The following is a 115343-nucleotide window of genomic DNA, read 5'->3' as shown; positions in this document are numbered from 1 at the left end:
GGGACGTGCCCGAGGCGGAGCTGGGACTGGTGCTCAACGCGGCCGGTCAGGTGTTCGGCTACACGCTGGGCAACGACATGAGCAGCCGCTCGATCGAGGGCGAGAACCCGCTCTACCTGCCGCAGGCGAAGGTCTACGACCGGTCCTGCGCGGTGGGCCCGGCGGTGGTGCCGGTATGGTCGGCCGGTCCGGGTCCGTTCCAGATCGGGGTACGGGTGCGGCGGGCCGGTCGGGAGGCGTACGCCGGAACCACCTCGACCTCGGCGATGGCGCGCGGCTTCGAGGACCTCGCCGGCTGGCTGTTCCGGGCGTTGAGCTTCCCGGCGGGCGTGGTCCTGCTGACCGGCACCGGTCTCGTGCCCGGCGCGGACTTCACGGTGCGGCCGGGCGACACGGTCGAGATCTGGTGTCCGGAGCTCGGAACGCTGACCAACCCGGTCGTCACTGTCGGCGACCCCGGAGCCGAGAGCGGGAAGCCATGACCGAGCAGACGATCGAGAGCCGTTCGCCGCAGGATCCGTCGGACGTCGTCGTGCGGGTCGCGGACACCCCGGTCGACCGGGTCGCCGTGGCGGCCCGGGAGGCGCGGCTCGCGGGAACGTCCTGGGCGCGCGAACCGGCCCACACGCGGGCGGCCGCCCTGCACGCCTGCGCGCAGGCGCTGGCGGCGGCGTCCGGCGAACTGACCGCGCTGGTGGTTCGCGAGGTCGGCAAGCCGGTGACCGAGGCGGGCGCGGAGGTCGCCCGCGGGGTGGCGATCCTGCGGTACTTCGCCCAGCAGGCCCTGCTGCCCGAGGGCGAGGTGTTCCCGCCGGCGGACGGGGTGTCGCTGCTGCACACCCGGCGACGGCCGCACGGCCTGGTCGGGCTGATCACGCCGTGGAACTTCCCGGTGGCGATCCCGCTGTGGAAGGCGGCACCGGCCCTGGCCTTCGGCAACGCCGTCCTGCTCAAGCCGGCTCCGCAGTCGCCCGCGGTGGCGCTGCGGCTGGCGGAGCTGTTCGCCGACGCCCTCCCGGACGGCGTGCTGCGGGTCGTCACCGGCCTCGGCGCGACCGGGGAGGCGGTGGTCGACGCCGCCGACGCCGTCTCGTTCACCGGTTCGGTGCCGGCCGGCCGGGCCGTGGCCCGGCGGGCGGTCGGCCGCGGCGTCCCGGTGCAGTGCGAGATGGGCGGGCAGAACGCCGCCGTCGTGCTGCCCGACGCCGACCAGGACGCGGCCGCCGCGGCGATCGCCGCGGCCGCGATGGGGTACGCGGGGCAGAAGTGCACGGCCACCAGTCGCGTGATCGTGGTCGGGAACCCGGAACCGTTCGCGCAGCGGCTCGCCGCGGCCGTCGAGGCGCTGCCGTTCGGTGACCCGGCGGACCCCGGCACGGTGGTCGGTCCGGTGGTCGAACGCCGGCCGCGGGACGCCATCCGGGCGGCGGTGCGGCGGGTCACCGGCGGCGGGGCGCGGCTGCTCACCGGCACCCGGCAGCCCGACGGCGACGGGTGGTTCCAGGCACCGACGGTGCTGGCGGACGTGCCGGCCGGCGACGACCTGCTACGTGAGGAGTACTTCGGGCCGGTCTGCGCGGTGCTGCCGGCCGGCTCCGTGGACGAGGCGGTACGCCTGGCCAACGAGGTCCGGCACGGGCTGGTGGCCGCGGTCTACACGCGCGAGTTGAACGCGGCGCTGACGCTGGCCGACCGGCTCGACGTCGGCATGGTGAAGGTGAACGCGCCGACGTCCGGCGTCGACTTCCACGCGCCGTTCGGTGGGGCGAAGGAGTCCAGCTACGGCCCGCGCGAGCAGGGTCCGGCAGCGCGCGACTTCTACACCCGTACCGTGACGGTCACGCTGTCCCCGTGAGGGTGCCGCCGAGGGACGCCGGGCCGGCCAGCCGGCGGTAGAGACCGAGGATGCCCGACGCCGGTGCCGCGGGCCGGGGGCGCCACGCGGCGAGCCGGGCGTCGAGGTGTCGCCGGCCGTTCGCGGCCGACCACGACGTCGACGGGTCGTCCGGAGCACCGAGCAGGTCCAGCCGACGGGCGTCGATGTCCACCAGCACCACGTCGCCCGGTTCCAGGACGGCGAGCGGGCCGCCCACGGCCGCCTCTGGGCTGACGTGGCCGACGCACGGGCCCTGGGAGGCACCGGAGAACCTCCCGTCGGTCACCAGGGCGACACTGCGGGACAGCTCGGGATCGGCGGCGATGGCGCCGGTCACGTAGTACTGCTCCGGCATCCCGGAGCCGCGCGGGCCCTCGTTGCGGATCACCAGCACGTCACCGGGTCGGATCCGCCGTTCGGCGAGCGCGGTCAGCGCCTCCTCCTGACACTCGAAGATCACCGCCGGTCCGACGACGCGACGGCCGGCCCGGTCGACGGCGCTGCGCTTGACCACCGCACCGAGCGGGGCGAGGTTTCCCGACAGCACCGCGATGGCGCCGCGTTCCTCCAGCGGGGTCTCCCGCGGCCTGATCACGTCGGCGGCGGTGAGGCCGCGGGCGGCCAGCACCGGCGACGGCTCCGGCCGCCACCGGTCCAGTTCCTCGCCCCAGGGCCGACCGGTCGCCGCCGGGGCATCCAGGTCGAGCAGATCGCGGATCTCGTTCAGCAACGCCGGTACGCCGCCGGCGTGCCAGAAGAGGTTGGCCGGGTGGGTGCCGGCGGGCCGGGTGTCCAGCAGGTAGGGCACGGTGTCGTTGATCTCCTGGAGCTGCGTCAGGTCGATGGCGTGACCGGCCTCGGCCGCGATCGCCGGCAGGTGCAGCAGCAGGTTGGTGGAGCCGCCGATCGCGGCGTGCACGGTCATCGCGTTGCGCAGCGAACCCGGGGTGACGAAGGTGCGCGCGGTGCGCCCGGCCCGTAGGTGCTCCAGGACCAGCGCCCCGGCGGTCCGGGCGGACGCCGCGATCCGTTCGCCGGTCGCCGGGGCGACCGCGCCGCCCGGCTGGGCCAGGCCCAGGGTCTCCGCCACCACCTGGGAGGTCAGCGCGGTGCCCATGAAGGCGCAGGCGCCGCAGGACGGCACGGCGGCGTCCACCCACGCGCGGTACTCCTGGGTGGACAACTCGCCGCGGCGCAGCGCCGCGGCGATCGTGCCGATCTGGTCGACGGTCGTGTCGCCGCGGCCGGCGGCCATGGCGCCGCCGGGCACGTGCACCGCCGGCAGGTCCAGCCGGGCGGCCGCCATCAGGTGCGCGGGTACGGCCTTGTCGCAGCTGGAGATGAACACGACGGCGTCGTAGTGCCCACTGCGGGCGTGCATCTCGCACACCGCCGCGATCAGGTCCCGGGACAGCAGGCTGTAGTCCATGCCGTCGGTACCCTGGGCGATCCCGTCGCACATGTCGGTGCACATGTAGCGGGCCGGCCGGCCTCCGGCGGCGGTCACCCCGGCCGTCGCCTCGTCGGCCAGGCCCATCAGGTGGACCGAACCCGGGTGGCTGTCGCCGGCGACGGACTCGACGAGCACGTGCGGGCTCGCCAGATCGGCGTGCGACCAGCCCATACCGCGGCGCAGGGCGTCGCCCTCCGGCCCGGCCGACCGTGCTGCCTGGCTGCGCAGAGTCTCCATCAGGTGCGCGCGGAGGGGCCCGGCGTCCGCGGCTGCCGGGTGGATCCGCGCTCCCTCCCCTCGGCGATAGACGGTGCTGTTTGTCGTCCGCTACGAACCCTAAGCCCGTCGGCCCCCGTCGAGGCGTCCCGATTCCGTCCGCCCGGCGGCGGAATCGACATCGGAGCAGCTCAAGCGGCCATTGAGGTCCGTCATTGCACACCATGTGGCGGACGCCAAAGGCCCACACCACGGCCCCGAGCGCACGTGATTGATGCCCATAAATAGGACCTTTCCCCTGATTTCGTTTCGCCCCTAGGCGCAACTTTCTGGAATATGTAAAGTGAGCGCACCGCCGGGCCGGCCCGAGGTTCCGGACCGGCGGCGGTGCACGTCTCGGGGTACGTCGGGCGAACGGCCCGGCGCGCACCGAGGCGACTTTCCGATGACTGCGCGCGGCAGAGGCGGGCCACGATCACCCGATCGGCCGATCCGTCCTCGTACGCGGTTGGCAGGTGTAGACAGGGGCGGCGGCGGTCCTCCCGGCCCCTTCGGTGTCCAGCGGTGAGACGAGACGAAGGAGACGAATGCCATGGGGGACAAGCCGTTGTGGTCCCGACGCGGATTCCTGGGCCTGGGCGCCGGAGTGCTCGGCGCGGCCGGTCTGGCCGCGTGCGGGGACGCCACCCCGACGTCGCCGGCCCAGCCGCCGGCGGAGGTTCCGAAGGATCTGGTCGACGCCGCGGCGTCGATGAAGGGTGCCTCGATGGGGGTGCTGTCGCAGAAGTTGTACTCGCAGAGCGCGAACGCGGCGCTCGACGCCTCGATCAAGAAGTTCGCCGACGCCACCGGTACGAAGATCGAGAACAGCCTGGTCCAGGCCGACGCCGGTGACGTGGTGGCCAAGATCGACGCCGAGGTGAAGGGTGGCGTGGCGCGCGATCTGGCGTTCATGACCGACTCGCGGTTCGTCGCGCAGTTCCACGCGCTCGGTGACCTGGAGGACGTGACGGACACCGTCAAGGCACTGACCGCCAAGTACGGCGAGCCCACCGCGGAGTCCAAGAACTTCTGTGTCTTCGACGGCAAGTGGTTCGCCATCCCCTACCACTTCATCGGGATCGGGTCGTTCCTGCGCAAGGACTGGATGAAGGACAAGGGCATCTCCCCCAAGGACGTCTACAGCTGGGAGGAACTGCGGGACGTCTGCCTGGAGATCTCGGACCCGGCCAAGCGCCGGTTCGGCTGGGGCATGACCGTGAACCGGTCCGGTGACGCCAACGGCATGATCGAGGCACTGATCAACGCCTACGGCGGATCGATCGTCTCCAACGACGGCACGAAGGTCACCTTCAACTCCCCCGAGACGGTGCAGGCGGTGACCTTCCTGGGTGACATCTACACCAATCCCAAGTACAAGCCGATGCTGCCGCCGGGGGTGGCCGCCTGGACGGACTCCAGCAACAACGAGAACTGGCTCGCCGGGATCCTCGGCTACACCCGCAACCAGTTCAGCGTCTACGCGGACTCCAAGACCAAGAAGAACCCCGTCTACGGCAACACCCACGTCTTCACCGACTGCATCGGGCCGGCCACCGAGAAGCCCTTGCTGCTCGGCCAGTCCCAGGGCTTCGTCGTCTTCAAGGGTGCCAAGAACCCCGCGCTCGCCAAACTCCTGGCGCAGTACCTGGTCAGCGCGCCCGCGTTGGTCGGGGTGGCGAAGGAGGCGCCCGGCCTGGCGCTGCCCGCCTGGGAGAAGGTCTGGGACGCCGACCCGTACTTCACCGGCGGTGACCCGGCGTTCCCCGTCATGCGCAAGATCACCCAGCAGTCGCTGCCGCTGTCCACGAAGAACGGTCTGAACTTCCCGCAGAAGGCCAACGCGGGCCAGCAGGCCGCCGTCGGGGCCTACGTACTCACCGACATGATGCAGCAGGTCCTCCAGGGGACGGCACCCGCGCAGGCCGTGCAGGCCGCCCACGCGAAGATGGTGCAGATCTTCACCCAGCAGGGGCTGCCGCAGTGAGCTCGGTCGCGCCGGCGCCGGCCCCGGCGGCGGGGAAGTCCTCGCCGCCCGGGTCCGGCTCGCTCACCGCGACCCAGCGGCGGCTGGGTCGCGACTGGCGGCTGGCGGCCCTGTTCCTGGCGCCGACCGCGGTCCTGGTCGGCGTGCTCGTGCTCGTGCCGATCGCCCAGTCGATCGTCACCAGCACGACGGAACGGCACGGGCAACACAGCGTGTTCGTCGGCCTGGGCAACTACCTGGCCCTCGCCGGCGACGCCCAGTTTCGCGCGGGCGTGGTGAACTCGTTCGTCTTCACCGCGTACGCCGAGGTGTTCAAGGTGGTGCTGGGGCTGTCCGCGGCCCTGCTGCTGCACCACCGGCGCCGGGGGCGGGCCGTGCTGGCCGGGCTGCTGCTGTTGCCGTGGGTGGTGCCGACGGTGGTGACGGCGTTCAGCTGGCGCGCACTGCTCGACCCGATCTTCGGCAGCGTCAACGTCCTGCTCACCGAGTCGGGCATCGGACCACTGCTGGCCACGTTGCACCTGGTGGACAGTTGGCCGGCCGGCTGGCTGTCCGACGCGTCGCTGGCCATGCCGTCGGTGATCCTGGTCAACGTGTGGAAGGGCGTACCGTTCTTCACCGTCGCGTTCCTCGCCGGGCTGAAGGCCATCCCGATGGACCTGCACGAGGCGGCGACCGTGGACGGCGCGTCGTCGTGGCAGCGGTTCCTCCACGTGACGCTGCCCGGGCTGCGACATGTGATCACCGTGACGGTGACCCTGTCGTCGATCTGGACGTTCAACAACTTCGACCTCATCTGGTTGCTCACCCAGGGCGGTCCGGGCAACGCGACCGCGCCGTACGTGCTGGTCGCCTACTCGAAGGCGATCCTGCAACTGCAGTACGGCGCCGGGGCGGCGGTCACCCTCGTGATGCTGCCGGTCATCGGCGGGCTGGTGTTCGTCCTGGTCCGGTTGCTGCGCCCGGACGCCGGTACCGGGCCGCGCCGACGGGCCCGGACGGCACGGCGGGCGGCGACGGTGCGTAAGGCGCTGCCCTGGGTCGTCGCCGCGGTGGTCACCGGTCTGCTGGTCTGGGCGTCACCGCAGATCTTCTGGAAGGCGGCGGTGGTCCTCGGCGTGATCCTGCTGGTGGTGGCGGCGGTCGGTCGGGTGGTCTCGGCGTTGCACGCCTGGGGACGTCGCCGGGCGTCGTCGCTGGTGTCGGGCCTGGGCTCCGCCGCCGCGCTGGCCGGGCTGCTCGTCTTCGTCCTGTTCCCGCTGTACTGGATCGCCGTCACGGCCTTCAAGTCCGACGGGCAGATCATCGTCCGGGAACACGACCTGTGGCCGACGCCGTGGACCCTGCAGCAGTTCACCGACCTGTTCGCCACCAAACCGTTCGGCCGCTGGTACCTGAACACGGTGCTGGTGTCCGCCGCGTCCACCGCGGTGGCACTGGTCTGCGCCGCGCTGGCCGGCTACGCGCTGGCCCGGCTGCGGTTCCGCGGGGCGCAGGGCTTCACCGTCACGGTGCTGATCACCTACGTGATGCCGGGCGCGTTGCTGTTCATCCCGCTGTACCAGTTGCTCATCGGGGCGCGACTCACCGACTCGTTGTGGTCCCTGGTGGTGACCTACCCGACCTTCACCCTGCCGTTCGCCACCTGGCTGCTGACCGGGTACTTCTCGTCGATCCCCGTCGAGTTGGAGGAGGCCGCGCTGGTCGACGGCTGCACCCGGCTGCAGGCGTTCGGCCGGGTGGTGCTGCCGCTGGCCAAGCCGGGACTGCTGGCGGTCGCGCTGTTCACCCTGACGAACGCCTGGAACGAGTTCCTCTTCGCCTTCGTGTTCATCACGAAGGACGAGTACAAGACACTCCCCGTGGGCATGCAGTCGATGATCATCGGGGACGTCGTACCGCAGGGACAGCTCGCCGCGGCGTCACTGCTCGTCAGCATCCCCGTCGTGATCATGTACGCCTTCGGGCAGCGCTTCCTGACCGAAGGGCTCACCGCGGGCGCGGTGAAGGGCTGAGGGGTTGGGCCTTGTGAAATTCTGCCCGCCGGTCGAGCCGGCCCGGTTTCCCAGTCAGCCGGCCGGGCAGCCGCTCATGTCGACGGCCTTGGTCTCGCCGCGGCCGATCGTGACCCGGACCGACCGTTGGACCTCCCCCGCGGAGTTCCGGCACGACACCACCCAGCTCTCCTGCAGCAGGGTGGAGGTCTGCTGGCTCTGCCGCAGGGACGGCAGGACGTGCCACTCGAACCGGCCGCCGGCGGGCACCCGCATCGTGCTCTGGATGTGCAGGGCGGACGGCAGCACGACCGACCGCCCGTTGCGGTCGACGGGCGAGGAGTTGACCGTGACGTCCTTGCTGATGGTGAGTTCGATGCCCGGCGGGGCCGACCCGGTGAGGATGGAGTGGGTACGTGGATCGTTCGCGGCGTCCCAGGCGATGAGGAGCGCGTCGCGGATGCTCGACCCCGCGTAGTACCCGGTCCCGCGGTACTGGTCGATGACGTACTGGTAGCGGGGGTGGAATCGTTCGAGACCGTCGTGTCCCGGCGTCAGCTCCGGCGTGAAGCCGAGGGTGCCGTTCGCGTACAGGCCCTCCTGCTCCGCCACGCCGCTGGCGACGTAGTAGACGTCGGGCCAGGGACCGGTCGGCCAGCCGCCCAGGGCCGCGCCGAGTTGCCGGGCCAGGCCGTCGTAGAGGGCCACCTCGGCCGGTACGGGCTCCAGCGGCGACGCCGGGGCGCGCAGCAACCGGGCATCCGGCGTGTGGTTGTTCACCGCGACCACGACCTGGCGGCTGTTCAGCAGGTCGGTCAGGGCCGCGATCTCCGGCTCGGAGGTGGGGGCCGCGCCGTAGTGCGTCTCGGCGGTCGTGGACGCGCTCGAACCCGGGCCGCCCCAGAACGCCGCGTAGTTGCGGTTCAGGTCCACGCCGAGTTGCTGGCTGCTCGCGGCCGCGCACTGCTGCCGGGTCGGCACCCGACCGGCCGCGACCCGGCAGTTCTTGCGCTTCATCTCGTTGGTGAGGTCCCGGGAGAGCTGGTAGCCGCCCGGGTTCACCGCCGGCACGACGATCAACCGGGACGAGTCGACGAGCCCCTTGATGTGGCTGTCCGTGGCGTAGTTCTGCAGGACGTCCCGGGCGAACTCCATGGTGAATTCCAGCGTCGGCCACTCGCGGGCGTGATGCAGGCCGGTGGTCAGGAAGACCGGCTTGCCCGAGTCGGCGCGCACGTCGCTGCTGATCTCCATGCCCAGGATCGCGTGCCCCAGCAGCGACTTCCGGGAAAGCTCGAACACCTTTACCTTGTCCGGGTAGCCGCGCTCGAGTTCCCGCATCTCCTGTTCGGCCTCGTCCAGGGTCCGGTACGACACCCGGCCGCTGGGCAGGCCGGCGGCGAGCGTGCGGCTCGTGGGGTTCGCCCGCCGCGCCGCTTCCCGCCGCGCCTCGGTCACGCGGTCGGCCGCCATGGCGGCGAGTTGGTCCGTCGCGTCGGACACCTGCTCCACCTGCCAGTGTCCGCCGGCGAGTTGGGCGCGGTCGGCCGCGCCGCGCAGCAGCACCTCGGCGTGCGTGTCGGTCAGGTCGATCACATCGAGGCCGAGGTCCATCAGTTTCTGGCGTTCGGCCTTGGTGCCGGCCTTGACCTTCGCGATGGCCAGCCCGTTCCCGGCGGCGCCCGGCTTCGGATCGGGAGCCGCGGCCGCGGCCGTCGCCAGGCTGACGGACAGGGCGACAGCCGTGCCGAGGGCAGCCACCCGTCTCGGCCATCGGGAACCCGACGGGACGACGGCGGCCGGTCTCGGGTGGCGGGCGGAGGAGATGATCGGCTTCAACGGGCACTCCTGTCGTTCGAGCAGGCTCACCTGGGCGATGCGCCACCACAACGGACGGACGGCGGAAACTCCGCATGGAGGGAACCGCCGTGAGCGGTCACCCTAGGTGATGATCCGATTCGATGTGATTGCCGTCAATGCCGTGTCCAACCGACGATCGGAGCGCCGACGTCGGCCGGGTCACCTCACCGTTCGATGCGCGGGAAGATCGGGCCCGCCTTGACGACCGGGCGGCCGGCCAGCTCGGTCAGCGAATCCACGCTCCCCCGGCTGTCCTCGCCGACCGCGGCGAGCAACCGGCGGCTGCCCTCGGGAATGAACGGCCGCAGCAGGATCGCGATGTGCCGGACGGCGTCGAGGCCGCAGTACAGCACGGCGTCCAACGTCCGGGCGGCCTCCTCGTCGCCGGCGTCGGCGGCCTTGGCCAGCTGCCAGGGGGCGCGCTCGCCGACGTAGGCGTTGCTGCGCCGCACGAGCTCACCGATCCGGGCCAGGGCCTCCCGGTGGTCGAACCGGTCCATCGCGGCGACGCTGTCGCGGACGGTCTGGGCCGTGCGGGCCGCCAGGTCGGCCTCGAGGTCACCGGCGCCCGTCCGCGCGGGCACCACCGCGCCCCGGTAGCGCTCGACCATGGAGGTCAGCCGGCTCACCAGGTTGCCGACGCCGTTGGCGAGGTCGTTGTTGTAGCGTGCGACCAGGCGCTCCTCGGCGAAGTCGCCGTCGCCGAACGGGGAGAACTCGGCCAGCAGGTAGTAGCGGACGGCATCCTGCCCGTAGCCGGCGAGGAGTTCCTGTGGGTCGGTCGCGTTGCCCAGGGACTTGCTCAGCTTCTGGCCGGCGTTGGTGATGTACCCGTGGACCATGACGTCGGTGGGCAACGGCAGCCCGGCCGCGAGCAGCATGGCCGGCCAGTAGACGGCGTGGAACCGCAGCACACCCTTGCCCAGGACGTGGATACGGCGCTCGGCCCCCGCCCAGTACCGCGCGTAGCCCGGGTCGTCGTGGAGCCAGTCGAACGTGTTGACGTAGTTGGTGAGCGCGTCGATCCACACGTACATGACCTGGTCGGGGTCGCCGGGGACGGGAATGCCCCAGCCGTGGGCCCGGGTGGCCGACCGGGAGATGCTGATGTCAGCCAGGCCGCTGCGGATGAAACTGAGCGTCTCGTTGAGCCGGGTCTGCGGGTGCACCCGCAGCCGGCCCGACTCGAGAACCTCGGCCAGCTGATCGGCGTACCGCGAGAGGCGGAAGAAGTAGTTGCGCTCGCTCACCGGCTCCGGCTCGACGAGATGCTCGGGACACTTCCCGTCGACCAGATCGGACGGCTCGTAGAACTGCTCGCAGCCGACGCAGTAGAGGCCCGTGTAGTCCTTGGCGTAGATGTCGCCGTTGGCGTCGAGCCGGCGCCAGATCTCCGCCGCGCCGTCGAGGTGGTGCGGGTCGACGCTGGTGCGGATGAAGGAGGTCGTCACCACGCCGAGGGACGCCAGCAGGTCCTCGAAGTAGCTCACGTTCCGGTCGACCAGGGCCTGGGTCGTCACGCCGGCCTTCTCCGCGGCCAGGACGTTCTTCAGGCTGTTCTCGTCGGAGCCGGTGAGGAAGTAGACGTCCCGGCCGACCATCCCGAGGTGCCGGGCGATCGAATCCGCCTGGACATACTCGAAGGCGTGCCCGAGATGGGGCCGCGCGTTCACGTACGGGATGGTGGTGGAGACGAACGCGGTGGCTGGCATGACTCCTCTTCGGGCGGTCGACCGACGACGGAGTCGATGGTACTTCCCGTCGGGTTCCTCCCCGGCGACGCCGTCGGGCCCGGCACCCGCCCCGAATCAGCCGGTCGGCAGCCAGCCCTGCCAGACCTTGGGGTTCGCGTCCAACCACTTCTTCGCCGCCTCGTCGCGGGACATCTTGTCCACCCGGATGTAGCGGGCCACGGTGTTCTGGTCGGCGTTGGTCCAGCGGAAGTTCCTGATCAGTGTCGCGGCCGGGCTGCCGGACTCGGCGAACGCCCGGTTCGCGATCTTGTCGAGGTCGTACGGCTGGTAGTCGCAGGCCACCCGCTTCGGGTCCGCGTCGCAGCCGGGGGTGTAGGCGGGCAGTGAAACGTGCACCAGGTCGACCTCGGAGAGGAACCACTGCGGCGCGTAGAAGTACCCGATGACGGCATCGTGCCGCTTCTCGGCCCTGCGGAACGCCTCGATCAGCTTGTCCTCGCTGCCGGTGAAGCTGACCGTGTAGTTCAGTTTCAGGTTGCGGATCAGCGCCTGGTCGTTGGTGACGTAGGAGGGATCGCCACCGAGCAGCCGTCCCTTGCCGTCGGACCCCTCGGCCTGGAACAGGTGCGCGTAGTCGTTCAGCTTCCGCCAGTCGGTGATGTCCGGGTACTTCTTGGCCAGCCACGGCGGGACGTACCACCCGATGACGCCCTTGTTGCCGGTGATCCCGTGCTCCACCGCCACCCGTTCCGCGTCGATGTACCGCTTCTTCAGGTCGTCGTGTCCCCAGTTCTCCACGATCGCGTCGACCTCACCGGCGGCGAGCTGTTTCCAGGCGTCCTCCTCGCTGAGATCCTTCTCCACCACCGTGCAGTTCAGCCGGTTCCTGGCCAGGCTGCTGATGACGGCGACGTTCGCCTCGTACCCGATCCAGGGGTTGACCGCGAGGGTCAGCGTGCCGCACGGGGTCCTCGCGGGCGGACCGGGGGGCGCGACGCGCGGCTGGACCTCAACCGCGCAGCCCGTCAGCGCCAGTACCAGCACGCAGGCCAGGGCCGGCACCCTGCGCCAGCCTGATGTCCGCATCACGCCTGTCTCCTCATTCCGGTGATCCCGCCGCCCGTGGCTGGGTCGCTCGGGCGAGGTGGCGGGCGAGAACCACCTCGGTGAGGGCGACCAGCACCTGCTTGACCGACTCCCGGTCGCGGGCGTCGCACTCCACGATCAGCACGTCGTCGTCGACGCCCAGCGCCTCGCGGACCTCGGCGAGTTCGAACCGCCGGGTCGCGTCGAAGTTGTTGATCGCCAACAGGAACGGGATGTGGTGGTCCTCGAAGTAGTCGACGGCGGGGAAGCAGTCCTCGATCCGGCGGGTGTCGACCAGGACGACCGCTCCCAGGGCGCCGTCCACCAGGTCGTCCCAGAGAAACGCGAAACGGTCCTGGCCCGGCGTGCCGAACAAATACATCAGCAGGGACTCGTCGAGGCTGATCCGACCGAAGTCCAGGGCCACCGTGGTGGTGGTCTTCGCCGCGACGCCCGTGGTGTCGTCGACCCCCACCGACACCTCGGTGAGGTCGGCCTCGGTGACCAGCGGCTCGATCTCCGATATCGCCCCGACGAAGGTCGTCTTACCGACGCCGAATCCGCCGCTGACCACGACCTTCACCGCCGTGGGAGCGGGCCGCTGGCTAGAGAGCGCGGACACGGTCCCTGATCCTCTCGATCATGGCGATGGAGAACTCGCCCTGTTCCTCGCGACGCAGGTATCCCTCGGTGATCAGATCGGCGACGAGTACCCGAACCACCCCGAGCGGTACCCGCAACGCCACCGCCAGGTCGGCGACGCTGGTGGCGCGCTGACACAGCGTCACGATGTGCCGGGCCTCGAACCGCAGCGGCGCGGAGAGCGCCGACGGTGGGGCCGACAGCAGGGTCTCCACCCGCAGCCCGTCGTGCACCGGCCGGGTCCGCCCGCCGGTGAGCAGGAATGGACGGACCGCCGCCGTCGCCGCGGGGCCGGCCGGGCGCCGCGACGGCGGCTCCGGTTCCGGCGCGGCCGCCGGCGGCGGGGTGGGACTCCACGGTGGGATCATCCGCGGATCGGGCAACCGGGGCCCGCCGTCGCTCACCGCGGCAGGACCTTTCTCGACTCGGAGATCAAGGCCGGGGTCAGCAGTGCGCCGAAGCGCTCGGCGAGCAGGGAGATCTCGTAGCCGACCAGACCCAGGTCGCAGCCGCCCTCGGCCAGCACGCCGAGGCAGCTGCCGTCGCTGATCGCGGAGACCAGCAGGAAACCCCGCCTCATCTCGATCATGATCAACTTCAGCCCGTCGAAGTCGTACTTGCGCGAGGCCGTCCGGGCCAGGCTGGACATGCTGGAGACGATCGCCGCCAGTTGATCGGCGCCGGCCCGGTCCAGACCCGAGGAGGAGGCGATGAGCAGGCCGTCGGACGAGACGGCGACGGTGTCCCGTACCCCGTCGGTCTGCCGGACGAAGTTCGCCAGCAGCCAGTTCAACTGGTGCGGGTCGGTGTGCGGTTCAACCGTCACGTGCGCTCCCCTGATTCGGTCGTCGTGCCGGCATCCGGTCCGGCCACGGTCTCCGACCCCTCGTCCCGGCCGCGTCGCACCCCGGCGCGCAGCGCGGTCAGCCGGTCGCGGATGTCCGCGGGCGCGGCGTCGATCGTCGCGGGGCGGTGGTCGGTTTCCGGTACGGCCGCCGCCGGGGAGACCGCCGGGCTCGTCCGCCGCGCCCGGGGCAACCGCTTGCGCAACCCGTTGCTGGTTCGTTCCACCGCCGGCTCGGTGCTGGACGGCTGTCCGGTCGCCGGTCGGGCCGTGGACGGACCCATCGGGTACGCCCCGACCGGTGGGGCTGGCACGCTCACGTCGGTGGGGGTGACCGGGCCGCCCTCGATGACGAAACCGCCCGTACGCGGACTCCCGCCGGTCCGTGCGACCTCCTGAACCGGTCCCCCGGCGATCTCCCGGCGCGGTCCGAACGAGCCCACCACACCGGCCTCGGTCGCGTCCCGGCGCGGGCCGGCGGTGAGGGCGTTCGGCGGACCGCCGTCGGGATGCCCGGAGTCGTCCGGCCGGATCGCGTTCGGTGTGGACAGGACGGCGGACGGCAGCAGCACCCGGGCGGTCACCCCGGTGACCGGGGAGGGAGTCAGTTGGACCTCGAGCTTCAGCTCCCGGGCCAGTTGGCCCACCACCTGGTGGCCGAGGTAGCGGGTGGGCGCCGAGACGAAGTCGACCTCGCCGCGCAGCCGCCGGTTGGCCTCGGCCAGGTCCTCCGCGGACATGCCGATCCCCTGGTCGGTGATCGCGATCAGGTAGCCCTGGCCGGTCCGCCGGCCCTGGATCTCCACGTCCGCGTCCGGCGGCGAGAAGGTCAGCCCGTTCTCGATCAGCTCGGCGAGCACGTGGGCCACCGCGGTCACGCTGGCGCCGACCACCCAGGCGTCGTCGATGCGGCGCAGTTGTACCCGGCGGTACTCCTCTACCTCGGAGACGGCGGCCCGGATCACGTCGGCGATCCCCAGCGGGGCCAGCCACTGGCGCGGCCCCGCGGCACCCACCAGCACCAGCAGGCTCTCCGCGTTGCGGCGCATGCGGGTGGCGAGATGGTCCAGCTCGAAGAGGTTGGCGAGCCCGGTCGGGTCGGTCTCCTCCCGTTCCAGCTCGGTGATGAAGCCGAGCTGGCGCCGCAGCAGGTTCTGGTTGCGCCGGCCGAGGTTCGCCAGCGACTCGGTGGTGCTGCGACGCAGCATGGCCTGCTCGGTGGCGAGCCGGAAGGCGACCTCCTGCACCTGGTCGAGAGCGCGGGCGACGGACCGGACCTCGACGCTGGACCGGGCCGGGACGTGGACCGGTGGCGGCGCCTCGGGACTCTCCTGGTCATCACCGTCCTGCAACCGGTGCACGGCAACGGGCAGCCTGGTGGTGGCCAGGTCGTTCGCCTCCATGGCCAGGACCGCCAACGGACGGGTGATCGACCTGCCGGCCACCACCAGCAGGGCGACCGCGCCGGCGAGGAACGCGAGCACCAGGGAGACCAGCAGGACCAGGCGCCTGGTGGCCTCCGTCCGGAGTTCCTCGGCCCGGGCCTCGATCCCCGCGCCGACGTGCCGCTGGAGCTGACGCATGCCGTCCAGCACGGTGGTCAGGGCCGACCACCAGGACTGGGGGTTGACCTGCAGCCGTCGGCCGTCGGCCGAGTCGACAGCGACCTGCTCGAAGTAGGCGGCCTCCCGGGCCGCGCCGGTGTCCAGCACCCAGTCGCCGGCGGCCCGCTCGCCGGGGGTGGCCTGGGCGGCGAAGTCGTTCAGGGCCGTGTCCCGGGCCGCCCGCATCGCGGCGAACTGGGCGAACTCGCTGTCGGCGAACCCGCCGGCCGAGAACACCCCGTTGAGGAAGGCCCGCTGCTGGGCGGTGCCCTCCTTGACCCGGCTCAGCGCGTCCAGGGTGGCCGCCCGCCGTCGCAGCTCCCGGTCCGCGACGTCGCCGAGGCCGAAGTCGATGCGGTTCAGGCTCGCGATGCGCTCGGTGAAGAACAGGTACGTGGCGGCCCGACCGACGCCGCCGCTGTCGGTGCCGGACCGCAGCACGGCGAGTCCGTCGAGTTGCCGCAGCGGCCCGTCGAACCGGTCGGCCAGGTCGCCGGCCTCGGCGGCCATCCTGGCGAGCGCCTGCCGCCGTTCGTCCACCCGCTTCCGGACCGGACCGAGTTCGTCGCGGAAGCCGGTGTTGCCGCCGAGCAGACCCGCGCTCAGACCGCGTTCGGTCTGCAACTCCTCGGTCAGGTCCTGCACCGCGAGCGCGAGGGACACCGACTCGCCGGCCGCGGTCACGGCCCGGTAGTCGGACACCTCGATGACCGTGATGTAGCCGAGCAACAGCAGGACGGCCAGGACGGGCAGGGCGATGATGCCGATCAGCCGGTCCCGGATGGTGCCACCCCGAGCCGGCGGCGGCGCGGCGGTCGCGGGATCGGGCGGGTCCGTGACGGGGTCCGTCGACCGGTCGCGGGTCCGCGGCGGTGACGTCACCGCCCGCACCTCGCCGCGTCGGCCGGACGACGCGACGACGGTGGGACCGTGAGGTGCCCGACGACCCTTGTGGACATGTGGTCTCCAGTGACCGATGATCCCGTCTCCGCCGGTCGGAGCCCGGATCAGGCAAGTTGATCAGAGCAATATTCCGCCGGGGGTCCCGATCCGCAACCCACTGGACGGGTTGGACATGCCGTCGGGGTCAGGTTGTTATCTTGTCGTGACAAATTCGATCCGGATCGGCCGTGGCGTCGGTGGACCCGGCAGCCGTGGCCAGGCCCGGGACGGGCGACGGGCGGCCGGACGAGTTACCGCGTCCCGCCGCGGGGCGGTGACGGCGTCCACCCCGGTGGTTGCCGGGGTGGACTGCCCAGTGCCCGGGAGAGGACCCGGCCCGCGGCCTGGACCAGCGGAGCCAGCACCACCGGGTCCGCCCGGTCGTGGGCGACCACCAGTGAGATCGCCGCCAGCACACCCTCCGACGCCCGGATCGGCGCGGCCACCGAGAGGGCGTCCATGGTGACCTGGCGGTCGCTGACCGCGTACCCGACCCGCCGCACGTCGGCGAGGCAGCGGCGCAGCCGGGCCGGGTCGGTGATGGTGAGGTCGGTGTACCGCTCCAGCGGCGCGGCCAACACCTCCTCCTGCACCTCGACCGGCGCGTGGGCGAGCAGGACCAGCCCCACGCCGGTGGCGTGCATCGCGAACCGGCCACCCACCCGGGTGAGTACGGGCACCGCGTCCCGCCCGGTGATCCGTTCGATGAAGACGAGTTCGAGACCCTGCCGGACGGCGAGCTGGACGTTCTCGTGGGTCACCTCGTACAGGTCCTCCATCACCGGAAGGGCCAGTTCCCGCAGCCCCAGGCCCCTCGGAGCGAGCGAACCCACCTCCCACAGCCGCAGGCCCACCCGGTACCGCCCGTCGTCGCCGCGCTCCAGCGCCCCCCACTCGACCAGTTCCGCGGCCCGCCGGTACACGGTGGACAACGGCAGCTCGGCGCGGCGGGCCAGCTCGCTCAGGGTCAACGCCGGGCTGGTCGGGCTGAACGCGTCGAGCAGCGCCAGCACCTTGCTCGTCACCGACCGCCCCGGTTGCCCACGCACCCCGCCATCATCCCGCCCGCGCCGGTCCGATCACAGCTCCAGCACCAGCCGCGGGGTACGGGCCCGGGAGACACAGATCATCATGACGTCCCCGGCGGCCCGCTCCTGCTCGGTGAGCAGGGCGTCCCGATGCTCCGGCACACCGGCGAGCACCGTCGTCTCGCAGGTGCCGCAGGTGCCCTCCCGGCAGGATGAGAGGACCCGCACGCCGGCCTCCTCCACCGCCCGCAGGATCGGCGTACCCGGCGGCACGGTCACCGTCCGTCCGGAGACCGCGAGCTCGACCTCGATCGCCGCCTCCGGCCCGCCGGTGTCGCGCCGCGGGGTGAAGCGCTCGACGTGCAGGCGGCCGGGCGGCCAGCCACGACAGTGCCGCTCCACCGCGTCGACGAGCGACTCCGGTCCGCAGCAGTAGACGAGACCGGCGCCGGGCCGGCCGAGTAGTCCGGCCAGGTCGAGCAACCCGTCCCGGTCCTGCGGGTGCAGGCTGACCCGGTCGCCGTACGTCTCCCGCAGGGTGGCCGCGAAGGCCATGGTGGCGCGGCTGCGTCCCCCGTACACCAGCCGCCACTGCGCACCCGCGGCGTCGGCGGCGGCGACCATCGGCCTGATCGGGGTGATGCCGATGCCACCGGCGACGAAGAGGTACCGCCGTGCCGGAACCAGCGGGAAGGTGTTGCGCGGTCCGCGTACCCGGACCGTGGCGCCGACGGTGAGCCGCTCGTGGACCAGCCGGGAGCCGCCGCGCCCGTCCGGTTCGCGCTGTACCGCGACGCACAGGGCGGATCGGTCCGCCGGATCGCCGCAGAGGGAGTACTGGCGTACCAGTCCGGCCTCCAACTCCAGGTCGACGTGCGCGCCCGGCTCCCACTCGGGCAGGTCACCGCCGTCGGGACGGCCCAGGCTGATCGCGACGACCTGCGCCGCCACCCGCTCCCGACGCGTGACCACCAGGTCCACGCCGGTCAGGTCGTCCCCGGTCACACCCGCACCGCCGCCGGCCTCGACGGCCCGGACGCCGGCACAGCGGCGGCCCGGTGGTCCCGCGGATGGGCGAGCAACCAGTCCCACAACTCGACCGGCTCCTCGGCGACGCGTTCGGCACCGCAGTGGCAGGTCCCGCGCAGGGTGTCCGTGCCCGGTATCCACTGGATCCGGTAGACCCGGTCCCCGGTGAGCACGTCGGCTCGGGAACTCACCGCGGCACTCCCACCGTCCCCGACCCGACCATCCGGGCCAGCAGCCGCCGGGCGGCCAGGCCACCGGTGTCGATGTTGATGCTCAGTTCCTGGCGGTCCGCCGGCTCGGCCGCGATCACCCGCTCCAGGATGTCGAGCGCCGTCACGTCCTGCGTGACCACGGTCCGGTTGCTGTTGTAGAGGTACTCGCCGACCGACTCGTCGTCGATCGCGAAGTCGCGGGCCACGGCCCAGAAGTTGTAGGTGGTGTGCGCGGTCGACGGGGTGATGGCGTACACGATCTCGGCGTGGAAGGCCTCGCTGTCCGCGCCCTCGGCGGGCGGGAGGACGCCCCGCGGCGCGATCCGGCTGTGCAGGAGGTAGAGGCACGGCGGGTGGTACTCGATGTCCTGCCAGCGGGTGATCCGGCCCTGGATCCCGGTGGAGCGCGCGTAGAACGGCGGGCACTCGGCGTCGTCCATGTGCCGACTGACGTAGACGATGCCCCGCTCCTCGTCCACCTCGGTGGTGATCGGGGTGCTCGCCACCTCCGGCGTGCCGATGTAGCCGCCGTGCAGATAGGTCTCGTGGGACAGGTCCATCAGGTTGTCCACCAGCAGCTCGTACCGCGCGTTCAGGGGAGCCATGTCGCGGACCACCGCGTACCGCGGGTCGGCCAGCCAGGGCGCGCGGGGAATCGCGGCCGGGTCGGCCCGGTCCCGGTCGCCGATCCAGACCCAGACGAAGGAGTCCTGTTCCACCACCGGGTACGAGGCGACCCGCGCGGTGCGCGGGATGCGCTGTTGACCCGGTACGAAGACGCACGCGCCGGTCGGGTCGTAGGTGAAGCCGTGGTAACCGCAGACAATCGTGTCGCCGTCGAGCCGGCTCTCCGACAGCGGGTAGCGCCGATGGACGCACCGGTCGGCGAGCGCCACCGCCTCCCCGGCACCGGTGCGGTACAGCACCAGCGGCTCGCCGAGCACCGTGCGGGCGAGCAGGTCCCGGCCGACCTCGCTGTCGTAGGCCGCCACATACCACTGGTCACGCGCGAACGCCATGTCACCGCACCTTCCTGGATGAATGTCGTCGGGGCCGCATCATCCCGCGCGACGTCCATGGTCGGGACGGCTGCTTTCACTGGATGAAAGCCCGAACGACTCTCGCTGCCGGGGACGTCGGTGACGGTGTCCGGTGCCGTCCGGTGGGTTCCGATGCCGGCGCCGACGTCAGCCGGTGTCGAAGACGGCACTGTCCGGAGGCGTCCGGCTTCGCGGACTTCCCGGTTCCGGCAACCAGATATTGGTCTTGGTCTTTCGGTTGATCGGTCCGCCGGACCCGGTGGACGGCGGGTGACGTGGCGCCACCACGGCGTCGGCCGGTCGCGGTGAATCGATTCGTCGGCTTCGTGAACTGGGGTGCGGCATGGGAGAGGTGGACGGCAGTGACGGGTCGGGCACGGTGCCGGCGCTCCCCCGCGAGCTACCCGTCCTGACCGCGCCGGACGATCCCCGGCAGCAGGCCCGTCCGGTCCGGGTCCCGCTGGACCGACTCGCGCCGGCCGACTCCCCCCGGCTCGACGGCGCGGACCCCGCGTACGTCCGGGTCCTGGCGGAGCTGGACGGTGACCTACCGCCGATCCTCGTGCACCGGACGGCCATGCGGGTCGTCGACGGCATGCACCGCCTGCACGCTGCCGTGCTGCGCGGCCGGCGGACGATCGACGTGCGATTCTTCGACGGCACGGAGGAACAGGCGTTCGTCGAATCCGTCCGCGCGAACGCGGGGCACGGTCTGCCACTGTCCCTGGCCGACCGCACCGCGGCGGCGCGCCGCATCATCACCTCGTTCGGCTCGTGGTCCGACCGCACCATCGCGGAGATCACCGGCCTGGCACCGGGGACCGTCGGCGCCATCCGCCGGTCGCTCACCACCGTGCCGCAGCCCTCGGCCCGGATCGGCCGCGACGGCCGGGCGCGTCCGGTGGACGGCGACCGGGGCCGCCGGATCGCGGCCGAGATAATCCGGCGCGATCCGCGGACGTCGCTGCGCGAGACCGCACGCCGGGCGGGCATCTCCCCGGCCACGGTCCGCGACGTACGGGCCCGGCTCGACCGCGGCGAGGACCCCACCCTGGGGGTACGGCGGCCGGCCGCGGTGGACGGCCAGGTGACGCGGACGATGCGACGGGTCGGCGCGAACATCGACGACCTGCTGCACAGCCTGCAGCAGGATCCGTCGTTGCGCTTCACCGACTCGGGCCGGCAGTTCCTGCGCTGGCTCAGCCTGCGGGTGGTCAACGCGCCGGAGTGGCACCAGGTGCCGACGGCCCTGCCACCGCACTGCACGTACTCCGTGGCCCGGTTGGCCCGCCAGTGCTCCGAGGGCTGGCTCGCCTTCGCCGAGCTGCTGGAGCGGGAGGCCAAGGGCACGGCCTGACCGGCGAGACCGCACGACCAGACACCAGGAGGTGCCGGATTGTCCACGGCTGACGGTGCCGCTGCCACGTACCCGCTGAGCTGGGGGCAGGCCTGGCCCTGGCTCGACCAGTACCGGTTCCCCGACCGCCGCACCTTCGACCCGGTCGGCTTCCGGGTCGGGCTCGCCGAGCCCGGCGTGCCGCTGGGGACCGCGACGGACGCGCTGCACCGGCTCTGCGACCGGCACGAATCCCTGCGTACCCGCTACCTCGTGGCCGCCGACGGCGAGCCGTTCCAGCGGATCGGCGATCCGGCGCTGGAGTACGAGATGGTCCGGCTGCCGGCGGACGCGGACCCGGCGGCGCGGGAACGGTGTGTGGCGGAGATCGTCGGCGCCGGGTACCCGCCGTTCGACGTGACCCGGTCCTGCGGGCGGGCGATTCTCGTCGCCCGCGGGGACCGCGTGCTCGACGTGCTCGTCCTGCTCGACCACGTCGCCGCGGACGTGTGGGGCGGGGACGTGCTCCGCCGCGACCTCGCCGTGCTGCTCGACCCCGCGCCGGTCGCCGCCGACGACCGGTACGGACAGCCGCGTGAACTCGCGGCGGAGCAGTCGACCGAGGCGGGGGCGCGGCGCAACCGGGCGGGTCTGGCGTACTGGCGCCGGCAGATGGCCGCCATCCCGCACACGCTGTTCCCGGAGATCAGCGAGGGACGCGACACCGGCCGGCACAGCGTGCACGTCGCCCGGCTGCGGTCACCCGCCGCCGCCCTGGCCCTCGACCAGCTGGCCGAGCGGTACCGGGTCCCCGCGTCGGCGGTCCTGCTCGGCGCGTACGCGGCCGTCATGTCCGCCACCACCGGGTTCCGGACGATCGGGGTGTCGACGGTGGTCAACAACCGGTTCAGTGCCCGCCGCCGGAACACGGTGACCTCCACCGTGCTGCCCGCGCTGGCCAGCGTGGAGGTCGACTGGGCGGACACGGTGGGGTCGTTGCTGCGCCAGGCGGCCGGCGCCCAACTGACGGCCACCCAGCGTGCCGAGTGCGACAACACCGAGACGCTGCTGGAGGGGATCCGGGTGCAGCACCAACGCGGCACCAGCAGCGACCTCATCCCCCAGTTCAACTTCGTGGTGGGCGACCAGCCGAGCGCCGCGCCGGGCGGGCGACCACCGTGCGACGCCGCGACGCTGGCCCGGGCGCTGGCGGACACCCGGCTGACCGAGGCGGAGGAACCCTGGCAGAACTGGATCCGGCTCAGCGCGCAGTACGGCCCCGACCTCGGGGAGGTGACCCTGCACGTGCCCAGCCGGGTCCGGGACCGGGCCACCACCTCCGCCCTGCTCCGGCACCTGGAGAGTCTGCTGGTCCAGCAGGCCGGCAGCACGCGGGAACTCGTCCTGCGCACCGTGCCGCCGTTCGCCGGGCGCAGCCGACCGCCGCTGGCCGAGGGCTGGGCGTGGGTCGACGGCTGCCGGATCAGACCCGCGGCGGTACGGGACCTGATCGCCACCCATCCCGACGTGAGCCGGTGCGCGGTGCGACTGGTCACCGAGGCGGGTCGGGCCACGATGCACGCCGACGTGCTGGCCCGCACCGCCGACCTGGACGCCGTCGCGCTGCACCGCTGGCTGATGGCGCGCCTCGACTCGTGCCCGGCCGCGATCACCCCCCGCGGCTACGCGGTGACCACGGATCCGGCGGCGTTCGGGCGGACCGGTACGGCTGCCGACGGTCGCGGTGCGCCGGCCCGTCCCCGGCCGCCCCGGACCGACGGCGAGCGGGCGCTGCTGGCCGCGGTCCGTACCCACGCGGCGCCGCGGGCCCTGCTGGAGGACCCGTACGCGCTCACCGGCGGACGGCTGGACCGGGTACCGGCGGTGCTGCGCCGGCTCGCCGAGCAGGGGTGGCACGGCCTGCACCTGGAGGACTTCCTCAACCTCCGCCCGCTCGCCGACCTGGCGACCGTCCTGCACCCGGTCGACGTACCGGCGAGGGCCTGACCCGCGCGGCCGCCGGCACCCGGTGCCCGGCCGGGGCCGGCGCGGCGGCGGGTCGTCAGCGGCGTACGGCGGTGAACCGGCGCAGGCTGCCGGCGACCAGGGGGATCAGGCGCTGGGGCGTGTAGGCGTCGTTGAGCAGGTCGAAGCCGGCCTTGGTCAGGTTCTCCCGGAGGGTGTGGTCCGCGGTGACCCGGCTGACCGCGTCGGTCATCTCGGCCGCCGTCTCCGCCCGCAGGTAGTGCACGCCGTCCTCGGCGTCGATGCCCTCGATGCCCTTGGCGGTGGAGACCACCGGGCAGCCGGCCGCGAAGGCTTCGAGGATCTTCAACCGGCTGCCGCCGCCGAGGGTCAGCGGGACGGCGAGCAGCGAGTCCGGCCACAGGTGATCGATCGTGACCGGGTCGGCCAGCAGCCGCACCGCCGCCGGGAGCCGCCGCCGCAGCAGCGACGCGGGCGGTCCGAAGCCGGCGAGCACGATCGGCAACGGGGTCGCGGAGCGGGCCAGCATCGGGGCCAGCTCGTCGATCAGGAACTCGGCCGCGAGGTAGTTGGGGAACCAGCCGAACCGGCCGAGGTAGACGATTTGCTCCACGCCGGAGTGCTGCGGCCGGGCCGCCGGTGACGTCACCGCGTTCGGCACGACCGTGACGTTGTCGATCGGGAAGTCGTGCAGCGCGGACAGGGCCGCCGCGTCCAGCCGGGTGCAGGTCCACAGGTGGTCCACGAAGCTGAGCGCGGCGGCCTCGACCCGGCGCAGGGCCACCCCGTCGTCGAGTCCGAAGGTCTCGGCGTCCGGACGGGACCGCAGCACCGACCAGATCTCGCCGGCGAGCTGCGAATCGGCGTTCACCAGGTCGAGCACGGCGGCCGCCCCGGTCGTCTCCTTCGCCACGTGCAGGTAGCGCCACATCTCCAGTCCGGTGGCCACCACGATGTCCGGCCGGACCCGTTCGGCCACCTCGCGCACCCGCTGCCCGGCCACGGAACAGTAGGCGTTGTGGAACGCGGCGTCCTGGCCGATACCCGCCGCCGCCGCCGGCTCGGCCGGCGCCGCGTGCGCGCAGTCCTCCTCGTCGACGCAGCGCACCCGGTGCGTGGTGGTGATCGCGCAGCGGTGCAGTGCCTCGTCGACCGCGGCGGTCCGCAGCGCGTTGCCACCGACCCGCATCAGCTCGCTGCCGTTGGTGAGGTACAGGACGACCGGCCTGTCGCCGGTGCTTGTCGATTCCATCGCGGTCGGGTCCTTTCTGGAGGGGACAGGGTCGGTCAGGCCATCCGCAGCAGCGCGCATCCGACCCGTCCCTCGGCATCGGTCGCGGTGACCGCCGCGACCCGGCCGGCCAGCGCCGGGTCGGTCAGCAGCTGGACGATCTGGAACGCCGCCGCCACCGCGTCGGTGTCCCCCAGCGCGTCGTGGACGCTCGACACCACGGGAACCTCGCCGAGGACGGCCTTGATCGCGAGCTGTTCCTCGTCGCCGCGCGCGTCCACCGCCGGCGACGGAACCACCGCGCTGATCCGCTCCGCCGGCACGCCCGTGCGGGTCAGCGCCCGGGACAGGCAGGCCGCGAGAGCGGCCCGGACCGCGCCGTCGCGCGGCGCGAAGCCGAACTCCACCGTCAGCAACTCGGCGAGCACCGGCCGTTCGGGAACGACCCGATCGGCGGATTCGACCAGGAAGACGACGCAGCCCTCGCCCGGTGGCCGCCGTGGCCCGGGCGCCGCCCGAGCCGCCGCGTACGCCGACCGGGCCTCGCTGTCCTCCTCCACCGCCCCGCAGAGCATCGCGCGGGCGCGTCCGCGCCGCAGCAGCCGGCCGGCGTAGCGCAGGGCCAGCAGCGACCCGACGTGGGAACCGCAGATCGTGGAGTTCGGCCCGCGCAGCCGGTGCCAGATGGCGCACTGGCCGGCGTGCACGTTCATCAGCGTCACCGGCAGCTGCGCCGGGTCCACGTCGTACGGGCGGGCCCCGGTCCAGCTGTCCCGGTTGAAGTCGACGATCGTCCGCACGTTGTCGCTGGTGGCCAGCACCAGGCCGAGATCGTCGTCCGGGTAGCCCGCGCGCCGCTGCTGGTCCAGGGCGAACCGGGTCAGCAACCGTCCCGAGGTGGCGACCGCGAGGCCACTGGCCCGGCACATCGAACGGGTCCCCTTGGTGCCGAGCACCCGCCGTACCTCGAAGTCGGGCACCCGGCGGGGAGCGTCGTCCCGGCGCACGGCGAATGCCGCGGCGCGGGTGTGCGCGTCGGCGCCGTGACCCAGGGGCGAGTGGGTCTCCCAGCCCGTGATGACCGCGCGCGCCGCGGTCACGAGTACGCCCCGAGCAGCAGGACGGCGTTGTTCCCGCCGAAGGCCAGGGCGTTGTTCTGCACCCGACGCAGCCGCGCCGGTCGCGCCCGGTTCGGTACGCAGTCGATGTCGATCTCCGGGTCCGGGTGCCGATGGTTGATCGTCGGCGGGATGAAGCCCTCGGTGAGCGCCAGCGCGCAGGCGATCGCGGCCAGCGCGCTCGCGGCGCCCATGGCGTGACCCAACATCGACTTGACCGAGACCGTCGGCGGGAGCCGGTCGCCGAAGACCTGGCGGATGGCGGCCACCTCGGTCAGGTCGTTGGTCCTCGTCCCGGTGCCGTGGGCGGAGATGAAGTCGACGTCGTCCGGCGCGACACCCGCGTCGGCGTGCGCGCGGGCGATGCAGTTGGCCACGCCGTCCCGGTCCGGCGACACGGCGTGGTGCGAGTCGCAGCTCAGCCCGTACCCGAGCACCTCGGCGTAGATCCGGGCGCCGCGCGCCCGGGCGGCGTCGAGGTGCTCCAGGACGAGCATCCCGCTCCCCTCGCCGATGAGGACGCCCTGCCGGTCCCGGTCGAAGGGAGCGCACTCGGCGGGTGCGAGGGTGCCGAGCCGGTGGAATCCGACGAAGTTGGTGCGGACCATGGCGTCCACCCCGCCGCAGAGCGCCAGCTCCGCGTCGCCGTCGGCGATCGCGTCGTAGCCGTAGCCGATCGCGTAGTTGCCGGCGGCACACGCGGTCGGCACCGTGACCGCCTCGACCTCCGTCAGGTCGAACTCCCGCGCGATGTCCGCGGACAGGCGCCCGGATCGGGCCCGCCGGGCGGCACCCGGGTCGAGGTCCGTCGTGCCGGTGGTCAGCTGGTGCCGCAGCGCCAGCTCCACCTCCCTGGTCTCGCCGCTGGTCGTGCCGACCGCGACGATCGCCGGCCGGGCGCGCAGGTACGCCGGGGCGAGCCGCGCGTCGGCGAGGGCCAGTCGGGCGCCGGCGACGGCGAGTTGGCTGGCCCGGCCCAGTTCACCGGGATCGAGCCGGTCGATCCACGCCGCCGGGTCGAAGTCCGGCACCTCGCACCCGTTCCGGTGCTCGAATCCCTCGGTGTCGAACGCCCGGACCGGTCCCACGCCGGACCGGCCCGCGCGTACCGCCCGGGCGAACTCGTCCGCCCCGGTGCCGATGCTGCTGATGACACCGAGGCCGGTGATCACCACGCGCCGGCGCGTCGACTCGGCCGACATGGCCAGCTCCCTCCGTCCCGCTACCGGTTCGCCAGGGTCTCGGCGACCACGGCGTAGGTGCTGGACAGGTCGGTCATCCTGGGCAGCAGGGACTGGTCGATCGTGATGCCGAGCCGGCGCTCCAGAGCGGCGAGGATCTCGATGCGCTGCAACGAGTCGGCGTAGTGGTCCTGTTCGAAGCTGCTGGTCCAGGTGATCTCGTCGGGTTCGATCTCCAGGATGTCGGCGACGGCATCCCGGATGCCGTCGCGCAACGACGTGTCAATGTCTGCGATGGACATGGCCACCTCCGTGTCGGCTGTCAGTCGGTCGTGCGGGTCCGGTCGGTGCGTACGGCGTCATGGGATCGCACCGGTCGGGTCCGGTCGCGCGGTCCGCAGGCGGGAGATCCCGTCCCAGAGGGTCGCCGGGGTCTCGAACATGTCCAGGACCAGCCGTCCGCCGGAGATGCTGACGTCGTAGGCGTGTTCCAGCGAGATGAGCAGCTCCACGGTGGAGAGCGAATTCAGGCCCAGGACGGTCAGCTCGGCGTCCGGGGTCAGCTCGGCGTCGGCGGGCAGGGTCGGCAGCACGGCCCGCAGCAGCGCCTCGAACTCCGCGTCCCACGGTGTACGACGGCCGGCCGCGGCGTCCGCGGCGGGTGGGTCGGGCAGCGCGTCCGGGTCGACCCGGCCCTCGGGCGTCAGCGGCCACGTCTCGACCGGGACCAGGACGTCCGGGACCAGCCGTCGGGGCAGCCGGTCGGCCAGGACCCGGCGCAGCTCGCCGGGGTCGACGGCCGTGCCGGGGACCGGCCGCAGGTACGCCACCAGCGTGCGCCCGTCGGCCGCCGTCGGCCGCAGCAGGACGTACGCCTCGCGTACCTGCGGCTGGGCGCACAGTGCCGCACGGATCTCGGCGAGGTCGACCAGACCGGTGTCCGCGGTGGTGTGCGCCCGCACGGGGCCGAGGTGTTCCAGCCGGCCGTCCCCGTGCAGCCGGGCGAGCCGACCGGTTCGCAGGAGCCGCTGTCCACCGTGGCCGGCGGGGTCGGGGACGAGGTGCTCGGCGGTCCCGACCGGATCGGCGTGGTACCCGTCGGGCAGCACCGGCCCACCCACGTACAACTCGCCGATCACCCCGATCGGCACGGCGCGCAGGTGCGGGTCCAGGACGTACGGCCGCACACCGGGTAGCGGCCGGCCGGCGAGGGTCAGCCATCCCGGCGACGTGTCGGCGCCGCCCACCTCGATCAGCCGGAGGTCCGCGTCGGTGCCGGCCGGGTGGGCCACCGCGAGCAGGGGGTCGCCACCGACCAGGACGGCGGTCGGCGACCCGGCGCCCGGTCCCGCCGCGGTCTCCCGCCCGGTGCCGGCCTCGACCTGCCACCGGGTCGCGGGCGGGGCGTGCAAATGGGTGACCGGTGCCGACGGCCCACCGACGGCCGCCGCCGCGGACCGGGCCGATGCGGCCCGCTCCGGCTCCGGTGCGGCGACGACGAGCTGTCCGCCCGTGACGATCGGCAGGAGCAGTTCGACCAGGGCCGGCCAGGAGGGGAACGGGCTGGCGAACAACCAGACCGACTCCTCGGTCGACGGGGCGCCACTGTCGGCGAGCCCGGCCCGGAGCCCCGCCAACGCGGACGCCAGCGCGCGGTGTGAGAGCACGGCTCCGCCGCCGGGCGCGGTCCGCGCATCGGGCAGCACGCAGGCGGCCGAGCCGGGCCGCCCGCCGGCCCCCGACCCGTCGGCCGGCGGGCCCAGCTCCGTCACGGTGTCCGCCTCGATGAGGGCGTCCGCTCCCCCGGCGCGGGCCGCCGCGCGCCGCTGCCCCGGCGAGAGCGCGCCGTCGAGGGCCAGCCAGGCGGCGCCCGCGCGCCAGACCCCGAGCAGCGTCGCCGGCAGCGACACGTCGTGCCGCGCCGCCACCGCGACCAACCCACCCGGGCGTACGCCCGCCTGCCGCAGCCGGTCCGCCACCTCCCGCGCCGCCGCGTCGAGCTGCGCGTAGCTGAGCCGGACCTGCCCGGACCGGACCGCGACCGCGTCCGGCCGGCTGCTGACCCACCCGGCGAACGCGTCGGGGACCGGGGCCGGCTCCGGGCCCGGCGCGGCGGCGTCCCGGCCGGCGGCGAGCCGGCGCACGTCGTCGGGTGCGAGGCGGGCCGCCGTGGCATCGCCCGCCGACCCGCGGGCCATGTCCTCCAGTACGGCCCGGTACATGTCGCCGAGCCGGCGCGTCGCGTCCCGGGTCAGCACGTGGTTGGTGGTGTTGAGCCGGAGCACCCCGGAGCGTTCGCCGGCGAGGGTGAACACGTGCAGGGCGAACTCGTTCTCCGACTCGTCGACCGTCGCCTCCCAGTGCACCAGGTCCTTGTCCACCTGGTGGAAATCGAGATAGTTGAACATCACCTCGACGAGGCGGGTGCCGGGGGCGAACTCCTGCTGCACCATCGGCATGGGGAACCTGCGGTGCGGCCACATCTCGGTCAGTCCCCGGTAGACGAGCCGGACCAGCTCCCCCCAGGTCCGAGCCCCGGTGGGCATCGCGAAGGGCACCGTGTTGATGTAGAAGCCGGGGACCCGCTCCGCGCCGACCATCTCCGGTCGGGCGTCGGTCACCAGGCCGGTGCAGAAGTCCGTCGCCTCGGTCACCGCGCTCATCACCGTCAGGTGCGCGGCCAGCAGCACCGCCTTCAGCGAGGTCCGGGTCTCGGCCGCGAGCCGGCGCAGGTCCTCCTGGAGGTCGTCGAACCCGACGCTGTGCTGGTAGCGGTCCCGCGCGGCGCCCGGGTCGTCCCGCCAGGCGGCCGGCAGCCGGCCCGGCGACCGGCCCTCGACGACCTCCCGCCAGTAGGCGCGGTCGGACTCCGACCGCAGCGCGGCCAGCTCGGCGGCGATGTAGTCCGCGTACCGGAACGGCACCGGTTCCGGGGACACCGGCACCCGGCCGGCCCGCAGTTCCCGGTAGGCGGTGAGGATCTCCATCATCAGGCTGTGGAAGCTCCAGCCCTCCAGCACCGGATGGCATTCGGTGACCGAGAAGCACCAGTCGTCGGTGTTCGCCGCGGTGTGCGCGTGGAACCGCACCAGCGGCGCCTCGGTCAGCGTCATCGGGTTGCGCCGTCGCTCGTCGAAGTACGCGCGCAGCCGGGGCTCCCAGCCGTCCGGGCCGACGGCGTCGCCCCGGGTGACCCCGGGCCGGTAGCTGACCTCGCGCCGCACCAGCTGCAGGGGGATGGAGTAGCTGCTCAGGTCGAACGTGGTGCGCAGCACCTCGTGCCGGTCCACGACGAGCTGCACCGCCTGCTGGAAGGCCGAGGCCGAGAACGGGCCGTCGCCACGGATCAGGAAGGAGGTGGAGTCCTGGTAGAGGTTCAGGTCGGGCCGGGCCAGCATCTCGACGATCATGCCGAGCTGGCCGGCACCCACCGGGTAGGCGTCCGCCAGGTCCGTCGGCAACGCGTCCCGGTCCGCCCGGCCCACCATGGCGAACGGGGCGATCCCGGTGGGCACCTCCGCCCGGCGCCGGACCGCGACCGCCCGGGCCAGGTCGCTGACCGTCTGGTGGGCGTAGAGGTCCGCCGCGGTCACGTCCAGGCCCCGCGTCTTGAGCCGGCCGGCGAGGGCGACCGCCCGGATCGAGTCGCCGCCGATGTCGAAGAAGTTGTCGTCCGGGTCGACGTGGTCGACCCGCAGCACGTCCCGCCACACCTCGTCGAGCGTGCCCAGCAGTTCCCCGGCGGGCGGCGGTCCGTCGCCACCGCTGACGGCCGGCGCGACGGCCGGTGCCGTCGCTGCCCGGTCGCCGTCCGGCCCGCCGGGCGTCCGGTTCGGCAGGTACGGCGTGGGCAGCTGCGCCAACGGCAGGTCCGGTTCCCGGACCACCGCGTCGAGCAGCACGCCGTAGTGGGTGGCGAGGCGTTGGGCGGTCTCCTCGTCGAACAGCGCCCGGGCGAATTCGAGGTGCGCCGACAACTGCCCGGTGGGCTCCTCCGCGACGTGGACCGTGAGGTCGAACTTGGCCACCGTCCGTTCCGGCGCCCCGACCGGCGTTACGTCGACCCCGGGTAGGTCGAACACGCCGTCGTCGGTGGGGTTCAGGTCGAACGCCACCTGGAACAGCGGGTTGCCGCCGGCGTCCCGGGCCGGCCGCAGCTCGTCGACGAGCAGCCGGAACGGCACCTCCCGATGGTCGAGCGCGGCCAGGGCGACCGTCCGGACCTCGGCCAGCACGGCGCCGAACGTGCCGTCGCGCGGGCAGCGCGCGCGCACCACCACCGTGTTGACGGTGTACCCGATGAGCTGGTCGAGTTCGGGCAGCGCGTGCATCGCCACCGGCGTACCCACCGCCACGTCCTCGGTGCCGGACAGTTGCGCGAGCATCGTCTGGAAGGCGGCGAGCAGCACCAGGTAGGGGGTGGCCTGCCGGGCGCTCGCCAGCGCCCGGATCCGCTCGCTCAGCTGCGGCCCGAGCGGGACCTCGACCGCCCCGCCGCGCCAGTCCGGCCGGGGCGGCCGGGGCCGGTCCGTCGGCAGGGCCAGCTCCGCCAGGCCGTCCAGGTGACGACGCCAGTACGCCAGATGGTCGCGCAGCGCGTCACCGGCCGTCCGCCCGCGTTCCCAGCCGGCGTAGTCGGCGTACTGGATCGGCGGTTCCGGCAGCGCGGCGGGGCGGCCGGCGGCGCGCTCGGCGTACCCGGCGCTCACCTCGGCGCCGATCCGCCGGTACGACGCCCCGTCGCAGGCGATGTGGTGCGTGACGACGACCATGAGGTGCCGGTCCGGCGCCAGCCGGATCAGCGTCACCCGCAGCGGATGTTCGGTCTCGAGGTCGAACGGTTGCCGCCGCCGCGCGGCGGTGATCCGGAGCGCCTGCTCCTGGCGCTCGGCCGCCGGCTCGCCGGACAGGTCGACCACCGGCAGCTCGAAGCGGACCGGCGGGTCGAGGTACCCGACCGGCTCGTCCCCCGGTTGGCCGTAGCGGGTCCGCAGGATCTCGTGCCGGTGCACGAGCCGCTCCCAGGCCCACCGCAGGGCCTCGACGTCCAGCTCGCCCGCGAGCCGCAGCGTCCAGGCCATGAGGTACGCGGGGCTGGCCGGATCGAGCTGGTACAGCACCCACATCTGCTGCTGCCCGGCCGACAGCGGCAGCGGCCCGTCCCGGTCGACCCGGTCGATCGACACGGAACGGTGGGTGGAGCCGAGCAGCCGCTGCCGGATCCGCTCGGCCCGCCGCGCCCGGTCGACGTCACCGGTACGGCTCTCGGCCTGTTCCACGTTCACGGTTGGTTCTCCTCTACCCGGCCGGCGGCGACTACGACGCGTCGGCGCGGGCGCTCGCCGCGCGGACGCTCAACGGACGCAGGTCGGTCCAGACCTCGGCGATGTGGGCGAGACAGTCCGCCTTGGTGCCGACGGTGCCCTCGCCCCGCCAGCCCTCGGGCGGCTCGCGACGCGCGGGCCAGATCGAGTACTGCTCCTCGTGGTTGACGACGACCTGGTAGGTGTCGTCCGCGACGGCGTCGCTCACCAGATCTCTCCTTCCGCCGCAGGCCGCTGGGGACGGGTCGGGCGCGCGGCCATCAGCGCACCGGGGACTGTTCGTCGGCGAGTTCGGCGCGCTGCGCCGCGCGGACCGCCGCCGGCCAGTTGTCGGGATCGGGGCCGTGCTGACAGAGCAGCGCGTACACCAGGCGTTCCAGGCCGAACCCGGCGCAGCCGCTGACCAGCGGGACCCCGTCGGGCCGGGTGATGTCGAAGCCCCGGCCGAAGAAGTCGCCGTGGAAGTTGAACGAGCCGACGGCCACGTCGCGGTCCGGGCCCAACCGCAGCCGCAGTTCGTACTTGAGTTCGAGCTGTCGCTGGGACCAGGCCCGGGCCGCGCGGTCGGCACCCATGAAGAACGGGTCGCTGGCGACCTCGCAGTGCCCGTCCAGTCCCAGCTCGTCGACGAGGGCGAAGATCAGCTCCATCAGCCGCTCCCGGGCGTCCAGGACCGCGCCGCGGCCGCCGAAGAACACGGTCTCCCGGATGGTGAAGTCCCAGAGTCGCTCCAGGGTGGTGGCGTACCGCGACTCGTACCGGAACGACTTGCCGCGGGAGGTCACGACGTGCACCCCGTCGGCCGGCAGGACCCGGCCACGGTACTGGGCGAAGGTGTGGTAGCACATCGTCGGCGGCAGGCAGTAGTCCACATTGGAGCATCGCCGCAGCGCCGCGCCGTCCAGGGCGCCCGTCGCGTCGTACGAGCGCTGGAAGTCGCGGTACACGTCCAGGTCCTCGTGCAGCCGGGTCACGAACATCAGGTACTGGGGAAAGGCGCCCGGGTATCCGGCCGTGTCGAGCACCCGGGTGGGAATCAGCGTCGGGTACCGGTACTCGGTCGCCCCGAACGCCCGCACCACGAGGTCCCGCAGCCGCCGGTCCAGGGCCGCCAGCAACGAGACCAGGGGTTCCCCGACCGCGATCTGCCCCTCGCCGGCCTCGCTGACGACGCCGGCGGCCAGCAGCGGCGCGTACACCTGGTGGGTGGCGCGCCGGTTGGCGGACCGCCAGACCACCTTGGTCGGCTGCTCCGGCTGGCTCCCCAGGTCGTTCTCGACCAGGGTGTTGAGCTTCGCCGACAGGGCCTCCCGGTCCAGCGCCGCCGTGCTGAACAACCGGACCGCGCGGACCGTTCCGTCGTCCACGACGAGCCGGAACGACTCGATCCGCGCGGACACGTAGAACATCCGTCGCTCGAGTTCCGCGACGCGGGCCTGCGGCACCGGCGTACGCAGAACGACCTCAGTCTCGATCATCGTCCCTCCCGGATGCCCAGTAACGCACGCCCGATCGGCCATGGACAGGCAACGGCGACGGCAACTCCCCCCAGCGGACTTGCCGGCGAACTGCCTGGTCCGCCCCACCGACCTCCGGTGAGGATCGACAGGCACGCGAGGGGCGGAGGTGGGGATGACCGCGGTCGACGCACCCGGTACCCGGCAGAGCGGGACACCGCTGACCTGCCGGGCGATCGAAGAAACGGTCTGCGAGGTCTGGCGGGGCGTCCTGGACACCGAGGTCGGCCCGTACGACGACTTCTTCGACCTGGGCGGCGACTCGCTCTCGATCATCGACACCGTGGACGAGCTGCGCCGGCGTGGCATCGGCGTGCGCAGCTCGGTGGCGTTGCGCAACCCGACCCCGGCCCGGCTGGCGGAGAGCCTGACCGTGGGCAACGAGCGGGCGCCGGCGCCGGGCCGTACCGCGTTCCCGGACCTGCTCGCGGGCCCCGACGCGGTCTCCCGGTGGCGGGCCCGGTCCTGGGCGCAGGTGCGCTGTGGTCCGACCCCGACCCCGACCGTGTCGGGCGGCGGCGCCGCGCCGTTGGTCCTGCTGCACTCGGAGAGCCATGCCGAACGGGAGCGGGAGGCGGCCGTACGCTGGGCGCCCGACCGGCCGGTGACGGGCTTCACGGCGCCGGGCGTGACCGGTCCGCTCCCGCCGGACTCCGGGCCGGCCGCGCTGGCCGGCCACCTTCTCGACGCGCTGCTGGCCGCCGTGCCGCACGGCCCGTACCTGCTGGCCGGCTTCGGCCACCGCGCGGTGCTCGGGTACGAGCTGGCCCGGGCGCTGCGGCGGCGCGGCCACCAGGTCGCGCTGGCGATGATCCTGCCGCCCGCGGTCGGACCGGCCGCCGGACCGCGGGCCGACGTCGGGGACCTGCTCGACCTGCGGTGCACGGCGTTGGCGCGCCGCTTCGCGCTCTCCGGCCGGGAGGATGCCACCGAGGTGCTCGCCCGGATGCGCGCGGCCGGCTGGTACGACCGGGAACTGTCCCCGGCCGACGTGGCCCGGGCGCAACTGGCCTGGGCCGAGTTCGCCGGCGAGCTACCCGGCTACCGGCCCGGCGGGTACGACGGTCCGGCGGTTCTCTGCGTCGACGGGCCGGACGCCACCGCCGTCGCCGAGTCCTGGCGGGCGGCGATCCCCGACGCCCGGATCCACCTGTCCGGGTACGGCGTCGAGTCGCCGGCCGCGGTCCTCGCCGACGCCCGGCTCGACGCCCTCCTGCGCCAACGGCTGAACCCGTGAGCACACCCACCCGGTGGCTCACCCGCCCGCGCAAGGTCACCGATCCCCGGCTCCGGTTGATCTGCGTACCGCACATCGGCGCCGGTGGGGCGGCGTTCAACTCCTGGGCCGAGCGGCTGCCGGCCGAGGTCGAGCTCTGTGCCGTCCGGTTCCCCGGTCGGGAGAACCGGCTCGCCGAACCGCTCGTCGACGACCTGGGCACGCTGATCGACGGGCTGCTACCGGCCCTGGCGCCGCTGCTGGACCGTCCCTTCGTCCTGCTGGGCCACTGTTCCGGCAGTGTCATCGCCTTCGAACTGGCCCGGCGGCTGCGCGCGGACGGCGGAGCCGAGCCCGCCATGCTGATCGTCTCGTCGTCCGAGCCGCCGCGGCTGCGTCCGCGCAGTGAACTGCACCTGTTGGGCCGGGAGGAGCTGCTGCGCCGGGTGGTCGAGTTCGGCGGGATGCCCAAGACCGTGCTCGACGATCCCGACCTGATGCCGATGCTCGAAAGGATCATCCGCGCCGACTACCGGGTGGTCGAGCGGGCGCGGTACCGGCCGGCGCCCCCGCTGGACGTGCCGATCACCGTCATCGGTGGCCGGCGCGACGGATTCGTGCGCGCCGCCGACATGGCGGCCTGGTCGGCGGAGACGACGCGGGACTTCGCGTTCCACCTGATCGACGCCGAGCACTTCATCCTGCCCGAGGCGGGCGACCTGGTCGGCACGGTGGTCCGGAACCTGATGGGACACCCATGACCACGATCTCCTCCTCCACCGTCGCCGGGGCGGGGCGGGGCACCGGCGCGGATCACGCCGCCGGCGCCGACGCCGCGCGGGTGGTCCGGGTGGCGTACGCCGACCTGGCGGACGCGCTGCGGGCCCGCACCGGCGACGCGCCGATGCCTGCGGTGCTGCTCGCCGCGCACGTCAAGGTGCTCAGCATGCTGGCCGAGGAGCGGATCCGCCCGGTCGACCTGCTGCTGACGGCCGACGACCGGGTGCCGCGCCGGATCGGGCTGGCGCCGACCGACCCGACGTGGCGAGGGCTGGTCGACCGGGTGTGGCGGGCGGCGCACGCCGCCACCCCGCCGGTCGCGGGCGTCGGACCGGCCGGCGGGGCCGAGCCGGTCTTCGTCGCCCCGGACGCCGCCGGCGCACCGACCGACCGGTACGACCTGCGGGTCGAGGTACGGCACGGCCACCTGCTGCTGCGCGCCGCGTCGGACGCGGTCTCCCCGGCCCGGCTGGACCGGCTGGCGGCGCTGTACCGGGCCGTGTTGACGGCGATCGCCGACGGGCCCGACGACCCCGGCCGCGCCTGCCTGCCGCCGGAACAACGCCGCGCCCTCCTGCACGACTGGGCCGTCGGATCCCGCGTCGACCGGGACGGCCCGAGCGTGGTGGAGCTGATCCGGGCCCAGGCGGAGCGGACCCCGGAGGCCACCGCCGTGCGGCTGGTCGACGGGTCGCTGACCTACCGGGAGCTGGAGCGGCGATCCAATCGGGTCGCCCACCACCTCATCGGTCTCGGTGCCGGGCCGGACGCCCCGGTGGGGGTGTGCCTGCGCCGGGGCGTCGACCTGCTGCCGGTGCTGCTCGGCGTCTGGAAGTCCGGTGCCGGGTACGTCCCGCTGGACCCGGATCACCCGGTGGAGCGGCTGCGCCACATGATCGGCACGGCCGGGTGCCGGTTGGTGCTCAGCCGGACCGGCCACCTGCCCGCGCTGGAGCCCGTACCGGGGTGTCGGTTCCTGCTGGTGGACCGGGAAGCCGCGGCCGTGGACACGGCGCCGGCCACTGCGCCGGCGACCCGGATCGACCCCACCCAGCTGGCGTACGTCATCTACACGTCGGGTTCCACCGGTGCCCCCAAGGGGGTCCTCGTCCAGCACGGCGGTCTGCGCAACTATCTGTTGTGGACCGTCGAGGCGTACGCGGCCCGCGGTCGCGGGGGTTCGCCGTTCTTCGCCTCCCTCGCCTTCGACCTCGGCATCCCGAGCCTGTACACGCCCCTGTTGACCGGGCAGCCGGTCCACCTGCTGCCCGATCCGCTGGCCGCCGCCGACCTCGGGGACGCGCTGGCCGCCGGCGCGCCGTACAGCTTCGTCAAGCTGACCCCCGGGCAGCTCGGCCTGCTCAGCTCCGACCTCGACGCCGGCCAGGCCCACGGGTTGGCGGGGATCGTGATCGCCGCGGGCGACGCGTTCCCCACCGCGCTGGCCCGCCGCTGGCGCGACCTCGCGGGCCCCGGCGGCACCCCGGTGGCGACCGAGTACGGGCCCACCGAGATCACGATCGGCAACTCCGGGCAGCCGGTCGACGACGCCGTGGACACCGAACTGGTTCCGCTCGGCCGGCCGATCCCGAACACCACCATGTACGTCCTGACCGACCGGTCGGAGCCGACGCCGGTCGGCGTGGCCGGCGAGATCCACATCGGCGGCCCGGGGGTGGCCCGGGGCTACCTGGGCGACCCGGCGTTGACCGCGGACCGGTTCCGGCCGGATCCGTTCGGTGCTTCCGGGGCCCGCCTCTACCGCAGCGGTGACCTCGGCCGCTGGCTGCCCGACGGCACCCTGGAGTTCCTCGGCCGGGTCGACCATCAGGTCAAGATCCGGGGGTACCGCGTCGAACTCGGGGAGGTCCGCGCGATCCTGCGGAACGACGCCGCGGTGCGCGACGCCGTGGTCCTCGCGACGGGTACGCCGGCACGGCCGCGCGGACTGGCCGCGTTCGTCGTCGCCGCCGCCGGCCGGCCGGTCGACGTCGACCGGCTCCGCGCCGGCCTGGTCGCCCGACTCCCCGACTACATGATCCCCACGGACTTCGTCGCCGTCGACGAGATCCCGCTGACCGCCAACGGGAAGATCGACACCCGGGCGCTGCTCGGCCTGCTCTGACGGCGGCCCGCGGCCGCCGACGCGTACGGGCGTGCCCCGTCCGGACGGGTGGGCGAGGCGGCCGGCCCGCGGCGGACGGCTCAGGCGGCCGGCACGCGGCAGGCGGCCACCACGGACGCGTCGAGGTCGGCGCAGACGACCTGGCCGACGTACGGCATCAGCCGGTACCGGTAGACGTGGTCCCGGCAGGCGGTGACGAGGCCGTGGTCGACCAGGTCGGAGAAGAGGCACAGCACGTTCTCCAGGTCCGCGCCCGCCGCCTCGCCGGCCGCCGCCAGCACCTGTTCGGGGGTGAACTCGGTGGCCGGCAGGCCGGCGATGTGCCGCAGCAGCAGGCGGTGTTCGTCCGAGAGCAGGTCGGTGCTCCACCGGATGCTGTCGGCCACCGACCGCTGGTGCGGGGAGAGCGAGTGGTCGCTGGTGCGCAGCATGCGCAGCGCCGGCCCGGCCGCCAGCAGCGACCGGATGGGGATGGTCCGGAGCCGTTCCGCGGCGAACTCCAGCGCCCGGGGAACGCCCGCCAGCCGCCGGCACAGCTCCACCACGTGGGGCAGGTCCCGGGCCAGGTCGACGGTGGCCGGCAGGCCCGCGCTGGCCCGGCGCAGGACGAGTTCGACGGCGGGGGCGAGCGAGCCGCCCTCCTGGTGCGCCGGCTCCACCGGCAGCGGCCGGATCTCCCGGCTCAGCCCCCACCGGTCGGTGACCGGCCGGCGCGAGGTGATCAGGATGTGCGCCCGGGGGTAGGCGTTGAGCAGTTCCTTGCCGGCGGCGGCGACGGCGGACGGGAGGTGTTCCGCGTTGTCGAGGAGGATCAGCAGGTCGGCGTTCGCGCCGGGGGCACCGCCCGTCGTGCCCGGCTCGTTCCAGGTCGATTCCGGACCGACCAATCGCGTGACGCGTTCCAGGATCACCGCCGTGGGAGCCGGCGCCGCCGGCTCCTCCGCCGGAATGTCACCCAGCTCGACGACCAGGACGCCGTGCCGGAACGTCGAGGCGATCTCGGCCGCCACGCCCAGCGCGATCCGGGTCTTGCCCACCCCACCGGGCCCCAGCACGGCCGTCAGGCGGCTGGCCAGCACGGTCCGCGCCAGTTCGTGCAGCTCGGCGCGCATGCCCACGATGGGGTGCCGCGGCGGGGGCAGCCCGCGCCACCGGTCCGGGGCGGCCGGGACGCCACGGGAGTCCTCGGTCACCTCACCGGCGTCGAGCGCGCGCAGGATCAGCTTGACCGATGATCGACGGGGGTCGACCGATCCAAGCTCGACGTTACGGATCGTCCGTACGCTGAGGCCGCACCGCTCGGCGAGTTCCTCTTGCGTCCAGCCACGCAGCCTACGCAGCGAGGCAACATTGTTTCCCAGGTCCATATCTCCCCGCTCAACGCCGAAAGCGCACGGCTTTCCTTATTGCGTCGCGAGCGCGACAGTCAACCCAAATCACCCGAGGTACTCGACCGAGAGACTCCTCGATCAGGTGCCAAGCGGAGATTAGCAGGCAGCTTCCCCGAGACAAAGGAAAGTGACGGCGGTCAAATGGTCAGTGAACCGTCTTGACCCTTCGCAGCGGACCCGATATTCAACTGGCGTGACATTTTTCCGCCCGCCGGAAGCCGTCACCGGACTACTGGCGCTGCTGCGGTTGCTGCCCAGGGTGAGCCGGCCGAAGGCGGCGCTCGGCGTCCTCGGGGTCCTGCTCTCATCGGTGCTGCCGGTGGCGGTCGGCGTCGCGACCGGTGCCCTCATCGGCGCCATCCCGGCCGCGGTTCGCGGGGGCGCGTACTCCCCCCACCGGCGGACGCTGCTCGCGCTGCTGGTCGTGGTCGGCGCGCTGGTGATGCTGGACCGGATCGTCTCGCCGCTGCTGCGCACGCTGGCCGAGACACTGGGTCGCCAGGTCGACCGCTACCTGCAGGAACGCGTGATGGCCGCGGTCGGCCGGCCGGCCACCGTCGCGCACCTGGAGGACTCCGAGGTGCTGGCCCGGCTGCGCGTGGTCCGCGGCCTCGGCACGGCCGATTCGGACCGCCCGGGCCTCGCCGTCGAGGCGATGGCCGCCGTGCTCCCGTCCTGGCTGCGCGCGCTCGGCGCGGCCGCCGTGCTGCTGGCGTTCCACCCGGCGGTCGGTCTGCTGTGGCTGGTGGTCTGGCCGGCCGTCGTGCACGTCATGCAACGCGAGTACCTGCGCGTCGGTCAGGTCGGATTCGGGCAGAGCGACGCCCTGCGGCGCGCCGAGTACCTGCGCGACCTCGCCATCACCGCGCCGGCCGCGAAGGAGATCCGGATCTGGGGAATGCTGGACTGGCTGCTCGGGCGTTACCGGTCCGCCTGGCGGGCCGCGGTCGAGCCGATCTGGCGGCAGCGACGGCCCCGCCGGGGCGCGGTCCTCGGGACCACCGGCACGATCGTGGCGGTCAACGCCCTCTCCTACGGTCTGCTGGTCTGGGCCGCGGTCCGGGGGGACCTGGGCCTGGCCGCTCTCGCGGTCTACACCCAGGCCCTGGGCATGGCCAACAGCTACACCGCGTTCGACGACCACAACGCGATCCTGTCGTTCGCGGCGGTCACCGTGCCCAAGGTGCTCGACCTGGACGACCGACTCACCCCCGGGCCCGATGCGGCCGGTGCCGTACCCGAGGCGGCCGAGGCGGCGCCCGACGCCGCCGGGAAGCCGGTACGGGCGCTGCCGGCGGAGTTTCCCGCCCGGCGGATCCGCGCCGAGGGCGTCCGGTTCCGCTATCCGGGCGCGGCCGAGGACGCGCTCCGCGATCTCGACCTCACCATCGACGCGGGCAAGTCGCTCGCCGTCGTCGGCGAGAACGGTGCCGGCAAGACGTCGCTGGTGAAGCTCGTCTGCGGGCTGTACCGGCCCACCGCGGGCAGGATCAGCGTCGACGGTCACGACCTGGCCGACCTCGGTCCGGCGGTGTGGCGCAGCCGGGTCTCCGCCCTGTTCCAGGACTTCACCCGGTACCACCTCAGCGCGGCGGACAACGTCGGCATGGGCGCACCCGAGCTGGCCACCGACCGGGCCCGGCTGCGCGCGGCCGCCGAGCGGGCGGGCGCGCTGCCGCTGATCGAGGGACTTCCGCGGGGCTGGGACACCATCCTGTCACCGGAGTACGCCGGCGGCGTCGACCTGTCCGGCGGTCAGTGGCAGCGGGTCGCGATGGCCCGCGCCTTCTTCGCGGTCGAGGCCGGCGCCCGGGTGCTGATCCTGGACGAGCCGACGGCCGCGCTGGACGTACGGGCCGAGGCCGAACTCTACGAGCGCTTCCTCGACCTCACCGCCGGACTGACCACGATCCTGGTCTCGCACCGGTTCTCGACCGTCCGCCTGGCGGACCGCATCATCGTGCTGCACCGGGGCGCGGTCGTCGAGGACGGTACGCATTCGGAGCTGATGGCCCTGGACGGGCGGTACGCCACCATGTTCCGGCTGCAGGCCGCCCGGTTCGTCGACGGCGGGCCGCCGACCGGGCCGGACCAGCGGCCGGTCCTGCTCAGCGCACCGGGAGCGACGTCGGGTGCCGGCGAATCGGGGGGCGAACATGCGTGAGACCGCACGGGCGTACGCGTCCCTGATGGGCATCGGGTTCCGCGCCGCCCCCTGGCACGCCACCTGCCAGCTCCTCACCGGCGTGGTGTTCGCGGTCGCGGTGCCGATCACCGCCTGGAGCGTCAAGCTGATCGTGGACGCCGCGATCGCCCGCGACCTGGACCGTGGCCTGGTCGCGGCCGGCCTGCTGGCGCTGCTCTCCGGCGGCGCCCTGACCTGCGTCTTCTACTACGTCGACTGCCTGTTCACGGTGATGGAGCGAGCCGGCTCGCTGGCCAGCCAGCGGTTGATGACGCTGATGGGCGGCACCGACGGGCTGGCCCACCACGAGCGGCCCGAGTACCTGGACCAGGCGCACCGGGTCCGCGAGGAGCAGGGCCGGCTGGCCGGGATGGTGAACGCGACGGCCGGTCTGCTGCGGGTCGCCGCGGCCCTGGGCGTCAGCGCCGCGCTGCTCCTGATGGTCCATCCGCTGCTCCTGCTGCTGCCGGTGTTGTCGATGCTCTCCTTCTGGCTGGGCAGGCTGAGCCGCGACCTCAAGGTGGCCGCCCAGGAGGCCACCAGCGAGCCGGAACGCCTCCGCCGGCACCTGTTCGAGCTGGGCACCTCCGCCGCAGCCGGCAAGGAGCTGCGCGTGTTCGACCTGGTCGAGGTCGTCCGTACCCGCCATCATCGCGGCGCGGCGGCCGTGCTGCGGCAACGCGACCGCGCGGACTGGCGCGCCGCCGGCCTGCAGACCGCCGACGGTGTGGTCTCCGCCCTGGGGTACGTCGGGGCGATCGGGCTGGTGCTGTTCCTCGCGACGAGCGGGCGCGCGACGCCCGGCGACGTGGCGCTGGTGGTCGGCGTGGCCGCGCAACTGACCGGCACGGTCGGGCTGGCGGTGCAGTACGGCACGGAGTTCCTGTTCGTCCTGGCGGTGGCGCGGCGGTTCCGCTGGCTGGCGGCGGAGGCCGACCGGGCGCGCCGGCCGCTCACCGATCCCGCCCCGGTTCCGGCGACCCTGCGCGGGGCCATCGAGCTGCGCGGGGTCGGCTTCGCGTACCCGCGGGCCGAGGGGAGCCGGGAGGTGCTCTCCGACATCTCGCTGCGGCTGCCCGCCGGCGCGGTCGTCGCGCTCGTCGGTGACAACGGCGCCGGAAAGACCACGCTGGTCAAGCTGTTGTGCGGCTTCTACTCGCCGGTCCGCGGCAGCATCCGGGTCGACGGTGTCGACCTCGCTCGCCTGGCCGGTGACCAGTGGCGGGCGCGGGTGTCGGCCGCGTTCCAGGACTTCACGTCGTTCGAGTTCCTGGCGTCGGAGACGGTCGGGGTCGGCGACCTGCCCCGGATGGCGGATCCGGCAACGGTGCGGGCGGCCCTGGAGCGGGCCGGGGCGACCGGCGTGGTCGCCGCGCTCCCCGCCGGGCCGCGTACCCAGTTGGGCGCCCGATGGCCGGACGGCGTCGACCTGTCCGGCGGGCAGTGGCAGAAGCTGGCGCTGGCCCGCGGCCTGATGGACACCACACCCCTGCTGGTCGTCTTCGACGAGCCCACCGCGGCGCTCGACGCGCACACCGAGCACGCCCTGTTCGAACGGTTCGCCGAGACCGCCCGCGCCGGTCGGGACTCGGGTGCGGTCACCGTGCTCGTGTCGCACCGCTTCTCCACCGTACGGATGGCGGACCTGATCGTGGTCCTGGACGGGGGCCGGATCCGCGAGCAGGGCAGCCACGACGAGCTGATCGCCGCGGGCGGCCTCTACGCGGAGCTGTACGGGCTCCAGTCGCGCGCCTACCGGTGAACCGCCGCCGACCCGGGCCGGGCGGCGGTGTGCAACCGTCCGGTCCGAACGGTTGCCCGGCGGGCGGCGTTCCCGACGGCCCGACCCGGCTGACCGACCCAACGGCCCGGCCGACGGCCCGGCCCGACCGCCCGACCCGGCTGACCGGCCCGACCGCCCGACCCGGCTGACCGGCCCGACGGCCTGGCCCGGCGGGCCCGGCGGGGACGGACCGGGCCGGGATCCGCTACGGATGGTGGGCGATCCGGGCCGGTCTCGACGGGAGCGTCCCGTCGGCGGCGGCGCGGAGCAGCCCGAGGTAGCCGTCGGCCAGGCGGCCGGCCGTGGCGGCGGTGAACAGTGAGGTGTTGTACTTGAGCTTCAGCGCGGCCCGCCCGGCCGGGGCGTGCCGGAGCACCTGCAGCGTCAGGTCGAACTGGCCGAGTTGCTGCGGCACGTCGAACTGCGACACGGTGAGGCCGGCCCGTTCGACCCGATGGCCCGGCACGATGATGCCGAAGAAGGGGTCGGTGGGATCGTCGGCGCCCAGCACGAACAACGTCGAGATCGGTCCGGCCCGACCGGGGTCGCGCCGGGTGTCGACGAGCCTGGGCATCAGGGCGAACGGGTAGTCGCGATGGACCAACCCGGGCCACAGTCGCTCGCTCGTGCGGCGCAGCAGCGCCGGGAACGACCCGTCCGGCTCGACCCGGACGCGCAGCGGCAACGTGTTGACGAAGTTGCCCACGGCGTCCCGGAACGTCCGGCCGGGACGGACCGACACGGTGTACCCGACGACGAAGTCGGTGTCCCCGCTCGCCGTGTGGAGCAGCAGCTGGAACACCGACAGCAGATACCCGAAGAAGGTGACGTTCTCCGCCGCGCAGGCCGCCTCGACCCGCGCCAGCAGTTCCGCCGGCAGCGGGACACCTATCTCGGCGCCGACGAAGCGGTACACGGCGGGTCTCGGCAGGTCGGTCGGCAGACCGGTGGCCTCCCCCGCGCCGGTCAGCTCGCGGCGCCAGTGCGCGCGGGCCGCGGCCGCCCGGGCCGAGCCGAGGAAATCCCGCTCCCGCCGCACAAAATGGTCGAAGGCCGCGCCGGTGTCCACCACGGGGAGTCCGGTCCCGGCGGTGCGGGCCGCGTACCGGTCCAGGATCTCGCGGATGACCAGCAGTATGGAGACGTTGTCCAGGGCGATGTGGTGACCGGCCACCAGCAGCACGTCGGGGCCCGCGCCACCGCGGCGCAGCAGCGCGACCCGGACCGGTGGTTGCCGGTCGAGCTGGAACGGCCGCTGCGCCCAGTTGCGGGCGAAGTCCCGCACCGTGTCGTCGTCGGCGACCAGTTCATGGACCCGCAGGGTCGTGCCGGGCCCGCCGGGACAGCGGCGCGCCTCGCCGGCGACGGTCCGGATCACCGAGTTCAACTGGCTGTTGCCGGCCGTCGTGCGGGCGACGGCCGAGCCGAGTGCCGCGACGTCGACCGGGAAATGCAGATTCAGTGCCCCGGACACGTTGTAGGCGCTGCTCTCGGGCGCCAGCTGGTGAAGAAACCACAGCGCTTCCTGCCCGACGCTCAATTCGCGGCCGTCCGTCGCCGCGACGGCACCGGCCGCCGATGAAGGACGCATGGTCCGGCCTCACACCCTCACGTCGGCGACGGATCCGTACCCAGTAGGACACCTCCGGGCGTCGCACACCAGGCATTCGGGCGGCAATTCCGCTGCCCCTGTCCTGCCTGTTCGGCCCGTTCCGTCGACCGGCGAAGCTGCCGCCTCTTTGCCTGTCGCGGCAGGTCGGGCCGGCCTATGCTGGCGTACGTTGATCGCGGAACGACAATCGTCGGCCGGAATCGCCGGCGGGGACAGCCATCAGTCGTGCGGCCTTGAATCGACATTTATCGGGGTTGACATCGATGATATACGAGCACGCGTACGAGATAATTCTGGACGATGTCTTCCTCCACCTCACCGGCGTGGCCGAGCACCTCGACCTCTATCTGAAGATAGAGGGCCTCAATCCGGCCGGGTCGATAAAGCTGAAGACGGCCCTGAACATGGTGAGCGATGCCGAGCGGAAGGGGATCCTGGCCCCCGGCGGGCGGCTGGTCGAATCCTCGTCGGGCAGCCTGGGCGTGGCGCTCGCGATGGTGTCGGCCGAGAAGGGCTACCACTTCCTCTGCGTCACCGACCCGAACACGTCCCCGCAGTGCGTGGCGGTGATGCGCGCGCTGGGCGCCGACGTGGTCGGGGTGGACCGGCTGGACGCCAGCGGTGGGTACCTCGGCACCCGCATCTCCTACATCGAGCAGTTGCTCACCGAGGATCCGGACCTGGTGTGGCTGAACCAGTACGCGAACCCGGCGAACTGGTTCGTGCACGACCGGTGCACGGCCACCGCGATCACGGCCGAACTCTCCGACATCGACTTCCTGTTCGTCGGCACGGGCACCTCCGGCACGCTGATGGGCTGCGTCAGCCACTTCCGGACCGCCTCGCCGGACACCCGGATCGTGGCCGTGGACGCGGTCGGATCGGTCAACTTCGGGTTCCCGGCGGCGCGTCGGTACATCCCCGGGATCGGCGCGAGTCGCCGGCCCGAGATCTTCCGGCCGGGGGTCGTGGACGAGGTGGTCCTGGTGCCCGAGGCGGACACCGTCCGGGCCTGCCGCTGGCTCGCCCGCCGGTACGGGCTGTTCGCCGGCGGCTCGACCGGTTCGGTCGTCTCGGCGATCCTGCGCCGCGCGCCCGACCTGCCGGCCGGCTCGCGCGTGGTGGGCATCTCCCCGGACCTCGGCGACCGGTACGTGCAGACGATCTACGACGACGTCTGGGTGACCGAGCGGTTCGGCGCGGCCTGCCTGATCCCGGCGACCGACGACCAGCCGCGGCTGTCCCCGCTGAGGAGTTGACTCGCCGTGTTCCCCTTCCACCTGATGGGCGGCCCGGACATTCGGGCCGTCGTCGAACGGTCCCGGCCGCAGCTCGTCGACCGGGTGCGCGAGACGTACCTGGCGCATCATCGCGGCGAGACGGTGAACCCGAACAGCTACTTCCTGCGTTTCCCGGAGAAGCCGAACGCGCGGATCATCGCCCTGCCGGCGTTTCTGCGCGGCGATCCGGGCGTGGCGGGCATCAAGTGGATCGCCAGCTTCCCCGACAACATCACGCGCAACGTCCCGCGTGCCTCGGCCGTGCTGGTGCTCAACGACTTCGCGACCGGGTATCCGTTCGCCTGCCTCGAGGCGGCGCAGATCAGTGCCGCCCGGACGGCGGCCTCGGCCGTCCTGGCCGCGGAGCGGATCCACGGTTCCCGCACGGCGGACCGGGTCGCGGTGATCGGTGCCGGGATCATCGCCCGCACCGTCCTGGAGTTCCTGGCGTCGCTGCGTTGGTCGATCGGGCGGGTCGCCGTCCACGACGCCGTCCCGGGCTACGCCCGGCGGTACGCCGAGCATGCCGGTTCCCTGGGCTACCCGGCGTCGGTGGCCGACACACCGACCGACGCGGTGACGGGTGCCGACATCGTCCTGTTGGCCACGACCGCCACCGAGCCGTACCTCCTCGACGTGGGGATCCTCGCCGCGGGACAGACCGTCCTGAACATCTCCCTGCGCGACCTGGGACCGGACGTGGTCGCCGCCGCTTACAACGTCGTCGACGACGTGGACCACTGCCTCACCGCCGGCACCTCGGTCCACCTGGCGGAGCAGAAGTTCGGCCACCGCGACTTCATCGACGCCACCCTGGCCCAGCTCCTGCTCGACGAGGAGACGCCGGGCCGGGACAAGCCCCGCGTCTTCTCGCCGTTCGGGCTCGGCGTGCTCGACCTCGCCGTGGGCCTGGAGGTCCTCGCCGCCGGTCGCCGCGCCGGCCGGGTCACGGCGGTGCCGGAGTTCTTCGGAGAGGTCGAACGATGGTAGCGATCCCCTGGCCAGCGAGCCCGAGAGGCGGGATGCCGGATGGCGGACGACGGTAGCGCGCGGCACCTGATCTCCCTGGACGACCTGACCGACGGGGCGGTGCGGGACATCGTCGAGCGCGGAGCCACGATCGCGCGGCGCGCCGCCACGGCGACCGGTGCGACGGGCTCCGGCCTGGCCGGGACGGTGGTGGGGATCTACTTCCGCCGCACCTCGACGCGGACCCGCACCGCGTTCACCTCCGGCGCGCTCCGGCTCGGCGCCGGGGTCATCGCGTACGGGCCGGGTGACCTGCAACTCAACACCGGCGAGAGCAGCGAGGACACCGGGCGGGTGCTGTCCGGGATGCTCGACGTGCTGGTGGCGCGCACGGCCGACGACCCGGCCGAGATGCGGGTCTGGGCCGGACAGCGCCGGATGGCCGTGGTCAACGCCATGAGCGCCGACGAGCACCCCACCCAGGCTCTGGCCGACCTGACCACCCTCACGCTGCGGTTCGGCTCCGTCGAGGGCCTGCGCGTGCTGTACCTGGGCGAGGGCAACAACACGGCGGCCGCGCTCGCCCGGGGGCTCAGCCGCTACCCGGGAGCGCGGCTGGAGTTGCGCACCCCGCCGGGGTACGGCCTCGCGCCCGAGGTCCACCGGCGCGCGGCGGCCACGGCGGCGCGCGGCGCGGTGGTCCGCGAGCGGCACGACCTGGCCGACCTGCCGAGGGACGTCGACGTGGTCTACACCACCCGCTGGCAGACCACCGGAACCAGCAAGCCCGACCCCGACTGGCGCGCGGTGTTCGCGCCGTTCCGGGTGACGGCGGAGGTGATGGAACGCGCCCCGAAGGCGGTGTTCATGCACGACCTGCCCGCTCACCGGGGCGAGGAGGTCAGCGCCGAGGTCCTCGACGGACCGGCCGCCATCGCCTTCGAGCAGGCCGAGAACAAGATGTACAGCGCGATGGCGGTGCTGGAGTGGTGCCGTGGTGCCTACTGACGACGCCGCGACGGCGCACCGTCCGGGGGTCGTACCGCCGCGGCTGCGCCGGCCCGCTCGCCGCCGATCCCGGGGCGGCCGGCGCGGACGCCGGCGACGCCCCGGAGCACGGCTGAGGCTTCGGGCGGACCGGCCCGGGACCGGCCCGGCGAACCCCGCGAGAGCCGGGAGACTCAGGACAGCACGGCGCCGTCGGCGGTGCGGCGGCCACGGGTACGGCGGTTGTCCAGATGCACGAACACCCGGTGCAGCCACCGGTCGTTGCCGTCGTAGCGGGGCCGGAACGCGACCCGCCCGTGCACCACCAGTCGGTTGTCCAGGAAGACCATGTCGCCGGGACGGAGCACCAGGTCGCACCGGACCCGCGTCAGCGCCGCGCGGAGCGCGGCCAGCGCCCGGTCCGCCTTGTCGTCCAGCGCCGAGGTGGCGTGGAAGTCGACGCAGAGGTCCGGGTCGTCCTCGCTGCCGCTGAGCACCGGATGCGGTTCGGACTCGCCCGCCGACCGGAACGACGGCGGCGTGGCGGTGACGAACCGCGCCTCCCGCAGGACCGTCCGGCTTCCCTCGTCGAGCAGCGGGAAGGCCCGACGCACGGAGGCCACCTGGGTCCCCACCCGGTCCTCGTGGGCGGGGCGGAGGCAGAGCAGCCCGACGTAGTGCGGCCGGTCGGGGTGGAACGCGTTCTCGGTGTGGAACTCCAGTCGCACCGAACCGCCGTTGCTCTGCGACGTCGCCAGCGACGGCACCGGGACGACGTTCTGCACCATCGCCCCGTGCTTCTCCTCGCGGTACGCGATGACCTCACCCAGTTGCAGCCCGACGAGCATGGCGATCGTCGCGGGGACGGTGGCCACCCGCTCGACCGAATCCGGCACGGTCGGGGTGGGCGGCAACGCCTCGGCCCCGACCGGAAGGTTGGTGATGGTCAGCCGGCCGTCAACGCCGGCGTCGTACCGGAAGCCGCGGATCGCCGCCAGCAGCCGGGGCGGCAGGTGGCATCCGTCCAGCCGGGCCCTCGCCTGCCAGGCGGCGTCGTCGACGCCCGCCGACCCGGCCCGGGCCAGGCGCGCCACCACGGCGGACAGCCTCGACCGCTCGTCCTCGGTGAGCGCCAGGTCGCGGAGTCCGGCGCTCTCACCTGTCATGGAAGTCACGGCGATTCTCCATTCCCTCGAACCGGCGAGGGCGCACCTCAGGCAGGGACCGCGGCGGCGGCACGAACCGCACACCGCCGCGGTGGCGCGACAATTCTCGCCACCCGGGACCGACGCCGACCAGGCACGCGGACCGGCAATTCGCCGGCCGGGATGTTGCCTGCCGAATGCCTGGTCCCGCCGCGGCGCGCGGGTCAGTCTTCATCCGTGGGCCGAGGTGGACGATGACCGCGCTGATTCCCGCGTCCTTTCTGGAGCGGGTCCGGCAGCATCCGTCGGCGCCCGCCGTGCGGCACGACGGCAGCGGAGTCACCTACCGGGAGCTGGCCGACGCGGCGTGGCGCGTCGCCCGGGGACTAACGGCCCGGGGGGTGCGGCCGGAGTCGCCGGTCGGGGTGCTGGTCTCCCCCGGTCCACACCTGGTCGCCGCGCTGCTGGGGATCTGGCTCGCCGGCGGCTGCTACGTGCCGCTCGACCCGTTCGCCCCGGCCCGACGCCGGCGCGAGGTGGTCACCCGGGCCGGCGCCCGGATCGTCCTGACCGACCCGCCGCGCCCCGCCGACGGGGAACCGGCGCGGGACGCGGCCGACGGGGATCTCCCGCCGGGCGTCCTGCGCTGCGACGTCGGCGAACTGGTCGGCACGGGCGACGCCACCACCCCGCTGCCGGGACGGCTGACGGGACCACGCCAGGCCGCGTACATGATCTTCACCTCGGGTTCGACGGGCGCGCCCAAGGGCGTCGTCGTCGAGCACGGGGCCATCGCCAACCGGGTGCACTGGGCAGTACGCGCCCTGCGGTTGTCCCGCGACGACCGGGTGCTCCAGAAGACCCCGCTGACGTTCGACGCGGCCGGCTGGGAGATCTTCGCGCCGCTGCTGCGCGGCGCCGCCGTCACGTTCGGCCGGCCCGGGGCCGGTCGGGACACCGCGGAACTCGTTCGGTCAGTCCGGGAGGAACGGGCCACCGTGGTGCAGCTCGTGCCCACCATGCTGCGGCTGCTCGCGGTCGAACCCGAGCTGGACCGCTGCGACAGCCTGCGCCTGATCTGCTGCGCCGGGGAGCCGCTGCACGCCGAGCTGTGCCAGCGGGTCCGCGAGCGGCTCGACGTCGAGATCCTGAACACCTACGGCCCCACCGAGTGCGCCATCGACGCCCTGGCCGGACCCTTCGACCCCGCGCAGCGGCACGGCCCGGTGCCGATCGGGCGCCCCATCGACAACCTGCGTCACCTGCTGCTGCCGCCGGACGTCGGGGTCACCGAGGACGGGTCGGCGCGGGAGTTGTACCTCTGCGGCGCCGGGGTCGGCCGCGGATACCACGCGGACGCCGCGCAGACCGCGGAGCGGTTCCTGCCGGATCCCGACGGCCCGCCCGGGGCGCGGATGTACCGGACCGGAGACCTGGTGCGGGTACGCCCCGACGGCGCCCTGGAGTTCGTCGGCCGGGTCGACGCCCAGGTCAAGATCAACGGGGTACGGATCGAGCCGGGCGAGGTCGAGGCGGTCCTGGAGACCCATCCCGACGTGATCGAGGCCGCGGTCCGCGCGGTCACCGACCGGCACGGCATCCGCCGGCTCGCCGCCTGGGTGGTCACCTCCCGCGAGGACGCGGTCGACGAGTTCCTCGGTCACCTGCGTGACCGGCTGCCGCCCAGCGCCGTGCCGGCGTACCTGGGCCGGTTGGCCGCCCTGCCCCGCACGACGAGCGGCAAGACCGACCGGTCCCGGCTGCCCGAGCCGGACTGGCCGGCCCCGGCGGCTGCGACGACGGACCCGCCGACGCCCGGCACCGCCGGGGAGCAGATCGTGATCGCGGCCTGGCAACGGTTGCTCGGCGTCCCGCACGTCGGCCCCGAGGACGACTTCTACCGCCTCGGCGGGCACTCGCTGCTGATGACCCGGTTGCTGGCGACGCTGCGCGAGCTGTCCGGACTGGACCTGGACTTCCGGGAGCTGAACCTGGCGACGACCGTGCGCGAGCAGGCCGAGCTGCTGCGCCGGGCCCAGCAGGCAGCCCCGATCGGGCGGCTGCCGGCCGGGGCGCGGCTGGCCCTGTCGTACACGCAGGAACGCTTCTGGGTGCTCGACCGGATGAATCCCGGCAGCCCGGAGTACCTGTTCCCGATGCTCGTCCGGCTCGACGGCGACACCGGCGCGGCGGTGGTCCGGGAGGCACTGGCCCGCCTGATGGCCCGCCACGACGTGCTGCGCACCGGCTACCGGATGGACGCCGACGGGCTGCGGGCCGTCGTCGAGCCCGCGCCGGACGTGCCGCTGCGCACCGTCGAGATGGCTCCCGCCGAGGTCGGCAAGGTCGTCGCCGCGGACCTGGGCACCGGCTTCGACCTCGCGGTGGCGCCCCTGTTCCGGGCGACCCTGGTCCGCGACGGTGGGCCCGGCCAACTGCTCGTGCTGGTCTGCCACCACATCATCTGCGACGGCTGGTCCACCCGGATCCTCGCCGACGAACTGCGCGAGACGATCGCCGCGATCGGGCAGCGGCGGCCCACGCACCTGACGGAGCTGCCGATCCGGTACGTCGACGCGGTCGCCTGGCTCCGGTCACGGCTGACCGGGGACGTGCTCGCCGAGCAGATCGGATACTGGCGGCACACGCTGCGCGACCTGCCCCCGCTCGACCTGCCGATCCGGGGCGAGCGTCCCGGGCAGCGCGGCATCGAGGGCGGCGCGGTGCGCTTCGAGTTCCCCGCGACCGACGTCCGCGAGCTGCTGGAGACCGGTCGACAGGCCGGGGCCACCCCGTACGTCGTCTGCCTGACCCTGTGGATCGTGCTGCTCGCGAGCGCGGGCGCCGGCTGGGACTTCGGCGTCGGCGCCCCGCACTCGGGGCGGACCCGACCGGAACTGCACGACCTGGTCGGGTTGTTCATCGACGTCGTGGTCGTCCGCGCGCGGCTGACGCCCGAGCTGACCTTCGCCGAGGCGTTGACCCGGGTCGAGCGGACCCTGCGGGAGGGCCTGGACCATCAGGCCGCACCGTTCGAGGCCGTCGCCGACGCCCTGGTGCAGCCCCGGGACCCGGCGCGGACGCCGCTGTTCCAGACCCTGGTCACCATGGCCGGGGACGGCCTGGTGGGCCAGCACTGGCAGGAGGAGGACCTCGACCTGCTGGCGCAGGCGTGGACGGTCGCCCGTACCGATCTCGCGCTCACCGTCTGGCCTCAGCCCGACGGGCGCTACCTGGGCGCCATCGAGTACGCCTCGGCGCTCCACGACCGGGCGACGGCGGTCACGCTGGCCGACCGGTTGCGCACGCTCGCCGCGCGGTTCGCCGCCGACCCGGCGCTTCCGGTGGGGACGGCGGGCCCCGACCCGGCGTCGTCGGCGGCCACGGCCACCGGCACGCCCGCCGATCGCGCCGCCGCGGCGGCACCGGCGACGCCGCTGGCACCGCACCAGGCGACGATCCTGGGGTTCATCCGGGACCTGCTCGGGCGGGACGACATCGGCCCCGACGACGACATCCTGGAGCGTGGCGGCAACTCCCTGCTGGCCGCGCGGCTGCTCTGGAACATCCACAGCGTCTTCGGCGTCGAGCTGCCGATGCGGGCGTTCTTCGACCGGCCCACCGCCGTCGGCCTCGGCAGCGAGGTCGAACGTCTGGTCCGCGCCGAAATCGACGGCACCGGGGACGCCGACGAGGGCTGATCCGCACGCCGTCGGCGCCGAGTTACGCGCGCCGACCGACAACGTACGACATCACTATCCCTTTTGGATGGTCCTGCCAACCGGTGCGTCGCTTTCTGCTCCGCCGTACGGTTGAATGCCGCCCGGGAGGCCCGTCGCGCGCTTGTCGGTCTCCACCACACCTTCTAGTGTCCAAACCGGATGGCTCCCCGCGGCCGGACGGTGACCCATGCCGACCGCGGCGGTGACGTGCCGGTGACACGCTGGCCCGGGAGTCAGCGTCGGTCGTCGGCGTGCCGGACGGCACCGGACATCTGGGAGATGTGGATGACCACGGGCGCCGCGGATGAGCTGCTGCGCCGGTACTGTCAGGACCTGCACACGCTGTGGCGACAAGCGGGCGGGCCGAGCCTGCGGACCCTGGGCGGGTCGGTCGGGCTGAGCAAGAGCCAGGTCGGCGCCGTCCTCGGCGGCCAGATCCGCCGCCCACCCGACTGGGACGTGGTGAAGTCCCTGGTGGGCGCGTTCCACCAGTACGCCAAGGAACACGACCGGCTGCGGCACGTCTCGCTGCGTACCGGGATCGAGGAGTTCTGGCGACCCCGGCACGCGATGCTCGAGCAGGCGTTCCGGCACCGCCGGACGACCGACCCGAAGGCGCCCGCCGCGGACCGGCAGCCGCCGCGGCCGGCGCCGGCCGCGCCACCGGTGCCGAGGCCGGTGCCGCGGCAGTTGCCACCGGCGGTGCGCTGCTTCACCGGCCGGGACACCGAGCTACGGGCCCTGACCGCGCTGCTGGAGCTGCCCGCCGAGGACGGCGACGCCGTGGTGATCTCGTGCCTCAACGGGACGGCCGGCGTCGGCAAGACCGCGCTCGCGGTGCACTGGGCCCACCAGGTCGCCGACCGGTTCCCCGACGGGCAGCTCTACGTCAACCTGCGCGGGTACCACCCCGAGCAGCCGATGGGCGCCGACGAGGCGGTGACCGGCTTCCTCGACGCGCTCGGGGTGCCGGACCAGGACCTGCCCCGGGACCTCGACGGCCGTTCCGCCCGCTTCCGCACCGAACTCGCCGGGCGGCGGATGCTGATCGTGCTGGACAACGCCTCGTCGGTCGAGCAGATCCGTCCGTTGCTGCCCGGCACCGGTCGGTGCCTGGTCCTCGTCACCAGCCGCGACAGCCTGGCCGGGCTGGTCGCGGTCGACGGGGCCCAGCGCCTCGACCTCAGCACGCTGCCGCTCACCGACGCGGCGGTGCTGTTGCACCGCCTGATCGGCTGGCGCGCCGAGGTCGAGGCGGACGCGGTGCAGGCCCTCGCGCGGCGCTGCGCGCAGCTGCCGCTGGCGTTGCGGATCGCGGCGGAGCTGGCCGGTCGCCGCAGCGAGGCACCCCTGGCGGAGCTGCTCGCGGAACTCGCCGACGGGCAGCGGCGGTTGAACCTGCTGGCCACCGGGGACGATCCGCACGCCGCGGTCACCGCCGTCTTCTCCTGGTCGACGCAGCACCTGCCGGCCGAGGTGGCCCGCACCTTCCGCCTGCTGGGCCTGCACCCGGGCGCCGACCTCGACGGCTACGCGGTCGCCGCGCTCGCCGGCACCGGTCTGGCGGCGGCCCGCGACACGCTCGACCTGCTCGCCCGCGCCCACCTGGTGCATCCCACCAGCACCGGGCGGTACGGGATGCACGACCTGCTGCGCGCGTACGCGGTGAGTCTGACTACCGCGCTGGACGGCGACCGCGACCAGCGGGCGGCGCGGGACCGGCTGTTCGACTACTACCTCGCCGCCACCGCCGACGCCGTCGCCGGCCTCTACCCGGCCGAGGTGACCTCCCGGCCCAGGGTGGCCCCGGCCGCGACGCCCAGCCCGGACCTCAGCGAACCGCACGCCGCCAAGCGGTGGTTGGACACCGAGCGGTGCACCCTCGTGGCGGTGGCCCGGTACACCGCCACGCACGGCTGGGCCGGCCACGCGATCCGGCTCTCGGTGCTGCTCTACCGCTACCTCGACGGCGGGCACTACGCCGACGGCCTGGCCGTCTACCAGCACGCGCTGCACGCCGCCCGGCAGGTCGGCGACCTCGTCGGGCAGGCCCACGCGCTGGCCGGTCTCGGCAACACCGAGCAGCGGGTGGGCCGGCCCGAGTCGGCCGCCGAGCACCTCCGGCAGGCGATCGAGCTGTTCCGCCGCTCGGGGGATCCCGTCGGCGAGGCCACCGCTCAGAACAGCCTTGGTTTCCTCCACTTCGAGCTGGTCCGGTACGACTCCGCCGAAAGTTGTTTCGGGCGGGCGCTGACCCTGTTCCGGCAGACCGCCAACCTGACCGGCGAGGCCCTCGTGTGCAACAACCTCGGCCTCGTCCACCGCCGACGGGGCCGGCACGAGGCCGCCGCCGAGCACCATCGGCGGGCCCTGGAGCTGGCCCGGCGGACCCACGACTGGACCGCGGAGGCCCTGGCGCTGGACTGCCTCGGCCTCGTCGAACAGCAACTGGGCCGGCACCGGGCCGCCGCCGACCACCACCAGCAGGCCCTGGTGCTGACCCGACGGTACGGCAACCGGCGGGGCGAGGCACACGTGCTGGACAACCTCGGTACCGCTCAGGTCGGACTCGGCGCCCCCGAGCGGGCCCACCGGTACTTCGAACAGGCGCTCGCCATCTTCACCGAGATCGGTGACTACGGTGGCCGGGCCTCGGCGCTCAACGGCCTCGGCGAGGCCACCCACGCCAGCGGGCAGCCGGCGACGGCCCTGACCCACTTCATCGCGGCGCTCAGCGCCGCCACGATAGCCGGCGCCCGTCACCAGCAGGCCCGCGCGCACACCGGCCTGGGGCACGCCCACCACACCCGCGGCGAACCCGGCCGGGCCCACCACCACTACGAGTACGCCCTGGCCCACGCGGCCGACCTCGAACTGGCCGAGGCGGAACGCATTCGCTCCCACGTCACCGCGCTCGCGGATCACGGTCCGGTCAACCGGACGACCTGACCCTGCGCCCGGCCGAGCGGGTCTCCGCGCCGTGGGCAGCGGTGCGGGACAGGGACAACGCGTACGGGTTCGCCGCCTTCGAGGTGGATCCGGGCACCGAACCCGGCGGCCGGACGTCGATGCGGGTCACGTACTACGCGGTGGCCGGCGCGTCCGGCGGCCTCACGCCGGCCGACCGGTTCACCATGATCCGTTCCCGGCGCGACGGCTGGGCCTCCTCGCCGCGGCCGGCACGTGCCGCTGACCGTGACGTGCAAGGGAACTGAAAGCGGGCCTCCCTAGCCTGGGCGTCATCGCGATCGCCACGCCCACAACAGGAGGAGAACACAGACATGCCCAGCCGACTCGGAAAGGCACTCGCCAGCGTCGCCCTGGCCGCCGCCTTGGTCGGGGTGTCCGCGGGCCCGGCGCACGCCGCGCCGACGGTCACGACACCCACGGCGTCGTCCGCGCACACCGATTTCTGGTACTACGGCTGCTACTACGGGTACGCCTGCCTGGAACTGCGGAACCAGAACCAGCCCAACCCGTTCTGGAACGTGGAGCACTGCGGCGACAACGGGATCCGCGACTATTACTGGTGGGCCAAGGCCTCCGGCAACCCCTTCACCGTCTACTACCAGGACGGCCGGTGGGACTATGTCGCCGCCTGGTCGCAGCGGACGCTCGACCAGAACAACCTGGCCGTCATGGTGCGCGTGCACTGCTGACGGTCCGGCCCGGCGCTGCAGCGGCCGGCGACCCGCGGGTTCCCCTCGCGGGACGTCACCCGACTGAACAGACCGTGGTGTGGCGGCATCGTCGCCGCCACACCACGGGCACGGGTTACGTTCCGGATCCGGTTCGGACCCGACAGGGACGCTCCTCAGGCGGTCGGCACCAGCGAGCACCTGACGCTGGACCGCGAGACGCCCGTGGTGTCCTTCACCGACGGGCACATGAACTGGGAGTAGCGGGTGTCGTTGTCGACGAAGATCTTCAGCCACGAGATCTGGCTACGCAGCTCGATGTCGTTGGCCCGGGTGAAGTAGAGATGGTCGGCGTTGGCGAGCATGAAGTAGGCCCCGGGAACCGACGCCGGCAGGCTGGGGTACAGACCGTCCAGGTAGGACGGGGTGACGGTGCCGTCGTTCTGGCCACCGACGATCAGGGTCGGCACCCGGTCGCCGGACAGGTCCCCGGAGGGCTTGTACGGTGCCAGTCCGATCGCGGCCTTCAGTGACGACCGCTGGCTCGCCGCGTAGAGGGCACCGCCGCCGCCCATCGAGTGGCCGATGACGGCCAGCCGGTTACGGTCGACCCGGTCGCGCACCGCGCTCTGGTTGACCAGGTAGTCCAGTCCGGCCAGCAGTTGGGTGCCGCGGGCGGTGTCGAAGTCGTTGAGGCTGTTGGTCTCGATGCCGATCACGACGAACCCGAACGACGCGAGTCGTGGACCCATCCACGCCTCCTCGTTGGCGAACTTGGCGGTGTAGCCCGGCACGATGGCGACCGCGCCGTAGGTCTGGCTGGTGTCGGTCGGGTAGTAGATGAATCCGCCGTTGAAGCCGTTCCCGGGCGACACGGTCAGCTGCGCGGTGGCGAACGGTCCGTAGGTGGCCGCGACACTGGCGACGGTAGGATCGGGACCACGCTGGTACGGGTTGCCGCCGGGCGGCGGCGTAATCGGCGGCGTGGTGGTGGGCGGTGCGGTCGTCGGCGGCGTGGTCGAACCGCCGCTGAACTGCCACTGCTGGTTGGTCTGTCCGTGACAGTCGTAGATCTGCACCTGCTGTCCGTTCCCGGTGCCCCAGACGTCCAGGCAGCGGCCGGACTGCACGCCGCTGATGGTGCCGTTGGAGTTGATGTTCCACTGCTGGTTGGTCTGGCCGTTGCAGTCGTAGATCTGGATCGCGGCGCTGTTGCCGGAGCCGGCCGCGTCGAGGCACTTGGTTCCGTACACCTGCAGTTGCTTGCTCGACGTGTACGTCCACTGCTGGTTGGACTGGCCGTTGCAGTCGTACAGCTGCACCCGGGTGCCGTTGTTCTGCGAGGCGTTGGGTACGTCGATGCACCGGCCCGACTGGACACCGACGATCCGGCCGGCACCACCGCTCGGCGGCGGCGTCGTGGGGTTGCCGGTCGGCGACACCGTCGGCGAGCCGGTCGGTGAGGTCGTCGGTGAGCTGGTCGGGCCGGGGCCGGCGGCGTTCAGGGCGTTGAGGACCGAGGTGTACGCGGCCTTCTTGTTGCCGCCGCCGTCGAAGAGTAGGGGGCTTTCGTTGGAGCGCCAGGAGTCGCTGTCCCGCACACCCCAGACGGTGATCCCGATGCAACGCTGGACGTTCATGCACGCCTGGGTCAGCCCGGCGTACTGGGTGGTGGAGGAGTTCGTGACGTCCACCTCGGTCAACGCCACGTCCACCCCGAGCGCGGCGAAGCTGGACAGGGTGGTCTGGAAGTTCCCGGGCAGCGAGCTGCCGCCGGTGAAGTGGGTCTGCAGCCCGACGCAGTCGATCGGCACACCACGGGACTTGAAGTCCTGGATCATCCGGTACACGCCCTGGGTCTTGGCGTAGGACCAGTTCTCGATGTTGTAGTCGTTGTAGCAGAGCTTCACACCCGGGTCGGCTGCCTTGGCGGTGCGGAAGGCGACCTCGATCCAGTCGTTGCCGGTGCCCTGCAGGTTGGAGTTGCGGCGGCTGCCGTCCTCGTTGAACGCCTCGTTCACCACGTCCCACGCCGCGAGCTTGCCCTTGTAGTGGGCCATCACACCGTTGATGTGGTTGATCATCGCGTTGCGCAGGGTATTGCCGGACATCCCCTGCATCCAGCCCGGCTGCTGGGCGTGCCAGGCCAGGGTGTGGCCGCGGACCTTGATGCCCCGCTGGGTGGCCCAGTCGTAGATGCGGTCGCCGGCGGAGAAGTTGAACTGGTTCTGGTTCGGCTCCGTCGCGTCCGGCTTCATCTCGTTCTCGGCGGTGACCATGTTGAACTCACGCGCCGCGATCGTGGTGTAGGTCGAATCCCCCAGGCGACTCGCGGCGATCGCGGTACCGAAGTACCGGCCAGACTGGGCCGCGGCGGCACCCAGCGTGGTCGCCGCGGCGTCGGCGTTCGGGACCATGACCAGGACCGTCAACGCGGTGCTCAGGCTGACGGCGCCAGCCAGGAGGGCTTTACCAGGCCATCGCTTTCGCCAGGTATCGCCATTGTGCACAGGCAGGATCTCTGCCATCCCGGCCTCCTTCGGGTTGGTGTCCGGCATGTGGCGAGCGCAGCCACGCGATCACATAGGGGTATGTGAATGTTTGGCCGATGTTGCCAAACCGTTGCCTGGGCCGCAATGATTTCCGGAACTTTCCGGAAGCCGAACCGGATCCGTTCCGATGGTCAGGGTCCGTTCCCCCGGGCCGCGATTTCCGCGTACGCCCTCAGCCCACCCGCCGCAGCCAGGCCGCCGGATCGTCCCGCACCTCGCGTACCACCGCGTCCGCCGCGCCGCGCACCGCGGCGTTCGTGCCCAGCCGCGCGGCGCGCAGCGTGACCGGCGCGAGACCGGCGGTCAGCACCCGGCGCCGCAGCTCGGCCTCGATCCCGTCGCGCAGCCGATCGAAGTACGTCGCGTAGGCCCCGCCCAGCACGACGACCGGTACGTCCAGCAGGTTGACCGCCGCGGACAGCGCGATGCCCAGCGCGGCGGCGGCCCGGGGCTCGCCGGCGGCGAGCGCCTCCTGACCGGCGTACTGCTCCAGGCAGCCGGTCGCGCCGCAGCGGCAAGGCCGCCCGTCCGGGTAGATTGTCACGTGCCCGATCTCGCCGCTCCAGCCACGCACGCCGCGGTAGAGCTCGCCGTCGATCACCAGCCCGGCGCCGATGCCGATCTCGCCGGAGACGTACAGGAAGGTCTGTTCGGCGCCCGGCACCCGCAGCTCGCCGAGAGCGGCGAGATTGGCCTCGTTGTCGACGACGACCGGCAGGTCGGCGAGTTCGGGCACGCCGCGCAGCAGCGCCGACGCGTCCACGTCCCGCCAGCCCAGGTTGGGCGCGTCCAGGACCGTCCCGGCGGAGACCAGGCCGGGGACCGCGAGGGCGGCGCCGGCCATCACCAGCCCGTCGGCCTCGGCGGCGAGCCGGGCCCGGGCGGCCAGCCGGCCCAGCGCGGCGAGCGCGGCGGCCGCCGCGGCCGGGCGCTGGTCGGCGTGCTCGACGAGGTGCTGCCGGACCGTGCCGGTCAGGTCGACCACGCAGGCGGCCAGGTAGTCGACGTTGATCTCGCAGCCGAGACCTGCCGGGCCGGCCGAGGTGAGCGCCAGGCCGGCGGCCGGGCGCCCGGCTCCGGTCCGTGGCGGCGGGTCCAGCTCGGTCAGCAACCCGCCCGCGATCAGGTCGTCGACCAGCGCCGAGACGGTGGCCCGGGTCAGCCCGGTGGCGGCCGCGACCGAGGCGCGGGACGGCGGATCCGCGCTGGTCGCCACGGTGTCCAGCACCAGCGCGAGGTTGTGGGCACGCATGCTCGACTGCCGGACCGGGGCCCTCGCGGGCGAGGTCAGTCGAGCCGTCACGGCCTTGACAATGCCACACCCCCGGCAAATAATTCAACCGCCAAACAAATCGAACGCGTTTCCCGGAGGTAACCGTGTCTGTGCAGCCCACACGTGACGACAAGTTCTCCTTCGGTCTGTGGACCGTCGGCTGGGAGGCGCGCGACCCGTTCGGTGAGGCCACCCGTCCGGCGCTCGACCCGATCGAGACCGTGCACAAGCTCGCCGAGCTCGGGGCGTACGGTGTCGGGTTCCACGACGACGACCTGGTGCCGTTCGGCGCCGACGCCGCGACCCGGGACGGCATCATCGCCAGGTTCAAGAAGGCGCTCGACGAGACCGGCCTGATCGTCCCGTCGGTGACCACCAACCTGTTCACCCACCCGGTGTTCAAGGACGGCGGTTTCACCAGCAACGACCGGGGCGTCCGCCGCTACGCGCTGCGCAAGGTGCTGCGCCAGATGGACCTCGGCGCCGAGCTGGGCTCCAAGATCCTGGTGCTGTGGGGCGGCCGGGAGGGCTCGGAGTACGACTCGGCGAAGGACGTCCGGGCCGCCCTCGACCGCTACCGCGAGGCCCTCAACCTGCTCGCGCAGTACTCGGAGGATCGCGGCTACGGCTTCCGCTTCGCCATCGAGCCGAAGCCGAACGAGCCCCGCGGCGACATCCTGCTCCCCACCGCCGGTCACGCCATCGCCTTCACCCAGGAGTTGGAGCGGCCCGAGCTGTTCGGCATCAACCCCGAGGTCGGCCACGAGCAGATGTCCAACCTCAACTTCACGCACGGCATCGCCCAGGCGCTGTGGCACAACAAGCTCTTCCACATCGACCTGAACGGCCAGCACGGCCCGAAGTACGACCAGGACCTGGTCTTCGGCCACGGCGACCTGTTCAACGCGTTCTCCACGGTCGACCTGCTGGAGAACGGGCTGGACGGCGTCAGCCCCTACGACGGTCCGCGCCACTTCGACTACAAGCCGTCGCGCACCGAGAACGTCGACGGCGCCTGGGAGTCGGTGAAGGCGAACATGCGGACGTACCTGCTGCTCAAGGAGCGGGCCGCCGCCTTCCGCGCCGACCCGGAGGTGCAGGAGGCGCTGGCCGCGGCCAGGGTCGGCGACCTGTCCACCCCGACCCTGAAGCCGGGCGAGTCGTACGCCGACCTGCTCGCCGACCGCGACGCGTTCGAGGACTTCGACGTCACCGCCGCCGGCGCCCAGGGCTACGGGTTCATCAGGCTCCACCAGCTGGCCGTCGAGCACCTGATGGGAGCCCGCTGACCATGGCACTGGTGGCCGGGATCGACAGCTCGACGCAGTCGTGCAAGGTGGTCGTCCGGGACGCCGGGACCGGGCAGCTGGTCCGGCAGGGCCGGGCCGCCCATCCGGACGGCACCGAGGTGCATCCGGACGCCTGGTGGACCGCGCTGCGGCAGGCGATCGACGAGGCGGGCGGTCTCGACGACGTGGCCGCCGCCTCGGTGGCCGGCCAGCAGCACGGCATGGTCGTGCTGGACGAGAACGGTGACGTGGTCCGCCCGGCGCTGCTGTGGAACGACACCCGCAGCGCCGGCGCGGCCGCCGACCTGACCCGGGAGCTGGGCGGCGGGGACAAGTGGGCGGAAGCGGTCGGCATCGTGCCGGTCGCCAGCTTCACGCTGACCAAGCTGCGCTGGCTGGCCCGCAACGAGCCGGAGAACGCGGCCCGGGTCGCCGCGGTCTGCCTACCGCACGACTGGCTGACCTGGAAACTGTCCGGGTCCACCGACATCGCGGACATCAGGACCGACCGCAGCGACGCCAGCGGCACGCTCTACTGGTCCGCCCGGACCAACGAGTACCGTCCCGACCTGCTGGAGCTCGGTTTCGGCCGGACCCTGGCAACGCCCGAGGTGCTCGGTCCGACGGGCATCGCCGGGCACCTGCCCCATGGCGCCCCACTCGGCCCGGGAGCCGGGGACAACGCGGCCGCCGCCCTCGGGACCGGCGCGCTGCCCGGCGACGTGATCGTCTCGATCGGCACGTCCGGCACCGTCTTCGTCTCGTCGGACACGGCGCCGGTCGACCCGAGCGGCACGGTGGCCGGATTCGCCGACACCACCGGCCGGTTCCTGCCGATCGTGGTCACCCTCAACGCCGCCCGGGTGCTGGACGCGGCCGCCACCCTGCTCGGCGTCTCGCACGACGAGTTGTCCCGGCTCGCGCTGGCCGCGCCGGCCGGCGCGGACGGCCTGGTCCTGGTGCCGTACCTGGAGGGTGAGCGGACCCCGAACCGGCCGGACGCCACCGGCGCGATCCACGGGCTGACCCTGAAGACGTCCGACCCGGCACACCTGGCCCGGGCCGCCGTCGAGGGCATGCTGTGCGCGCTGGCCGACGGCCTGGACGCGCTGGTCGACCAGGGCGCGCAGGCCAACCGGATCGTCCTGGTCGGCGGCGGGGCCAGGAGCGAGGCGGTCCGCCGCATCGCTCCCGCGCTGTTCGGCAAGCCGGTGCTGGTCCCGCCGCCCGGGGAGTACGTCGCCGACGGCGCGGCCCGGCAGGCCGCCTGGGTCACCACCGGCGGCGACACCCCGCCGGCCTGGTCGGCGCAGCCCTCCGCGATCTACGAGGACGACCCGGTCCCGCGGATCCGCGAGCAGTACGCGGCCGCCCAGCACGCCGTGCTGGACCGGAGCCGCTGACGCGCACCGCCTCGGGCTCGCGCTGGACGTGGCTGTCCACGCCATGACCACGTCCAGCGCGAGCCAGGGCCTTCTTCGGCATCTCAACCCGTCGCCTGTGCGGTCGGTCGCACGGTGCTGGTCACCGGTCGGCGGCCGAGCCGCCGCGGCCGCAGGCTGCCGGCGAGGCACAGCAGTACGCCGAGGAGAAGCCACGTGGCGAGGACGATGACCGAATGGGTGGCGCCGTGGCTGTCGAAGAAGGCGGTGGAGCGCAGCAGCCGGCCACCGGCGCCCGGTGGTAGCAGTTGTAGGCCCGTGGCGGCTGCCGCGACGCGGTTACGGACTCCAGGGCGCGGTGATGTTCCAGGTGGCGTCCGCCGCCCAGACCGCGGAATCGGTCGCGCCGTCGCTGATCCACACCTCGGCATTGACATGCCGCAGGTACGAACCCCGGTAGTTGTACGACTCCAGGGAGACCCCGCTGCCGGTCAGGCCGGCCCGCGCACACCAGGTCGCGTCCGCCCGCATCAGGGCCGAGCCGTCGTCGGCGGAGTTCCGCACCCGGGAGAAGGCGTGCCGCAGGTACTGCCCGGGATAGTTGACCGACTCGAACGAGTAACAACCGCTGTCGGCCAGTCCCGCCCTGATCATGTACGTGGCGTCGTCCCGCAGCCCCGCCGGGCTGTCCGCGGTGACCACCTCCGTGTAGGCCAGGCTGTTCATGTGCCGCAGGAACCGGTCGGTGTAGCCGGGCGTGGTGACCTGAAACGAGCGTCGGGTGTTCAACGGCAGCGTGACCGGGGTGGTGGGCGGTAGCGACCGCGACGCGGCGATGAGCGCCAGGTTGGCCGCCCGCACCCGGGCCTCGTCCATCTTCACCACCCGACGGTCGTAGGTGAGGAAGCCGTTCAGCTCACCCTCCAGATCGGTGATCTCGGTGTACACGGCCGCGCTGAGCCCCTTGCCGACGAGCAGATTCCGTACGCCCTGCGTCAGGCCGACGTACCGGTCGGTGAGCACGGCCGAGGAGGGCACCCACTCGTACGCGAAGAAGCCGCCGCTCGGGCTGTACTCGTGACCCGGCGTCCGCAGGCCCAGGCCACCGAACTCGCCGAGCACGCCGACGCGGTCGGCGGACGGCGGCGGTGCGGCCGGTCCCAGGTACATGTGCCAGTCGTCGATGTCGCCGTTTCCGGGGTTGCCGAGCGACTGGCAGCAGTTGTAGCCGCTGTGCACGTTCACCAACCGGGTCGGGTCCTGGCCCTTGACGGCCTGCCCGACCCGCCTGGTGTCGGCGAGCGCCCGCTCGCCCCATCCCTCGTTGTAGACGGTGTACGCGACGACGGACGGGGCGTCGCGGTGCTCGTCGACGATCTCCCGCGCCTCGGCCTCGAACTGCGCCTGCTGGCCGTTGTCGGCGTCGATCTCCTGTGCGGTCATCGACGGGATGTCCTGCCAGACGAGCACGCCGAGCCGGTCGGCGTGGTAGAACCAGCGCTGCGGCTCCACCTTGATGTGCTTGCGCACCATGTTGAAGCCCAGGTCCTTGTGCTTCTGCAGATCGTAGGCGAGCGCGGCGTCGGTGGGCGCGGTGTAGAGGCCGTCCGGCCAGAAGCCCTGGTCGAGGGTGCCGACCTGGAAGACGAACTCCCCGTTGAGCTTCGGCCGCAGGACCCCGTTGACGAGGCCGGTGGTGATCTGCCGCATGCCGAAGTAGTGGGTGGTCCGGTCCACCGTGGCGCCCCGGGCGTCGCGCAGCGTCACGCGCAGGTCGTAGAGGAACGGGTCCTCCGGCGACCAGCGCCGGGCGTCGGGCACCGGCACGGAGAACTCGGTGAAGCCACCGGTGGCCGATCCCACCACCCGGCCAGCGCTGACCGCCTCGGCCCGTACGGTGTCACCACGTAGGTCACCCTGGCCGACGACGCGGACCCGGAGCGTGTTGGTGGCCAGGTCCGGACGGAGGTCGACCCGGGTGATCGACGAGGCGGGGGTGGGCTCCAGCCACACCGTCTGCCAGATGCCGGAGGTGGGCGTGTAGAAGATGCCGCCCGGGGTCTTGGTCTGCTTTCCGATCGGCGGCAGGCTCCCGTTCTGCCGGGTGTCCGTGGGATCCCACACCTTGACGACGAGTTCGTTGTCACCTCGGCGCAGCCGCGGGGTGATGTCGAAGGTGAACGCGTCGTAGCCGCCGGTGTGCCCACCGACCCGTACGCCGTTGACCCAGACGGTGGTCTGCCAGTCGACCGCGCCGAAGTGCAGCTGCACCCGCCGACCGGACCAGTGCGCCGGCACGGTGAAGGTACGCCGGTAGAGGAGGTAGTTGCGGTTGTCTTCGGCCGCCCGCATGACGCCGGACAGGGCGGACTCGACCGGGAACGGTACGTTGACCCGCTCGGGCAGGTCGGTGTCGAACTGCGGGGCGTCGTCGGTGGCGGACTGGCGCAGCTGCCACTCCCCGTTCAGGTTGAGCCAGTCGGGGCGGGTCATCTGCGGTCGCGGGTACTCCGGTAGCGGCGTCCCGGCGAGCGCCTCGGCGGTCCACGGCGTGGTCAACGGCGGTGCCTTGGCGGGTACGGCCTGCGCGGCGGGTGCGTGGACGAACAGACCGGCCAGCAGGACAGAGACGGCGGCCAGCGCCCGGCTTCGGATCGACATATCTATAAAGATAGTTGGCAGAGAGCGCTCTCACCAGGCTCTTCCGATCCGCCCGACCACCCTGTCCGATCGTCAGCCCGTGATGATCACGTGGAGGCTGCGGGGGCCGTGGACGCCCTCGACCCGGTTCAGCTCGATGTCGCTGGTGGCCGACGGCCCGCTGATCCAGGTCAGCGGCCGGCACGGGTCGAGGCGGTCGAGCGCGTCGGGCACGGTGGCGACGACCTGGTCGGCTCGTACCACGCACAGGTGCACGTCGGGCAGCAGCGTGATGATCCGGCGGCCCTGGTCCGGCCCGGCGTCGAGCACGATGGTGCCGGTCTCGGCGACGGCCACCGCCGCCGCCGTGACGACCCCGCGCGCGGCGGCGATCCGGGCCGCCGGAAGGTCGTCGTCCGGCACCGCGCGCACGCCGTCCGGCAGCCAGTGCGGGGAGAGCCCCGGTGGGACCACGACCTGCCGGCCACCGAGTACCTCGGCCACGATCCGGGCGACGTCGGCGTCGCCGCACCGGTGCACCGTGGCCCGGTAGTCGGTGACCCGGTCCACGAACACGTCCAGATCGACGGCGACCGCACCGGCGGCCCGGTAATCACGGGGCGGGTCGGCCGGTGCCGGCCGGGGCTCGCCGAGGGCGGCCTTCAGCCGGCCGAGGATCAGCTCGCGGCTCATCGCGACGCCCACCACTGCCGGAACGTCTCCGGCGGCGGTTCCGGCAGGTCACGGCTGGCGGTCCAGCCGGACAGCGGCGGTGGCAGGCCACGGCCCCGACGGCCGGCGAGCCGGCTCAGCTTCGCGGCGCGCTGCGCGGCCGCGTACAGGGCGGGGTGGTCCATGGTGTACGCGGCGGCGGCCATCGTCGCCGCCTCGGCCCGAGGATGCGGCACCTTCGCGCGCAGGTGGACCAGGATGGACGGAATGTCGATCATCACCGGGCAGGCGTCGAAGCAGGCGCCACAGAGCGACGACGCGTACGGCAGGGACCCGTTGTCCGCGACCCCGGTGAGCTGCGGCGAGAGCACCGCGCCGATCGGGCCGGGATACACCGATCCGTAGGCGTGCCCGCCGGTGCGTTCGTAGACCGGGCAGACGTTGAGGCAGGCCGAGCAGCGGATGCAGTGCAACGCCTCCCGGCCGACCGGGTCGGCGAGCACCGCGCTGCGCCCGTTGTCCAGCAGCACCAGGTGGAACGCCTGCGGGCCGTCGCCCGGGGTGACACCGGTCCACATCGAGGTGTACGGGTTCATCCGTTCCCCGGTCGAGGCCCGAGGCAGCAGTTGCAGGAAGACCTCCAGGTCGCGCCAGGTCGGGACGACCTTCTCGATGCCCATGACGGTGATCAGCGTCTCGGGCAGGGTCAGGCACATCCGCCCGTTGCCCTCGGACTCGACCACCGCGAGCGTCCCCGTCTCGGCGACGGCGAAGTTGGCGCCGGACACGGCCACCCGGGTGCTCAGGAACGTCTCCCGCAGGTGCCGGCGCGCGGCGGCGGCCAGAACCGCCGGCTCGTCGGTCAACGCCGGGTCGACGCCCGGCATCGCCCGCAGGAAGATCTCCCGGATCTCGGCCCGGTTGCGGTGGATCGCCGGCACCAGGATGTGGCTCGGCCGGTCGTCGCCGAGCTGCACGATCAGCTCCGCGAGGTCGGTCTCGACCGGCTCGATCCCCGCGCCGGACAGCGCCTCGTTGAGGCCGATCTCCTGGGTGGCCATCGACTTGACCTTCATCACCCGGTGCGCGCCGGTGGCCCGGATCAGGTCGGTGACGATCCGGTTGGCCGCCACCGCGTCGACGGCCCAGTGCACCGTCCCGCCGGCCCGGACGACCGCCGCCTCCAACTGCTCCAGCAACTCGGGCAGCCGGGCCATGGTGTCGGCCTTGATCGCCCGCCCGGCGGCCCGTAGTTGCTGCCAGTCCGGCACCTCGTCGATCACCGCCGCCGACTTGGCCCGGATCGTGGTGGTGGCGTGGCCGAGGTTGCGGCGTAGCTGCGGGTCGGCCAGGCCGCGTCGGGCCGCCGCCGGGAACGGCTCGTCGCCGCGCAGGTGACCGACGCCGCGGGGAGCGGTGGCCGGCATGCCGAGAAAGGTCTCCGTCATCGCGTACCTCCGCTGGTCGGGGTGACGATCGCCCCGCCGGTCGGGTCTGCGTCGGTGCCGGCCAGGATCTCGGCCAGGTGCACGGTGCGCACGCCGGCGCGCAGCCGGGACAACCCACCGCCGATGTGCATCAGGCAGGACGCGTCCCCGGCGGCGCACACGTCCGCCCCGGTCGCCAGCACGTGACGCATCTTGTCGGCCAGCATCGCCGTGGAGGTGTCCGCGTTCTTCAGCGCGAACGTGCCACCGAAGCCGCAGCACTGCTCCGCCTGGGGCAGCTCCACCAGCTCCAGCCCCCGCACCGCGCGCAGCAGCCGCAGCGGACGGTCCCCCACCCGCAGCATCCGCAGCGAGTGACAGGTCGGGTGGTAGGTCACCCGATGCGGATAGTACGCCCCCACGTCGGTGACCCCGAGCACGTCGACGAGGAATTCGGACAGCTCGTACGTGCGACCGGCGACCTCCTCGGCCCGGCCGGCCAGCCGTTCGTCACCCGCCCGCCGGGCCACCATGGCGTGCTGGTGCCGCACCGAGCCCACGCACGAGCCGGACGGGGCCACCACCACGTCGTACGGGGCGAACGTGCGCACGTACCGGCGGACCAGGCGCAGCGCGTCGTCCGGGTAGCCGGTGTTGACGTGCATCTGGCCGCAGCACGTCTGCCCCTCGGGAAAGACCACCTCGTGACCGAGGCGCTCCAGCAGCCGTACCGTCGCCACCGCCGCCTGCGGGAACAGCGCGTCGGCCAGGCAGGTCACGAACAACGCGACGCGCATCCTCCACCACCCATCCGAGGCCCTGAGAGTAATCGTCGATGAACGGTGGGGGCAGGGGTCAGCGGGTGCGTATGTGCTCGCGGATCCAGACACCGGCTGGCTTCAGCACGTCGGTGCCGGCGTACTCCGTGCCCGAGCAGGTTCCGGCCCTGAAGACCGCCCCCGACCGTGGATCGTCGGAGTAGTTCCAGTTCACCCAACTGATTTTGCGTTTGGCCATCAGGTCGAGGTACCGCTGGGCGTCGGTGAAATCGTCCGCGCCGTTGCCGGTGTAGGTCTGGGTACCGAACTCGGTGACGAAAATCGGGAGAACCCTCGACACCCGGGACAGCGCGTCGAAGTAACGCGTGCCGTGCGAGGCCGCGTAGAAGTGGAAGGTGTACATCACGTTCCCGGCCCGAACCGGATTCTTGATCACTTCCCGTTCCGAACCGCCGTCGGAGAGGCCGAAGGTGGACCAGCCGGCGGTCCCCACCAGCACCACCGCGCCAGGATCCTGGGAGCGGATCACCGGGATGATCTTCTCAGCGTACGACCTGATCGTCGACCAGGAGACTCCGTTCGGTTCGTTCGCCACCTCGTACAGGATGTTTGTCTTGTCCCGGTGCCGGGCGGCAACCTCGGCGAAGAACGTCCGGGCACGGTCGAGGTTGTGGTTGGGGTCGCCGGGATTCACCATGTGCCAGTCCACGATCACGTAGAGCCCGCGTTTCGTCACCCGCTCGACAGTTTCGTTCACCAGGTCGGTGAAGCCTCGCGGATCGGTCTCGTACCCCTCCTCCTGCACGTAAAGGGAGACCCGCAGGGCGTCGGCCCGCCAGTCGTCGGCGAGCGCGTCCAACGAGGCGTCGTTGACGCACTGGGCGTACCACTGGATTCCGTGGGTGCTCATGCCCCGCAGTTGGATCGGGTTGCCGTGCTGGTTGCAGAGCAGGGCGCCGCAGACGCGCAGCCGGCCGTTGATTCCGACCGGGGTGGCGGCGGCCGACCGGCGGGCCGCGGCATCGGAGGTGGCCCGACCGTCAGCCGGGGCACCACCGTTCGAGACCCACTCGGCCGTGCCCGGCCAGGCGGGCGCGACGAGGTTCCGGACGGCCGGCACCGCGAGCAGGGCCGCCACCACCGTCGCCGTGGCCAGGCCGCCCACGAGCACCGCCACGGGTCGCAAGCGGATCATCCGTTTCCTCCAGGTCACACTGACGGTGCAACTCCGGGGATGGCGGAGTCGAGCTGGCACCCGCGGCACCAACGACCAGGTCAGTAGGCACCCGCCCATCCAACCACGCAGTACGGCTCGGTCCCCGATGGGATCGCGTCCCGGGCGTGACGCAGCTCGGTGACGCCGCGCATCTGGTCGCCCCGCACGGAGACGCACCGGACGAGGTACCGAGGCACACGTAGGTTTCGCCGACGCGGACGCGCCGTCGCCAGGTAGTGACGCTCGTGTCAACGCCGGCTCGACCTTTCAGGCGAAGCCGACACCAATCTGCTCCCCGCCGAGGAGGGCGAATTTGTTACCGTCGTGCGATGGCCGCCGATCCGTTCGACAAAGCCGGCCTGCATCAGGCAGAGGACGTCCTGAAGGCGCACGGTGTCGACGCGTATTTTCGCGCAGCGGCCGAACGCACCGGTGACTCGCACATCATCATCGACGGCCGCAGGGTGCTGATGGCCGGCTCCGCCGACTACCTCGGGCTGTCCACCCATCCGCGTCTCGTCGAGGCGGCGGTCGCGGCGACCCGGCGGTACGGCACCACGGTCAGCGGGTCGCGCGCCCTCAACGGCACCCTCGACCTGCACGTCACCCTGGAGGAGCGGATCGCCGCATTCCTCGGGCAGGAGGCGGCGGCCGTCACGACCACCGGGTTCCAGGCCAACCTGGCATTGTCGGCCCTGCTCGGCCGGGACGACGTCGCCTTCGGGGACGCGCGCAACCACGCCAGTCTCATCGAGGCGGTCCGGTTGGGCTGGGGAAAGGCGCGCAGCTACCGCGACCCCGAGCAGCTGCGATCGAGGCTGGCCGCCGCACCGGACGGCGGCGGCCGTCTCGTTTTCACCGACGGCGTCTTCTCGATGGACGGTGATGTCGCCGACCTGCGCGAGCTGCGGGCGGTCGCCGACGCGTACGGGGCGAAGCTCGTCGTCGACGCCGCGCACGACATGGGGGTGCTGGGCGTCGGCGGCGCCGGCTTGGCTGCCGGGCTGCGAGTCGACCTGATCACCAGCACCTTCTCGAAGGCGTTCGGATCCCTCGGCGGAGTTCTGGCCGGCCCTCGCGACAACGTCCGCTATCTGCGCAGCAACGCCCGGTCGGTGCTCTTCTCGGCCGCCCTGCCGCCCGCCTCGGCGGCCGCCGCCCTTGCGGCCCTCGAGGTGATCGCCGCCGAGCCGGAGCGCCGGGCCCGGGCCCTCGACCTGGCCGAATCCCTGCACAACGGACTGCGGTCGCTGGGGTACGACACCCGACCGTCGACCACACCGATCATTCCGGTCCGGTTCACCACCATGGCCGAGGCCGGCACGTTCTGGGCGGGCCTGTTCGAGGCGGGCGTCTTCACCAACCTGGTCGGGCCACCTGCCGCCACCACCCCGGCGCTACGCCTGTCGCTGACCGCCAACCACGACGAGTCGCACGTGGCCACGGTCCTCTCGGCCTTCCACGACGTGGGCGGCGGGCGCGGGACCGATCTGCCGCCGGTCACCATGACCCGCTGACCGGACGGCCGCCGAGGGCCTTGACGCCCGCCAGGGCAGGTCGGCAGGCTGAGCATGGGCTGCGGACCTGCCGCGGCGATCAGTGATCTCGGTCGCGGCGAAGGAAGCACGACAGCAGTTGCCTGAACTCGTGCGGGTGCTCGATCGCCGGCACGTGCCCGCATCGGCCGAGCACGTGCAGACGGACGTCGGCCAGGTGCTCGAACAGGGGCCGGGTTGCCGTATCGAGCGGGGTGACTCGGTCCTCGGCGCCGTGCACGAGGAGCACGGGTGCGCGCACCGCTGCCAGCGTTTGCGCCGAGAGGGTGAGCTCGTCGACCCATCGTGCCCTGGGTGGAGGGAACAACGACGCGAATGCGGGCGCCCCCGCTCGCATCGCGGCCGCACGGGCGTCGACGGCCGAATCGGTCACGAGCGCCTGGTCGAAAACGAGGCGCCTCAGCATGTCTCGTGCCCCGAGCGGACCGGCGGGGGCGGCCCAGATCGCGTCGAGGTCGGCGGACAGCGGCGCCGCGGGGGCGCCCATCGTCGAGACCGCCACGACCCGGGTGACCTGTTGGGGGCGCGCGGCCGCCAACGCCAACGCCACGGCACCGCCCATGGAGTGACCCACCACGGCGTAGTACTCGACACCGAGAGCATCCATCAGGCCCGCGGCCTGCTCCGTCCACAGCCGGAGCCCGCCCCGGGAGCCCGCCGGGACAGGGGTACGGCCGAACCCCGCCTGGTCAGGGGCCACCAGGTGCCAGGATGTGCCCAGCGCCTGCGCCGTCGTCGCCCAGGCGCCGGACCCGGTCGTGCCGGGTCCGGAGCCGTGCAGCATCAGCACCGCGGACCCGGTGCCGCTCTCCAGGACGTGGACGGGGGAACCGTCGACCGTGACGGTCCGAAGTGTCGTCACCGGGGCGGGCCAGGTGTGCTCATGCCGGTGCGGCGTTGACGGACTTCGAAAAGAGCTCCATCATCGCCCTGGCGAATTGCGGCATGTCGGGCCATCCCCGGCAGGAGACGAGGTTGCCGTCCACGACGTCGGGAGCGTCGACGACTGTCGCGCCCGCGTTCTCCATGTCACCGGTGATGGGCGGGAAGCATGCCGTCTTCCGACCCTTCAGCAGCCCGTACACCGCTGGTACCTGCGCGCCGTGGCACACCATCGCGACGGGGAGGTTGCGCGCGAAGAAATGCTCGGTGATGCGCCTGACGTCGGCGTTGGCCCGGATCCACTCGGGGGCACGTCCCCCGGGGATGATGAGGGCGTCATAGCGCTCGACGTCGACCTCGGCCCAGGGCACGTCGACCGGTAGCTTCCGGCCGTTCTTCTCCACGTAGGCGTCGGAGTTGGGGTCGAACTCATGGATGACCAGTTGCACGTCACGCATCGTCAGCGACGAGACGTCGACGTCCCAGCCGCCCTCCTGCACGCGATAGTAGGGATACATGGTGTCGAGCTCCTCGGCGGCGTCGCCGAGCAGGAGTAGCGCTCTGGGCACCTGCTTCTCCTTGTGTCCGGGGCGGGTGAGATGGATCAAATCCAATCCGATCCGATCCGATTGAATTAGCATTCCCGGGCTTCGATCGACCGTCAAGCCTCTACCGTTATTCGGTCCGCGCCCTTGACCTCGTCGAACAATCGTCGGAAACGCTCGCCGGACCGCAAGATGTGCCGACGCATCGCGTAGGCGGCGGCGTCGGGGTCACGGGCAGCGATCGCGGCCACGACTTCCTCGTGCTCGGCCATGGCCGAGTGAGTGACCTGGGTGTCGTGGTGAAGCCGGAAGAGGTGCACGTGGCTGTGCAGGCGAGCGAGCGCTTCACGGATGACCTGGTTCTCGGCGCTCAGGGCGACGAGATCGTGGAAGGCGGCGTCGCGGAGCCCGAAGGCGCCGTACGCCATGGGCCCGTTGCCCCCCTCCAGTTCCGCCATCTCCTCCAGCATCCGTCGCAGACCGGCCACCTGTTCCAAGGAGGCGCGTTCGGCGGATCTGCGGGCCGCCGCCGGCTCGAGGAGCAGGCGGACCTCAAGCATGTCCTCGAATCGGTGACGGGTGATCTGGGGTGGGATGCGGTAGCCGGCATGGGGCACCCGTACGACCAGACCCTCGGCCTCCATGCGGTTCAGAGCGTCTCGGATCGGCGTCTGCGAGACCCCCAGCTCTCGAGCCAGGGCGTCGATCGTGACGCGGGAGCCGGGCTCGATCCGTAGCGACATCAGCTGTCCGAGCAGCGTGTCGTACACCTCGTCGGCAAGCCGGCCGCCAGATCTGCCCGGTGGCGTTCCGCCCGTCACGACCCTACGGCCCGGCGCGGTCATCGCTTCGTCGTCCATCGTGACGTGAGGTCCTTTCCTGCGCCTCCGGGGATCCATTGACATCCGTCACAACGCTGCGACATGCTGACGCCTTCGCTCGATCGTATAGGAAACGTGGCAGGCGCTGGCCGTTCTGCACCGTCGCGGAACCGCATGCCATCGCTCTCCCGACGAGGGCGGGTGGCCCGTCCGCCCACGCGCACAGCGCGATCGCAGGGGTACGCCGGACAGCACCACGAAGATCACAGGAGGCGGCGCGATGAGCGACCCGACGAACGTCCTGGCTCTCGAGCACCGGCGGCTCCGGATCGGCGACGCCTGGCGCGACGCCGCGGGCGGAGCCACGTTCGCCGTCGAGGACCCGGCCACCGGCACGACCATCGCCGAGGTGGCGGACGCCGACGTCGTCGACGGGCTCGCCGCTCTGGACGCGGCGAGCGGGGCGGCGGCGGAATGGGCGACGACCCCGCCGCGGAAGCGGTCCGAGTTGCTGACCGCGACGTACCGGGCGCTCACCGGGCGATCCGAGGAGATCGCCCGGCTGATAACGCTCGAGATGGGCAAGCCACTCACCGAGGCTCGGGCAGAGGTGGCCTACGGCGCCGAGTTCTTCCGGTGGTTCGCCGAGGAGGCGGTGCGGGTCGAGGGTCGCTACAGCACCGCTCCCGCGGGTGGGTATCGCATCCTCACCGTGCCGAAGCCGGTCGGACCGTGCGTCCTCGTGACGCCCTGGAACTTCCCGTTGGCCATGGGCGCCCGCAAGATCGCTCCTGCGTTGGCCGCGGGCTGCACGACGATCACCAAGCCGGCGGCCCAGACGCCCCTCACCATGCTGCTGCTGGCCCGCATCATGGAGGAGGTCGGCGTTCCCCCGGGTGTCGTCAACGTGGTGACCACCAAGCGTGCCGGCCGGGTGGTCGGCGCACTGCTGGCCGACAGCCGGACCCGCAAGCTTTCGTTCACCGGGTCGACCGAGGTCGGACGCGTGCTGTTACGACAGGCCGCGGACAACGTGCTGCGTACCTCGATGGAACTTGGCGGCAACGCGGCCTTGATCGTGTGTGCGGACGCCGACCTGGACGTCGCGGTCGACGGCGCCATGGTGGCCAAGATGCGCAACATCGGGGAGTCCTGCGTCGCGGCCAACCGGATCTACGTCGAGGAGCCGGTACGCGAGGAGTTCACCGCGCGCTTCGCCGAGCGGATGGGCGCGCTTTCGATGGGCCCTGGTCTCGACGACGGCGTGGATGTCGGGGCGTTGATCGACGAGGCCTCGGTCACCACGATCGACGAGCTCGTCGCCGACGCGGTCGACCGCGGCGCCCGGGTCCTGGTGGGCGGTGAGCGTCCGGACGGGCCGGGCCACTTCTACCCGCCTACAGTCCTGGTCAACGTGCCCGAAGACGCACGGATGCTGAAGGCGGAGATCTTCGGCCCGGTGGCGCCGATCATCTCGTTCGCGTCCGACGACGAGGTGCTGGCGAGGGCCAACGACACTGAGCACGGCCTGGTCGGATACGTCTTCACCCGTGACCTCCAGCGGGCGCTCCGGTTCGCCGAGGGCCTGGATACCGGGATGATCGGCATCAACCGTGGCCTGATATCGGACCCGTCGGCCCCGTTCGGAGGCGTGAAGCAGTCCGGGCTCGGCAAGGAGGGGGCGCACGAGGGCATCCTCGAGTACCTCGACCTCACCTACGCGGCGATCGACCTGCCGTGATCGGCGTGCTGCTCCGGCCGCCTGGCGCACGCGCCCGCGCCACCCGGGAGGCCACCCTTGCCGACGTCGTCCCGGCCCCGCCGGTGACCTGGACGTCCGCCCAGCACACCGGCGCCGATGTTCCGGAAAGGCACCCACATGCTTGAGACCTTCCGCGGACCACGCCAGCTCATAGTGGGCGAAGGAGTCGCGCAGAACATCCCACGAGTGGTGGCCGCGAGCGGCTCGCGCGTCCTCATCGTGACCGACCAGGTTCTACTGGGGCAGCCCGGCGTGGCCGAGATCGTGGCCGCCGTACGGGAAAAGGTCGAGGTCGTCGAGGTGTTCTCCGATACGACCGCAGACGTGCCAGTCACCGATGTCGCCCTGGCCGTCCCGGTCGCCGCCGAGGTGGACGCCGACGTGATCCTCGCCATCGGGGGTGGCACGGTGATCGACCTCGCCAAGATCGTCGGCGTCATCCGGCGCCACGGTGGGACACCGCGCGACTTCTACGGGGAGTCGAAGGTGCCGGGGCCGACGTTCCCGCTCGTCGCGGTCCCGACGACGGCAGGCACCGGCTCCGAGGTCACACCCGTCTCGGTGTTGACCGACCCGGATCGCGAGCTGAAGGTGGGGGTTTCCAGCGTTCACATCGTGCCCGACTTCGCCATCGTCGACCCCGAACTCACCTACACCTGCCCTGCGACCGTCACCGCCCACTCCGGCATCGACGCGTTCTGTCACGCGGTGGAGAGCTACACCGCCCGGCCCCGGCCCCACGGCCCGCGCGACCCGGTGGAGCAGGTGTTCCTCGGCCGCAACGCGATCACCGACCACTACGCGCTCCTAGCCGCGGAGCGGATCGCCCGCAGCCTGCGTCGTGCCGTCAGGGACGGAGGCGACACGGACGCCCGCGCGGACATGTCCTACGGGTCCATGCTCGCCGGGCTCGCCTTCTCCCACGCGGGCAACGCGGCCCCACACGCTCTCCAGTACCCGATCGGCGCAGCCACGCACACGCCGCACGGCCTGGGCGTCGGGCTGCTCCTGCCCTACGCGCTGGACGCGACCAGGGACGCCATCGGCGACCGGTTGGCCATTCTCGCCCGGGTGTGCGGGCTCGACGTGACCGACGCCTCGGATGCCGAGGCCGCAGACACGTTCCTCAGCTGGCTCGACGGGCTCCTCGCCGACATCGGCATCCCACCCACCTTGGCGGACATCGGCGTGGCACGCGCCGACCTCCCGCGCTTCGCGGAGATGGCCGGTGGCGTCACCCGCTTGGTCCAGAACCATCCAGGCCCGACCGACACCGCCAGCCTGACCGCGATCCTCGAAGCGGCCTGGACCGGGGACCGGGCCCGGCACGTCCTGACTCCGAGCGGAGACAGCCACCGGCCTTTCACCTGACCAGGGCCTCACCCTCGACGCGGTGTTCGCCTTCGCCGCAGCCAGGGCAGCCGACACGAACGCGGCGAACGCCATGTCTGGCTCGCTTACCGGGCCGTAGGGCCACCGGGACCCGCCGCCCAGGAGATCTACCAGCAGTCCGACTGCCCCGACGCAGCAGCCCGGGCGTACCGATAGTCCAGCTCCCGCGCGGACCGCGGCACCTGTGTCCCGTGCTTCAGCGGGTGGCGTAGTGCGGGCGGCGACGCACCCCTCGCCGTCGTCCGCCAGTACATCGAGAACCAGAAACCTCCCGATTCGTGACGGCGTTCCTCCCGGCCCTAAACGGCCGGAATTCCCGCCTTATGGACTACTGAACGAATCCGGCCCGGGCGCGGGGCTGTGGAAAAATGGCGGGCATGAATGGAGTGACCGAGCCGATCCGCAGACACCGCACCGCCCAGGTGACCGCGACCGTCACCGCGAACGGGGCACCCCTGCCCGATCGAGAGGTGCTCCTCCAGCAGACCGGCCACCAGTTCCTCTTCGGCTGCACCGACTTCGAGTCCCCAGCCGACGCCGAGACCGCCGAGCCGGCGGCCGACGCTCCTGCCGGCCGGTGGCTCGAGCTGTTCAACTTCGCGACCCTGCCGTTCTACTGGGGCCGCTTCGAGCCGGTACGCGGTCAGCCCGACCCGGCCCGCCTGCTGCGTACCGCGCGGTGGCTCACCACACGCGGCTGCGTGGTCAAGGGCCATCCGCTGGCCTGGCACACGGTGGCCCCGGAGTGGCTGCTGGATCTGTCCAACGCCGAGATCGCCCAGGCGCTGACGGCTCGGATCGAACGCGAGGTCGCGGGCTTCGCGGGGGTCATCGACGCCTGGGACGTCATCAACGAGGCCGTCATCATGCCCATCTTCGACCGGTACGACAACGGCATCACCCGGGTGTGCCGCGAGATGGGCCGCATCCCCATGATCCGCATGGTCGTCGACGCGGCCCGCGCGGCCAATCCGCAGGCGACCCTGCTGCTGAACGACTTCGACATGTCCGCGGCGTACGAGTGCCTGATCGAGGGCGTGTTGGAAGCGGGCATCCGGATCGACGCGCTCGGTCTGCAGAGCCACATGCACCAGGGGTACTGGGGTGAGGAAAAGACACTCGGCGTCCTCGATCGGTTCTCCCGGTTCGGTCTGCCCATCCACTTCACCGAAACGACAATCGTCTCGGGCCACCTCATGCCGCCGGAGATCGACGATCTCAACGACTACCAGGTCGCGCAGTGGCCGACGACGACCGACGGCGAGCAGCGCCAGGCCGACGAGATCACCCGGCACTACCGGACCCTGCTGTCGCACCCGTCGGTGCAGGCGATCACGTACTGGGGGTTCACGGACGGGGGGTGGCTCGGCGCGCCCGGGGGCTTGCTGCGCGCCGACGGCACGACCAAGCCCGCGTACGAGGCGCTGCGTTCGCTCATCAAGGAACAATGGTGGCTGCCGCCGACGAAGACCGCCACCGACGCGGCGGGCAGGCTGCGGTTCGCCGGCTTTCTCGGCACGTACGAGGTGTCCGCCCTCGGACGCACCACCACGCTACGACTCGACCGGCCCGGCGATGTCGCCGTCGAGGTCGACCTGAGTGAGTGAACCCCGTCGCTTCAGACCCCGTCAGTCCGGCGTACTCCTGGTTGTTCACGACGCCGGCAAAACCGCCAAACGCGACCTGACCATCACACCCGCAAACAGCGAACGGGGGGGGGGGGGCAGAACAAGCTCAGATGTTGGCTGAGTCCGCCGGCACCTCGTCGGGCAGGGTGGGCGCCCCGGCCAGCGGCTCCTCCTGACGGCAGGCCAGACCCAATGTGTAGGCGGTCATCGACAGCGACCCGTACGCGTACCCGTCGACCAGTACCTGGGAGCCGGCCCCGGCGGTGCCGGCCAGGCCGGCAAGGTAGAGCAGCGGGATGAAGTGGTCCGGGGTCGGCGCGGCGAGGCCGTAGTCGCGGTGGGCGTCCAGCGTGGCCGCCTCGCTCGGCGCGTCCAGCATGACCCCCTTCGCCGCCTCGTCGAACCGGTGGGCCCAGTCGAAGCCCTGGTCAACCAGCCGGGGGTTCACTCCGCCGAGGTTGTGCACCACGTTGCCGCTGGCCATGATCAGCACGCCCCGCTCGCGCAGCGGCGCGAGCTTCGCGCCGAGCTCCAGGTGGTAGTCGAAGTCCTTGAACGCGTTGATGCTCAACTGGACGACGGGGATGTCCGCCTCGGGGAAGGCGTGGGTGAGCACCGACCAGGTGCCGTGGTCGATGCCCCAGGAGTCGACGTCCGTTCCGACCCAGGTCGGGTGGACGACGTCGCTGATCTCCTCGGCCAGTTCCGGCAGACCCGGCGCCGGGTACTGCACGTCGAACAGCTCCGGTGGGAAACCGTAGAAGTCGTGGATGGTCTGCGGTCGGGGCATCGCGGTGACGGCGGTGGCCCCGATGTACCAGTGGGCCGACACCACCAGGATCGCCCGCGGCCGCGGCACCGACTGCCCGAAGGTGCGCCACGCCTGCGTGTACCGATTGAGCTCGAGGGCGTTCATCGGGCTGCCGTGCCCGATGAACGCCGCCGGCATCAGCGTGGCAAAATTCTTTTGGCTGCTCATGCTGGTCCTCCAGGGGCGATGCTCGCCCGAGCGTAAACGATCCGCCGTCGGTTGCCCGGCGGATCGTTGAGATCTCTGGCCGGCTGGGGCGGCCCGCAACACGGTGCGGGCAGGTTTCCCGCCACCGCGATCCCGGTCGCGGTGGGCCAGTCACGAGCGTTGCGCACGCTGGCCTGCGCCACCATCTTTGGCGCAGGCCAGTGTGCCGGGTTGACGTGAGCGTTTTGCGAAGAACGATCGTCAGGTCAGTCACACATCGCCTGCTTGTACAGGCTCGACAGGGCGTCGTCGATGGGGTGGTGCTGTGGCTGCCCCGAAGCGTTCAGCATGTTCCACCGCACCAGGTTCATCGCCACGGTCAGCTGCCGGTTGCCGTCGGCGCTGACCATCGTCATCGTCTGTGCGCCCCAGACCGTGCCGTCGTGACCCCAGATCGGGCCGCAGCCGGCAATGGCGAACCTGTGCAGGCCCAGACCGTACATGACCGGCTCGCCGGTCTGGCTGATGACCGGGACGGTGGCCTGCATCTGCTCCAATGACGCCGGGCTGACGATCCTGCCGCCGAGTAGCATGCCGTAGAAGCGATTGACGTCCTCGACGGTTGACACCAGGCCGGCTCCGGTCGACACCCAGGACATGTTGTAGACGCTGTAGTCCCGCGGCGGGTCGATGAGGCCGAAGAACGACTCGTACATTTTCGGGTGCGCTCCGACGATGCGTTCCCCGGCCGGGAAGCCGGTGTTCCGCAGCCCGGCGGGCTCGATGACGTTGCGGGTAATGTACTGCTCGGCTCCGATGCCGCTCACCGCCTCCAAGAGCTCGCCGAGTAGCAGGTAGTTGGTGTTCGAATACACCCCTGTGGATGCCCCCGGTTCGCTGGCGGGAGGCGCGTCGACGCCCATGCCGATCAGCTCTGCTCGGCTGAACTGCCGGAACCGGTTGTCGTCGAGGCTCCTGGTGGATCCGGCTGCGGGGAACGTCTGGAGGGACGGGAACGCGTAGGGTAGGTAGTCGGGCAGGCCGCTGGTGTGGTTGAGAAGCATCCGCACCGTGATCCTGTCGCCGCGCGCTCCGGGCACGAGCCGCGGCAGGTAGCGGCCGATGGGCGCGTCGAGGCCGACCGTGCCCCGCTCGACCTGCTGCAGGACCGCAACTGCGGTGAAGGTCTTGGTGATGCTGCCGACGCGGTGCCGCTGGGTCGGGGTGACCCGCCGGCCCGTTTGTAGGTCGGCGACCCCGGAGGCGCCGCGCCACGTGTCACGACCTTTGCGTACCTCAGCGAAGACGCCTGGTACTCCGGCGCGGTGGATCGCGTCCAGGGCGGACTGCAACTCGCAGGCACGGGAGCGGGTCGTCGCGGACGCCGGGGTCCCCATTACGGCCATCCCGATGCCGAACGCGGCGCCACCGACAAGTCCTCTTCGGGTGATGTTCATCGCGCTGGCCCCTTCCCGACCGATGCTGGCTGCGCCTGACTTGGTTGCGCGTCGGAGCGGATACCGCGCAACCGGAGCGACTTTTCGAACATGTTCCGAAAGATAGCACGACCTGTGCGCCCGCCAAAACCCGAGGACAACTTCAGATTCAGCCAGCGAAGTGAGCTGCCGCTGTCGACGACGCGACCCGCCCCGTTTCGCGGACGTGAACCGCGGAGGATGATGGGCTCATGCCCCGATCCCACGGTCGCACTGGCCGACCGCCACTGACCTCCCGTGCGGAGATCCTGGACGCCGCCAGGAAGATCATCGACCGGGATGGCTGGCAGAGGCTCACGGTGCGCCGGCTGGCTGCTGAGCTCGGGATCGGGCCGACGACCCTGTACCACCACGTGCGCGACCGCGAGGATCTGCTGATCCAGCTGCTCAACGAACATGCCCAGCAGACGCTGCGCCGCGACCTGCCCAGCAATCCGCGAGATCGCATCGTCGCATCGGCCATCGCCATCCACGACTCGCTCGCCGCCTGGCCTTGGGCTGCCGAGGTCCTCACCGCCGACGGCTTCCTGCGCCGCCTCGGCCAGCCGGCGTTGGAGATGGTCGAGGCCATCGTCGGCGCGGCCGCCGAAGCTGGGTGCACGTCCGAGCAAGCCGTCCACCTCTTTCGCGGCATCTGGTACTACACCGTCGGCGAGATCCTGGTTCGCGCACACTCCGACAGCCGGCGCACGGGCGACGGCCAAGACGCCCCCGACGACGCCTTTTTCGACCGCGCCGACGTGTCCCGGCTGCCGCACCTGGCCCGTATCGGCAACCGATGGCCCGCCCTCGCCGCACAGGACACGTACGTCGCGGCGCTTGGGGCCTTCGTCGACGGCCTGCTCGCCCACGCCGGGGCGGTGCCTCGCACCGAACCTCGCGTTTGACGTCGTCCAGCGCGACGCGTGGCTAAGCGCACTCTCCGCCGCGCGGTGCAACCTCGATCACGCCGAAGGGCTGGCCGTGCGCACCGGGCACCACCAAGGCGCCGGCGTCCTCGGTGCTCCTCACCGCCCGGGCGCGACGGCCGACCGCCAGTCCTCGGCCGGGGTGAACGGGACGGGCGCGGGGCGTTCGACCGCCGTCGTCAGCTCGACCCGCCGACCCTCGGCGGCCGACCGGAGCAGGGCGGTCATGATGTCCAGGACGTGCAGCGCCAGCTCACCGCCGGCCCGTGGCGGACGTGCCCCGTCGGCCCGGACCAGATCGATCAGGCCGACCCCCCGGGAGGCTGCGACGTAGCCGGCCCGCGGTTCGAGGACGCGCCACCCGGGGCCGTCGAGCGCGAGATGGCGGACCTCGCCGTCGAAGTTGTTCGGATCGGGTACGGCGAGGGTGCCCGTCTCCCCCTGCACCTCGATCGGCGCGGCCGTCGTCGCGACACCGTCGAAGCTGGTCGTGAGGGTGGTCAGGGCGCCGCCCGCGTGTTCCAGCACACCGGTCACGTGGGTCGGCACCTCGACCGGGATCCGCTGCCCGAGGCGGGGACCCGAGCCGATGACCCGGCCGTCACGCAGCCGGCTGGCCGCCCCGGTCACCGCCCGGACCGGCCCGAGCAGGTGGACCAGCGCCGAGATGTAGTACGGCCCCATGTCCAGCAGTGGACCGCCGCCCGGGGCGTAGTAGAAGTCGGGATTCGGGTGCCAGCGCTCGTGTCCCGGGGTGACCATGACGGCCGAGGCGGAGAGCGGGCGCCCGATCAGCCCGCCGTCGATCGCGGCCCGCGCGGTCTGCGTACCGGTGCCCAGGACGGTGTCCGGCGCGCAACCGACGCGGACGCCGGCCGACGCCGCCCGCTCGATGATCGCCCGGCCCTCCGGGAACGTGACGGTGAGCGGCTTCTCCCCGTAGACGTTCCGGCCGGCGTCGATCGCCGCGCCCGAGATCTCGGCGTGCGCCGCCGGGATCGTGAGGTTGAGCACCGTCGCCACGTCGGGGTGGTGCAGCAGTCGGTCGACGCTCACCGCCTCGGCGCCGGGAATCGTGGCGGCGGCGGCGACGGCCCGGGCCGCGTCCAGGTCGGCCACCGCGACGACGCGCACCGCGGGATGGTTGGCGAGCGTGTCCAGGTACGCGCGGGAGATGACCCCGAGCCCTACGACGCCGACGCCGTGCGGGTCGCCCACACCATTCCCCTCTCGATGACGGTACTGACGGACGCGTGCTCCAGCACGTCGAGGCTGTGTCCCGGGGTCGTCACGACGATCCGCCCGGCGCCCCAGTTCCGGGTCCAGATGGCCGGCGAGGTGACCGGCCGGTGCCACGGGTGCCACGCCCGCGTCGGGTGGGTGGTGGTGGCCAGTACCTCGATCAGGTCGTCGTGCAGCACCCAGTACTGCTCGGTGACCAGGTCGAAGTCCTCGATCCCGGCGGTGATCGGATGCTCCCGGCCGAGGTCGGTGATCGTGATCGAGTGGGGCAGGAAGTTGTCCTCCTCGCCGCCGCCGCGGTCGCACGGCTGGACGCCCGGGTGGGTGGCGAACTGGCCGCCCACCAGGTGCAGGTAGTCCGAGGACGCGCGGAACGAGTCGGCGATGCCGCCGTGCCAGCCGGTGAAACCCGTCCCGGCGACGACCGCCGCGGCCAGCCCCGCCACCTGCTCCGCGGTGATCTGCGACATCGTCACGCACTGCACGATGAGGTCGGTGTCGGCCAGTTCGGCGGCGTCGGCGTAGATCTCCGTCGAGCCCTCCACCCGTACCGCGTATCCGCTGCGTTCGAGGAACGGGATGAACAGGTCCGTCGCCTCGACCGGCCGGTGTCCCTCCCACCCGCCCCGGACCACGAGAGCTCTCCGCTGCGTCACACCCGCTCCCTCCCCGGTCCGTCGGCCCCGGGCCACCGCTCCCGGCCGGCCGGCGCCCGCGCCTCCCGATCATCGACAACCGTACCCGGTCCCCACCGGGCACGGCTCGCGCTGACGCGGCACTGAGGCGGCCGTGAGGTCAGCCCGGATCGTGGGTCACCTGCCGCGTCGCCCCGCCGGGGCGCAGACATCCCGCGGCAGGTACGAAGTGGAGTGCACGATGCGAACTCGATCCAGGCTCGCCCGGCTCACGGGCGTCGCGGGCCTGCTGCTGGCCAGCACCGCCGTGGCCGTCGCCACCGGTGCGGGACCGGCGCAGGCGACCGTGGTGAACGTCAGCGCGGCCGGCGGCATCCCCAGCCAGTCCGCCGTGGCCGCCTGTCCGGCCGGCGAGTTTCTCGCCGGTGGGGGTGGCTTCATCGACGGTGGCGGCGGTGACGTCACGTTGACCGACATCATTCCGAACCTGGCCGCCCAGTCGGTGACGGTCTGGGGGCACACCAACCCGGGCGGTGTGGTGGGGGCGTACAACGTCGTGGCGCAGGCGATCTGCCTGCCCGGCGCGCCCCCGGCCAACTACCAGCGCGTCACGTCGGCGAGCGCCAGCAACGCCGACCCGGTCAAGAACCAGGTGGCCACCTGCCCGGCCGGGACCGACCTGCTCGGGCTCGGCGCGGAGCTGCGCGGCGCCAACGGGCAGGCGTTCTACCAGCGGATCGAGCCGAACGCGGGGCTCACCGCCGGGGTCGTCACCGCGGGCGCGGCCGGCGGGTTCGCCGGACCGTGGTCACTCGTCGGGTACGCCGTCTGCGCCACCCTGCCGGCGAACCTCACCGGCACGTTGGTCAGCCTGACCGGGGCGGCCAACAGCGTCAGCCCCAAGGGCCAGCCGTCCGGCGGTTGCCCGGCCGGGGCGCTCGCCACCGGCGTCGGCGCCACGGTCGCCGCCACCGCCACCGGCAACGTCCTGCTCACCCGGATCACGGCGACCGTCGCCCAGAACAGCGCCCAGGCGGTCGCCTTCGAGGACGGGATCTACACCTCACCGTGGGACCTGGAGAGCCACGTCATCTGCTGGGGTCCGTAACGGTTCCGGCCCGGCCCTGAACGGGCCCGGATGCCTGGTCACGCCGGTCGGCGGGACCAGGCATCCGCCGGGGGCGCCCGGGCGAGGCGGGCGGCACCATGACGCCACCGTGACGCGCCCGCCGACGATTCGGGCAGCGCCGCGCGAACCGTTCGCGGCGGCGCCGGCAGGAAAGGACAGTCGTCATGAGCAGGGGCACGACACTCGGCACAAGCACCCGGTCGCGGTGCGCTGTCGCGGCGACCGCAGCGGTCGTCGCGGTCGCCGCGACCCTCGTTCTCCCCGGGGCGGCGCGTGCCGCGTACCGGCACCGGGCGGAGAGCGCCCACGACACGACATCGCCCAAGAGCGTCACCGCGACGTGCGGGCCCGGCGAGGTGCTGGTCGGCGCCGGCGGCCGGATCAGGAACGGCAACGGCGGGGTCCGGCTGGCCGCGATCGTGCCGGGCACGACCTCGGTCGTGGTACGCGGCGAGGCGTACCCGGACTACGCGGAACCCTGGTCGGTGATGGCCGCCGCCATCTGCGCGTCGGACGACGGCCAGACGCGGATCGTCCGAGTCTCCCCGACCGGCTCGCGGACCGCGACCTGCCCGGCCGACCTGGTGCTCGGCGGCACCGGGTTCGACCTGCCCGCCGGGGTGCCGCTGACCGGACTGGTCCCCGACGCCGACGGTGCCGGCGTGACCGTTCGCACGGCCCTCCAGCCGCTCGGCACCCCCGGCCCGGTCGCCTACGCGGTCTGTGTGGAGGGCTACCGTGCCTCGTGGGGCGGTGTCGGAGCGCGCTACAAGCGGTTCGCCACGACCGGCCCGGTCGGTACGTCGTCGCCGAGGACGGTCACCGTGCAGCGCCAGTGGGAGTGGGAAGTCCCATCGATGTCCGGCGTCGGCGGCGAGGTCGTCGTGCTGCCCGGCCCCGCCGACCCGTTCCCGACCAACACATCCGCCATCTTCATCGACGCGATGATGCCCAACGACGACGGGACCCAGGTGACCGTCGGGGCGGTCCACCGGGCCACCGCCGCCACGGCGGGCCGGTCGGCCCGCGGTGGCCGGCCCGTCCGGGCTGCGGCGGGCGACGGGTTGTGGTCGGTCACCGGGTACGGCACCGACCACGACATCTACTGAGCCACCGGGTGGGGAGGCGGCAGGACCCCGCCGCCGGCCCCCTCACCCCGGCCGGGGTACGACCGTCGCCGACGGCCGTACCCCGGCCCGAGGAGCCAGGATGATCTCGTCCGGCGGCCGTACCCCGATCGCGCGCATCGCCGCACGGTACCGGTCGAACGCCCGCCGCGCCTCGCCGTGCTGCCCGCCCGACACCAGGGTGCGCACCAGCATCCGGTGCGCCGGCTCGTCGTACGGGTCCTTTTCCAGCAGGCGGAGCAGGCAGTCCACGGCGCCGCCGCCGTTTCCCGCCGACCGGTGCGCGTCGGCCAGCATCCGCAGCGCGGCGACGTACGCGGCCCGCGCCTGTTCCCGCAACGCCGAGGCCCAGTCGGCGTACGGCTCGTCCTCGAACACGTCCGCCGGGTAGTCCCGGACGGCTGCCGCGAGGATGGTGCGTGCCTCCGCCCGGGCACCCCGATCGAGCAACCGACGGCCGTGGGTCACCGCACCGAGAAACTCCATCACGTCGACCCGCAGGTGGGTGACGTCCAGCGCCACGCTCGCCGCGTCGGTCACCAGGTAATGGTCCGAGGCGAAGACCCGGTGCGGATCGAGCGCCCCGCGCACGATCGACAGCAGCACGGAGAGCCGGTGCCCGGTCCTGCTCGGATCGTCGTCGGGCCAGAGCAGCTCGCACAACTCGCCACGGGGAACGGGCCGGCCGCGCCGCACCACCAGGATCCGCAGCAGGTCCCGCGCCCGCCGCGACTGCCAGGCCGACGGCGGCACCGGAGCGCCGCCCACCCGTACCTCGAACCGGCCGAGCGTCCGGACCAGGACGCCGACGCGACCCACGCCGGTACGACCGACCCCGGCGGATGGTTGACCAACGGCCGATCGGTCCGGCGTCTCCTCCTGGTCGATCGGGACGCCACCGGCGGCGAGGCGCTCGGCGGCCAGCAGCGCGGCGAACCGGTCGTCGGCGGTGGCGCCCGGCAGCCGACTCAGCGCCAGCGCGACCCGGGCCGCGTCGCCCACCGCCGACGCGTCCGCCCAGATTCCGTGCGCCTCCCGCAGGGCGGTCCGGGCCCGACCCGGGTCCAGCTCCGCGGCGGCGCGCAGCTCCAGCGCCCGGGCCAGGCCGGCCCGCAGCCCACCGGACCGGGCCAGGTCGAGCGCCTCGTCGGCCAGCCGCGCGGTGTGCTCGGTGTCGCCGCCGGCCAGCGCCACCCACCCCTGCGCGAGCAGCGCCGGCACCCGGAGATCGTCACTGGCCAGCCGGGTCGCCTCGGCGGCGTGCCGGGCGGCCGCCGCCGCGTCGTCCGGCAGCAGCACCCGGGCCAGCCCGGCGTGCGCCCGCACCGCCAGCTTCCGGCTGTCACTGCCGTCGGCCAGCCGGACCGCCTCGACGAACGCGACCCGGGCCTGTTCCCGCCAGCCCCGCGCGAGATGCAACTCGGCCAGGCCCAGGTACGTGTCGGCGCAGCGACGCGAGCCCATCCGCTGATGGCGGGCGAGCACCTGGGCGTACCGCGCCGCCGCATCGTCGTACCGGCCGAGCATCGTCAGCATGTCGGCCTCGGTGCCGGCCGCCATCGCGTACAGGTTGGCGTGTCCGGCCGTCTCGGCGTGCCCGGCCGCCCGGCGCGCGGCCGACAGCGCCGCCGGATAGCGGGCCTGCTCGACGAGGTGGTAGCTCCGGTTGACCAGGATCCGGGCCAGCAGCACCAGGTCGCCGGTGCGTTCGGCGATGCCCAGGGCCAGTCGGTAGTGCTCCTCGCCGCCGACCTGGTCACCGGTGAGTTCGAGGCAGAGCGCGAGACTGACGTGCGCGGTGGCCAGTGCGCTGTCCGGCCCGCTCCCGGCCGCAAGGTGGTAGGCCCGCCAGGCGTGCTCCACTCCGACCGCCGCGTCGCCGCTGCGGGCGGCGGCCGCCGCCGTCCACGCCAGCAGCATCGCCTGGTCGGTGGGGCTCCCCGGGACCTCGCCGCCCCGGGCGAAGTCGACCAGGGCCCGGGGCTGGTCGCCGCGCAGGTAGTGGATCAGGCCCATCCGCCAGGCGATACCCGGCTCCCACGCCGGCTCGGCCGCCGCGACCTCCTGGTACGCCCGTGCCGCCGCGGCGACGTCGCCGGCGGTGCGCAGCGCGTCGCCGGCGAGCAGCCGCAGCCGCCGGTTGCGCAGCGGCGCCGGCAGCGCGGCGACCAACTCGGCTGTCGCGCCGGGCGACCCGGTGGCGATCATCCGGTCGCCGTGCTCGTCGAGCACCGCCGCCAGCGCCGCGTCGTCACCGCCGAGCCGGAAGGTGTACGCGGCGGCACGCGCCGGACCGTGTTGGCGGTACCACGCCGCCGCCCGCAGCAGCGTCCGGCCCGCCACCGGCGGCCGGTCGTGGCCGGCGACCGCGGCGATCACCGGCACCACCCGCGGACCGACGTCGGGATCGGTGCCGACCCTGGTCAGCAGCCCGGTGCGGACCAGCCGGCCGAGCTGCGGCCCGGCCGCCGGGTGGCCGGCGACCGCGCACACGCCGGCCGTCACCGGCGCGAGGTCGGCCACCTCGTGCAGCAACCGCCGGACGTCCTCCGGCAGCGGACCGAGCACCTCCTCGGCCACGTATCCGGCCACCAGGCCGCCGGGCTCGGTCACCGCCGGCAGTAACGGCCCGGCGGGTACGCCCTCGGCGACCAGGGTCTCGGCGACCAGCCGAACCAGCGCCGGCCACCCCGCCGTGACCTCGTGCACGCGCTGCGCCAGGGTGGGCGTGGTCAGCCCGTACTCGGTGCGGAGCACCTCGTCGAGCTGGTCGGTGGTCAGGCTCAGCTCGGGCGGGCGGAGCTGTGTGGGCGCCATCCGGGTCAACCACGACGACGCGGCACAGCCCACCGGCCATCGCGACGACAGCGCCAGGCATACGCCGTCGGGAAGGTCGGTGATCGCGTGCAGCAAGGCCCGCTCGGTCCGTTCCGGCATGGCCGGCAGTCCGTCGAGGACGACGGGTGCCGCGCCGGTGGCCAGCTCCGCCAGCTCGCCGTCGAGCAGCGCGTCGACGTCGCACTCCCGCTGCCACCGCACGGCCGGGTCGGGGAACAGCCGGCGCAGTGCGGTGGTCTTGCCGTAGCCGGCGGCCGCCACCACCAGCCACAGCTTGCCGCGGTGCCGTTCCACCATGACGGCAGCCTGTCCCGCCGGGCGCGGTCCGGACAAGGCGATTCCCGTAATCCCGACAGCAAGGCCGACCGAAGGGCCGAGGCGCGAATCGCCGCACGATCGGCTGTCAGCCGGGGTTGTGGGACGGAGGAAAGCTTGATGAAAGCGTGGGTTGTTCCACTGCGGTTGATGCCGTGGAGCTGCGCATGCGCACCGGAGCGATTGGCGCTTCGCCGTCCACTCGTCGCTGAGTCCCGGCCAGGTCGAAGCCCTACGACACCTCCACGGTTACGAAGACGTCCTGTCGGCGGCGGCCTCGGCGTCGGAGAGTCCTGTTCGATCGCCGGCAGTCCCTGCCGAGTGCTGACCAGGCCCGGGCGAGGACCCCGAAGCCCGTGGGTGTAGACCTCGCGCGTCGTGCGGCTGTCCGCGTGGCCGAGCCGCCGCTGCATGACGCGCTCCGGCACCCCGGCGTCAGCGCCGGTGCTAGCGGACGTGTGACGAGCGTCGTGCAGCGCGGTCACGGGCACCCCTGCATCCACGCACGCCTTGGCCCAGTGGTCGGTGAAGTACTTCGGGTAGCACGGTTCTCCGCCCTCCCCCCTCGCTTGTAAGTTCTGAGCCCGCCGGCGGACACCGCCACAGTGGCGCAGTTGGCAAAGCGCGCCGCCTTCTCGGCCTCGGGGGCGCTGGCCCAGGCGTTCACGGCCTGCTTTGAGGGCAATCCCGTCGACCGCTTGGAGGACGCCGTACAGAGCCAGTGTCACGGCCCCCCGACGGCACCGAGCCGGTGTGCCCATCTCACAACAATCAGAACCTCGACGGTGCGCAGCAAGATCGACTCGCGCACCGTTTGTGTTTCCGGCTGGTAGGCCGGGTGCACTTCGAGGCTGCGACGGCCCGCCGGGCGCGGCTGGCGGCACGTGCGCGGCGACAGGACACCCTTCGCGCATGCTGAAACAGGTCAGGCTGGTTGGTAGGCTCTCAGCCATGACCCAGCCCGTACTCGCCTACCGATGGAGCCAGAGCGAGTTCGTGCGTGCGTCGGAAGCGGGCGCCTTCGACCACCGGGTGGAACTCGTTGAGGGAGAGATCTGGCCCGTGGTGATCGGATCATGGCACGGCGAGACGGTAGCCCAGGTCCTGGCGCTGCTGCCACGGACGGGAGCCCGGCTGACGACAGCGAGCCTGCCGACCGGGGGGTCGCTTCCCGATCCTGATTGTTGGGTGCGTCGGGCCGACGCGGAGCCGATCGGAACCGTCGGTGCGAGGTTGTCAGTCTGGGACGCGTCCGATGTGTTGCTCGTGGTCGAGGTGGCTGACGAGACCATGATCCAGGATCTCAATGTCAAGACCCGCCTATACGGTCGAGCCGGCTATCCGGTGTACTGGGTGGTGACGCAGGAAGCGGTCTACGAGCACACCGGGCCGATTTCTTCCGGCTACCGGACTCGGACTGAGTACCTGCGCGGGGAGCGGATCCCCGTCCCGTATGTCGCCACGGACCTCGCCGTCGACGACCTGATCGCTTCCCGCCCGCTGTGAGAGCCGGTCGGGAGTTGGTCGTCGGATGCGTGGTCTGGAGGGCTGATCACGCCTGGCCCCTTGAGGTACGCACGGGCCGCGCTGCCGGACCTCGCACGGTGAAACTATGCCGCAAGCGTCGGTAGACGCCCTGCAGCCCGTGGCTGCGCTTGTTCAAGGCGGTCGACGCCGACCGGGTCTCGATCATCCAACCCTGGAACGCCTCCACATGCGCCCGCGTCACCGTGCACGGGTCATCGGCCGCGTCGTCGGCGTCCGGAACCCGCGGGTGCTCCCCCAGGTACCGACCCCACTGCACGGCGGCCAACAGGTAGTTGTAACGGGTGGTCTCGGATAGCTTCCGGTCCGCAGTGACCGGTCCCAGTCCCGCAGGAATCTGGCCCAGGTCCGGGAGAGCCCGTCAGTGAGCTTTTGAAGATCCAGTAGTGGCATGACAACCTGCCGGAGTCAAGGAGTCCAACAGCGGCTTGCTAGACCGGCATCCATGCCGAGCAATGCAAAGAGGGCTCCCGCAAGTCGCTGAACTGCGGAAACCCTCTCGCTGTCGGGACGACAGGATTTGAACCTGCGACCCCTTGACCCCAGTAGTCCGGTGGCCCAGCGACATGCTCACGCACGTTCGCCCTGGTGGTCTGAAGCATAAACAGGCCGAGTAAAGGAGTCGACCAATGGCAGAAGGGCGTGTCAGACCGGGACGGACGGGTACTGAGGGTCACGGACATCGACCAGAAAGGCGACAGCCATGGCCGCAGCGGCAGCCGACCAGCCGGCCGCCGGCGCCGGCCCGGCGGTGCTGCGGGACTACGCGCTGCTCGCCGACGGACACCGGGGCGCGCTCATCGGCCCCGGTGGTGACGTCGCCTGGTTGTGCGCTCCCGGCTGGTCCGATCCGGCGGTGTTCAGCGCCCTGCTCGGCGGGACCGGCCGGTTCCTGGTCGCGCCCACGGCCGACCGGTTCGTCTGGGGCGGGCACTACGAGCCGGGCTCGCTGATCTGGCGCAGCCGGTGGGTCACCGGGGACGGGATCGTCGAATCCCGGGAGGCGCTGGTCTTCCCCGGTGAGGCGGGCCGGTTGGTGCTGCTGCGCCAGGTCCGCGCGCTGGAACGGCCGACCCGGGTGCGGGTGGTGCTGGACCCGCGGGCCGGCTTCGGCCGGGAGCCGGTGCGGGACGTGACCCGGGACGGCGACCGGTGGCTGGCCCGTACCGGTGGGCTGCACCTGCGGTTGCAGGGCGGCGGCCGGCTGCGCCGGGACCGGCACGGCTTCCTGGCTGGTGAGCTGACGGTTCCGGCGGGTGGCCGGCACGACCTGGTGCTGGAGTTGGCGGCCGGCCGGCTGGACCAGCCGTGCGAGTCGCCCGGGGAACTGTGGCGGACCACCGAGCTGCACTGGGCCTCGGTGGTCCCGTCGCTGGCCGGACCGGCCGCCCGGGACGCCAGGCTGGCCTGCGCGGTGCTGCGCGGCATGACCCGGCCGGGCGGCGGCATGGTCGCCGCCGCCACCACCGCCCTGCCGGAGCGGGCGATGGCCGGGCGCAACTACGACTACCGGTACGCGTGGATCCGCGACCAGTCCTTCGCCGGCCAGGCCGCCGCGCTGGTGGGGCGGTACGATCTGCTCGACGACGCCGTCGCGTTCCTGACCGACCGGGTGCTGGCGGACGGGGACGACCTCGCGCCTGCCTACACCGTCGGCGGGGATCCGGTGCCGCCGGAGCAGCCGTTGGACGACCTGCCCGGTTACCCCGGTGCGGGGGCGCGCACCGGCAACTGGGTACGCGGCCAGTTCCAGCTGGACGCGTTCGGCGAGCTCCTGATGGTGTTGGCCGCCGCCCAGCGCCACGACCGGCTCGACAGCGACGGCCGGCGCGCGATGCGGCTGGCCGCCGAGGTGATCGAGCGGCGCTGGTCGCAGCCGGACGCCGGGATCTGGGAGTTGCCGCCCCGGCAGTGGACGCACTCGAAGCTGACCTGTGTGGCAGGGCTGCGGACGGCTGCGCGTACCGCGTCGGCGCGCCCGGCCGCGCGCTGGTCGGCGCTGGCCGACCGGATCCTCGCCGACGCCGCCGCGCAGGGGCTAACCGCAGGCGGGCGCTGGCGTCGTGCGTACGACGACGACCGGGTCGATGCCGCGTTGCTGCTGCCCGGCATCCGCGGGGCACTCCCGCCGCAGGATCCGCGCATCGGCCTGACCCGCCGGGCGGTCGTCGCCGACCTGGCCCAGGACGGCTATCTCTACCGGTTTCGTCCCGACCGTCGGCCGCTCGGCGACGCCGAGGGCGCGTTCCTGCTGTGCGGGTTCGCCGCCGCGCTGGCCGCGTGGCAGGCCGGCGACCCGGTGGGCGCCAATCGCTGGTTCGAACGCAACCGGGCCGCCTGCGGCCCGCCGGGCCTTTTCACCGAGGAGTACGACGTGCGGCAGCGCCAGTTGCGCGGCAACCTGCCCCAGGGGTTCGTGCACGCGCTGATGTTGGAGACCGCGGTGACGCTCGGCCAGGTCGAGCCCTGCCGCTGACCGGCTCAGCGTCCGGACCGGGCGATGAGGGCCAGCCCGGTCTCCGGATCGACCCGCTTGGCCAGTTCGGGGGCGACCTCGGTGACGATCACCTCCAGGGTCGGCCACACCCGGGCTGAGAGCAGGTGCCCGCCCACCGTGCTGCCGTCGGGCCGGCCGAGCACCGCGTGTACGTGCAGGGCCGGCTCCCCATCCTGGGCCGCCACGTCTCCGACCAGCGACAGCACCTCCACCTGCTCGCGTACCGGGATGTGCCGGTAGTCGCCCTTCTCCCGGTCGAACCAGCCGACCTCGGCCTCCCGGAAGCCGCCCACGGCGGTCACCCGGCCGGCGCGCAGGTCGTGCCGGCGCAGCGCGTCGCCGATCGCGGTGACCGGCTCGTCGCCCTTGTCGCAGACGACGACCAGCACCCGACCGGTCGGCTGGTGCAGTTCCTCGGTCCTCATCGCTTCCTCTCGCGTCGTGCGTCGGTCGCCCCGGCCGCCGGCGCCGACGTCTCAGGCCACCCGGAACTGCCGGGCCTGCTCGGCGCGGAACTCCAGCCCGTTGCCCGGCCGGTCGGTCTGGACCGGCACCGCGCCGCCGGTGGCCGGCTGCGCGCCGTCGAAGAGCATCGCCTCGATCCGGACGTGGTCGTGGAACCACTCCAGGTGCCGCAGGTTCGGCGTGGCGGCGGCGACCGGCAGGTGCTGGTGCGGGGCGCAGTGCCCGGACACCTGGATTCCGACGGCGTCGGCCACCGCGGCCGCCCGGACGAACTCGCTGATGCCGCCGCAGCGGGTGACGTCGATCTGGAGGCAGTCCACGTACGGGGCCATGCGGTGGAAGTAGACCAGGTCGAAGCCGTACTCCCCCGCCGTCACGTCGGCCGTGACCCGGTCGCGCACCTGGGCCAGGCCGGGCAGGTCGTCGGAGCTGACCGGCTCCTCGTACCAGCGCACGTCCAGGCCCTCGGCGGCGTGCGCCACCCGGATCGCCTGCTTGCGCTGGTAGGCGCCGTTGGCGTCGACGAACAACTCCGCGTCGTCGCCGATCGTGCGGCGGGCGGCCGCCACCCGGTCCAGGTCGCGCTCCTCCTCCGTGCCGCACGACTCACCGATTTTGATCTTCACCCGGGGAATGCCCTCCTCGTGCACCCAGCCGGCGAGCTGCCGGTGTTGACGTTCCGCGTCGTACGTGGTGAAACCGCCGCTGCCGTAGACCGGCACCTCCCGGCGGGCGGTGCCCAGCAGCCGGGCCAGCGGCAGCTCGTGCCGGCGGGCCTTGAGGTCCCAGAGGGCGCAGTCGGCGGCGGAGAGGGCGAGCCCGGCGACGCCGGGCCGGCCGGCGTTGCGCAGCCGCCGCCGCATGCTGGTCCAGGCCGTCGGGACGTCGTCCGGGTCCAGGCCGGCGACGACCGGCGCGAGCAGGTCGATGACCACCGGCACGACGGCGGCCGGCCCGTAGGTCCAGCCGATCCCGGTGTGCCCGTCGGCCTGCGCCCGGACCAGCACCAGCGTGGTCGCGGTCCAGGCGAGGGTGCCGTCACCCTCGGGGACGTCGGTGGGAATCCGGTACGCCTCGGCGGTGAGGGCAACCCCGGTCACCGCATCCACCGGCGGGCCAGCGCGGTCGCCGTGGCCACCCCGGCGGCCGCCACCAGGCCGGCCGCCGCCCAGCGGGTGCCCGGGCCGGGTGGTCGGGGCCGCTCGCCCCAGCTCAGCTCGGGCCGCCCGGGCACGGTGTCGTGGTGCAGGGCGGCGCGCAGCAACTCGGCCAGATGGATGGCGGAACGGCCGTCGGAGGCGCCCTGCCCCACCTGGGTACGGCAGCTGAACCCGTCGGCGAGGATCACGTCGGTGTCGGCGGCGTCGCGGACGGCGGGCAGCAGCACCCGTTCCGCGCACGCCTCGGAGACCTCGTGGTGGCCCTGCTCGAACCCGAAGTTGCCGGCCAGCCCGCAGCAGCCGGAGTCGAGAAACTCCGCGTCCACCCCGGCCGCGGACAGCACGGCCTGGTCGGCGGCGGTACCGAGGACCGCGTGCTGGTGGCAGTGGGTCTGGATCAGGGCGTGCCCGTCGAGGCGGGGCGGCTGCCAGCCGGGGCTGTGCTCGTGCAGCAGTTCGGCGAGGGTGACTGTCTGCTCGCGCAGCCGGGTGACGTCGTCGTCGTCCGGGAACAGTTCGTGCGCGTCGCTGCGGAACACCGCCGTGCAGCTCGGTTCCAGGCCGACCACCCGGGTCCCGGCGCGCAGGTACGGCCGTAACACGTCGACGGTGTGGCGCAGCACCCGCTTGGCGACGCCGAGCTGACCGGTGGAGATCCAGGTCAGCCCGCAGCACACCGGCCGGTCGGGCACCCGGACCCGCCAGCCGGCCGTCTCCAGGACCTCCACCGCCGCCCGGGCGATCCCTGGGTGGAAGTGGTTGGTGAAGGTGTCCGGCCAGAGCACCACCTCGCCCCGGGAACCGTCCCCACCCGGGGTGCGGCGGGCGAACCACCGCTGGAACGACTCCGACGCGAAGACGGGGATCTCCCGCCGCCGGTCGATCCCGCCGACGACCTTGGCCAGGCGGCCGAGCCCGGGAGCGTGCGCGAAGGCGTTGACCATGCGTGGCAGCCGGGCCGCGACGGCGGCCATCAGCGGCAGCCAGCCCATCGAGTAGTGCGACCGGGGACGCAGCCGGCCGGCGTAGTGGTGGGAGAGGAACTCGGCCTTGTAGGTGGCCATGTCGACGTTGACCGGGCAGTCGGCCTTGCAGCCCTTGCAGGCCAGGCAGAGGTCCAGCGCGTCCCGTACGGCGTCCGAGCGCCAGCCGTCGCCGATGGCGCCGCCGCGCGCGGTGCCGTCGAGCATCTCGAACAGCAGCCGCGCCCGGCCCCGGGTCGAGTGCTCCTCTTCCCGGGTGACCATGTAGGAGGGGCACATCACCCCGCCGGAGTGCCGGCGGCACTTGCCCACGCCCACGCAGCGCAGCACCGCGTCGCCGAAGCTGCCGCCGTCGTCCGAATAGGCGAAGACGGTGTCGACGGCGCCGTGGTCGTAGTCGACCCCCAGCCGCAGGTGGCTGTCCAATGGGTACGGCGGCAACACCTTGCCGGGGTTCATCCGGTCGTCCGGGTCGAAGATCGCCTTGAACTGGCCGAACGCCCGGATCAGCCGCGCGCCGTACATCTTCGGCAGCAGTTCACCGCGGGCCTGCCCGTCCCCGTGTTCACCGGAGAACGAGCCGCCGTAGCCGGCGACCAGGTCGGCGGCGCGTTCGACGAACGCGCGGAAGTCCCGGACCCCGTCGGCGGTGCGCAGCCGGAACGGGATACGGCTGTGTACGCAGCCCTGCCCGAAGTGCCCGTAGACGGACGCCTTCTCGAAGCCGAACTCCCGGTAGAGCCGGTCGAGGTCGCGCAGGTAGTCGCCCAGCTTCTCCGGTGCGACGGCGGAGTCCTCCCAGCCTGGTCCGCTGTCCTGGTAGTCGGACACGTGCGCGGTGGCACCCAACCCGGATTCGCGGACCGCCCACATCCGCTGCTCGTCGGCCGGGTCGGCGAACTCGTGCACCCGTGGCCCGCGATCCCTGTCGACCGCGGCGATCAGCCGATCGGCGGCGGCCCGCGCCCGCTCGGCCGTGTCGCCGCCGAGCTGCACCATCAACCATGCCCCGCCCTCGGGCAGTTCGTGCAGGGCCTTCGGATGCAGGTGCTTGCGCTGCTCGAAGGTGATCAGTTTGTCGTCGATCCCCTCCAGGACGATCGGGTCGTGTTCGAGGATCCGCGGCACGTCGTCGCCGGCCGCGGCGATGTCCGGGTAGCTGAGGAACACCATCGCGGTGGCCTTCACCACCGGGATCAGCCTCAGCCGGGCACGCAGCACGGTGACCAGGGTCGCCTCCGACCCGACCAGGGCCTGGGCGACGTGGAAGTTCTTCTCCGGCAACAGGCTGTCCAGGTTGTAGCCGGAGACCCGGCGCGGGATGTGCGGGTAGCGGGTGCGGATGTCGGCCAGGTACTCGTCGCGCAGCGCGCGCAGCTGCCGGTAGATCTCGGCCTGACGGCCGCCGTCGCGCTGGATGCGGGCGTACTCCTCGTCGCTGGTCTCCCCCACCCACATCCGGGTGCCGTCGTACAGCAGCACCTCCAGTTCGACGACGTTGTCGACCACCTTGCCCGAGCGCTGGGCGGTGGCGCCGCAGGAGTTGTTGCCGATCATCCCGCCGAGTGTGCAGTGGTTGTGGGTCGCCGGCCGGGGCCCGTATTCGAGTCCCGTCGGCTTGAGCTGATCGTTGAGTTCGTCCAGCACGATGCCCGGTTCCACCAGACAGGTCCGGTTGTCGGCGTCGACCTCCAGCAGCCGGTGACAGTACTTCGACCAGTCCAGGATCACGGCGGTGTTGGTGCACTCGCCGGCCAGGCTGGTGCCGCCGCCGCGCGAGGTCAGCGGCGCGTGGTGCCGGCGGCAGACGGCGACGGCGGCCACCGCCGCGTCGACCGTGCGGGGCACCACCACGCCGAGCGGGACCTGCCGGTAGTTGGAGGCGTCGGTGGAGTACGCGGCGCGGGAGCCGTCGTCGAACCGGACCTCGCCGTCCACCTCGGCGCGCAGGTCTGCGGCGAGGGCCGCGAGGTCGATGTCGTGGGCGGGTTCGGGCGGGCGCAGGACCGGGTCGGGCAGCAACTCGGTCACGAGCGCAGCTCGTTGATCTTGTCGCGGGCGACGGTGGCGAGGGTGGCGACCTTGTGCGGCTGACCGCGCAGGAACGCCTCGGTGAAGTGTTTCGCCTGGTCGTACTTCACCTTCCCGGGCATCGGCGGCTCGTTGGGGTTGACGTCGCAGTCGACCAGCGCCGGCCCGGGATGTGCAAGGGCCTCCCGGATGGCGCCCGGGAGCACCTTCGCGTCGGTCACCTTGACGCCGAACGCGCCACAGCCACGTGCCCAGGTGGAGAAGTTTGCCTCCGGCTGGCGGTGGCGCACCGCGTACTCGGGGTAGCCGAGGACGATCTGCTCCCAGAGGATCTGCCCGTACGAGTTGTTGTTGTTGACCACCACCTTGATCGGCAACTCGTGCCGGACCGCGGTGAGGAACTCGGCCATCAGCATCGCGAACCCGCCGTCGCCGACGAACGCGATCACCTGCCGGCCCGGGTGGGCGTGCTGCATCGCGATCGCGTACGGCAGGCCGGGCGCCATCGTGGCCAGGTTGCCCGACAGGTAGAACTCGCGATCGCCGCGGATCGTCCAGTGCCGCGCCGACCAGGTGGCGATGGTCCCCGAGTCACAGGTCAGGATGGCGTCGTCGGCGGCGGCCTCGTCGACGCAGCCCATGAGGTACTGGGGCGCGATCGGCGACCGCTCCGGGTCCACCAGGCTGGTCATCTCCGAGCGCCAGCCGTCCATCTTGCGCTGGTACTTCTCCAGGAACGAACGGTCCGGGCCGTGGTCGAGCATCGGCAACAGGTCCCGCAGCGCCAGGCGCGCGTCCGCGCAGACCGGCGCCTCGACCGGCAGCCGCATCCCGATCAGGCTCGGGTCGACATCGATCTGCACCACCTTCGCCTGCCCGGGAGCGGGCAGATACTTCCCGTACGGGAAGGAGGTGCCCACCATCAGCAGGGTGTCGCACTCCTCCATCAGCTCCTCACTCGGCGCGGTCCCGAGCAGCCCGAGACCGCCGGTGGTCAACGGATGGTCGTCGGGCACCACCAGCTTGCCGGGCAACGTCTTGACGATCGGACTGGCCAGTGCCTCGGCCACCGCCAGGACCTCGTCCCGAGCGCCGCGCGCGCCGACGCCGACGAGCATGGCGACCTTGCGGCCGGCCTTGAGCACCTCGGCCGCCTTCGCCAGCTCCCGCGCCTCCGGCGGCAACCGCGGGTAGGAAGCCACGGCCGCGCTCGCCGGCGGCTCGCCGGGGCTGACGTGCCGGTACGGGTCCTCCGACGCGAGCGCGACCTGCACGTCGTTGGGGAACGTCAGGTGCGCCACGGTCCGCCTGCTCAGCGCGTCGCGGATCGCCAGGTCCACCACCGCCGGCATCTGCTGCGGGTTGGTCACCATCAGGTTGTACGCGGCCACGTCCTGGTAGAGCTGGGTGGTGTGCACCTCCTGCTGATAGTGCGAGCCCAGCACCGAGGTCTCCTGCATGCCGGTGATCGCCAGCACCGGCACATGGTCGAGCTTGGCGTCGTAGAGCCCGTTGAGCAGGTGGATCGCGCCGGGCCCGGAGGTGGCCGCGCAGACACCGAGCCGGCCGGTGGCCTTGGCGTACCCGGTGGCCATGAACGCGGCGGCCTCCTCGTGGTGCACCAGCACGAACCGCAACTTCTCCCGCTGCCGGCGGAAGCCCTCCATCAACCCGTTGATGCCGTCGCCGGGCAGGCCGAAGACGGTGTCGACCCCCCACTCCACCAGCCGTCGGGCCAAGCTCTCACCCACGATCTCCTGCACGTCGTCCTCCTCGTTCGGGGGGTGTTCGCCGGTCTCGTCCCGGTCGCGCCGCCCGGCTGCGCGGTTCGCGCCGGATCGGACAGGGCGGGCCAGGGCGCACAAAGTTGCGGCTACCCGGCCTCTTCGACCGCAAACCGATCGAGGCGACCGGTTTCCGGGCCGTCGTCACCGGCGGTCCCTGTCCCGGGGCAGCACCGACAGCCGTCCCCGGGCCTCCAGCACCGCCAGGTGCACGGCGCCGACCTCGCCCGTACCGTGCTCGCGCAGCAGGGCGTCCAGGTCGGCCCGGGTCAACCAGCCCGGATGACCGACGAGAGCGGAAACCGCGTCCATCGCCGGACGCCAGGGTTTCAGGAGCGCCGGATCGAACGCGACGCGAGATAGCCCAGAAGCGCACCGACCGCCAGCGTCACCACCCCACGCAGGCTGACCACGGAGCGCAGCCTGCCCAGGCCCGCCTTCGGGTCCACCACACCGCCGGCCACGTCACCCGCCGCCCCGACCACCACGTCACCGAGCTTGCCGTGATCCACCGTCCACCGCCTTCCGGAAGCCGCCGGCTACCCGCCCGACGACCGGCGAAACCCCTCACTCCGCCCGGCCCGTGACCACCCGCTCCGACCGGCCTCACTGCCTTCCGCTGTCGTGACGTACCGGGAAGCTAGCCTCCTGGCAGCCCGGGCCGGCTGCTTCGTCGCCGCCCGGTGCGCCACGCCCGGGTCTGCCGCGCAGCCCGTCCCGGACTGCCTCGGTGGCAGCCGGAACCACCCGGCCCATGGTCGCCGACACGTCAGCGATCACTCCGGATCCGGGCGGTCGTCGAACGGATCCGGCCGCCGGGGCGCCGGGTCGGGCCGCTTCCGCCGGCTCAGGACCGCGACGAGCAGCGCGGCGAACGTCGCCCCCCGGCCGGTGGCCCGGGCCGCCCGGCGCAGCCGGCCACGCGCCGTCCGCGTGGCGGGCAGGGACCGTTCCAGCAACGTCACCGAGCGGCCGCGGTACGCCGTCCGGGCGGCTTCCTCGGCCGCCGAGCGGGACAGGTAACTCTGGTTGCTGGTCAGCTCGATCTTCCCCGACCGGTACCGCCACCGCCAGGTCAGCTCGTCCTGTGGCCACACCTCGACGACCTGGTCCAGCTCCGGGGCGAGCAGTTCCGCCGGCCCGTCACCGCCGGCGTGCCGGTCGACCGCCGCCCGCAGGTGCTCGCGGCCGATCGAGCCCACCCCCTGTCCCCGGCTCGCCCGGAGCGCCCGGGCGATGAGAAAGGCCAGCGGGCCGGCCAGCACCGGCAGCACGAACACCAGGACCCGCAGGATGGAGAGCACGTCCAGCACCGGCACGCGGAGCAGCTTCGCGATGATGTCGTCGGCGGCGGTGACCAGGATCACGGTGAAGAAGGTCAGGCCGGCCACCCCGAGGCCGATCCGCACCGGATGCTCCCGCGGCGGGTCGAGCAACTGGTGCGACGGCCCGCCGCGCAGCCGCCGCCGGTCCAGCCAGGGCACGAGGTAGAGCAGGAGGAAGGTGACCGCGCCGAGGAGCACGCCGGGGACGAAGGGCGCCGCGACGAGGTGTCCGGCGATCCTGAACTCCACCGGGGGCCACAGCCGTAGCGCCCCGTCGCCCCAGGCCACGTACCAGTCGGGCTGGGCCGGTGAGGTGGCGCGGCCCGGCGCGAACGGACCGTAGATCCAGATCGGGTTGATCTGGACCAACCCGCCGAGCCCGAACAGCACCGCCAGCACCCAGGCGAACAGGCTCAGCGTCCGTACCGTGTAGCCGGGCCAGAACCGCGAGCCGACCACGTTGTTCTCGGTGCGGCCGGGCCCGGGGAACTGGCTGTGCTTCTGCCGCACGAGAATCGCCAGGTGCAGGCCGATCAGCGCGGTGAGCACCGCGGGCACGATCAGCACGTGGGTGACGAACATCCGGGGCACAATCTGCTCCCCGGGAAACTCCCCGCCGAACGCGAGGAAGGCGATCCACGACCCGACCACCGGGATGGACAGCACCGCGGACCAGATGATCTGCAGGCCCAGGCCGGACACCAGGTCGTCCGGCATGGAGTAGCCGGTGAAGCCGTTGAGCAGCGCCAGGGCCAGCATGGTGACCCCGATCAGCCAGTTCAGCTCGCGCGGCTTGCGGAACGCGCCGGTGAAGAAGATGCGCAGCAGGTGCAACACGATCGCCCCGACGAACACCAGCGCAGCCCAGTGGTGGGTCTGCCGCATCAGCAGGCCGGCCCGCACGTCGAAGCTCAGCCGCACCGTCGAGGCGTACGCGGCGGAGACGCGGGCACCGTCCAGCGGTGCGAACCTGCCGTGGTACGTGCTCTCCACCGTGCTCGCGTCGAAGAACAAGGTGAGGTAGACGCCTGTCAGCACCAGGGCGACGAACGCGTAGAGCGCTATCTCGCCGAGCATGAACGACCAGTGGTCGGGGAAGATCTTGGCAAGCGCCTTGCGCAGCACCGGCGCGGTGCGCAGCCGGTCGTCCAGGGCGCGGACCAGCCGGTCGATGATCACGGATAGCTCCAGAAGCCGGGACCGGGGGGCGCGGTGAAGTCGCCGGCGGCCACCAGATGGCCGGCCGGATCGAGCCGGATCGGCAGACCCGGCAGGGGTCGGGCCGCCGGTCCGGCCACCGGCCGGGCCGCGGCGAGCAGGTCGAAGTTGGACTGGTGACACGGGCAGAGCAGCCGGCCGGTGCCTTTGAGGTAGAGCCGGACCGGACAGCCGGCGTGCGTGCACAGCAGCGAGTAGACGACCACCCCGTCGACCTGGCCGCCCGGTGGCGGCACGGTCAACTCCGCGGGGTCGAGCCGCACCGCGAAGGCGGGCGCGTCCGCGGCCGTCACGTCCCCCTCGGGGAAGACGCCCACGATCGCGCCCGCGGGCACGTCCGCGGGACGCACCGGCGTGCCGTCGGCGCCGACCAGGCGGACGCCGTCGGCCCACGGTGTGTGCCGGAGCGCGTGCTCGGGGCGGGACTTGTCGAACGGCAGCATCGAGCGCAGCGGGAACAGGGCCGCGCCGCCGAGCGCCAGCAGGGCGCCGCCGAGCGCGGCCACCAGACCGGCCCGCCGGGTCGGGCTCTCCGGGCCCGCCAGCGCCGCGGCGGCCAGGCGCCGCTCGTCGGCGGGGGAGTCGAACGGCTCGTGCTCCTCGACGTACCCGCCGGTGGGGAGCAGGCGGCGTGCCCACAGACTCAGCCCGAGCGCGATGCCGGCGAAGGCTACGGCGAGGCTCGCACCTTCCCACTGGGTCTGTCCGCCGGTGGCGTACGCGGCCGCGAATCCGGCCGCCCCGAGCGCGCTCACCCCGAAGGCGGCCGCGATGACCCGAGCCGCCGTCCGCTGCCCCCGCCCGTCGGACGATCCGCTCGTCGTCATTCGCCGGCCCGGCTTCCGAGCCAGCGGACCAGCAGCATGAGTAGCAGTAGCCCGATCCCCCAGGCGAGCAGCCCTTCGGCGGTCGGGCCGTACCTGCCCATCGACACGCCGCCCCGGTCCAGTCGGGTGCCGCGCAACTGCTGCACGTAGCTGGCCACCGCGTCGACCTGCTGATCGGTGAGGACCTGCGGCGGGAACGCCGGCATCAGCCCGGGACCGACCCGGACCGCCTCGGCCACCTGCAGCGGGGTGGCGCGACTCAGCGCCGGCGCCACCCGGCCGTTGGTCAGCGCCGCGCCGATGCCGCCCGCGGAGTGGCAGGCCGCGCAGTTGGCTTGGTAGATGTCCCGGCCGGCGGTCAGCGAGCCGGGCCTGACCTGAGGAATCGCCGGTCCGCCGGGACCGAAGCCGACGACGTAGGCCACGATGTCGCGGGTCTCCTCGGGAGTGAACACCGGATCCCGGTGCATCGGTTGCGGCGCCTCCTGGCTCAGTGGCATCCGCCCGGTACCCACCTGGAAATCCACATCGGCCGGCCCGACCCCGACCAACGACGGTCCCCGCTGGGAACCCTGCCCGACAGGCCCGTGGCAGCTGCCGCAGCTCTGTTCGTACAGCTGCCGGCCCCGGGCGAGGTCGGTTCCCGGCGCCGGGGCGGCGCCCGGTGCGGCCGGGATCCCGCTGGCGGCCACGGACGGGACGGACCTGGTGGCCACCGCCGAGGGGGTGGCCGGGGCCGGGGGTAGCGGCTGGGCCGCCGCCGGCAGCGGTCCGGGCGCGACCGCCATGGCGAGCGCAGCCAGCGCGGCCAGCGCGCGGCCGCGCCGCCGCGCCGGCACCGGCGGCCCGGCCGTCGAGCGTCGCTGGCCGATCGACGCGTACGTCCGCAGCATCCGCCATCACTCCAGGCTGAACAGATAGGCGGCGATGTCCCGGGCGTCCACGTCGGTGACGCCCAGATTCGGCATGGCGGTGCCCGGCTCCACCGACTGCGGGTTCTGGATCCACCGGCGCAGGTTGTCCGCGTTGTTCGGCAGCTCGCCGGCGATGTACGAGCGGGCTCCGAACCGGGTCAGCGGCGGCCCGACCAGGCCGTTCGCCCGGTCCACCCCCGGCACTGTGTGGCAGCTGCCGCAGCCGTACCGTTGAATCAGCTCCGCCCCGTGGTCCGGCCGGCCGTTGCGGTACAACTCGCCCGGCGGAGGGCTGGCCACCCGGGCACAGGCCGCGGCGAGGCCGACGGCCGCGAGGACCACGGCCAGCGACCAGCCGCGCCGTTCGTGCGGTCCGGTCATTGAACCTTTTTCAACCTCCCCTTGCGCTCCGGCGTCGGCCGAGGTCGAAGACGCGGCTTGCGCACCGCGCGGTTCAGGTTGAAAAAGGTTCATTGTGCTCCCTCCGGTAGTACCGCCGGTTCCGGCGACTGCGATTCCAACCGGCACGTCGCGGGTGGGTCTGCCGGCGTCGACGGGCCGGACGGCGCGAACCAACGGAGGAACAACGCCAAGGCCGCCCCGAGGATCAGTACGTCCATCGGCACCCACATGAGCAGACCGGCGCGCTGCTGGTCCACCAGATCGGTCGCATCGGGATAGATCGGCTGTGGCGCGAGCGTGAACACCGCACCCAGCGCCGAGGCTGGCAGCATGCTGGCGAACAGCATGAGAACGGCCAGCGGTGCAGGCAGCCGGTGGCGCCGCGAGCCGAGGATCGCCGCCCAGAACGCCGCGGCGGTCGCCAGGAAGCAGGCGTGTTCCACCGCGTGAATCCACGGGTCGCGTTCGGCCCGCGTGTACGGGCCGGGTAGGTGCCACAGCCAGAGCGACACCGCCTGAGCGAGGCCGCAGCAGACGGCCAACACGCCGGCACGACGCAGCAACCGGCCGGTCGGACCGACGCGCGCCCGGGCCCAGCAGCGGCGCAGGGCGGCCGGCGCGGCCAGTGCGAGTGGCAACCCCGGTGCGCCGGCGCCCAGCAGCGGCCCGGCTACCACCAGCAACAGCATGTGCTGGCTCATGTGGCCGGTCAGCGACGCCTCGGCCAGTTCGTGCACCGGGCCGGTGACCGCGATCAGCGGAACCAGCAGTCCGAGTCCGAAGGCGACGACCCGCCAGCCCGGAATGACGACGCCCGCTCCTCGTCGTCGCCACAGCTCGTGCACGCCCCGGCCGTAGGCACCGGCCAGCAGCCCCACGCCGACCAGCAGGGCCATCGTCGTCAGTGACTCCGCACGTGTGTCGGCACCGTGTGCCAGAACGGTCATCGTTGGCATGCCGGGAACACCAGGACCGCGACGCCACCGAGCACGATCATCGCCAGGCTCAGCAGGTCCAGGAAGACGCCCGCCAGGGCCAACAGGTGCGCCCGGCCGATCCCTTGATCCTCCGCCACCCGCCCGGTGCGGCGGAGCCGTCGGACGGCGACGAGCGATACCACGAGCGCCGCGACCGCGACGAGAGCCGGAACGGCAACGGAAAGGCCGACCGCCGCGGTGAGCGGAAGGCCCGCGAGGTTCTCGTGGCCCGAGGCGCAGGTCAGCTCATCGATAGTCCAGGCGGCCAGGACGTGCGCGGTCCACGCCAGTACCCCGCCGAGGGCGGCGAACCAGAGTAGGAGTCCGCCCGTGGTGCGAGCGGGCCGGAACGTCGCCGGGCTGGTCATCACAGCCTCGGGCTCAGGTAGATGGTGAACAGGATGGCGACCCAGACGATGTCGACGAAGTGCCAGTAGAGCGCCGCGACGCTCACCTGCTCGTGGTGCCGGGAACCGAAGCTGCCCTGGGCGGAGGCGGCGAGCAGCCAGCTCGTCATCAACATTCCGACCAGCACGTGGAAGCCGTGGAAGCCGGTGATGAAGTAGAACAGCGAGCCGTAGACATTGGTGGTGAAGGTGAAGTGGTGCAGCTTCTCGTCGTACTCCGTGCCCTGCAGGATGAGGAACGTCAGGCCCATCAGCAGGGTGGCGACCAGGCCGACGCGCAGCCGCCAGCGCCGCCCCTTGCGGATGCCGCGCTCGGCCCACAGCAGCGGCACGCTGCTCGGTACGAGCACGGCCGTCATGATCAGCGGCTTGACGAGTTTGGGTGCCTCGATGCCGCCCGGCGGCCAGTCGCCGCCGTGCTGGAACCGCAGATAGAAGTAGCTGCCGAGGAGGGCCGCGAAGAAGGTCGCCTCGGTGGTGATGAGCATGACCATTCCCCACCAGCCCGTGCTCCGGCCCGCCGGCTGCTCCGCGGCCAGCGCGTCCGGGGCGGTCAGCGCCGCGATCCGCTCGGTCATCGACTCACCGCCCCGGCCTCCTCCGGAGTGCGGCGCGGCGGCCACAGCCAGCGGAACAGGATGCCGGCCACCACCGCCAGGGCGGCGACGGCCGCCCAGTACCGGCCGAACAACAGGCAGCCGAACAACACCAGCAGCGCCACGCCGACCAGGAGCGGCTTGAGGCTCTCCTCGGGCATCTCCACCACCCGCTCGTACCGGCCGTCGAGTTCACTCGTGAAAATGGTCTTGCGGCCGTCGGCGAGGATCCGGTCGGCGGCGGCGCCCGGACCGATCGAGTCGATCGTCCGGTCGTCCCAGACCGGGTGCACGGTCCAGACCCGAGGCAGCACCGCGAAGTTGTAGGGACGCGGTGGTGAGGCGGTGGCCCATTCGAGGCTGTCCCCGCCCCACGGGTTGTCCCCGGCGGGCCGGCCACGACGCAGCGTCCACCCCACGTTCGCGACCACCAACAGCAGTCCGACAGCGAGCACGTACGCCCCGAGCGTGGCCACCAGGTTCCAGCCGGTCCAGCCGAGCCCGCCGGGGTAGGTGTAGACGCGCCGTGGCATGCCGAACAGCCCGGACAGGTGCATGGGGAAGAACGTGCCGTTCATGCCGATGAGGATCAGCCAGAACGACCACCGGCCGAGGCGCTCGTTGAACATCCGGCCCGTCATCTTGGGCAGCCAGTGGTGGATGGCCGCGAGGATCGGGAAGACCGCACCGCCGAACAGCACGTAGTGGAAGTGCGCCACGATGAAGTACGAGTCGGTCACCTGTTGGTCGAAGGCGGTCATCGCGAACATCACCCCGGTGAGACCGCCGATGACGAACGTGACGATGAAGCCCACGACGTACAGGAACGGCACCCTGACCACGATGCGGCCGAGTGCCATGGTCGCCAGCCAGGCGAACATCTGAATGCCGGAGGGGATCGTGATGATCGTGCTGGCCGCGCTGAAGAAGCTGAGCGACAGCTGCGGCAGGCCGGTGGCGAACATGTGGTGCACCCAGACGCCGAACGAGATGATCGCGATGGCCACGATGGCCAGCACGATCAGCGGGTAGCCGACGATCGCCCGCCGGCAGAACACCGGCAGCACGGCCGAGACGATGCCGAGGGCGGGCATCACGATGATGTAGACGTCGGGATGGCCGAAGATCCAGAACAGGTGTTGCCAGAGCAGCACGTTGCCGCCGTTGCCGGGATCGAAGAAGTGCGTGCCGAACCGGCGGTCGAGGAACAGCATCGCGTTGTCCAGGTTGAGCGCCGGCAGCGCGAAGATGACCATGAACGAGGTGGCGACGATCGCCCAGACAAAGATGGGTACCCGGTTGAGCGACATCCCGGGCGCCCGGAGCTTCAGCGCGGTCACGATGAAATTGATCGAGCCGGCCGTGGTGGAGATTCCCAGGAACAGCAGCCCGAGGGTGTACACGTCCATGTGTAGTCCGGGGGTGTTCTGCTCCTCGGTCAGCGGGACGTAGGCGAACCACCCGCCGTTCGGGGCGGCGCCGGCCGGCACGCTGGCCCACATGAACAGCCCGGCGAACAGGAACACCCAGTAGCCGAAGGCGTTCAGCCGGGGGAAGGCCATGTCGCGGGCACCGACCATGAGTGGAACCAGAAAGTTGCCGAAGCCGAACAGCATCGGCGTGGAGAACAGGAAGATCATCGCGGTGCCGTGCATCGTGAACAGCTGGTTGTACTCCTGGGGTGAGACGATGCCGGCCTCCGGGCCGGCCAGTTGGGTCCGCATGACCATCGCGCTCACGCCGGCGAACCCGAAGAACAACCCCGCGGTGACCAGGTAACGCCGGCCGATCCGCTTGTGGTCGACGGTGGTGAAGAAGGTCCGGAAGGTCTTCTCCTCGCCCCAGTGCTCCTCCAGTTGACGCATCGCCTCCGGCGGTGCGCCCTCCAGGGGATGGGCGGCTGTGGCGGACATTCTGCTCCTTCCGGCTCAGCGCAGCGACCGCAGATAGGCGATGAGGTCCGGCAGCCGGTCCGCGGGGACCGGCTGTGGCGGCATCGCGTTGCCGGGTTTGCTGGTCTGCGAGTTGGCGATCCAGCCGCCCAGATGGCCGCCGTCGTTGGGCAGGGCCCCCGCGCCGAGGCTCCACCGGGCCCCCACGTCGGACAGGTCCGGTCCCACCAGTCCCGTGGCCGGGGTGCCCCGCACGGTATGGCAGGAGGAGCAGGCCGCCTGCAGGAAGGCCTCCTGCCCCCGCCGCTGGTCATCGGTCTGCGGTGCGGGCGCGGCGGCACCGAGCCGGGCGTACCAGGCGTCGAAGTCGGCCCGGGGCTGGGCCACCACGAGGAACGCCATGTGCGCGTGCTGCAGCCCGCAGTACTCGGCACACTGTCCCCGATATTCTCCGCGCCGATCGGCGCGCAGCCACGTCTCGCGCAACTCGCCGGCGATGAGATCGGTCTTCGGCATCAGCTGCGGCACCCAGAAGCTGTGCAGGACATCCGCGGTACGGAGCCGGATCCGTACCTTCTCGCCGACCGGGATGTGGATCTCGTTGGCGGTGGCACCGGGGCTGCCCGCGTACCGGACCTCCCACCACCACTTGTGCCCGATGGCGTCCACCGTCACGGCGGCCTTGTCGGGCCCGTGCCCGAGCGCGGCGAGATCCCGGAGCCCGACGCCGTACACGGCGACCAGGACGAAGGCCGGCAGCACCGCACCGGCGACGACGACGAACCGGGTCGGGTCGCCCCTGCGCGCCGACCGGGCCCGACGCCGGAAGACCAGCGCCCAGGTGAGGAATGCCATGACCTCGACGAACACGACCACGGAGATCCAGAACATCAGCCACCAGAGGCCGGCCACCCGACTCGCGCCGGCGCCGCCAGGATCCAGTGCCGACGGCGAGTGCGGCGAGCAGGCCGCGAGGGCGAGCAGGACCACGGGCAACGCCGTCCCGCGGAGCGGCCGCCCGACCCGGGCAAAGATCCGACGGGCAGGCGACGCGGGTACGGGATCCACCATTCGACGGTAATTCCCTGGATTCGGCCTGGTCGCTACTTTCGCACTTTTCAGGGCTTTTAGTCTTTACGTCCTACTATGGACCGGTGAGAGCGACGCACACCTCCGAAACCGTCCGCACCCCGCTCACGGCCGGACCGGCCGCCACCGCGAACCGCCGTAGCCTCGGTTGGCTCGCCGCCGGGCTGGGCGCCGCGGCCGCCGCGGCCGGTGGCCTGGTGGCCCCCACCGACGCCGTCCAGGGTCAGATCCAGCGGCTGATGTACCTGCACGTTCCCGCCGCCTGGGTGGGCATGCTGGCCTTCGGCGTGGTCCTCGCCGCGAGCGTCGGCTACCTCGCCACTCGAGACCTGCGATGGGACCGCTGCGGACGGGCGGCCGCCGAGGTCGGCGTCGGCGCCACCGTGCTGGCGCTGCTGGTGGGTGCGGGCTGGGGTCGGGCGGTCTGGGGCACCTGGTGGGCCTGGGACCCCCGCCTGGTCAGCACCGCTCTCCTGGTCCTGGCCTACACCGGCTATCTGGCGCTGCGCGGCGCCGTCGGCGCGGACGACGGCGGTCACCCTGCCGCTCGGCGCGCGGCCGCCGTCGGGATCGTGGCGTTCGGCCTCGTTCCGGTGGTGCACTACTCGGTCGTGTGGTGGCGGTCGCTGCACCAGCAGGCCACCATCCTCGGCCCGACCCGGCCGCCGATCGAGCCGGTCATGGGGGCCAGCCTCGTCCTCGCCGCGCTGGCCTGCACCGGCCTGGCGGGCTGGCTGTTCCTGCACCGGCTGTCCCGGCTGGAGACGGTGGCGCTCGTCGACGGGCCCGGCCCGGTGCCGGTGCCGGTGCCGGCGCCCGTCGCCCCGCCTGAGCAACCGGTGCCGGTGGGGCGACGGTGACCCGCCGCCGCCGGCACCGTCTCGCCCTGTCGGCCCTCGCGGCCGCCGGCCTCGTCGTGCTGGTCACGGCGGCCCTGCAGGGCACCCTCAGCTACTACCGGAGCCCCGCGGAACTGCTGGACCACCCCGACGGCCAACGGACCCGGCTCGGCGGCACGGTCGAGCCCGGCTCACTGCGCTCGGACGGCGGGCAACTGCGCTTCCGGCTCGGCGGCGGCGGCCGGGCGGTGACCGTACGCACCGAGGGCCTGCTGCCCGCCTCGTTCCGGGAGGGCCAGGACGCCGTGGTGGAGGGCGTGCTGACCGCCGACGGCACATTCCGGGCCGACCAGGTGCTGGTGCGACACGGCAACGAGTACCGCCCGACCGAGGTTGCCCGGTGACCGGTGGAGTGGGCGGCTGGGCCCTGTCCGCCGGGCTGGTCGCCGCGGTGGCGGCCACCCTGCTCTGGCTGCGGCTGGCGCTGGCCATCGGCGCCACCGCCCGGCAGGCGCGGATCGCCACCGGGCTGACCCTGCTGGCCGCCACGGTGGCCGTGGGCGCTCTCGAGTGGGCGCTCGTCCGGCACGACTTCGCGATCCGGTACGTCGCCGAGAACGGCGGCCGGGACGTGCCGCTGTATTACACCGTGACCGGCCTGTGGTCTGCGCTGGACGGATCGCTGCTGCTCTGGCTGCTGATCCTGACCGGGTACGCGGCGCTGTTGTCCCTGCGGGTCCCGACCGGCGCGGCGCCGGTACACCGTTGGGCAATGGTGGTGGTCGGCCTGGTCTGCGTCTTTTTCTTCGCCCTCACCACGTTCGCCGCGAATCCGTTCCGCCTCGTCGACCCGGTACCGGCCGACGGGCCGGGCCCGAATCCCCTGTTGCAGCAGCATCCGGCCATGGGCGTGCACCCGCCGCTGCTCTACGCCGGTTACATCGGCCTGGTGATCCCCTTCGCGTACGCGCTCGGCGGTCTACTGGCCGGGACGGGCCGGGACCGGTGGCTCGCTCCGGCCCGGGCGTGGGCGCTGCCGGCCTGGGCGCTGCTCACCGCGGGCATCACCCTCGGCGCCTGGTGGTCGTACGCGGTGCTCGGCTGGGGCGGGTACTGGGCCTGGGATCCGGTGGAGAACGCCTCCCTGCTGCCGTGGCTCACCACCACGGCCTTCCTGCACACGGCGCTGGGACCGCGCCGGCACGCCGAACCGGGCTGGCGGGTCGGACTGGCCACCGCGAGCTTCCTGCTGGTGCTGGTCGGCACCTTCCTGACCCGCTCCGGTGCGGTACCCAGCGTGCACGCCTTCACCCGGTCGGCACTCGGCCCGCTGCTGCTGGGATTCATCCTGCTGGTCACCCTGGCCGTGGTCGCCTTGCTGGGGTGGCGCGGCCAACCAGCGGGCGACAGCGCGCCGAGTGCCCTGCTGAGCCGCGCCGCCGCGCTGGTCGGCAACCGGGTGCTGTTGGTGTCCATCGCCGCGGTGGTGCTGGTCGGCACGGTCTACCCGATGCTCGCCGAGGCGTTCTCCGCTGCCCGGTCGAGCGTCGGACCCGGCTACTTCAACCGGGCCGTCATCCCGTTGGCCATCGCGTTGCTGGTGCTGATGGGCCTGCCGGCACTGCTGTCCCGGCCGGTGCCCGACCGGTCGGCGGGTCGCGCCGAGCGCGAGTCGCCGCCGTCGGGGACGACCCGAGTCGACGGTAGTGGGCTGTTGCTGGCCGCGGTGGCGGCGGCCGCGACGGTGACGGTGATCGGAACGGTCGGCCGGCCCGGTTCGCTGCCGCTGGCCGCCTTCGGGGCTGCGGCGTTCGCGCTGGTCGGTCTGGTGCGCGGCGCGGCCGGGCGCCACGACGGTTCCCGGCCCGCCCGGGTCCGCCGGTTCGGCGCCGTGACCGCACACCTGGGGGTGGTGCTGGTCGCGGTGGGGGCGGCGGCCTCGGCCGGCTGGACCGCCTCGGCCGAGCGGCAGCTCGGGGTGGGCGACACGCTGCGAGTCGGCGGCAGCACGGCCCGGCTGGAGACGCTGGACCGGGTCCGCGACGGTGCCGGAATGCGGGTACGCGCCCGGCTGGCGATCACGCAGGGCCCTGGGACGGGCGGCGTCCTGACTCCGACGCTGCGCTACTACCCGGGCCGGGACGTCACGGTCAGCGTGCCGGGGATCGACGCCGGGCCGCTCCGGGACCGGTACGCCACCCTGGTGGCGGCCACCGCGGACGGGTCGGTGGCCACGATCCGGCTGGCGGTCAACCCGATGATCGGGGTGCTCTGGGCCGGCGGTGGGCTGATCGCGTTCGGCGGCCTGCTCGCCCTGGCCCGGCCACGCCGCCGCGGCGTTCCCGCACCGCACCGGTCCAGCCGCCTCGGCGACCGGGCATCCACCCGGCCGGGCGCGGCGAGGACCGGCTGATGTCCCGGACGCCGCGGATCACCCGCCGCCGGGTCCTGGCCACCGTCGCGGCGCTGCTGGTCGTGTCCGTCCTGGGTGTCGTCCTTGCGGTCGCCCTCGGCCGCGACGGTGCCGCCGACCCGACGGCCGACCGGATCGGCCGGCCCGCTCCGGGGTTGGCCGGACCGACCCTTGACGGCGGTCGGGTCGAACTCGCCGGGCTGCGTGGGTCCGTGGTGCTGGTGAACGTCTTCGCCTCCTGGTGCGGTCCCTGCCGCGACGAGCTGCCGCTGCTGGCCGACGCCCAGCGACGGTGGGCCGCCCGCGGTTTCCGGGTGATCGGGGTGGACGTGCGGGACGGCCCGGACGCGGCCCGGGCACTGCTCGCACAGACCGGCGCCGACCAGCTCACCGTGCTGCCCGATCCGACCGGCGTGATCGCCGTGGACTGGGGGGCGGTGGGCGTGCCGGAGACGTACCTGGTCGGCCCCGACGGCCGGATCGAGGCATGGGAACGGGGACCCGTCACCGCCGGCTGGCTGCAGCGACGGGTCGACCCGTTGCTGGGGAAACCGGCGCCCGGACCGGGCGAGGAACCGGGATGACCGCCCGGCGCGCGCTGCTGGCGGCAGTCCTGCTGCTGGCGCTCGGTGCCGCCACCGTCGGCGTGTGGCGACCGTTCGACGCCGAGGCGGGGGGCGACCCGGTGCGGCGGTTGGCCGGCCAGCTCCGTTGCCCGGCGTGTCAGGGCGAGTCGGTGGCGGACTCCCAGTCGCCGATCGCGGTGGCCATGCGCCAGGTGATCGCGGACCAGCTCGCCCGGGGGCGCACCCCCGGGCAGGTCCGCGCCTACCTGGTGGACCGGTACGGGCCGGACGTCCTGGCCGCGCCGCCGGCCCACGGTGCCGGGCTGGTGCTGTGGCTGCTGCCCGCCGTTGTCCTGGTCGGCACCACCGGCGCCGCGATCTGGCGAGGGCGACGTCGGGGACGCGGAAAAGCCGGAGGCAGGTCGGACGAGCACCCGCCGTCGGGGACGCGGGACCGATCACGACGCCGCCGGGACCGACAGCTCGCCGGCCGCCGCTTCCCGCTGGTCTGGAATCTCGCCGCCACGGCCGTCGTCGCGGGAGTCGTCGCGGTCGCGGTGGTCGGCACACTCGGGGGCGGGGACCGGCCACCCCCGGCGGTTCCGGCCGACCCCGTGCCCGGACAACTCGCCCTCGCCCGCCAACTGGAGCAACAGGGCCAGTTCGACGCGGCGGCCGAGGTATACCGGACCGTCCTGGCCAGCCGACCCGACGACGGCGTCCGGCTGCGCCTCGCCTTCACCCTGGTCCGCTCGGGACGGCCGGTCGAGGCCGCCGGCCTGGCCGACCAGGTCCTCGCCGCCAGACCCGACGATCCGCAGTCGTTGCTCGTTCTCGGGCTCGCGCAACGGGCCACCCGGTCCGCAGCCGCGACGGATACCTTGCGCCGCTTCCTCGCCGTGGACCCGGCCAACCCCGCCGCGCCCGAGATCCGCCGGCTGCTGGACGAGGGCTGACCTTCGCGGCCGCACCGGCCGGGCTCACGCCGCCGACCGTTCGTGACCCACCCGGGTGGCCAGGCGGATCCGCCGGTCGGCGCCCGGGACCGAACACCCACTGGCCTTGAGCAGGTCGCTCGCGGTGATCCTCAACTGGGTGACGACGGCCTCGCCGAAGGTACCCAGACCGCAGCCCGCGGCCGAACCGGCGTGCACCGCCGCCAGCATCCCGAGCCGGCGCATCTCGGCGTGTCCGGGTCGGCGCCGCGACACCTCTCGGAGCTGCCGTACCGCCGCGGTGAGGCAACCGACGGCATCCGCCAGCGCGGCCGGCAGCGGTTCGTCGTACCGCAGCAGCGTGGCGGCCCGCCGCGCCAGGCCCTGCGCGTCGTCGATCACCAGGCTCAGGTTTCGGGCGCCCCGGGCGTACCAGTCGACGTCCTCCCGGCGGGGCCAGCGGGCCGGGGCGATCCGCACCACCTCCTCGGCACCCTGCACCGCCTCATTCATGCGATCGACCTGTGCGGCCATCCCCCGCAGCGACCGCATCGCCGCCTCCATCCGCTCCGGATCCCGGCCACGCAGCGAACGCTCGACAGCGCACAACTGCTCGATGAGCTGTTCGAAGACCGGCTCGGCCGCCCGGCGGATGACCCGGACGGGATGCAGCGGCAACAGCAGTCCCACCACGATCAGGGCCGTCACACTGCCGACGGCCGCACCGGCCGCCCGGGGCAGCTCAAGGTTCCGGTGGCTGCTCGACAGCGTCGCGATCAACACGGCCGTACCACCGACCTGGGCTATCACGGTGCCGCGGCGCCCGCCGAGGGCGAGGGCGATACCGAGAGCCAGCGTGACGATGAGCCCGATCTGCCAGGCGCCGGTGCCGACGAAGTACACCAAGCCGTCGCCGATCAGGAGTCCCAGGCCGGTGCCGACCAGCAGTTCGATCGTCCGGCGGGTCCGCTGGCCGAGCGCCGCGACGATCGTGCCGACCGCCGCGGACGGAGCGAACACCGGGTCCGGGTTTCCCCCCACGTGGCGGGCCAGCCACCAGGACCCGCCGGCCGCCACCCCCGCCTGCAGGGCGATCACGGCGAGGATCTCCCACTGCCGCCAACGGAGCCGGGCGATCCCGGCGATCTGCCGGCTTTCCCGCCCGGCCGCATCCGACAGCCTCCGCCGAGGACGGCCCCGCCACACAAGCCTGACCATGTCCGGCTCTACCCGTTTAGCCCCGGCATAGGCCCGTTCAAACGAGCCGGCTGGACGGGACGTGGTTTGCTGCCGACGCCGCTCGGGAAGAAGCCGGTGATCCGGCATCAACCGGGGGCGGGGCATCGATCTGACAGAAATCGCTTCAGGCGCTCCGGAAGCGAGCAGGCATTCAGGTGTCGGTGGGCAGCGAACTGCGGACATCCCCGCACCCGACCCGTACGGGACGATGACCTGGATCTTGCCCGGCACGACCGCGACCGGCTCGTTGAAGGTCAACTCGACGGTACGGAGTTGGAATCGACGACCGATCCCGATCAGGGCGCCGACGATCGCGATGGCCATCTCGACGGGCGCTCGGGCTAAGCTCGATACGTCTGCATAGCCGGACAGAACGGCATCACGCATCACGTCCTAATGCCATCCCGTGTCGGCCGCTCCTCCCCTGGAGGGCCGTCGCCGTTACCGGGTCCGTTACGGTGAACGGTCAAGGACCCGTCCTGCCGCCCCGCCCAGACTGGGCCCAAGTACTGGCCCCGGCCCCAGCGGAGGGCCGGGGCCAGGCTCGGGCCCGACATGGTCGGGATCTGCCGGAGGCTAGCCCCAACGCCGTTCAGTTAGGCGTGGGCGGGTGCGGTCAAGGGGTGTGTTGATCAGGACGTGAGAAGCGGAGTTCCGGTATCAAGGTTTGTCACTCCAAGACAACCCAGAACCAGGAACCCCG

General features: G+C 72.6%; 85 protein-coding genes and 4 pseudogenes (1 of these 89 running past the window's edge). 34 read left to right on the top strand and 55 right to left on the bottom strand.

Going from position 1 to position 115343, the window contains the following annotated elements:
- Positions 1–482, top strand: the 3' portion of a protein-coding gene (locus ACFOX0_RS18745; protein ID WP_377547580.1) for a fumarylacetoacetate hydrolase family protein. The gene continues 385 nt to the left of window position 1, outside the view; the window shows 482 of its 867 coding nt (coding positions 386–867); its start codon lies off the left edge, out of view; it ends in the stop codon at positions 480–482.
- The gene (locus tag ACFOX0_RS18740) at positions 479–1855 is read left to right on the top strand and encodes an aldehyde dehydrogenase family protein (RefSeq protein ID WP_377547578.1); all 1377 of its coding nucleotides are present in this window, start codon (positions 479–481) and stop codon (positions 1853–1855) included. Before ACFOX0_RS18745 ends, ACFOX0_RS18740 begins: the two co-directional genes overlap by 4 nt.
- Here ACFOX0_RS18740 and ilvD read toward each other — a convergent pair.
- Positions 1839–3566 (bottom strand): dihydroxy-acid dehydratase, encoded by a 1728-nt coding sequence (gene ilvD, locus ACFOX0_RS18735; RefSeq protein WP_377547576.1) that lies wholly within the window; start codon positions 3564–3566, stop codon positions 1839–1841. The genes ACFOX0_RS18740 and ilvD overlap by 17 nt on opposite strands.
- A gap of 571 nt (positions 3567–4137) precedes the next feature.
- Between ilvD and ACFOX0_RS18730 the strand changes: the two genes are divergently transcribed.
- Both ACFOX0_RS18730 and ACFOX0_RS18725 read left to right on the top strand, forming a co-directional pair.
- Positions 4138–5571 (top strand): extracellular solute-binding protein, encoded by a 1434-nt coding sequence (locus ACFOX0_RS18730; RefSeq protein WP_377547574.1) that lies wholly within the window; start codon positions 4138–4140, stop codon positions 5569–5571.
- Positions 5568–7586 (top strand): ABC transporter permease, encoded by a 2019-nt coding sequence (locus ACFOX0_RS18725; RefSeq protein ID WP_377547572.1) that lies wholly within the window; start codon positions 5568–5570, stop codon positions 7584–7586. Before ACFOX0_RS18730 ends, ACFOX0_RS18725 begins: the two co-directional genes overlap by 4 nt.
- Positions 7587–7640: 54 nt before the next feature.
- On the opposite strand, the gene ACFOX0_RS18720 is transcribed toward ACFOX0_RS18725, so the two are convergent.
- The 11 genes from ACFOX0_RS18720 to ACFOX0_RS18670 all read right to left on the bottom strand — a co-directional run bounded on the left by ACFOX0_RS18720 (position 7641) and on the right by ACFOX0_RS18670 (position 19525).
- Positions 7641–9434 (bottom strand): M14 family zinc carboxypeptidase, encoded by a 1794-nt coding sequence (locus ACFOX0_RS18720; RefSeq protein WP_377547570.1) that lies wholly within the window; start codon positions 9432–9434, stop codon positions 7641–7643.
- A 155-nt stretch (positions 9435–9589) separates the two neighbouring features.
- Positions 9590–11137: a methionine--tRNA ligase gene (gene metG / locus ACFOX0_RS18715; RefSeq protein ID WP_377547568.1), complete on the bottom strand. Its 1548-nt coding sequence runs from the start codon at positions 11135–11137 to the stop codon at positions 9590–9592.
- 96 nt (positions 11138–11233) lie between these two features.
- Complete coding sequence (locus ACFOX0_RS18710) at positions 11234–12205, bottom strand: ABC transporter substrate-binding protein (RefSeq protein ID WP_377547701.1); 972 nt, start codon at positions 12203–12205, stop codon at positions 11234–11236.
- 13 nt (positions 12206–12218) lie between these two features.
- Complete coding sequence (locus tag ACFOX0_RS18705; protein WP_377547566.1) at positions 12219–12827, bottom strand: GTP-binding protein; 609 nt, start codon at positions 12825–12827, stop codon at positions 12219–12221.
- Positions 12811–13251 (bottom strand): DUF742 domain-containing protein, encoded by a 441-nt coding sequence (locus ACFOX0_RS18700; RefSeq protein WP_377547564.1) that lies wholly within the window; start codon positions 13249–13251, stop codon positions 12811–12813. Before ACFOX0_RS18700 ends, ACFOX0_RS18705 begins: the two co-directional genes overlap by 17 nt.
- A complete protein-coding gene (locus ACFOX0_RS18695; RefSeq protein ID WP_377547562.1) occupies positions 13248–13673 on the bottom strand; it encodes a roadblock/LC7 domain-containing protein in 426 nt (141 codons plus the stop codon). The genes ACFOX0_RS18700 and ACFOX0_RS18695 overlap by 4 nt, the downstream gene beginning before the upstream one ends.
- Positions 13670–16066 carry a sensor histidine kinase gene (locus ACFOX0_RS18690; RefSeq protein ID WP_377547699.1) on the bottom strand — a complete coding sequence of 799 codons (2397 nt, stop codon included), beginning with the start codon at positions 16064–16066 and terminating at the stop codon, positions 13670–13672. The genes ACFOX0_RS18695 and ACFOX0_RS18690 overlap by 4 nt, the downstream gene beginning before the upstream one ends.
- 422 nt (positions 16067–16488) lie before the next feature.
- Positions 16489–17286 carry an IclR family transcriptional regulator gene (locus tag ACFOX0_RS18685; protein WP_377547560.1) on the bottom strand — a complete coding sequence of 266 codons (798 nt, stop codon included), beginning with the start codon at positions 17284–17286 and terminating at the stop codon, positions 16489–16491.
- A 30-nt stretch (positions 17287–17316) separates the two neighbouring features.
- Positions 17317–18270: a PDR/VanB family oxidoreductase gene (locus ACFOX0_RS18680; RefSeq protein ID WP_377547557.1), complete on the bottom strand. Its 954-nt coding sequence runs from the start codon at positions 18268–18270 to the stop codon at positions 17317–17319.
- Positions 18267–18485 carry a hypothetical protein gene (locus tag ACFOX0_RS18675; RefSeq protein WP_377547555.1) on the bottom strand — a complete coding sequence of 73 codons (219 nt, stop codon included), beginning with the start codon at positions 18483–18485 and terminating at the stop codon, positions 18267–18269. Before ACFOX0_RS18675 ends, ACFOX0_RS18680 begins: the two co-directional genes overlap by 4 nt.
- On the bottom strand, positions 18482–19525 hold the full coding sequence (locus tag ACFOX0_RS18670) for a Rieske 2Fe-2S domain-containing protein (protein ID WP_377547552.1): 1044 nt from the start codon (positions 19523–19525) through the stop codon (positions 18482–18484). The genes ACFOX0_RS18675 and ACFOX0_RS18670 overlap by 4 nt, the downstream gene beginning before the upstream one ends.
- Positions 19526–19889: 364 nt before the next feature.
- Between ACFOX0_RS18670 and ACFOX0_RS18665 the strand changes: the two genes are divergently transcribed.
- On the top strand, positions 19890–20903 hold the full coding sequence (locus ACFOX0_RS18665) for a ParB/RepB/Spo0J family partition protein (protein WP_377547550.1): 1014 nt from the start codon (positions 19890–19892) through the stop codon (positions 20901–20903).
- Positions 20904–20942: 39 nt separating this feature from the next.
- Positions 20943–22889: a condensation domain-containing protein gene (locus ACFOX0_RS18660; RefSeq protein WP_377547548.1), complete on the top strand. Its 1947-nt coding sequence runs from the start codon at positions 20943–20945 to the stop codon at positions 22887–22889.
- A 55-nt stretch (positions 22890–22944) separates the two neighbouring features.
- On the opposite strand, the gene ACFOX0_RS18655 is transcribed toward ACFOX0_RS18660, so the two are convergent.
- The 7 genes from ACFOX0_RS18655 to ACFOX0_RS18625 are packed head-to-tail and all read right to left on the bottom strand — an operon-like array spanning position 22945 to position 33200.
- The gene (locus tag ACFOX0_RS18655; protein WP_377547545.1) at positions 22945–24120 is read right to left on the bottom strand and encodes a glycosyltransferase; all 1176 of its coding nucleotides are present in this window, start codon (positions 24118–24120) and stop codon (positions 22945–22947) included.
- Positions 24121–24155: 35 nt separating this feature from the next.
- The gene (locus tag ACFOX0_RS18650) at positions 24156–25199 is read right to left on the bottom strand and encodes a beta-ketoacyl synthase N-terminal-like domain-containing protein (protein WP_377547543.1); all 1044 of its coding nucleotides are present in this window, start codon (positions 25197–25199) and stop codon (positions 24156–24158) included.
- Entirely contained in the window at positions 25196–26419 is a 1224-nt protein-coding gene (locus tag ACFOX0_RS18645; protein ID WP_377547541.1) for a beta-ketoacyl-[acyl-carrier-protein] synthase family protein, read from the bottom strand. The genes ACFOX0_RS18650 and ACFOX0_RS18645 overlap by 4 nt, the downstream gene beginning before the upstream one ends.
- A 20-nt stretch (positions 26420–26439) precedes the next feature.
- Entirely contained in the window at positions 26440–26700 is a 261-nt protein-coding gene (locus tag ACFOX0_RS18640; RefSeq protein WP_377547539.1) for an acyl carrier protein, read from the bottom strand.
- A 57-nt stretch (positions 26701–26757) separates the two neighbouring features.
- Positions 26758–31683: a condensation domain-containing protein gene (locus ACFOX0_RS18635; RefSeq protein ID WP_377547536.1), complete on the bottom strand. Its 4926-nt coding sequence runs from the start codon at positions 31681–31683 to the stop codon at positions 26758–26760.
- 31 nt (positions 31684–31714) lie between these two features.
- Positions 31715–31930: an MbtH family protein gene (locus ACFOX0_RS18630; RefSeq protein WP_377547534.1), complete on the bottom strand. Its 216-nt coding sequence runs from the start codon at positions 31928–31930 to the stop codon at positions 31715–31717.
- A gap of 52 nt (positions 31931–31982) precedes the next feature.
- On the bottom strand, positions 31983–33200 hold the full coding sequence (locus tag ACFOX0_RS18625) for a hypothetical protein (protein WP_377547532.1): 1218 nt from the start codon (positions 33198–33200) through the stop codon (positions 31983–31985).
- 154 nt (positions 33201–33354) lie between these two features.
- Between ACFOX0_RS18625 and ACFOX0_RS18620 the strand changes: the two genes are divergently transcribed.
- The 3 genes from ACFOX0_RS18620 to ACFOX0_RS18610 are packed head-to-tail and all read left to right on the top strand — an operon-like array spanning position 33355 to position 37360.
- On the top strand, positions 33355–34476 hold the full coding sequence (locus tag ACFOX0_RS18620) for a phosphopantetheine-binding protein (RefSeq protein WP_377547529.1): 1122 nt from the start codon (positions 33355–33357) through the stop codon (positions 34474–34476).
- A complete protein-coding gene (locus ACFOX0_RS18615; RefSeq protein ID WP_377547527.1) occupies positions 34473–35216 on the top strand; it encodes a thioesterase II family protein in 744 nt (247 codons plus the stop codon). The genes ACFOX0_RS18620 and ACFOX0_RS18615 overlap by 4 nt, the downstream gene beginning before the upstream one ends.
- On the top strand, positions 35213–37360 hold the full coding sequence (locus tag ACFOX0_RS18610; RefSeq protein WP_377547524.1) for an amino acid adenylation domain-containing protein: 2148 nt from the start codon (positions 35213–35215) through the stop codon (positions 37358–37360). Before ACFOX0_RS18615 ends, ACFOX0_RS18610 begins: the two co-directional genes overlap by 4 nt.
- An 80-nt stretch (positions 37361–37440) precedes the next feature.
- On the opposite strand, the gene ACFOX0_RS18605 is transcribed toward ACFOX0_RS18610, so the two are convergent.
- The gene (locus ACFOX0_RS18605; RefSeq protein ID WP_377547522.1) at positions 37441–38727 is read right to left on the bottom strand and encodes a helix-turn-helix domain-containing protein; all 1287 of its coding nucleotides are present in this window, start codon (positions 38725–38727) and stop codon (positions 37441–37443) included.
- 217 nt (positions 38728–38944) lie between these two features.
- Here ACFOX0_RS18605 and ACFOX0_RS18600 point away from each other — a divergent pair, with 217 nt between their 5' ends.
- Both ACFOX0_RS18600 and ACFOX0_RS18595 read left to right on the top strand, forming a co-directional pair.
- The gene (locus tag ACFOX0_RS18600) at positions 38945–40915 is read left to right on the top strand and encodes an ABC transporter ATP-binding protein (RefSeq protein WP_377547520.1); all 1971 of its coding nucleotides are present in this window, start codon (positions 38945–38947) and stop codon (positions 40913–40915) included.
- Entirely contained in the window at positions 40908–42698 is a 1791-nt protein-coding gene (locus ACFOX0_RS18595) for an ABC transporter ATP-binding protein (protein WP_377547518.1), read from the top strand. The genes ACFOX0_RS18600 and ACFOX0_RS18595 overlap by 8 nt, the downstream gene beginning before the upstream one ends.
- Before the next feature lie 226 nt (positions 42699–42924).
- On the opposite strand, the gene ACFOX0_RS18590 is transcribed toward ACFOX0_RS18595, so the two are convergent.
- Positions 42925–44310: a condensation domain-containing protein gene (locus tag ACFOX0_RS18590; RefSeq protein WP_377547515.1), complete on the bottom strand. Its 1386-nt coding sequence runs from the start codon at positions 44308–44310 to the stop codon at positions 42925–42927.
- A gap of 284 nt (positions 44311–44594) precedes the next feature.
- On the opposite strand from ACFOX0_RS18590, the gene sbnA reads away from it, so the two are divergent.
- From sbnA to ACFOX0_RS18575, 3 genes are read left to right on the top strand one after another with little or no spacing between them, the layout of a single operon-like run.
- On the top strand, positions 44595–45590 hold the full coding sequence (gene sbnA / locus ACFOX0_RS18585; protein WP_377547512.1) for a 2,3-diaminopropionate biosynthesis protein SbnA: 996 nt from the start codon (positions 44595–44597) through the stop codon (positions 45588–45590).
- A gap of 6 nt (positions 45591–45596) precedes the next feature.
- Entirely contained in the window at positions 45597–46601 is a 1005-nt protein-coding gene (gene sbnB, locus ACFOX0_RS18580; RefSeq protein ID WP_377547510.1) for a 2,3-diaminopropionate biosynthesis protein SbnB, read from the top strand.
- A gap of 39 nt (positions 46602–46640) precedes the next feature.
- Positions 46641–47588 carry an ornithine carbamoyltransferase gene (locus tag ACFOX0_RS18575; RefSeq protein WP_377547507.1) on the top strand — a complete coding sequence of 316 codons (948 nt, stop codon included), beginning with the start codon at positions 46641–46643 and terminating at the stop codon, positions 47586–47588.
- Positions 47589–47761: 173 nt separating this feature from the next.
- Here the strand turns inward: ACFOX0_RS18575 and ACFOX0_RS18570 are convergent, their stop codons facing one another.
- Positions 47762–48733 (bottom strand): TauD/TfdA family dioxygenase, encoded by a 972-nt coding sequence (locus ACFOX0_RS18570; protein WP_377547697.1) that lies wholly within the window; start codon positions 48731–48733, stop codon positions 47762–47764.
- A gap of 233 nt (positions 48734–48966) precedes the next feature.
- On the opposite strand from ACFOX0_RS18570, the gene ACFOX0_RS18565 reads away from it, so the two are divergent.
- The 4 genes from ACFOX0_RS18565 to ACFOX0_RS18550 all read left to right on the top strand — a co-directional run bounded on the left by ACFOX0_RS18565 (position 48967) and on the right by ACFOX0_RS18550 (position 56093).
- Complete coding sequence (locus tag ACFOX0_RS18565) at positions 48967–52413, top strand: amino acid adenylation domain-containing protein (protein WP_377547505.1); 3447 nt, start codon at positions 48967–48969, stop codon at positions 52411–52413.
- 306 nt (positions 52414–52719) lie between these two features.
- Positions 52720–55383 (top strand): ATP-binding protein, encoded by a 2664-nt coding sequence (locus ACFOX0_RS18560; RefSeq protein WP_377547503.1) that lies wholly within the window; start codon positions 52720–52722, stop codon positions 55381–55383.
- Positions 55384–55424: 41 nt separating this feature from the next.
- Positions 55425–55649 carry a hypothetical protein gene (locus tag ACFOX0_RS18555; protein WP_377547500.1) on the top strand — a complete coding sequence of 75 codons (225 nt, stop codon included), beginning with the start codon at positions 55425–55427 and terminating at the stop codon, positions 55647–55649.
- Positions 55650–55715: 66 nt separating this feature from the next.
- Positions 55716–56093 (top strand): hypothetical protein, encoded by a 378-nt coding sequence (locus ACFOX0_RS18550; protein ID WP_377547497.1) that lies wholly within the window; start codon positions 55716–55718, stop codon positions 56091–56093.
- A gap of 155 nt (positions 56094–56248) precedes the next feature.
- Here the strand turns inward: ACFOX0_RS18550 and ACFOX0_RS34370 are convergent.
- The 3 genes and pseudogenes from ACFOX0_RS34370 to ACFOX0_RS18540 all read right to left on the bottom strand — a co-directional run.
- Positions 56249–56968 (bottom strand): annotated as a pseudogene (locus ACFOX0_RS34370) (dienelactone hydrolase family protein); the annotation flags it as partial.
- 138 nt (positions 56969–57106) lie between these two features.
- Positions 57107–58600 (bottom strand): annotated as a pseudogene (locus ACFOX0_RS18545) (endo-1,4-beta-xylanase); the annotation flags it as partial.
- A gap of 196 nt (positions 58601–58796) precedes the next feature.
- The gene (locus ACFOX0_RS18540) at positions 58797–59876 is read right to left on the bottom strand and encodes an ROK family protein (RefSeq protein WP_377547494.1); all 1080 of its coding nucleotides are present in this window, start codon (positions 59874–59876) and stop codon (positions 58797–58799) included.
- A gap of 125 nt (positions 59877–60001) precedes the next feature.
- Between ACFOX0_RS18540 and xylA the strand changes: the two genes are divergently transcribed.
- Both xylA and xylB read left to right on the top strand, forming a co-directional pair.
- The gene (gene xylA / locus ACFOX0_RS18535; RefSeq protein ID WP_377547492.1) at positions 60002–61186 is read left to right on the top strand and encodes a xylose isomerase; all 1185 of its coding nucleotides are present in this window, start codon (positions 60002–60004) and stop codon (positions 61184–61186) included.
- A gap of 2 nt (positions 61187–61188) precedes the next feature.
- On the top strand, positions 61189–62589 hold the full coding sequence (xylB, locus tag ACFOX0_RS18530; RefSeq protein WP_377547489.1) for a xylulokinase: 1401 nt from the start codon (positions 61189–61191) through the stop codon (positions 62587–62589).
- A 318-nt stretch (positions 62590–62907) separates the two neighbouring features.
- Here the strand turns inward: xylB and ACFOX0_RS18525 are convergent, their stop codons facing one another.
- The 5 genes and pseudogenes from ACFOX0_RS18525 to ACFOX0_RS18505 form a co-directional block, all read right to left on the bottom strand.
- Positions 62908–65229 (bottom strand): AbfB domain-containing protein, encoded by a 2322-nt coding sequence (locus tag ACFOX0_RS18525; protein WP_377547487.1) that lies wholly within the window; start codon positions 65227–65229, stop codon positions 62908–62910.
- Between the two features lie 72 nt (positions 65230–65301).
- Positions 65302–65901 carry a LutC/YkgG family protein gene (locus tag ACFOX0_RS18520; RefSeq protein ID WP_377547484.1) on the bottom strand — a complete coding sequence of 200 codons (600 nt, stop codon included), beginning with the start codon at positions 65899–65901 and terminating at the stop codon, positions 65302–65304.
- Complete coding sequence (locus tag ACFOX0_RS18515; protein WP_377547482.1) at positions 65898–67328, bottom strand: lactate utilization protein B; 1431 nt, start codon at positions 67326–67328, stop codon at positions 65898–65900. Before ACFOX0_RS18515 ends, ACFOX0_RS18520 begins: the two co-directional genes overlap by 4 nt.
- Complete coding sequence (locus ACFOX0_RS18510; protein ID WP_377547480.1) at positions 67325–68104, bottom strand: (Fe-S)-binding protein; 780 nt, start codon at positions 68102–68104, stop codon at positions 67325–67327. Before ACFOX0_RS18510 ends, ACFOX0_RS18515 begins: the two co-directional genes overlap by 4 nt.
- Before the next feature lie 58 nt (positions 68105–68162).
- Positions 68163–69172, bottom strand: a pseudogene (locus ACFOX0_RS18505) (glycoside hydrolase family 5 protein); the annotation flags it as partial.
- Positions 69173–69631: 459 nt separating this feature from the next.
- Between ACFOX0_RS18505 and ACFOX0_RS18500 the strand changes: the two are divergent.
- A complete protein-coding gene (locus ACFOX0_RS18500; protein WP_377547478.1) occupies positions 69632–70819 on the top strand; it encodes an aminotransferase class I/II-fold pyridoxal phosphate-dependent enzyme in 1188 nt (395 codons plus the stop codon).
- A 79-nt stretch (positions 70820–70898) separates the two neighbouring features.
- On the opposite strand, the gene ACFOX0_RS18495 is transcribed toward ACFOX0_RS18500, so the two are convergent.
- The 3 genes from ACFOX0_RS18495 to ACFOX0_RS18485 all read right to left on the bottom strand — a co-directional run bounded on the left by ACFOX0_RS18495 (position 70899) and on the right by ACFOX0_RS18485 (position 73145).
- Complete coding sequence (locus ACFOX0_RS18495; protein ID WP_377547694.1) at positions 70899–71642, bottom strand: alpha/beta fold hydrolase; 744 nt, start codon at positions 71640–71642, stop codon at positions 70899–70901.
- A 97-nt stretch (positions 71643–71739) separates the two neighbouring features.
- Positions 71740–72309 carry a DJ-1/PfpI family protein gene (locus ACFOX0_RS18490; RefSeq protein WP_377547476.1) on the bottom strand — a complete coding sequence of 190 codons (570 nt, stop codon included), beginning with the start codon at positions 72307–72309 and terminating at the stop codon, positions 71740–71742.
- 92 nt (positions 72310–72401) lie between these two features.
- Positions 72402–73145: a GntR family transcriptional regulator gene (locus tag ACFOX0_RS18485; RefSeq protein WP_377547474.1), complete on the bottom strand. Its 744-nt coding sequence runs from the start codon at positions 73143–73145 to the stop codon at positions 72402–72404.
- 241 nt (positions 73146–73386) lie between these two features.
- Between ACFOX0_RS18485 and ACFOX0_RS18480 the strand changes: the two genes are divergently transcribed.
- The 3 genes from ACFOX0_RS18480 to ACFOX0_RS18470 all read left to right on the top strand — a co-directional run bounded on the left by ACFOX0_RS18480 (position 73387) and on the right by ACFOX0_RS18470 (position 77867).
- Positions 73387–74847, top strand: coding sequence for an NAD-dependent succinate-semialdehyde dehydrogenase (locus tag ACFOX0_RS18480; RefSeq protein WP_377547472.1), 1461 nt, complete (start codon positions 73387–73389; stop codon positions 74845–74847).
- Positions 74848–74985: 138 nt separating this feature from the next.
- Positions 74986–76239: an iron-containing alcohol dehydrogenase gene (locus ACFOX0_RS18475; protein ID WP_377547470.1), complete on the top strand. Its 1254-nt coding sequence runs from the start codon at positions 74986–74988 to the stop codon at positions 76237–76239.
- Between the two features lie 398 nt (positions 76240–76637).
- Positions 76638–77867 (top strand): endo-1,4-beta-xylanase, encoded by a 1230-nt coding sequence (locus ACFOX0_RS18470; protein WP_377547468.1) that lies wholly within the window; start codon positions 76638–76640, stop codon positions 77865–77867.
- 127 nt (positions 77868–77994) lie between these two features.
- Here ACFOX0_RS18470 and ygiD read toward each other — a convergent pair whose 3' ends face one another.
- Positions 77995–78867 carry a 4,5-DOPA-extradiol-dioxygenase gene (gene ygiD / locus ACFOX0_RS18465; RefSeq protein ID WP_377547465.1) on the bottom strand — a complete coding sequence of 291 codons (873 nt, stop codon included), beginning with the start codon at positions 78865–78867 and terminating at the stop codon, positions 77995–77997.
- A 245-nt stretch (positions 78868–79112) separates the two neighbouring features.
- Complete coding sequence (locus ACFOX0_RS18460; protein ID WP_377547463.1) at positions 79113–80303, bottom strand: serine hydrolase domain-containing protein; 1191 nt, start codon at positions 80301–80303, stop codon at positions 79113–79115.
- A 230-nt stretch (positions 80304–80533) separates the two neighbouring features.
- On the opposite strand from ACFOX0_RS18460, the gene ACFOX0_RS18455 reads away from it, so the two are divergent.
- On the top strand, positions 80534–81229 hold the full coding sequence (locus ACFOX0_RS18455) for a TetR/AcrR family transcriptional regulator (RefSeq protein WP_377547460.1): 696 nt from the start codon (positions 80534–80536) through the stop codon (positions 81227–81229).
- A gap of 120 nt (positions 81230–81349) precedes the next feature.
- Here ACFOX0_RS18455 and ACFOX0_RS18450 read toward each other — a convergent pair whose 3' ends face one another.
- Positions 81350–82468, bottom strand: coding sequence for a Gfo/Idh/MocA family protein (locus ACFOX0_RS18450; RefSeq protein ID WP_377547458.1), 1119 nt, complete (start codon positions 82466–82468; stop codon positions 81350–81352).
- Positions 82438–83148 carry a ThuA domain-containing protein gene (locus ACFOX0_RS18445; protein ID WP_377547456.1) on the bottom strand — a complete coding sequence of 237 codons (711 nt, stop codon included), beginning with the start codon at positions 83146–83148 and terminating at the stop codon, positions 82438–82440. Before ACFOX0_RS18445 ends, ACFOX0_RS18450 begins: the two co-directional genes overlap by 31 nt.
- 220 nt (positions 83149–83368) lie before the next feature.
- Between ACFOX0_RS18445 and ACFOX0_RS18440 the strand changes: the two genes are divergently transcribed.
- Both ACFOX0_RS18440 and ACFOX0_RS18435 read left to right on the top strand, forming a co-directional pair.
- On the top strand, positions 83369–84235 hold the full coding sequence (locus ACFOX0_RS18440) for a hypothetical protein (protein WP_377547453.1): 867 nt from the start codon (positions 83369–83371) through the stop codon (positions 84233–84235).
- 185 nt (positions 84236–84420) lie between these two features.
- Positions 84421–85365 (top strand): hypothetical protein, encoded by a 945-nt coding sequence (locus ACFOX0_RS18435; RefSeq protein ID WP_377547451.1) that lies wholly within the window; start codon positions 84421–84423, stop codon positions 85363–85365.
- 42 nt (positions 85366–85407) lie between these two features.
- Here the strand turns inward: ACFOX0_RS18435 and ACFOX0_RS18430 are convergent, their stop codons facing one another.
- Positions 85408–88518: a BTAD domain-containing putative transcriptional regulator gene (locus tag ACFOX0_RS18430; protein ID WP_377547449.1), complete on the bottom strand. Its 3111-nt coding sequence runs from the start codon at positions 88516–88518 to the stop codon at positions 85408–85410.
- A gap of 386 nt (positions 88519–88904) precedes the next feature.
- Positions 88905–89297 (bottom strand): annotated as a pseudogene (locus ACFOX0_RS18425) (tyrosine-type recombinase/integrase); the annotation flags it as partial.
- A 190-nt stretch (positions 89298–89487) separates the two neighbouring features.
- Here ACFOX0_RS18425 and ACFOX0_RS18420 point away from each other — a divergent pair.
- Together ACFOX0_RS18420 and ACFOX0_RS18415 are read left to right on the top strand one after the other, a co-directional pair.
- Entirely contained in the window at positions 89488–90042 is a 555-nt protein-coding gene (locus tag ACFOX0_RS18420) for a Uma2 family endonuclease (protein WP_377547446.1), read from the top strand.
- 742 nt (positions 90043–90784) lie between these two features.
- Positions 90785–92557 (top strand): glycoside hydrolase family 15 protein, encoded by a 1773-nt coding sequence (locus ACFOX0_RS18415; RefSeq protein ID WP_377547444.1) that lies wholly within the window; start codon positions 90785–90787, stop codon positions 92555–92557.
- Between the two features lie 5 nt (positions 92558–92562).
- Here ACFOX0_RS18415 and ACFOX0_RS18410 read toward each other — a convergent pair whose 3' ends face one another.
- The 15 genes from ACFOX0_RS18410 to coxB form a co-directional block, all read right to left on the bottom strand.
- Positions 92563–93003 carry a PPC domain-containing DNA-binding protein gene (locus ACFOX0_RS18410; RefSeq protein WP_377547441.1) on the bottom strand — a complete coding sequence of 147 codons (441 nt, stop codon included), beginning with the start codon at positions 93001–93003 and terminating at the stop codon, positions 92563–92565.
- Positions 93004–93054: 51 nt separating this feature from the next.
- Positions 93055–94143: an enolase C-terminal domain-like protein gene (locus ACFOX0_RS18405; RefSeq protein WP_377547439.1), complete on the bottom strand. Its 1089-nt coding sequence runs from the start codon at positions 94141–94143 to the stop codon at positions 93055–93057.
- Positions 94140–97208, bottom strand: coding sequence for an FAD-binding and (Fe-S)-binding domain-containing protein (locus ACFOX0_RS18400; protein WP_377547691.1), 3069 nt, complete (start codon positions 97206–97208; stop codon positions 94140–94142). The genes ACFOX0_RS18405 and ACFOX0_RS18400 overlap by 4 nt, the downstream gene beginning before the upstream one ends.
- Before the next feature lie 5 nt (positions 97209–97213).
- On the bottom strand, positions 97214–98980 hold the full coding sequence (locus ACFOX0_RS18395; protein ID WP_377547436.1) for a thiamine pyrophosphate-dependent enzyme: 1767 nt from the start codon (positions 98978–98980) through the stop codon (positions 97214–97216).
- Between the two features lie 165 nt (positions 98981–99145).
- Positions 99146–99313, bottom strand: a complete 168-nt coding sequence (locus ACFOX0_RS18390) for a hypothetical protein (RefSeq protein ID WP_377547434.1) — start codon at positions 99311–99313, stop codon at positions 99146–99148.
- 17 nt (positions 99314–99330) lie between these two features.
- On the bottom strand, positions 99331–99513 hold the full coding sequence (locus ACFOX0_RS18385; protein ID WP_377547431.1) for a hypothetical protein: 183 nt from the start codon (positions 99511–99513) through the stop codon (positions 99331–99333).
- 264 nt (positions 99514–99777) lie between these two features.
- Entirely contained in the window at positions 99778–101505 is a 1728-nt protein-coding gene (gene qcrB, locus ACFOX0_RS18380) for a cytochrome bc1 complex cytochrome b subunit (protein ID WP_377547429.1), read from the bottom strand.
- On the bottom strand, positions 101502–102371 hold the full coding sequence (locus tag ACFOX0_RS18375; protein ID WP_377547426.1) for a QcrA and Rieske domain-containing protein: 870 nt from the start codon (positions 102369–102371) through the stop codon (positions 101502–101504). Before ACFOX0_RS18375 ends, qcrB begins: the two co-directional genes overlap by 4 nt.
- Positions 102368–103264, bottom strand: coding sequence for a cytochrome bc1 complex diheme cytochrome c subunit (qcrC, locus tag ACFOX0_RS18370; RefSeq protein ID WP_377547424.1), 897 nt, complete (start codon positions 103262–103264; stop codon positions 102368–102370). The genes ACFOX0_RS18375 and qcrC overlap by 4 nt, the downstream gene beginning before the upstream one ends.
- 6 nt (positions 103265–103270) lie before the next feature.
- The gene (locus ACFOX0_RS18365) at positions 103271–103666 is read right to left on the bottom strand and encodes a c-type cytochrome (RefSeq protein ID WP_377547422.1); all 396 of its coding nucleotides are present in this window, start codon (positions 103664–103666) and stop codon (positions 103271–103273) included.
- A gap of 89 nt (positions 103667–103755) precedes the next feature.
- Positions 103756–104634 carry a cytochrome c oxidase assembly protein gene (locus ACFOX0_RS18360; RefSeq protein WP_377547420.1) on the bottom strand — a complete coding sequence of 293 codons (879 nt, stop codon included), beginning with the start codon at positions 104632–104634 and terminating at the stop codon, positions 103756–103758.
- Positions 104631–105032 (bottom strand): hypothetical protein, encoded by a 402-nt coding sequence (locus ACFOX0_RS18355; protein WP_377547418.1) that lies wholly within the window; start codon positions 105030–105032, stop codon positions 104631–104633. Before ACFOX0_RS18355 ends, ACFOX0_RS18360 begins: the two co-directional genes overlap by 4 nt.
- Positions 105032–105649: a cytochrome c oxidase subunit 3 gene (locus ACFOX0_RS18350; protein ID WP_377547416.1), complete on the bottom strand. Its 618-nt coding sequence runs from the start codon at positions 105647–105649 to the stop codon at positions 105032–105034. Before ACFOX0_RS18350 ends, ACFOX0_RS18355 begins: the two co-directional genes overlap by 1 nt.
- Complete coding sequence (gene ctaD, locus ACFOX0_RS18345; RefSeq protein WP_377547413.1) at positions 105646–107580, bottom strand: cytochrome c oxidase subunit I; 1935 nt, start codon at positions 107578–107580, stop codon at positions 105646–105648. The genes ACFOX0_RS18350 and ctaD overlap by 4 nt, the downstream gene beginning before the upstream one ends.
- A gap of 15 nt (positions 107581–107595) precedes the next feature.
- A complete protein-coding gene (coxB, locus tag ACFOX0_RS18340) occupies positions 107596–108627 on the bottom strand; it encodes a cytochrome c oxidase subunit II (protein WP_377547411.1) in 1032 nt (343 codons plus the stop codon).
- A gap of 86 nt (positions 108628–108713) precedes the next feature.
- On the opposite strand from coxB, the gene ccsA reads away from it, so the two are divergent.
- The 5 genes from ccsA to ACFOX0_RS18315 are packed head-to-tail and all read left to right on the top strand — an operon-like array spanning position 108714 to position 113422.
- A complete protein-coding gene (gene ccsA, locus ACFOX0_RS18335; RefSeq protein ID WP_377547410.1) occupies positions 108714–109508 on the top strand; it encodes a cytochrome c biogenesis protein CcsA in 795 nt (264 codons plus the stop codon).
- A complete protein-coding gene (locus ACFOX0_RS18330; protein ID WP_377547408.1) occupies positions 109505–109891 on the top strand; it encodes a cytochrome c maturation protein CcmE in 387 nt (128 codons plus the stop codon). The genes ccsA and ACFOX0_RS18330 overlap by 4 nt, the downstream gene beginning before the upstream one ends.
- A complete protein-coding gene (locus ACFOX0_RS18325; protein WP_377547406.1) occupies positions 109888–111900 on the top strand; it encodes a heme lyase CcmF/NrfE family subunit in 2013 nt (670 codons plus the stop codon). Before ACFOX0_RS18330 ends, ACFOX0_RS18325 begins: the two co-directional genes overlap by 4 nt.
- Positions 111900–112484, top strand: coding sequence for a TlpA family protein disulfide reductase (locus tag ACFOX0_RS18320; protein ID WP_377547404.1), 585 nt, complete (start codon positions 111900–111902; stop codon positions 112482–112484). The genes ACFOX0_RS18325 and ACFOX0_RS18320 overlap by 1 nt, the downstream gene beginning before the upstream one ends.
- On the top strand, positions 112481–113422 hold the full coding sequence (locus tag ACFOX0_RS18315) for a cytochrome c-type biogenesis protein CcmH (RefSeq protein WP_377547402.1): 942 nt from the start codon (positions 112481–112483) through the stop codon (positions 113420–113422). Before ACFOX0_RS18320 ends, ACFOX0_RS18315 begins: the two co-directional genes overlap by 4 nt.
- Positions 113423–113446: 24 nt before the next feature.
- On the opposite strand, the gene ACFOX0_RS18310 is transcribed toward ACFOX0_RS18315, so the two are convergent.
- Positions 113447–114619 carry an FUSC family protein gene (locus tag ACFOX0_RS18310; RefSeq protein WP_377547400.1) on the bottom strand — a complete coding sequence of 391 codons (1173 nt, stop codon included), beginning with the start codon at positions 114617–114619 and terminating at the stop codon, positions 113447–113449.
- Between the last annotated feature and the right edge of the window lie 724 nt (positions 114620–115343).

Source organism: Micromonospora zhanjiangensis (assembly GCF_042650605.1).
In the GTDB taxonomy this organism is placed as follows: Bacteria; Actinomycetota; Actinomycetes; order Mycobacteriales; family Micromonosporaceae; genus Micromonospora_J; species Micromonospora_J zhanjiangensis.
This window is presented reverse-complemented; position numbering and strand designations above follow the sequence as displayed.

Bases quoted from the DNA above. Each gene is read 5' to 3' on its own strand.
- ACFOX0_RS18740 (WP_377547578.1), top strand. From the start codon at position 479: ATGACCGAGCAGACGATCGAGAGCCGTTCGCCGCAGGATCCGTCGGAC.
- ilvD (WP_377547576.1), bottom strand. From the start codon at position 3,566: ATGGAGACTCTGCGCAGCCAGGCAGCACGGTCGGCCGGGCCGGAGGGC.
- ACFOX0_RS18730 (WP_377547574.1), top strand. From the start codon at position 4,138: ATGGGGGACAAGCCGTTGTGGTCCCGACGCGGATTCCTGGGCCTGGGC.
- metG (WP_377547568.1), bottom strand. From the start codon at position 11,137: ATGCCAGCCACCGCGTTCGTCTCCACCACCATCCCGTACGTGAACGCG.
- ACFOX0_RS18710 (WP_377547701.1), bottom strand. From the start codon at position 12,205: ATGCGGACATCAGGCTGGCGCAGGGTGCCGGCCCTGGCCTGCGTGCTG.
- ACFOX0_RS18670 (WP_377547552.1), bottom strand. From the start codon at position 19,525: ATGGCGTTCGCGCGTGACCAGTGGTATGTGGCGGCCTACGACAGCGAG.
- ACFOX0_RS18665 (WP_377547550.1), top strand. From the start codon at position 19,890: ATGGGAGAGGTGGACGGCAGTGACGGGTCGGGCACGGTGCCGGCGCTC.
- ACFOX0_RS18655 (WP_377547545.1), bottom strand. From the start codon at position 24,120: ATGGAATCGACAAGCACCGGCGACAGGCCGGTCGTCCTGTACCTCACC.
- ACFOX0_RS18645 (WP_377547541.1), bottom strand. From the start codon at position 26,419: ATGTCGGCCGAGTCGACGCGCCGGCGCGTGGTGATCACCGGCCTCGGT.
- ACFOX0_RS18640 (WP_377547539.1), bottom strand. From the start codon at position 26,700: ATGTCCATCGCAGACATTGACACGTCGTTGCGCGACGGCATCCGGGAT.
- ACFOX0_RS18625 (WP_377547532.1), bottom strand. From the start codon at position 33,200: ATGATCGAGACTGAGGTCGTTCTGCGTACGCCGGTGCCGCAGGCCCGC.
- ACFOX0_RS18620 (WP_377547529.1), top strand. From the start codon at position 33,355: ATGACCGCGGTCGACGCACCCGGTACCCGGCAGAGCGGGACACCGCTG.
- ACFOX0_RS18610 (WP_377547524.1), top strand. From the start codon at position 35,213: ATGACCACGATCTCCTCCTCCACCGTCGCCGGGGCGGGGCGGGGCACC.
- ACFOX0_RS18605 (WP_377547522.1), bottom strand. From the start codon at position 38,727: ATGGACCTGGGAAACAATGTTGCCTCGCTGCGTAGGCTGCGTGGCTGG.
- ACFOX0_RS18595 (WP_377547518.1), top strand. From the start codon at position 40,908: ATGCGTGAGACCGCACGGGCGTACGCGTCCCTGATGGGCATCGGGTTC.
- ACFOX0_RS18590 (WP_377547515.1), bottom strand. From the start codon at position 44,310: ATGCGTCCTTCATCGGCGGCCGGTGCCGTCGCGGCGACGGACGGCCGC.
- sbnA (WP_377547512.1), top strand. From the start codon at position 44,595: ATGATATACGAGCACGCGTACGAGATAATTCTGGACGATGTCTTCCTC.
- ACFOX0_RS18575 (WP_377547507.1), top strand. From the start codon at position 46,641: ATGGCGGACGACGGTAGCGCGCGGCACCTGATCTCCCTGGACGACCTG.
- ACFOX0_RS18570 (WP_377547697.1), bottom strand. From the start codon at position 48,733: ATGACAGGTGAGAGCGCCGGACTCCGCGACCTGGCGCTCACCGAGGAC.
- ACFOX0_RS18565 (WP_377547505.1), top strand. From the start codon at position 48,967: ATGACCGCGCTGATTCCCGCGTCCTTTCTGGAGCGGGTCCGGCAGCAT.
- ACFOX0_RS18560 (WP_377547503.1), top strand. From the start codon at position 52,720: ATGACCACGGGCGCCGCGGATGAGCTGCTGCGCCGGTACTGTCAGGAC.
- ACFOX0_RS18550 (WP_377547497.1), top strand. From the start codon at position 55,716: ATGCCCAGCCGACTCGGAAAGGCACTCGCCAGCGTCGCCCTGGCCGCC.
- ACFOX0_RS18540 (WP_377547494.1), bottom strand. From the start codon at position 59,876: ATGCGTGCCCACAACCTCGCGCTGGTGCTGGACACCGTGGCGACCAGC.
- xylB (WP_377547489.1), top strand. From the start codon at position 61,189: ATGGCACTGGTGGCCGGGATCGACAGCTCGACGCAGTCGTGCAAGGTG.
- ACFOX0_RS18525 (WP_377547487.1), bottom strand. From the start codon at position 65,229: ATGTCGATCCGAAGCCGGGCGCTGGCCGCCGTCTCTGTCCTGCTGGCC.
- ACFOX0_RS18520 (WP_377547484.1), bottom strand. From the start codon at position 65,901: ATGAGCCGCGAGCTGATCCTCGGCCGGCTGAAGGCCGCCCTCGGCGAG.
- ACFOX0_RS18515 (WP_377547482.1), bottom strand. From the start codon at position 67,328: ATGACGGAGACCTTTCTCGGCATGCCGGCCACCGCTCCCCGCGGCGTC.
- ACFOX0_RS18510 (WP_377547480.1), bottom strand. From the start codon at position 68,104: ATGCGCGTCGCGTTGTTCGTGACCTGCCTGGCCGACGCGCTGTTCCCG.
- ACFOX0_RS18500 (WP_377547478.1), top strand. From the start codon at position 69,632: ATGGCCGCCGATCCGTTCGACAAAGCCGGCCTGCATCAGGCAGAGGAC.
- ACFOX0_RS18495 (WP_377547694.1), bottom strand. From the start codon at position 71,642: ATGCTGCACGGCTCCGGACCCGGCACGACCGGGTCCGGCGCCTGGGCG.
- ACFOX0_RS18485 (WP_377547474.1), bottom strand. From the start codon at position 73,145: ATGGACGACGAAGCGATGACCGCGCCGGGCCGTAGGGTCGTGACGGGC.
- ACFOX0_RS18480 (WP_377547472.1), top strand. From the start codon at position 73,387: ATGAGCGACCCGACGAACGTCCTGGCTCTCGAGCACCGGCGGCTCCGG.
- ACFOX0_RS18475 (WP_377547470.1), top strand. From the start codon at position 74,986: ATGCTTGAGACCTTCCGCGGACCACGCCAGCTCATAGTGGGCGAAGGA.
- ACFOX0_RS18470 (WP_377547468.1), top strand. From the start codon at position 76,638: ATGAATGGAGTGACCGAGCCGATCCGCAGACACCGCACCGCCCAGGTG.
- ygiD (WP_377547465.1), bottom strand. From the start codon at position 78,867: ATGAGCAGCCAAAAGAATTTTGCCACGCTGATGCCGGCGGCGTTCATC.
- ACFOX0_RS18460 (WP_377547463.1), bottom strand. From the start codon at position 80,303: ATGAACATCACCCGAAGAGGACTTGTCGGTGGCGCCGCGTTCGGCATC.
- ACFOX0_RS18455 (WP_377547460.1), top strand. From the start codon at position 80,534: ATGCCCCGATCCCACGGTCGCACTGGCCGACCGCCACTGACCTCCCGT.
- ACFOX0_RS18440 (WP_377547453.1), top strand. From the start codon at position 83,369: ATGCGAACTCGATCCAGGCTCGCCCGGCTCACGGGCGTCGCGGGCCTG.
- ACFOX0_RS18435 (WP_377547451.1), top strand. From the start codon at position 84,421: ATGAGCAGGGGCACGACACTCGGCACAAGCACCCGGTCGCGGTGCGCT.
- ACFOX0_RS18430 (WP_377547449.1), bottom strand. From the start codon at position 88,518: ATGGTGGAACGGCACCGCGGCAAGCTGTGGCTGGTGGTGGCGGCCGCC.
- ACFOX0_RS18420 (WP_377547446.1), top strand. From the start codon at position 89,488: ATGACCCAGCCCGTACTCGCCTACCGATGGAGCCAGAGCGAGTTCGTG.
- ACFOX0_RS18415 (WP_377547444.1), top strand. From the start codon at position 90,785: ATGGCCGCAGCGGCAGCCGACCAGCCGGCCGCCGGCGCCGGCCCGGCG.
- ACFOX0_RS18410 (WP_377547441.1), bottom strand. From the start codon at position 93,003: ATGAGGACCGAGGAACTGCACCAGCCGACCGGTCGGGTGCTGGTCGTC.
- ACFOX0_RS18390 (WP_377547434.1), bottom strand. From the start codon at position 99,313: ATGGACGCGGTTTCCGCTCTCGTCGGTCATCCGGGCTGGTTGACCCGG.
- ACFOX0_RS18375 (WP_377547426.1), bottom strand. From the start codon at position 102,371: ATGACGACGAGCGGATCGTCCGACGGGCGGGGGCAGCGGACGGCGGCT.
- qcrC (WP_377547424.1), bottom strand. From the start codon at position 103,264: ATGCTGCGGACGTACGCGTCGATCGGCCAGCGACGCTCGACGGCCGGG.
- ACFOX0_RS18365 (WP_377547422.1), bottom strand. From the start codon at position 103,666: ATGACCGGACCGCACGAACGGCGCGGCTGGTCGCTGGCCGTGGTCCTC.
- ACFOX0_RS18360 (WP_377547420.1), bottom strand. From the start codon at position 104,634: ATGACCGTTCTGGCACACGGTGCCGACACACGTGCGGAGTCACTGACG.
- ACFOX0_RS18355 (WP_377547418.1), bottom strand. From the start codon at position 105,032: ATGACCAGCCCGGCGACGTTCCGGCCCGCTCGCACCACGGGCGGACTC.
- ACFOX0_RS18350 (WP_377547416.1), bottom strand. From the start codon at position 105,649: ATGACCGAGCGGATCGCGGCGCTGACCGCCCCGGACGCGCTGGCCGCG.
- ctaD (WP_377547413.1), bottom strand. From the start codon at position 107,580: ATGTCCGCCACAGCCGCCCATCCCCTGGAGGGCGCACCGCCGGAGGCG.
- ACFOX0_RS18320 (WP_377547404.1), top strand. From the start codon at position 111,900: ATGTCCCGGACGCCGCGGATCACCCGCCGCCGGGTCCTGGCCACCGTC.
- ACFOX0_RS18315 (WP_377547402.1), top strand. From the start codon at position 112,481: ATGACCGCCCGGCGCGCGCTGCTGGCGGCAGTCCTGCTGCTGGCGCTC.
- ACFOX0_RS18310 (WP_377547400.1), bottom strand. From the start codon at position 114,619: ATGGTCAGGCTTGTGTGGCGGGGCCGTCCTCGGCGGAGGCTGTCGGAT.